The organism is Arthrobacter globiformis (assembly GCF_003261175.1).
GTDB lineage: Bacteria > Actinomycetota > Actinomycetes > Actinomycetales > Micrococcaceae > Arthrobacter > Arthrobacter globiformis_A.
Genome location: NZ_QLNP01000062.1, coordinates 225416 through 339669, shown reverse-complemented (window position 1 = coordinate 339669; position 114254 = coordinate 225416). Strand labels below are relative to the sequence as shown.

Annotated in this window: 102 protein-coding genes and 1 tRNA gene (2 of these 103 running past the window's edge); 67 read left to right on the top strand and 36 right to left on the bottom strand. The window is 66.6% G+C overall.

The window, feature by feature from the left end; translation table 11 throughout:
• The 6 genes from DBZ45_RS05810 to DBZ45_RS05785 form a co-directional block, all read left to right on the top strand.
• On the top strand, positions 1 to 491 hold the 3' portion of the coding sequence (locus DBZ45_RS05810; protein WP_003804664.1) for an HNH endonuclease. 10 nt of this gene lie to the left of the window's left edge; 491 of the gene's 501 nt are visible here — the last part of the coding sequence; the start codon falls outside the window, past its left edge; its stop codon occupies positions 489 to 491.
• 35 nt (positions 492 to 526) lie between these two features.
• The gene (gene mobA, locus DBZ45_RS05805) at positions 527 to 1120 is read left to right on the top strand and encodes a molybdenum cofactor guanylyltransferase (RefSeq protein WP_111902964.1); all 594 of its coding nucleotides are present in this window, start codon (positions 527 to 529) and stop codon (positions 1118 to 1120) included.
• A gap of 36 nt (positions 1121 to 1156) precedes the next feature.
• Complete coding sequence (locus DBZ45_RS05800) at positions 1157 to 1504, top strand: DUF6457 domain-containing protein (protein ID WP_102973187.1); 348 nt, start codon at positions 1157 to 1159, stop codon at positions 1502 to 1504.
• Entirely contained in the window at positions 1501 to 3030 is a 1530-nt protein-coding gene (locus tag DBZ45_RS05795) for a molybdopterin molybdotransferase MoeA (protein WP_111902963.1), read from the top strand. The genes DBZ45_RS05800 and DBZ45_RS05795 overlap by 4 nt, the downstream gene beginning before the upstream one ends.
• Positions 3031 to 3076: 46 nt before the next feature.
• Positions 3077 to 3949, top strand: coding sequence for a formate dehydrogenase accessory sulfurtransferase FdhD (fdhD, locus tag DBZ45_RS05790; RefSeq protein WP_111902962.1), 873 nt, complete (start codon positions 3077 to 3079; stop codon positions 3947 to 3949).
• A gap of 179 nt (positions 3950 to 4128) precedes the next feature.
• Positions 4129 to 7176 (top strand): alpha-mannosidase, encoded by a 3048-nt coding sequence (locus DBZ45_RS05785; RefSeq protein ID WP_111902961.1) that lies wholly within the window; start codon positions 4129 to 4131, stop codon positions 7174 to 7176.
• 41 nt (positions 7177 to 7217) lie between these two features.
• On the opposite strand, the gene DBZ45_RS05780 is transcribed toward DBZ45_RS05785, so the two are convergent.
• From DBZ45_RS05780 to DBZ45_RS05750, 7 genes are all read right to left on the bottom strand, one after another.
• On the bottom strand, positions 7218 to 8048 hold the full coding sequence (locus DBZ45_RS05780; protein WP_111902960.1) for an amino acid ABC transporter ATP-binding protein: 831 nt from the start codon (positions 8046 to 8048) through the stop codon (positions 7218 to 7220).
• Positions 8035 to 8700 carry an amino acid ABC transporter permease gene (locus DBZ45_RS05775; RefSeq protein WP_190243027.1) on the bottom strand — a complete coding sequence of 222 codons (666 nt, stop codon included), beginning with the start codon at positions 8698 to 8700 and terminating at the stop codon, positions 8035 to 8037. Before DBZ45_RS05775 ends, DBZ45_RS05780 begins: the two co-directional genes overlap by 14 nt.
• A complete protein-coding gene (locus DBZ45_RS05770; protein WP_111902959.1) occupies positions 8701 to 9534 on the bottom strand; it encodes an amino acid ABC transporter substrate-binding protein in 834 nt (277 codons plus the stop codon).
• A 288-nt stretch (positions 9535 to 9822) separates the two neighbouring features.
• Positions 9823 to 10560 carry a hypothetical protein gene (locus DBZ45_RS05765; RefSeq protein WP_111902958.1) on the bottom strand — a complete coding sequence of 246 codons (738 nt, stop codon included), beginning with the start codon at positions 10558 to 10560 and terminating at the stop codon, positions 9823 to 9825.
• Positions 10557 to 11303 (bottom strand): hypothetical protein, encoded by a 747-nt coding sequence (locus DBZ45_RS05760; protein WP_111902957.1) that lies wholly within the window; start codon positions 11301 to 11303, stop codon positions 10557 to 10559. Before DBZ45_RS05760 ends, DBZ45_RS05765 begins: the two co-directional genes overlap by 4 nt.
• Before the next feature lie 36 nt (positions 11304 to 11339).
• Positions 11340 to 12074: a hypothetical protein gene (locus DBZ45_RS05755; protein ID WP_111902956.1), complete on the bottom strand. Its 735-nt coding sequence runs from the start codon at positions 12072 to 12074 to the stop codon at positions 11340 to 11342.
• Positions 12071 to 12808 carry a hypothetical protein gene (locus tag DBZ45_RS05750; protein ID WP_111902955.1) on the bottom strand — a complete coding sequence of 246 codons (738 nt, stop codon included), beginning with the start codon at positions 12806 to 12808 and terminating at the stop codon, positions 12071 to 12073. Before DBZ45_RS05750 ends, DBZ45_RS05755 begins: the two co-directional genes overlap by 4 nt.
• 194 nt (positions 12809 to 13002) lie before the next feature.
• Here DBZ45_RS05750 and DBZ45_RS05745 point away from each other — a divergent pair, with 194 nt between their 5' ends.
• Positions 13003 to 14667 (top strand): ABC-F family ATP-binding cassette domain-containing protein, encoded by a 1665-nt coding sequence (locus tag DBZ45_RS05745; RefSeq protein WP_111902954.1) that lies wholly within the window; start codon positions 13003 to 13005, stop codon positions 14665 to 14667.
• Entirely contained in the window at positions 14664 to 16577 is a 1914-nt protein-coding gene (locus DBZ45_RS05740) for an ABC transporter ATP-binding protein (protein ID WP_111902953.1), read from the top strand. The genes DBZ45_RS05745 and DBZ45_RS05740 overlap by 4 nt, the downstream gene beginning before the upstream one ends.
• 1 nt (position 16578) lies before the next feature.
• Here DBZ45_RS05740 and DBZ45_RS05735 read toward each other — a convergent pair whose 3' ends face one another.
• From DBZ45_RS05735 to DBZ45_RS05725, 3 genes are all read right to left on the bottom strand, one after another.
• Positions 16579 to 16989 carry an NUDIX hydrolase gene (locus DBZ45_RS05735; protein ID WP_111902952.1) on the bottom strand — a complete coding sequence of 137 codons (411 nt, stop codon included), beginning with the start codon at positions 16987 to 16989 and terminating at the stop codon, positions 16579 to 16581.
• A complete protein-coding gene (locus DBZ45_RS05730) occupies positions 16986 to 17522 on the bottom strand; it encodes a DUF6314 family protein (protein ID WP_440130498.1) in 537 nt (178 codons plus the stop codon). The genes DBZ45_RS05735 and DBZ45_RS05730 overlap by 4 nt, the downstream gene beginning before the upstream one ends.
• Position 17523: 1 nt before the next feature.
• Positions 17524 to 17596: transfer RNA gene (locus tag DBZ45_RS05725), tRNA-Arg, on the bottom strand.
• 86 nt (positions 17597 to 17682) lie between these two features.
• Here DBZ45_RS05725 and DBZ45_RS05720 point away from each other — a divergent pair.
• A complete protein-coding gene (locus tag DBZ45_RS05720; protein WP_111902951.1) occupies positions 17683 to 18465 on the top strand; it encodes a DUF998 domain-containing protein in 783 nt (260 codons plus the stop codon).
• Positions 18466 to 18488: 23 nt separating this feature from the next.
• On the opposite strand, the gene DBZ45_RS05715 is transcribed toward DBZ45_RS05720, so the two are convergent.
• Positions 18489 to 19133: a hypothetical protein gene (locus DBZ45_RS05715; RefSeq protein WP_111902950.1), complete on the bottom strand. Its 645-nt coding sequence runs from the start codon at positions 19131 to 19133 to the stop codon at positions 18489 to 18491.
• A 134-nt stretch (positions 19134 to 19267) separates the two neighbouring features.
• On the opposite strand from DBZ45_RS05715, the gene DBZ45_RS05710 reads away from it, so the two are divergent.
• The 16 genes from DBZ45_RS05710 (at position 19268) to DBZ45_RS05635 (ending at position 37597) form a co-directional block, all read left to right on the top strand.
• Complete coding sequence (locus DBZ45_RS05710; protein ID WP_190243034.1) at positions 19268 to 20116, top strand: inositol monophosphatase family protein; 849 nt, start codon at positions 19268 to 19270, stop codon at positions 20114 to 20116.
• Positions 20117 to 20220: 104 nt separating this feature from the next.
• Positions 20221 to 22758: a DNA helicase PcrA gene (gene pcrA / locus DBZ45_RS05705; protein ID WP_440130503.1), complete on the top strand. Its 2538-nt coding sequence runs from the start codon at positions 20221 to 20223 to the stop codon at positions 22756 to 22758.
• Positions 22759 to 22784: 26 nt separating this feature from the next.
• Positions 22785 to 23486: a hypothetical protein gene (locus DBZ45_RS05700; RefSeq protein ID WP_223256946.1), complete on the top strand. Its 702-nt coding sequence runs from the start codon at positions 22785 to 22787 to the stop codon at positions 23484 to 23486.
• A 223-nt stretch (positions 23487 to 23709) separates the two neighbouring features.
• The gene (gene sucC / locus DBZ45_RS05695; protein ID WP_102973202.1) at positions 23710 to 24876 is read left to right on the top strand and encodes an ADP-forming succinate--CoA ligase subunit beta; all 1167 of its coding nucleotides are present in this window, start codon (positions 23710 to 23712) and stop codon (positions 24874 to 24876) included.
• A 30-nt stretch (positions 24877 to 24906) separates the two neighbouring features.
• The gene (sucD, locus tag DBZ45_RS05690; RefSeq protein ID WP_111902948.1) at positions 24907 to 25809 is read left to right on the top strand and encodes a succinate--CoA ligase subunit alpha; all 903 of its coding nucleotides are present in this window, start codon (positions 24907 to 24909) and stop codon (positions 25807 to 25809) included.
• 209 nt (positions 25810 to 26018) lie between these two features.
• Complete coding sequence (locus DBZ45_RS05685; RefSeq protein ID WP_111903015.1) at positions 26019 to 26393, top strand: ArsR/SmtB family transcription factor; 375 nt, start codon at positions 26019 to 26021, stop codon at positions 26391 to 26393.
• A complete protein-coding gene (locus tag DBZ45_RS05680; protein ID WP_111902947.1) occupies positions 26390 to 26863 on the top strand; it encodes an SRPBCC family protein in 474 nt (157 codons plus the stop codon). Before DBZ45_RS05685 ends, DBZ45_RS05680 begins: the two co-directional genes overlap by 4 nt.
• A 213-nt stretch (positions 26864 to 27076) precedes the next feature.
• Positions 27077 to 27481, top strand: coding sequence for a tautomerase family protein (locus tag DBZ45_RS05675; protein WP_111902946.1), 405 nt, complete (start codon positions 27077 to 27079; stop codon positions 27479 to 27481).
• 221 nt (positions 27482 to 27702) lie between these two features.
• Complete coding sequence (gene iolC / locus DBZ45_RS05670; protein WP_111902945.1) at positions 27703 to 28719, top strand: 5-dehydro-2-deoxygluconokinase; 1017 nt, start codon at positions 27703 to 27705, stop codon at positions 28717 to 28719.
• Positions 28716 to 29651: a Cgl0159 family (beta/alpha)8-fold protein gene (locus DBZ45_RS05665; protein ID WP_111902944.1), complete on the top strand. Its 936-nt coding sequence runs from the start codon at positions 28716 to 28718 to the stop codon at positions 29649 to 29651. The genes iolC and DBZ45_RS05665 overlap by 4 nt, the downstream gene beginning before the upstream one ends.
• A 33-nt stretch (positions 29652 to 29684) precedes the next feature.
• Positions 29685 to 31613 (top strand): 3D-(3,5/4)-trihydroxycyclohexane-1,2-dione acylhydrolase (decyclizing), encoded by a 1929-nt coding sequence (gene iolD, locus DBZ45_RS05660; RefSeq protein ID WP_111902943.1) that lies wholly within the window; start codon positions 29685 to 29687, stop codon positions 31611 to 31613.
• A 32-nt stretch (positions 31614 to 31645) separates the two neighbouring features.
• Positions 31646 to 33157, top strand: coding sequence for a CoA-acylating methylmalonate-semialdehyde dehydrogenase (locus DBZ45_RS05655; RefSeq protein ID WP_111902942.1), 1512 nt, complete (start codon positions 31646 to 31648; stop codon positions 33155 to 33157).
• 36 nt (positions 33158 to 33193) lie between these two features.
• Positions 33194 to 34105, top strand: coding sequence for a sugar phosphate isomerase/epimerase family protein (locus tag DBZ45_RS05650; RefSeq protein ID WP_111902941.1), 912 nt, complete (start codon positions 33194 to 33196; stop codon positions 34103 to 34105).
• Positions 34106 to 34140: 35 nt separating this feature from the next.
• Positions 34141 to 35154 (top strand): Gfo/Idh/MocA family protein, encoded by a 1014-nt coding sequence (locus DBZ45_RS05645; protein WP_111902940.1) that lies wholly within the window; start codon positions 34141 to 34143, stop codon positions 35152 to 35154.
• Positions 35155 to 35270: 116 nt separating this feature from the next.
• Positions 35271 to 36146: a sugar phosphate isomerase/epimerase family protein gene (locus DBZ45_RS05640; protein ID WP_111902939.1), complete on the top strand. Its 876-nt coding sequence runs from the start codon at positions 35271 to 35273 to the stop codon at positions 36144 to 36146.
• Complete coding sequence (locus DBZ45_RS05635) at positions 36143 to 37597, top strand: sugar porter family MFS transporter (protein ID WP_111902938.1); 1455 nt, start codon at positions 36143 to 36145, stop codon at positions 37595 to 37597. Before DBZ45_RS05640 ends, DBZ45_RS05635 begins: the two co-directional genes overlap by 4 nt.
• A gap of 37 nt (positions 37598 to 37634) precedes the next feature.
• Here the strand turns inward: DBZ45_RS05635 and DBZ45_RS05630 are convergent, their stop codons facing one another.
• Positions 37635 to 38084 carry a MarR family winged helix-turn-helix transcriptional regulator gene (locus DBZ45_RS05630; protein WP_111902937.1) on the bottom strand — a complete coding sequence of 150 codons (450 nt, stop codon included), beginning with the start codon at positions 38082 to 38084 and terminating at the stop codon, positions 37635 to 37637.
• Positions 38085 to 38255: 171 nt separating this feature from the next.
• Here DBZ45_RS05630 and DBZ45_RS05625 point away from each other — a divergent pair, with 171 nt between their 5' ends.
• Positions 38256 to 39521 carry an MFS transporter gene (locus DBZ45_RS05625; protein ID WP_111902936.1) on the top strand — a complete coding sequence of 422 codons (1266 nt, stop codon included), beginning with the start codon at positions 38256 to 38258 and terminating at the stop codon, positions 39519 to 39521.
• A gap of 6 nt (positions 39522 to 39527) precedes the next feature.
• On the opposite strand, the gene iolB is transcribed toward DBZ45_RS05625, so the two are convergent.
• From iolB to DBZ45_RS05610, 3 genes are all read right to left on the bottom strand, one after another.
• The gene (gene iolB / locus DBZ45_RS05620; RefSeq protein WP_111902935.1) at positions 39528 to 40445 is read right to left on the bottom strand and encodes a 5-deoxy-glucuronate isomerase; all 918 of its coding nucleotides are present in this window, start codon (positions 40443 to 40445) and stop codon (positions 39528 to 39530) included.
• Between the two features lie 103 nt (positions 40446 to 40548).
• Complete coding sequence (locus tag DBZ45_RS05615; protein ID WP_111902934.1) at positions 40549 to 41289, bottom strand: GntR family transcriptional regulator; 741 nt, start codon at positions 41287 to 41289, stop codon at positions 40549 to 40551.
• A 145-nt stretch (positions 41290 to 41434) separates the two neighbouring features.
• Entirely contained in the window at positions 41435 to 42427 is a 993-nt protein-coding gene (locus tag DBZ45_RS05610; protein WP_111902933.1) for a gamma-glutamyl-gamma-aminobutyrate hydrolase family protein, read from the bottom strand.
• Positions 42428 to 42468: 41 nt separating this feature from the next.
• Between DBZ45_RS05610 and DBZ45_RS05605 the strand changes: the two genes are divergently transcribed.
• The 5 genes from DBZ45_RS05605 to DBZ45_RS05585 all read left to right on the top strand — a co-directional run bounded on the left by DBZ45_RS05605 (position 42469) and on the right by DBZ45_RS05585 (position 47405).
• Positions 42469 to 42936, top strand: coding sequence for a polyketide cyclase / dehydrase and lipid transport (locus DBZ45_RS05605; RefSeq protein ID WP_111902932.1), 468 nt, complete (start codon positions 42469 to 42471; stop codon positions 42934 to 42936).
• Between the two features lie 81 nt (positions 42937 to 43017).
• Positions 43018 to 43725 carry a FadR/GntR family transcriptional regulator gene (locus DBZ45_RS05600; protein ID WP_111902931.1) on the top strand — a complete coding sequence of 236 codons (708 nt, stop codon included), beginning with the start codon at positions 43018 to 43020 and terminating at the stop codon, positions 43723 to 43725.
• A 211-nt stretch (positions 43726 to 43936) separates the two neighbouring features.
• Positions 43937 to 45304, top strand: coding sequence for an MFS transporter (locus tag DBZ45_RS05595; RefSeq protein WP_111902930.1), 1368 nt, complete (start codon positions 43937 to 43939; stop codon positions 45302 to 45304).
• Positions 45305 to 45340: 36 nt separating this feature from the next.
• Positions 45341 to 46117 carry an SDR family NAD(P)-dependent oxidoreductase gene (locus DBZ45_RS05590; protein WP_111902929.1) on the top strand — a complete coding sequence of 259 codons (777 nt, stop codon included), beginning with the start codon at positions 45341 to 45343 and terminating at the stop codon, positions 46115 to 46117.
• Between the two features lie 154 nt (positions 46118 to 46271).
• The gene (locus tag DBZ45_RS05585; RefSeq protein WP_111902928.1) at positions 46272 to 47405 is read left to right on the top strand and encodes an LOG family protein; all 1134 of its coding nucleotides are present in this window, start codon (positions 46272 to 46274) and stop codon (positions 47403 to 47405) included.
• A 44-nt stretch (positions 47406 to 47449) separates the two neighbouring features.
• On the opposite strand, the gene DBZ45_RS05580 is transcribed toward DBZ45_RS05585, so the two are convergent.
• Entirely contained in the window at positions 47450 to 48505 is a 1056-nt protein-coding gene (locus DBZ45_RS05580) for a matrixin family metalloprotease (RefSeq protein ID WP_111902927.1), read from the bottom strand.
• A gap of 156 nt (positions 48506 to 48661) precedes the next feature.
• Positions 48662 to 49846, bottom strand: coding sequence for a VIT1/CCC1 transporter family protein (locus DBZ45_RS05575; protein ID WP_111902926.1), 1185 nt, complete (start codon positions 49844 to 49846; stop codon positions 48662 to 48664).
• 247 nt (positions 49847 to 50093) lie between these two features.
• On the opposite strand from DBZ45_RS05575, the gene DBZ45_RS05570 reads away from it, so the two are divergent.
• Positions 50094 to 50330 (top strand): hypothetical protein, encoded by a 237-nt coding sequence (locus tag DBZ45_RS05570; RefSeq protein ID WP_111902925.1) that lies wholly within the window; start codon positions 50094 to 50096, stop codon positions 50328 to 50330.
• Between the two features lie 167 nt (positions 50331 to 50497).
• On the opposite strand, the gene DBZ45_RS05565 is transcribed toward DBZ45_RS05570, so the two are convergent.
• Entirely contained in the window at positions 50498 to 52021 is a 1524-nt protein-coding gene (locus DBZ45_RS05565; protein ID WP_111902924.1) for a sodium:solute symporter, read from the bottom strand.
• A 291-nt stretch (positions 52022 to 52312) separates the two neighbouring features.
• Between DBZ45_RS05565 and DBZ45_RS05560 the strand changes: the two genes are divergently transcribed.
• The 12 genes from DBZ45_RS05560 (at position 52313) to DBZ45_RS05505 (ending at position 67823) form a co-directional block, all read left to right on the top strand.
• On the top strand, positions 52313 to 52888 hold the full coding sequence (locus tag DBZ45_RS05560; RefSeq protein WP_111902923.1) for a helix-turn-helix domain-containing protein: 576 nt from the start codon (positions 52313 to 52315) through the stop codon (positions 52886 to 52888).
• A gap of 165 nt (positions 52889 to 53053) precedes the next feature.
• The gene (speB, locus tag DBZ45_RS05555; protein ID WP_111902922.1) at positions 53054 to 54166 is read left to right on the top strand and encodes an agmatinase; all 1113 of its coding nucleotides are present in this window, start codon (positions 53054 to 53056) and stop codon (positions 54164 to 54166) included.
• The gene (locus DBZ45_RS05550) at positions 54163 to 55827 is read left to right on the top strand and encodes a thiamine pyrophosphate-binding protein (RefSeq protein ID WP_111902921.1); all 1665 of its coding nucleotides are present in this window, start codon (positions 54163 to 54165) and stop codon (positions 55825 to 55827) included. The genes speB and DBZ45_RS05550 overlap by 4 nt, the downstream gene beginning before the upstream one ends.
• A gap of 179 nt (positions 55828 to 56006) precedes the next feature.
• Positions 56007 to 56504: a MarR family winged helix-turn-helix transcriptional regulator gene (locus tag DBZ45_RS05545; protein ID WP_111902920.1), complete on the top strand. Its 498-nt coding sequence runs from the start codon at positions 56007 to 56009 to the stop codon at positions 56502 to 56504.
• Between the two features lie 61 nt (positions 56505 to 56565).
• Positions 56566 to 58539: an MFS transporter gene (locus DBZ45_RS05540; RefSeq protein ID WP_223256950.1), complete on the top strand. Its 1974-nt coding sequence runs from the start codon at positions 56566 to 56568 to the stop codon at positions 58537 to 58539.
• Between the two features lie 327 nt (positions 58540 to 58866).
• Positions 58867 to 60600 carry an ABC transporter ATP-binding protein gene (locus DBZ45_RS05535; RefSeq protein WP_111902918.1) on the top strand — a complete coding sequence of 578 codons (1734 nt, stop codon included), beginning with the start codon at positions 58867 to 58869 and terminating at the stop codon, positions 60598 to 60600.
• Entirely contained in the window at positions 60597 to 62678 is a 2082-nt protein-coding gene (locus DBZ45_RS05530; RefSeq protein WP_111902917.1) for an ABC transporter ATP-binding protein, read from the top strand. Before DBZ45_RS05535 ends, DBZ45_RS05530 begins: the two co-directional genes overlap by 4 nt.
• A gap of 59 nt (positions 62679 to 62737) precedes the next feature.
• On the top strand, positions 62738 to 63166 hold the full coding sequence (locus tag DBZ45_RS05525) for an acyl-CoA thioesterase (RefSeq protein ID WP_111903014.1): 429 nt from the start codon (positions 62738 to 62740) through the stop codon (positions 63164 to 63166).
• Between the two features lie 2 nt (positions 63167 to 63168).
• On the top strand, positions 63169 to 63456 hold the full coding sequence (locus tag DBZ45_RS05520) for a hypothetical protein (RefSeq protein ID WP_111902916.1): 288 nt from the start codon (positions 63169 to 63171) through the stop codon (positions 63454 to 63456).
• A 54-nt stretch (positions 63457 to 63510) separates the two neighbouring features.
• A complete protein-coding gene (locus tag DBZ45_RS05515; protein ID WP_111902915.1) occupies positions 63511 to 65742 on the top strand; it encodes an McrB family protein in 2232 nt (743 codons plus the stop codon).
• A 112-nt stretch (positions 65743 to 65854) separates the two neighbouring features.
• Entirely contained in the window at positions 65855 to 67051 is a 1197-nt protein-coding gene (locus DBZ45_RS05510) for a 5-methylcytosine restriction system specificity protein McrC (RefSeq protein WP_111903013.1), read from the top strand.
• A gap of 223 nt (positions 67052 to 67274) precedes the next feature.
• Entirely contained in the window at positions 67275 to 67823 is a 549-nt protein-coding gene (locus DBZ45_RS05505; RefSeq protein WP_111902914.1) for a TetR/AcrR family transcriptional regulator, read from the top strand.
• Positions 67824 to 67831: 8 nt separating this feature from the next.
• Here DBZ45_RS05505 and DBZ45_RS05500 read toward each other — a convergent pair whose 3' ends face one another.
• Positions 67832 to 69523: a sensor histidine kinase gene (locus DBZ45_RS05500; protein ID WP_111902913.1), complete on the bottom strand. Its 1692-nt coding sequence runs from the start codon at positions 69521 to 69523 to the stop codon at positions 67832 to 67834.
• A 101-nt stretch (positions 69524 to 69624) separates the two neighbouring features.
• Here DBZ45_RS05500 and DBZ45_RS05495 point away from each other — a divergent pair, with 101 nt between their 5' ends.
• Positions 69625 to 70380: a response regulator transcription factor gene (locus tag DBZ45_RS05495; protein WP_190243026.1), complete on the top strand. Its 756-nt coding sequence runs from the start codon at positions 69625 to 69627 to the stop codon at positions 70378 to 70380.
• Positions 70381 to 70397: 17 nt separating this feature from the next.
• On the opposite strand, the gene DBZ45_RS05490 is transcribed toward DBZ45_RS05495, so the two are convergent.
• The gene (locus DBZ45_RS05490) at positions 70398 to 70823 is read right to left on the bottom strand and encodes a very short patch repair endonuclease (RefSeq protein ID WP_111902912.1); all 426 of its coding nucleotides are present in this window, start codon (positions 70821 to 70823) and stop codon (positions 70398 to 70400) included.
• A 38-nt stretch (positions 70824 to 70861) separates the two neighbouring features.
• A complete protein-coding gene (locus DBZ45_RS05485; protein WP_111902911.1) occupies positions 70862 to 71296 on the bottom strand; it encodes a pyridoxamine 5'-phosphate oxidase family protein in 435 nt (144 codons plus the stop codon).
• Positions 71297 to 71497: 201 nt separating this feature from the next.
• On the opposite strand from DBZ45_RS05485, the gene DBZ45_RS05480 reads away from it, so the two are divergent.
• The 3 genes from DBZ45_RS05480 to DBZ45_RS23165 all read left to right on the top strand — a co-directional run bounded on the left by DBZ45_RS05480 (position 71498) and on the right by DBZ45_RS23165 (position 75085).
• Complete coding sequence (locus tag DBZ45_RS05480) at positions 71498 to 73267, top strand: purine-cytosine permease family protein (protein ID WP_111902910.1); 1770 nt, start codon at positions 71498 to 71500, stop codon at positions 73265 to 73267.
• A 402-nt stretch (positions 73268 to 73669) separates the two neighbouring features.
• Positions 73670 to 74137 carry a DUF6318 family protein gene (locus DBZ45_RS05475; protein WP_111902909.1) on the top strand — a complete coding sequence of 156 codons (468 nt, stop codon included), beginning with the start codon at positions 73670 to 73672 and terminating at the stop codon, positions 74135 to 74137.
• 9 nt (positions 74138 to 74146) lie between these two features.
• A complete protein-coding gene (locus DBZ45_RS23165) occupies positions 74147 to 75085 on the top strand; it encodes a PKD domain-containing protein (protein ID WP_223256944.1) in 939 nt (312 codons plus the stop codon).
• Positions 75086 to 75164: 79 nt separating this feature from the next.
• Here the strand turns inward: DBZ45_RS23165 and DBZ45_RS05465 are convergent, their stop codons facing one another.
• Positions 75165 to 76160: a patatin-like phospholipase family protein gene (locus tag DBZ45_RS05465; protein ID WP_190243025.1), complete on the bottom strand. Its 996-nt coding sequence runs from the start codon at positions 76158 to 76160 to the stop codon at positions 75165 to 75167.
• 313 nt (positions 76161 to 76473) lie between these two features.
• On the opposite strand from DBZ45_RS05465, the gene DBZ45_RS05460 reads away from it, so the two are divergent.
• The 9 genes from DBZ45_RS05460 to DBZ45_RS05420 all read left to right on the top strand — a co-directional run bounded on the left by DBZ45_RS05460 (position 76474) and on the right by DBZ45_RS05420 (position 86392).
• Positions 76474 to 77547: an alkene reductase gene (locus DBZ45_RS05460; RefSeq protein WP_111902908.1), complete on the top strand. Its 1074-nt coding sequence runs from the start codon at positions 76474 to 76476 to the stop codon at positions 77545 to 77547.
• 146 nt (positions 77548 to 77693) lie between these two features.
• Positions 77694 to 78425, top strand: a complete 732-nt coding sequence (locus tag DBZ45_RS05455) for a GntR family transcriptional regulator (RefSeq protein ID WP_223256943.1) — start codon at positions 77694 to 77696, stop codon at positions 78423 to 78425.
• A 285-nt stretch (positions 78426 to 78710) separates the two neighbouring features.
• Complete coding sequence (locus DBZ45_RS05450) at positions 78711 to 79706, top strand: sugar phosphate isomerase/epimerase family protein (protein WP_111903008.1); 996 nt, start codon at positions 78711 to 78713, stop codon at positions 79704 to 79706.
• A gap of 61 nt (positions 79707 to 79767) precedes the next feature.
• Positions 79768 to 81543: a dihydroxyacetone kinase subunit DhaL gene (dhaL, locus tag DBZ45_RS05445; RefSeq protein WP_111902907.1), complete on the top strand. Its 1776-nt coding sequence runs from the start codon at positions 79768 to 79770 to the stop codon at positions 81541 to 81543.
• Positions 81540 to 82022: a ribose-5-phosphate isomerase gene (locus DBZ45_RS05440; protein ID WP_003804524.1), complete on the top strand. Its 483-nt coding sequence runs from the start codon at positions 81540 to 81542 to the stop codon at positions 82020 to 82022. Before dhaL ends, DBZ45_RS05440 begins: the two co-directional genes overlap by 4 nt.
• 2 nt (positions 82023 to 82024) lie before the next feature.
• The gene (locus tag DBZ45_RS05435) at positions 82025 to 82993 is read left to right on the top strand and encodes a 3-hydroxyacyl-CoA dehydrogenase family protein (RefSeq protein WP_111902906.1); all 969 of its coding nucleotides are present in this window, start codon (positions 82025 to 82027) and stop codon (positions 82991 to 82993) included.
• A gap of 173 nt (positions 82994 to 83166) precedes the next feature.
• Complete coding sequence (locus DBZ45_RS05430; RefSeq protein ID WP_111902905.1) at positions 83167 to 83934, top strand: SDR family NAD(P)-dependent oxidoreductase; 768 nt, start codon at positions 83167 to 83169, stop codon at positions 83932 to 83934.
• A gap of 160 nt (positions 83935 to 84094) precedes the next feature.
• Positions 84095 to 85498, top strand: coding sequence for an MFS transporter (locus tag DBZ45_RS05425; RefSeq protein ID WP_111902904.1), 1404 nt, complete (start codon positions 84095 to 84097; stop codon positions 85496 to 85498).
• 57 nt (positions 85499 to 85555) lie between these two features.
• Positions 85556 to 86392: a triose-phosphate isomerase family protein gene (locus DBZ45_RS05420; protein WP_111902903.1), complete on the top strand. Its 837-nt coding sequence runs from the start codon at positions 85556 to 85558 to the stop codon at positions 86390 to 86392.
• Here the strand turns inward: DBZ45_RS05420 and DBZ45_RS05415 are convergent.
• The gene (locus DBZ45_RS05415; protein ID WP_102973246.1) at positions 86389 to 86685 is read right to left on the bottom strand and encodes a hypothetical protein; all 297 of its coding nucleotides are present in this window, start codon (positions 86683 to 86685) and stop codon (positions 86389 to 86391) included. The genes DBZ45_RS05420 and DBZ45_RS05415 overlap by 4 nt on opposite strands.
• Before the next feature lie 136 nt (positions 86686 to 86821).
• Here DBZ45_RS05415 and DBZ45_RS05410 point away from each other — a divergent pair, with 136 nt between their 5' ends.
• The 3 genes from DBZ45_RS05410 (at position 86822) to DBZ45_RS05400 (ending at position 91853) form a co-directional block, all read left to right on the top strand.
• Positions 86822 to 89500 carry a Tex family protein gene (locus DBZ45_RS05410; protein WP_111902902.1) on the top strand — a complete coding sequence of 893 codons (2679 nt, stop codon included), beginning with the start codon at positions 86822 to 86824 and terminating at the stop codon, positions 89498 to 89500.
• 94 nt (positions 89501 to 89594) lie between these two features.
• The gene (locus DBZ45_RS05405; RefSeq protein ID WP_111902901.1) at positions 89595 to 91424 is read left to right on the top strand and encodes a gamma-glutamyltransferase family protein; all 1830 of its coding nucleotides are present in this window, start codon (positions 89595 to 89597) and stop codon (positions 91422 to 91424) included.
• A gap of 108 nt (positions 91425 to 91532) precedes the next feature.
• A complete protein-coding gene (locus DBZ45_RS05400) occupies positions 91533 to 91853 on the top strand; it encodes a hypothetical protein (protein WP_111902900.1) in 321 nt (106 codons plus the stop codon).
• Between the two features lie 175 nt (positions 91854 to 92028).
• Here the strand turns inward: DBZ45_RS05400 and DBZ45_RS05395 are convergent, their stop codons facing one another.
• From DBZ45_RS05395 to DBZ45_RS05385, 3 genes are all read right to left on the bottom strand, one after another.
• On the bottom strand, positions 92029 to 94200 hold the full coding sequence (locus DBZ45_RS05395; RefSeq protein WP_111902899.1) for an HNH endonuclease signature motif containing protein: 2172 nt from the start codon (positions 94198 to 94200) through the stop codon (positions 92029 to 92031).
• Between the two features lie 136 nt (positions 94201 to 94336).
• A complete protein-coding gene (locus DBZ45_RS05390) occupies positions 94337 to 95197 on the bottom strand; it encodes an SDR family oxidoreductase (protein WP_111902898.1) in 861 nt (286 codons plus the stop codon).
• A gap of 8 nt (positions 95198 to 95205) precedes the next feature.
• Positions 95206 to 96189 (bottom strand): MSMEG_6728 family protein, encoded by a 984-nt coding sequence (locus DBZ45_RS05385; protein WP_111902897.1) that lies wholly within the window; start codon positions 96187 to 96189, stop codon positions 95206 to 95208.
• Positions 96190 to 96355: 166 nt separating this feature from the next.
• Between DBZ45_RS05385 and DBZ45_RS05380 the strand changes: the two genes are divergently transcribed.
• The gene (locus DBZ45_RS05380; protein ID WP_111902896.1) at positions 96356 to 96982 is read left to right on the top strand and encodes a hypothetical protein; all 627 of its coding nucleotides are present in this window, start codon (positions 96356 to 96358) and stop codon (positions 96980 to 96982) included.
• A 243-nt stretch (positions 96983 to 97225) separates the two neighbouring features.
• Here DBZ45_RS05380 and DBZ45_RS05375 read toward each other — a convergent pair whose 3' ends face one another.
• On the bottom strand, positions 97226 to 97915 hold the full coding sequence (locus tag DBZ45_RS05375; protein ID WP_111902895.1) for a transglycosylase family protein: 690 nt from the start codon (positions 97913 to 97915) through the stop codon (positions 97226 to 97228).
• A gap of 300 nt (positions 97916 to 98215) precedes the next feature.
• Positions 98216 to 100852 (bottom strand): excinuclease ABC subunit UvrA, encoded by a 2637-nt coding sequence (locus tag DBZ45_RS05370; RefSeq protein ID WP_223256942.1) that lies wholly within the window; start codon positions 100850 to 100852, stop codon positions 98216 to 98218.
• 131 nt (positions 100853 to 100983) lie between these two features.
• On the opposite strand from DBZ45_RS05370, the gene DBZ45_RS05365 reads away from it, so the two are divergent.
• Entirely contained in the window at positions 100984 to 101952 is a 969-nt protein-coding gene (locus DBZ45_RS05365) for an adenosine deaminase (protein WP_111903007.1), read from the top strand.
• 12 nt (positions 101953 to 101964) lie between these two features.
• On the opposite strand, the gene DBZ45_RS05360 is transcribed toward DBZ45_RS05365, so the two are convergent.
• The 4 genes from DBZ45_RS05360 to DBZ45_RS05345 all read right to left on the bottom strand — a co-directional run bounded on the left by DBZ45_RS05360 (position 101965) and on the right by DBZ45_RS05345 (position 105870).
• Entirely contained in the window at positions 101965 to 102624 is a 660-nt protein-coding gene (locus DBZ45_RS05360) for a hypothetical protein (protein WP_111902893.1), read from the bottom strand.
• Between the two features lie 84 nt (positions 102625 to 102708).
• Positions 102709 to 103530 (bottom strand): CPBP family intramembrane glutamic endopeptidase, encoded by an 822-nt coding sequence (locus tag DBZ45_RS05355; protein ID WP_190243024.1) that lies wholly within the window; start codon positions 103528 to 103530, stop codon positions 102709 to 102711.
• 232 nt (positions 103531 to 103762) lie between these two features.
• Positions 103763 to 104737 (bottom strand): aldo/keto reductase, encoded by a 975-nt coding sequence (locus DBZ45_RS05350; protein WP_111902891.1) that lies wholly within the window; start codon positions 104735 to 104737, stop codon positions 103763 to 103765.
• A 239-nt stretch (positions 104738 to 104976) separates the two neighbouring features.
• Positions 104977 to 105870, bottom strand: coding sequence for a glucose 1-dehydrogenase (locus DBZ45_RS05345; protein WP_111902890.1), 894 nt, complete (start codon positions 105868 to 105870; stop codon positions 104977 to 104979).
• Between the two features lie 311 nt (positions 105871 to 106181).
• On the opposite strand from DBZ45_RS05345, the gene DBZ45_RS05340 reads away from it, so the two are divergent.
• Positions 106182 to 106481, top strand: a complete 300-nt coding sequence (locus DBZ45_RS05340) for a DUF2630 family protein (protein WP_111902889.1) — start codon at positions 106182 to 106184, stop codon at positions 106479 to 106481.
• A gap of 151 nt (positions 106482 to 106632) precedes the next feature.
• Here DBZ45_RS05340 and DBZ45_RS05335 read toward each other — a convergent pair whose 3' ends face one another.
• Positions 106633 to 106932 carry a hypothetical protein gene (locus DBZ45_RS05335; protein WP_111902888.1) on the bottom strand — a complete coding sequence of 100 codons (300 nt, stop codon included), beginning with the start codon at positions 106930 to 106932 and terminating at the stop codon, positions 106633 to 106635.
• Positions 106933 to 107194: 262 nt separating this feature from the next.
• On the opposite strand from DBZ45_RS05335, the gene DBZ45_RS05330 reads away from it, so the two are divergent.
• Entirely contained in the window at positions 107195 to 108058 is an 864-nt protein-coding gene (locus tag DBZ45_RS05330; protein ID WP_111902887.1) for a pullulanase X25 domain-containing protein, read from the top strand.
• Between the two features lie 282 nt (positions 108059 to 108340).
• Here the strand turns inward: DBZ45_RS05330 and DBZ45_RS23160 are convergent, their stop codons facing one another.
• Positions 108341 to 108634, bottom strand: a complete 294-nt coding sequence (locus DBZ45_RS23160) for a hypothetical protein (RefSeq protein ID WP_223256941.1) — start codon at positions 108632 to 108634, stop codon at positions 108341 to 108343.
• On the opposite strand from DBZ45_RS23160, the gene DBZ45_RS05325 reads away from it, so the two are divergent.
• On the top strand, positions 108624 to 109109 hold the full coding sequence (locus tag DBZ45_RS05325) for a hypothetical protein (protein WP_223256940.1): 486 nt from the start codon (positions 108624 to 108626) through the stop codon (positions 109107 to 109109). The genes DBZ45_RS23160 and DBZ45_RS05325 overlap by 11 nt on opposite strands.
• Before the next feature lie 82 nt (positions 109110 to 109191).
• The gene (locus DBZ45_RS05320) at positions 109192 to 109494 is read left to right on the top strand and encodes an acylphosphatase (protein WP_111902885.1); all 303 of its coding nucleotides are present in this window, start codon (positions 109192 to 109194) and stop codon (positions 109492 to 109494) included.
• Here the strand turns inward: DBZ45_RS05320 and DBZ45_RS05315 are convergent.
• Both DBZ45_RS05315 and DBZ45_RS05310 read right to left on the bottom strand, forming a co-directional pair.
• Positions 109479 to 113270 (bottom strand): TM0106 family RecB-like putative nuclease, encoded by a 3792-nt coding sequence (locus tag DBZ45_RS05315; RefSeq protein ID WP_190243023.1) that lies wholly within the window; start codon positions 113268 to 113270, stop codon positions 109479 to 109481. The genes DBZ45_RS05320 and DBZ45_RS05315 overlap by 16 nt on opposite strands.
• Before the next feature lie 163 nt (positions 113271 to 113433).
• Positions 113434 to 113736 (bottom strand): DUF1540 domain-containing protein, encoded by a 303-nt coding sequence (locus tag DBZ45_RS05310; RefSeq protein WP_111902884.1) that lies wholly within the window; start codon positions 113734 to 113736, stop codon positions 113434 to 113436.
• 322 nt (positions 113737 to 114058) lie between these two features.
• Between DBZ45_RS05310 and fdhA the strand changes: the two genes are divergently transcribed.
• A protein-coding gene (gene fdhA / locus DBZ45_RS05305) for a formaldehyde dehydrogenase, glutathione-independent (RefSeq protein ID WP_111902883.1) crosses the window boundary here: on the top strand, positions 114059 to 114254 show its 5' portion. Its footprint extends 1016 nt past the window's final position; only the first 196 of its 1212 coding nucleotides appear in the window; its start codon is at positions 114059 to 114061; the stop codon falls past the right edge of the window.

The window sequence follows — 114254 nt, the reverse complement described above, 5'->3', positions numbered from 1 at the left end:
TCGTTCTGAATGCTGGATATGAACCGCTGGCGGTAGTGACCTTCCGCCGGGCGCTGGTCCTTGTGCTAACCGGAAAGGCTAGCGTGGTGGCCGAAGGCGACGATCCTGTCGTCGGGCCGCAGGACATCATGGGCCGTCCGTCCGTGATTCTCCTCAACCGCTACATCCGCCCCCGGTACAACATGATCACCGCGGTGAGCAGACGCGGTGTGCTTCGCCGCGACGGCCACCGGTGCGCCTACTGCGGCAAGGCAGCCCACACCATAGACCATGTCCAGCCGAAATCGCGGGGCGGTGCGGACTCCTGGGAGAACCTCGTCGCAGCCTGCCTTCGCTGCAACAACGTCAAGGGTGACCACACGCCCAGCGAAATGGGCTGGAAGCTCCGGTTCGATCCGGCGCCACCCGTGGGTACCATGTGGCAGATCAAGGAGCTGGAAAAGCCCACACCGGCGTGGGATCCGTTCCTGCTTCCGGAAAGAGCAGCCTGACTCTTGCCTGGGCCTTCGAGGCTTAGTCTGGTTGGGTGGACTTTGACGCAATAATCCTGGCCGGCGGCCGCTCCTCGCGACTGGGCGGCTCACCCAAGTCTGCCCTGATGTATGGCGGCGCCACCCTCCTTGAGCGCTCCCTCGCGGCTGCCGCGGGTGCCCGGCACATTGTTGTGGTGGGACCTGAGGCGGCAGGCCTTCCCGGTGAAGTCCTCACCGCGCGAGAGGACCCTCCTTTTGCGGGTCCTGCGGCGGCAATCGCCGCCGGCCTGGCCGCCCTGCAGGGTACGGACCCCGCGGGCATGGTCCTGGTTCTCGCGTGCGACATGCCCCGCGTGGGCGATGCCGTCCGCGTACTCCTGGGCGCTCTTCCCGGCGGGGGCGCTGACGGCGTCATGGCCGCGTCCGCCGACGGGCGGCTGCAGCCGCTGGCGGGTTTTTATGGCACAGCTGGGCTGGAACGCGCCGTGCAGGCTGCCGCCGCACGCAACGCCCTGGTGCACGGGTCAGTCTTCGCCCTCCTTGCTAGTCTTGACGTGCAGGCTGTGGTTGTCCCTGCCGGCTCCACCGACGATGTGGACACCTGGGACGATGCGGCTGCGTTGGGAGTAGCTGTCCGGGAGCAATGACCCGCATTCCGGACCGCCGTAAATTTGGAGGCAGGCATGAAAAGCCAGGACGAAACGCTTGAGGAGTGGTGCCGTCTGCTGCTGCGGGCCTTCGAGCTCGAGGATGTGGACGTGGACATCAACGAGGTGTTGTCCGTTGCGGGAGTTGCCGCGCACTCCGTGGTGCGTCCCGCCGCCCCGCTGACCACCTTCATAGCAGGGCTCGCCACCGGCCTCAAGTGTGCCGCGGGCCAGGCCCCGGACGGTCACGCCATGCAGGGTGCAATGGACGTGGCCCGCGCCGTTGCCAAGGCCTACGCCGCCGATGAGGTGCAGGCTGCTGCGGGCACCCCGGCCGCAGGCACCGCCGGAACGTCGGGCCCCACCGGGACCCCGGGGGAATGACAGCCGCGCCCGAGCACCGCTCTACCGACCCCTACTCCACCGGGGACGCAGCGTCCACCGGGGACGTAGCCCCCACCGGGGATGCGCCCGCTGACGACGACGCACCTGCTGCAGCATCCGTCGTCGAACCAGCGCCCGTCGTCGAACCCGGTGCCGTCGTCGAACCCGGTGCCAACGCACAGGGGGAGCCGGACGTGCCGGCGAAGCACCTGGCCCATACCTGGGCGGAGTCCCGGCAGGCCGCCTTCGACTGTGCCGCGCCGATACCCGCGGCACCCGTGCCCCTGCGGGACGCCGTGGGCCGGACTCTGGCCGCGGACATCACCGCCCACCAGGACATGCCGCACTATGCGTCGTCGGCCATGGACGGCTGGGCTGTTAACGGAACCGGTCCGTGGATCCTGGCCGAGCCGGGGCAGCGTCTCGCCCCGCACCAGGCGAGCGTCATTGTGACGGGCGGACTGATTCCGCCGGGTGCCAAGGCAGTGCTGCGCACCGAGAGCGGTGCGATGTCCACGGACGATGACGGACTGCCTGTCCTGACGCTGGGAGGCGCCGCCCGGCCCGGCGAACCGAGGAACGGCCAGCACATCCGGAAGGCCGCAGAGGAAGCGGCTGCCGGGGACGTGCTGGTCAGGGCCGGCGTTGTGCTGAATCCCGCTCATGTGGCCCTCGCCGCCCTGGCCGGGTACGACGAGGTGGAGGTGCTCGGCAAGCCGGTGGTGAAGCTGGTGCTGACGGGCTCCGAAGTGGTGGAGCAGGGATTGCCCGAGCCCGGGCGGGTGCGTGACACGTTCGGGCCACAGCTGGCCACAGTGGTGGAGATGCTGGGCGGCCTGTGCCGCGAACAGGTCCGCATCGGGGACAGCTACGCGGAATGGCTGGAGGGCCTCGAGGATTCAGGCCTGCCTGAGGCACTGAACCTGCCAGCCGACGTCGTCATCACCACCGGCGGCACCGGCCGTTCCGGCACCGACCACTTCAGGCGTGCCGTGGCTGAACTGGGCGGACGGCTGATCATTGACGGCGTGGCAATGCGGCCCGGACACCCCGCCGTCCTCGCAGAACTTCCGGACGGGCGCTTCGTGCTGGGGCTGCCGGGCAACCCGCTGGCGGCCATGATGGCCTTGTCCACGGTGGGCGCGCCGCTGCTGGCTGCCCTCGGACATGGCCAGCTGCCGCCTGTCCGGGAAGTCCCCTCCGGCACCATGCTCGAGCCCGACCCCGGCCGCACGCGGCTCATGCCCTTCCGCCTCCTCTACGGCATGGCCTCGCCCGCGCAGCACACTGGCCCGGGCATGATGCGCGGACTGGCGTCGGCCGACGGCGTCCTGGTGGTGCCGCCGCACGGCGTGCAGCTCGGCGAGATGGTGCCGGCTTTCGCACTGCCCTGGGGTCCGGCCATCCCTGAGCCCAAGACCGCCGAACCCAAACCCAAGACGCCGGCGCGGAAGCCTGCGTCCCGGGCGTCGGCCAAACAGGGAGCCCAGAGCGGGCCGGTGGACTGGAGTGCACTGCTCGACTGAGGTGCAATGATGGAGGCATGAACAGCCACTCAGCGCGGAGTCTCGCATGGGCCGTGTAACGCAACGACGCAAGGTGTACCGCTACGTCCTGGACGGCTCGGCCGCGGCATTGGAGTTCCCGGTCCGGCACCGCGAGGACGTGCTCGCCGTGGAGGAACCGCTCGAGATCCGGCTGGGCCACCTTTCGTACTCCGTCACCATGCGGACGCCCGGGGACGACTTCGACCTGGTGGCAGGGTTCCTCGTCTCCGAGGGCGTCATCTGGGACGCCGATCAGCTGATCTCGCTCAGGTTCTGTGCCGGCGAGGACGAAAACGGGATCCAGACATTCAACGTGGTCGAAGCCCAGCTGCGGCCGGATGTGCCACTGCCGGACACCGGACGGCACGTCTACACGTCCAGCTCGTGCGGGATCTGCGGCACGGACTCCATTGAATCGGTCACCAAGTCATCACACTTCAACCCCGCCGCCGACCGGCTCACCGTTCCGGTCGAGACGCTTGCCTCCCTGCCGGACCGGCTGCGGGAGGCTCAGGCCGTCTTCGAGGTGACCGGGGGAGTGCACGCTGCCGGACTGTTCAGGATTGACGACGACGGCGGTGCGGAGCTGCTGTGCCTCCGGGAGGACGTGGGGAGGCACAACGCGGTGGACAAGGTGGTGGGCTGGGCTCTGCGCGAACGGCGGCTGCCGCTCACGAACACCGTGCTCCAGGTGTCGGGGCGGGCCTCTTTCGAGCTGGTCCAGAAGGCCGCGCTGGCCGGCATTCCGGTGCTCGCCGCCGTCAGCGCTCCGTCCAGCCTTGCCGTGGAGCTGGCCGAGTCCACCGGCGTCACGCTGGCAGGGTTCAGCCGGGGAACCAGCCTGAACGTCTACGCAGGTGCGGGCCGCATCTCCACGCCTTCGCCGGTGCCGCAATAGGGGCGTGGCCCCTTGGCTGCCGGACGCCCGCGCAGTAGATTTTATCCATCGAATGGAAACGTTGATCCGCTCATGAGGCAGCTGAACTGCCCGGAACCCCCCAAGCTGACCGCGACGCCCATGCCCGCACGAAAGCCAGCACAGCCCGCTGCAGCTTTCATGTACTAAAGAGGTACACATTGCACGACGACCGCCGGATCACGGAAGTCCGACTGGACCGCTTTCTCCGCGAACGGATCACCCCCGCCATTTACGGGCGCAGCGTGCCCCTGGAGCTGACCAGCTGGGACGTTCCGGACGAACCCGTCCCGGTTCTGGAGGCCCTTCGCCAGGACTTCCTGCCGCAGGAACAAGGTGCCGCGTGGGGGCGCCCTTGGAGCACAAAGTGGCTGCGCCTTCAGGGAGAGGTGCCGGATGCCTGGGGAACAGCACCGGACACCGAGGTGGAAATCGTCGTGGACCTCGGGTTCACCACGGAGATTCCCGGCTTCCAGTGCGAAGGAATCGCCTGGCGCCCGGACGGCAGCATCATCAAGGCCATCTCGCCCCGCAACCAGCACATCCCGCTGAAGCTCCTGGGCAGCGGGCTCGCCGTCGATTTCTATGTGGAGGCAGCAGCCAACCCCGATGTTGCCCAGGGCTGGAGCTTCGCGCCGACTCCGTACGGAGACAAGGCCACCGCGGGCACCGAACCGCAGTACCGTCTGGGCAGCATCGCCATCGCGGAGCTGAACCGGGCAGTGTGGGAACTCCAGCAGGACGTGCTGACACTCAGCGGTCTCATGCATGAGCTGCCCACCGAACTGCCGCGCCGGCACGAAATCATCCGTGCCCTGGAACGGATGATGGACCTCATGGACCCGGACGACGTCGCCGGCACAGCGCCCGCCGGGCGCGAGGCGCTGGCGGAGGTGCTGGCCAGGCCTGCCTACGCCTCGGCCCACCGGCTGCTGGCCACCGGACACGCGCACATCGATTCGGCCTGGCTGTGGCCTGTCCGGGAAACCATGCGCAAGTGTGCCCGGACCTTTTCCAATGTGGTTGCCCTCATGGACGAGGACCCGGACTTCGTGTTCTCCTGTTCCTCCGCGCAGCAGCTGGCCTGGATCAAGGAATACTACCCGGAGCTCTTCGCCCGCATCCGGGAGAAGGTGAAATCCGGCCAGTTCATTCCCGTGGGCGGCATGTGGGTGGAGTCGGACACCAACATGCCCGGCGGTGAGGCCATGGCCCGGCAGTTCGTCGAAGGCAAGAACTTCTTCCTCAAGGAATTCGACGTCGAGTGCAGGGAAGCCTGGCTACCGGACTCTTTCGGGTACTCCGCAGCCCTGCCGCAGATCGTCAAGGCCGCCGGGAGCCGCTGGTTCCTGACGCAGAAGATCTCCTGGAACCAGATCAACCGGATGCCGCACCACACCTTCAACTGGGAAGGCATTGACGGCACCCGCGTCTTCACGCACTTCCCGCCGGTGGACACGTACAACTCCGAGCTCAGCGGCCGGGATCTGGCGCACGCCGAGCGCAATTACCGGGACCACGGACACGGCACCATCTCGCTCGTCCCCTTCGGCTATGGCGACGGCGGTGGCGGACCGACGCGGGAGATGGTCGCCGCCGCGCACCGCGCGGCCGACCTCGAAGGGTCGCCGAAAGTCCGGATCGGAACGCCGCGCAGCTTCTTTGAGCAGGCCGAAGCAGAGTACAAAGCGCTGCCGGTCTGGGTGGGTGAGATGTACCTTGAGCTGCACCGCGGCACCTACACCAGCCAGGCCAGGACCAAGCAGGGCAACCGCCGGTCCGAGCACCTCCTCCGCGAGGCGGAGCTGTGGTGCGCCACGGCCGCCGTCCGCTCCGGCGGGAAGTACACGTACCCCGCGGCCGAGCTGAAGCGGCTGTGGCAGCTGGTCCTGCTGCAGCAGTTCCACGACATCCTGCCCGGCAGCGCCATCGCCTGGGTGCACCAGGACGCCGAACGCAACTACGCGGCCGTCGCCAAAGGGCTGGAAGCCCTCATCAGCGAGGCGGCCGCAGCCGTCCTGGGGGAGGGGACGCAGGAGTTCCTGCTCAACGCGAGCCCGCACGCGCGCCTTGGAGTTCCAGCGCTCACGGCCGCCGTGTCATCGCCAGCCCAGGACGCCGCGCCAAGCCAGGATGAGGTGCAGGCCACACCGCTGGACGGCGGCTTTGTCCTGGACAACGGAATCATCCGTGCCGTATTGGATGACAACGGGCTGCTGACCTCCCTGCGGGACCACGGGACAGGCCGCGAAGCCATCGCACCCGGCCAGTTCGGAAACCACCTGGAGCTGCACCGGGACACCCCCAACGAATGGGACGCCTGGGACATCGACGAGTTCTACCGGCGAAACGTCACCAGCCTTACCGACGCCGCGGAGGTGAGGCTGGAGCGGAACGGCGGGGACGCCGTCGTCGTGGTGGAACGGCTCACCGGTTCGTCCCGCATCACCCAACGCATCACCCTGGCGGCGGGCAGCCCGTCCTTGGGGATCTCCACCGAGGTTGACTGGCAGGAGCGCGAGAAGCTGCTCAAGCTGGGATTCCCGCTGGACCTGAGGGCGGACCGGTCGGCGGCGGAAACCCAGTTCGGCCACGTCTTCCGGCCGACCCATGTGAACACGTCGTGGGAGGCTGCCAAGTTCGAGATCTGCGCGCACCGCTGGATTCACGTTTCAGAACCCGGGTACGGCGTGGCCATCGCCAACGCCTCCACGTACGGGCACGACGTCGCCCGCACCGTCCGGGACGACGGCGGGACCACCACCACCGTCCGGCTCTCGCTGCTGCGGGCGGCCAAGTTCCCCGACCCCCAGGCCGACCGCGGCAGGCACGTGCTTGATGTCTGGGTCCGGCCGGCAGCGGGAATCGCCGAGGCCGTCGAGGAGGGCTACCGCGCCAACCTCGCGCCGAGGACGGTGCTCGGCGCGCACCCGGCCGAGGCGCTGGTTACGGTGGACAACCCGGCCCTGGTGGTCGAAGCCGTCAAGCTGGCCGAAGACGGCTCGGGAGACGTCATCATCCGGCTGTACGAATCACTGGGCCAGCGATCGGCCGGACGCCTGACCGCCAACTTCCCGGCGACGGGCATCCAGGCCGTGGACCTGCTCGAGCGTCCGGCCGAGTCGACGGGCGTGGTAACCGGGGTGGACTCCGCGGAGCTCACGCTGCGGCCGTTCCAGCTGGTGACCCTGAGGCTCGCCCGCGGCTGACGGCCTTCCGGCGACAGCAGGCCGGGGCCGTGAGAAGGCGGTCAGAACTCGTGCAGCAGCCGCCGGACGAACTGCCGGGTCCGCTCCTGCCGCGGCGCCCGCAGGACCTCGGCGGCCGGCCCGCGCTCCACCACCAGGCCGCCGTCCATGAAGATGACCTCGTCCGCCACCTGGCGGGCGAAGGCAAGCTCGTGGGTGACGATGACCATGGTCCACCCCTCTTCGGCAAGTTCCTGGATGACGCCCAAAACGTCGCCGACAAGTTCCGGGTCCAGCGCCGACGTGGGCTCATCGAACAGCAGCAGCTGGGGCTTCAGTGCCAGGGCACGCACGATGCCCACGCGCTGCTGCTGGCCGCCGGAGAGCTCGAACGGATAGGCGTCGCGCTTGTCCGCCAGCCCCACCCGGGCCAGGAGCTTTTCGGCGTCGGCCACGGCCTCGGCCCGCTTGCGCTTCTGGACCTGGACCGGCCCCTCGATGACGTTCTGCAGGACGGTCATGTGCGGGAACAGGTTGTAGTGCTGGAACACCATGGCGCTGCGGTCCCGCAGGTCCGAAATCTCCTTCTTGGAGACTCGGGCGGAGAAATCCAGCGCGAGCTCGGTTCCCGCCGAGGTGCCGGGACCCGCAAAGGTGACTATACCGGCGTCGGGCGTTTCCAGCCCGTTCAGTGAGCGCAGCACGGTGGTCTTGCCCGAACCCGACGGGCCGATCAGGGCCACGACGTTGCCGCGGCGCACGTCGAGGTCGATGTCCCGCAGCACCACGTTGCTGCCGAACGCCTTCGCGAGGTTGCGGACTGACAGCACCGGCCTGCCCTGTGATGCGGCACCGTGGGGTGCCGCCTGTGCTGCTCCGTCAGTGGGCGACATAGCGGTCCAGTCTCCTTTCAAGCACGGACTGCCCGGAGGACAGCGCCAGGCAGATGATCCAGTAGACCAGGGCCGCCTCGAGATACAGCACCATGAACTCCTGGCTGAACGCCGCGATCTGCTGGGCGTTGCGGAACAGCTCGGTGACCAGGATGAGTGAGGCCAGCGATGTGTCCTTCACCAGCGAAATGAAGGTGTTGGACAGCGGCGGCACAGACACCCTCGCGGCCTGCGGCAGGATGATGCGGCGCAGCGACTGGGCACGGGACATGCCGATGGTGTGGCCGGCTTCCCACTGGCCCTTGGGCACCGACAGGATGGCAGCCCTGATGACCTCCGCGGCGTAGCCGCCGATGTTCAGCGAGAAGGCGATGATGGCGCTAGGCCATGGATCGAGCTTCACGCCCAGGCTCGGAAGGCCGTAGAAGATCACGAAAAGCTGCACCAGCAGCGGGGTGCCGCGGATCACCGAAACATAGAACCGCGCCAGACCCGACACGACGGCGTTCCGGCTCAACCGCATCAGTGCCACCAGCAGCGCCAGCGCGAGGCCGATGGCGAATGAAGCGAGCGTCAGCGGGATGGTGCCGGTGACTGCGCCCGTGACAATAGGGCCGAAGGAACTCCAGATGAGGTCCCAGTTCAACGGCATCTACTTGGACACGTCAGTGCCGAAGTACTTTTCCGAGATCTTGGCAAGCGTTCCGTCAGCGCGGAGCTCGTCCAGCGCCTTGTCTACCGCCTTCGTGAGCTCCGTGGAGCCCTTGCGGAACACGAAGGCGCTTTCGGACTTCTCGGTGGTTTCGGCGGCGATCTTCAGCCCGGCGTCCGGATTGGTCTTCACGTAGTCGAGGTAGGTGAGCTTGTCATTGACGATGGCGTCCACGCGTCCCTGCCGGACCAGTGTCACGCCCTGGGCCCAGCCTTCCACAGACTGCACATTGGCTCCCGCGTCCACTGCCAGTTTGTAGAAGTTGCTGGTGAGCGACTGGGCGGTGGTCTTGCCCTTGAGGCTCTCGAAGCTGGTGATGCTGTTGTTGTCCGCCTTGGTCACGATCACGCCGGTGGAGATGGTGTACGGCTTGGAGAAGTCGTACTTGGCCTTGCGCTCCGCGTTGATGGAAATCTGGTTGGCGATGGTGTCGAACCGTTTGGCGTCGAGGCCGGCGAAGATCCCGTCGAACTGGGTTTCCTGGAAGTTGGCCTTCACGCCCAGCTTGTCGGCCACGGCCCGCGCGATCTCGACGTCGTAGCCGGTCAGGTCGCCCGCTCCCTCCGCGTGGAAGCTGAACGGCTTGTAGGTGCCCTCGGTGGCGATGACAATCTCGCCCTTGGACTTCACATCGCTGAGCGAGGTGTCCGAGCTGCTGGCAGCCGGAGCCTGGGAACCTCCGCCGCCGCTGCCACCGCCGCAGGCCGTCAGAGCCAGTGCCAGTCCGGCGAGGGTGGCTGCAAGGGCGGAGCGGCGGGAATGGATACGGTTCATGGCAGGTACCTTCTTCTTCAGGCTGCGGCGGCAGGCACCGCGGCGGCCGGATCCGGCTCCCGCGGTGCCAGTGCCTGCAACGCATTGGCAAAGACGTTTATTTCGCCATCATACGGGGGCTGAAACTGGCCCTTAAAAAGGCTGAGTGGGGGCGGTCCCCAACGGCCGCCACCACTCATCCCCCCAATGTGCGATCCGGCAGGCGCCACAGCTTGTGAGCTAGGCAGCAACTGCTTTCACACATTCATGATTCTCTCACGGTCTAATGATTTTGTGAATCCCGCTCCGCTACCGTTCGGTAGATGACGTTCCGTGACCCCCGCGGCTGGCGGCCTTGACGCGCGCCAGCCAGACCAGAACAAGGCCCGCAATGTAGAAAACCACCGCCCCGTTGTTCACCGCCGGCGCGACCACGAGGATCTGGGGAGGCGCGAATTCCAGGCAGAGGCCGGCCACGGTGGCCACCGCTCCGGCCGCCATCAGGGCCGCCCCGGTCCTGACGAGCGGGGGCAGGCTTTCCTTGACGCTGCGGAGCAGGGCAGGCAGCAGTGCGAGGGAGACGTACGCCAGGTAGCCTCGCGCGGCAGCCCAGTAGTACGGCAGCAGGGCTTCATTCCGGGCGCTGGCCGCGCCGGCGTCCCTGAAGCGCACCGACGAGGCGGCCGGTTCCATCAGGAGGAAGACCGTCACGAGGGCCGCCGAAAAAATCCCGAGCATGGCGAGCCCCGGACGTCCGGCGATCATGCGGTGGGCGTCAGGGGCGCCAAACCCCTTCGTGACGCGGACCGCGATGAGGTAGATCGTGGCGAAAACAATCAGGCGCAGCACAACGTGGGCAATGTTGATGCCGCCGAGGGCACCGTCGATGGCCACGTAGAACTGTTCGATGCTCAGGATCCCGGCGGCCGTCGCTAGCAGGAAGATGAAAAACAGGGTGGGGTTCACGCCGCGCACTGCGCTGGGAAGCCGGGCCAGTGCGGCACCGGCGCAAACAACCAGCGTTATCCACGGGAGAATCTCGCTCATACCAGGTTCTCCCAGATTCTTTCGGTCTGCTCCTGGTCCTGCTCCTGCCGCCGCAGGGTCTTGCCCAGCGCCTGGAGGCGTTCGCCGGACAGGGCGGCCAGGTCGCCGTCGCTGAGCCGGTCCAGGGCGGCCTGCCGTGCGCCCCGCGGCCAGCCTGCTTCCGCTTCCGTCACCAGCCCCGTAGCCACCAGTCCGCCGGCCAGTCCGACGCCGGCAGCCCGGGAGGTGGCGACGGCCAGTTCCGGGGCGAGCCGGTTGGCCGTCAACTGTGCTGAGTAGTTCTGCGGGGCGACGCCGGTGGCGGTGGAGACGCGGTGCCGGAGCTCGCCGTCGTCGATCGCGTCAACCCAGTTCTTCACCGAGGTGGCATGCGGCGGCGGGCTCAGTTCCGGCTGGCACGGGTCCATGGATTCCGTGCCGGTGGAGCCCGTGGGTGCGGTGCGGACGATGACGGCCCGCAGCAGGTCGACGGTGGCGATTTGGCTTACCAGTTCCTTGTCTGAAGGAGGGAGGGAGGAGCTGGCGAGGTCGCTGTACGTGTCAAAGGTGGCCAGTGCGGCGACCGGATTGATGTTGTAGGCCCGGCTGATGCTCACGACTGTAGTCTCGGCAACCTTTCCCCGCACCAGTTGCTGGGCGAGGGTGGTGCGCTTGACCCCGGAGACCCTGCAGATGTCGGCCGTGCTGGTATCCGGTGCCACGCCATTTAGCCAGCGCTGGAATGCTTTGGCGGGGAGGGGCATGAAACGCTCTCTGCTGAACGATTGATTGGAACGATACTAGTGGCGTTCGGCGGGCAGCGGCCGGTGCTTCCGGCCGGCCCGGCCGCTGGCCACCCAGATGAGTGCCAGGCCGACGACGAAGCACAGGATCGCTGTGTAGTTGACGATGAAGCGCAGGAACCCCAGCCCCGGCGGGACGAGGGGGAACAGCAGCGAAAGGGGGATCGCGATGCTGCCCACTGCCAGAAGCGCCGCGCTCATCCGGAGCAGCGCGGGCAGCGGGCTCCGGATGGCCCGCAGCATCCCGGGCAGGATCGCGAGACACACGTATGCCGGATAGGCACGCCCGGCGGCGCCGTAGTACTCCACGAGGAGGGCGTTCTGCTGATTCTTGGCCGCAACGTGTACGAGCCCCGCCGACGATCCCGACGTGTCCATCAGGACAAAGCAGACCACCAGCACGGTAGAAATCAGTCCCAGTGCAAGCATGCCGGTGCGGCCCCGGATCAGCTGAATTCCGCGGCTGTCCCCGAACCCGGCGGCAATCCGAAGGGCAAGGAAAAAGATGGCCCCGAAGATGATGAAGCGCAGCAGCAGGTTGGCCACGTTGGCACCGCCGAGCAGGGCATCGATCGCCAGATAGGGACCGTCGATGCTGAGGAGGATGGCCAGTGTCAGTAGCGCCAGAGCGTAGAAAATGGACCTGTTCTTCCGGCGGACCAGGTTCGGGATTCTGCTCAGCGCGGCCGCCCCGGACGCGATCAGGGTGGTCCACTGCAGCATTTCAATCATCCGAGGTTCTCCCAGATCGTTTCGGTTTGTCGTTGGTCGTGTTCTTGCCGCCGCAAGGTCTTGCCGAGCGCCTGGAGGCGTTCGCCGGCCAGAACGGTCAGTTCGCCGTCGGTCATGCTGTCCAGGGCAGCCTGCCGGGCACCTGGCGGCCAGCCGGCTTCGGCTTCCGTCACCAGTCCGGCGGCCACCAGTCCGCTGGCAAGTCCGACGCCGGCAGCCCGGGACGTGGCGACGGCCAGTTCCGGGGCCAGCCGGTTGGCGGTCAGTTGCGCTGAATAGTTTTGGGGAGCGACGCCGGTGGCGGTGGAGACGCGGTGCCGGAGCTCGCCGTCGTCGATCGCGTCAACCCAGTTTTTCACCGAGGTGGCATGCGGAGGCGCGCTGAGTCCGGGCGGCCCTGTGCCTTTACCTGTGCCAGCGTCCGGCTCGGTGCGGGAGATGATGGCGTGCAGCAGATCCGCGGTAGCGATCTGGCTGACCAGTTCCTGCAGCGTGGGCGGGATCGGCGGTTTTCCCAGATCCCGGTAAGGCTCAAAGGAGCCCAGCGCTGCCACGGGATTGATGTTGAAAGCCCTGCTGATCCCCACCACGGTTGCCTCGGCCACCTTGCCGCGGACCAGCTGCTGGGCCAGGGTGGTGCGCTTGACCCCTGACGCCCTGGCCACATCAGCCACGCTGGCGTCCGGCGCGACGCCGTGCAGCCAGCGCTGGAAGGCCTTGGCGGGTAGGGGCATGGAACGCTCTCTGGTGACGGGCGGGGCGGTGCGAGGTGGCGGCCCGCCGGCCTGGATTTTACGTAGCGCGCCGCTTCAACTATGCTAAGTGGTCGAACCCGCTGGTCCGTACACCCCCCAAGTCCGGACCAGCGGGTTCTTTCATGCCCGCCTGATTTTCGGGTGAAAACGGGCAGCGGTGAGAGGATGGATTGATGACTGCAACCCTTGTTGCGAAGGACCTTTCAGGCGGTCATGATCACCGCACCCTCTTCTCCGGGCTGTCCCTTACAGTGGCCCCCGGGGACGTTGTTGGCGTGGTCGGCGCCAACGGTGCAGGCAAGTCCACACTGCTGCGGCTCCTTGCCCGCGTGGACCAGGCCCAGGACGGCACAGTCAGCCTGGCGCCGGCCGACGCCTTTGTGGGCTGGCTGCCGCAGGAACACGAACGGCTCACCGGCGAGACGGTGGCCGCCTACATCGCCCGCCGCACTGGCTGTGCCAAAGCCACCGCAGAGATGGAATCCACGGCCGAGGCCCTTGGCTCGGGAGCAGCCGGAGCGGACGATGCCTACTCGATGGCCTTTGACCGGTGGATGGCCTCCGGCGCCGCGGACCTTGACGAACGGATTGCCCCCGTCCTGGCGGACTTGGGCCTGGACGTCGGCCCCGACGCCGAAATGACGGGGCTGTCCGGTGGCCAGGCTGCCCGGGTGGCGCTCGCCGCCCTGCTGCTGAGCCGCTTCGACGTCGTGCTTCTGGACGAGCCCACCAACGATCTTGACCTGGACGGCCTGGCCAAGCTGGAAGCCTTCGTGCAGGGGCTTCGCGGCGGCGCGGTCCTGGTCTCCCACGACCGCGAGTTCCTGGCCCGCTGCGTGACCTCCATCGTGGAGCTGGACCTGGCCCAGAACTCCGTGGCCGTGTACGACGGCGGCTACGAGGCCTTCCTGGAGGAACGCGCAGTGGCCCGCCGGCACGCCCGCGAACGGTTCGAGGAATTTGCCGCGACCAAGGCGGACCTCGTGTCCCGCGCCCGCACCCAGCGGGAATGGAGCTCCCAGGGCGTCCGGAACGCGATGAAGAAAAACCCGGACAACGACAAGATTCGCCGCGCCGCCAGCTCCGAGTCATCCGAAAAGCAGGCGCAGAAGGTCCGGCAAATGGAATCGCGCATCGCCCGCCTGGACGTGGTGGAGGAACCGCGCAAGGAGTGGCAGCTGCAGTTCAGCATCGGCCAGGCACCCCGCTCCAGCTCCGTGGTGGCGACGCTGCGCGACGCCGTAGCGCGGCAGGGCAGCTTCACCCTGGGGCCGGTGAACCTGCAGCTCAACGCCGGTGAACGGATCGGCATCACCGGACCCAACGGCGCCGGTAAATCGACCCTGCTGCGGCTGCTTTTGGGAACCCAGGAACCGGACTCCGGCGACGCTTCTCGCGGTGTCTCCGTGGCCATCGGCGAGATCGACCAGGCCCGCGGGCTGCTGGCCGGCCACCTCAAACTGGCCGACGCCGTCGAAGCCGTTCTGACCGACTACACCTCCGCCGAGGTCCGGACCCTGCTGGCGAAGTTCGGCCTCAAGGCGGACCACACCGCGCGGCCGGTGGACTCGCTGTCGCCGGGGGAGCGGACCCGCGCAGCCCTGGCCCTGCTGCAGGCCCGCGGCGTGAACCTGCTGGTCCTGGACGAGCCCACCAACCACCTGGACCTCCCGGCGATCGAGCAGCTTGAAGAAGCGCTGGAAAGCTACGACGGCGCCCTGCTGCTGGTCACCCACGACCGGCGGCTGCTGGAAAACGTCCGCCTGGACGTGCGCTGGAATGTGGACAACGGCGTCGTCACCGAACTGGCGGCAGGCAAGATGGAGCAAAACAAATGAGCATGGACGGCGTCGCCTGGCGCTCGCTATACAACATCACCCGTGCCAAAAGCGGGTCCCGGCCGTTCTCCAAGGAGACCCTGAAGCGCGTCATGGGCTTCGCCCGGCCGCACCGGGGACGGCTGATCGCGTTCGTGGCCGTCTCCGTCGCCATGGCCTTCCTGGCCGTTGCCACCCCGGTCCTCGCCGGCCAGGTGGTGAACACGATTGTTGCCCGCGCCGATGCCGGCGAGGTGATCCGACTGGCGGCCCTCATCGCCGGTGTGGCGGTGGCTGAGGCAGCCCTGGGCATGGTGAGCCGCTGGCTGTCCTCCACCATCGGCGAGGGCGTCATCGTGGACCTCCGCACCAAGGTGTTCGACCACGTCCAGAGAATGCCCATCGCGTTCTTCACCAGGACCCGCACCGGCGCGCTGGTCAGCCGCCTGAACAACGACGTCATCGGCGCGCAGTCCGCGTTCGCCGGAACCCTGTCCGGCGTGGTCAGCAACGTGGTGGCCCTCATCCTCACCCTCGTGGTGATGCTCAATACCTCCTGGCTGGTCACCGTGCTGGCCATGATCCTGCTGCCGATCTTCCTCATCCCCGCCCGGCGGATGGGGTCCCGGCTGGCGGACCTACGGCGCGAGGCGGCCGAGCACAACGCCGCTATGGGCACCCAGATGACCGAGCGCTTCTCCGCCCCCGGCGCCACCCTGGTTAAGCTCTTTGGCCGGCCCGATGAGGAATCCCGTGAGTTCGCGCTTCGCGCCGGCCGGGTCCGCGACATCGGCGTGCGGACCGCCATGCTTCAGTTCACGTTCGTGACCGCGCTGACGCTCGTCTCCGCGCTGGCCCTGGCCCTGGTCTACGGCCTGGGCGGCTGGCTCGCGATCGGCGGCCAGCTCGCGCCGGGCGACGTCGTGGTGCTGGCGCTGCTGCTCACCCGCCTCTATGCGCCGCTCACCGCGCTGTCCAACGCCCGCGTGGAGATCATGAGTGCCCTGGTCAGCTTTGAACGGGTCTTCGAAATCCTGGACCTCGAGCCCCTCATCCAGGAAAAGCCGGGTGCGCTGGCAGTCCCGCCTGGCCCCGTGGCCGTGGAGTTCGACGACGTGCGCTTCTCCTACCCCTCCGCGGACAAGGTCTCGCTGGCCTCGCTGGAGGAGGTGTCCACGCTGGACACCCGCGGCGGCGAGGAAGTGCTGCACGGCATCAGCTTCCGGGTGGAACCCGGGCAGACAGTTGCGCTCGTGGGGTCCTCCGGCGCCGGCAAGTCCACAGTGGCCCAGCTGCTGTCCCGCCTGTACGACGTCGACTCCGGCGCCGTGCGCCTCGGCGGCACCGGCCCGGCCTCCGGCCTGGACGTGCGCGACCTGACCTTCGATTCCATCCGCGCCACCCTGGGCATGGTCACCCAGGACGGGCACCTGTTCCACGAAACCATCGCCTCCAACCTCAGGCTGGCCCGCCCGGAAGCCACCGACGAGGACATGTGGGCGGTGCTGCGCCAGGCCCGGCTCGAAGCCATGATCCGTTCCCTTCCCGACGGCCTGGAAACCGTGGTGGGGGAGCGCGGCTACCGGCTCTCCGGCGGGGAACGGCAGCGGCTCACGATCGCCCGGCTGCTGATCGCCCAGCCCCGGGTGGTCATCCTCGACGAAGCCACCGCGGCGCTGGACTCCACGAACGAAGCCGCCGTGCAGGCGGCGCTGGGCGCGGCGCTGGAAGGCCGCACCGCCGTCGTCATTGCCCACCGGCTCTCGACGATCCGCGCGGCTGACGCCATCCTGGTGGTGGAGGACGGCCACATTGTGGAACGCGGAACCCACACCGAGCTGCTGGCCGCGGACGGGCGCTACGCCGAGCTGTACCGGACCCAGTTCGCCGAGGCCACGGCCGTGGCGGAGGATGCGGTTCCGAAGTACTGAGTCAGTCCGAGGGGCCGGCTTCCGCCAGCGCCGGCAGTATGTGGTCCTTGAGCAGGGGTGCGAGGTCGCCGGGCCACTCCGCCGCGAGGTCCAGCCACCGGATCTCGGCGATCTCAGCGGAGGGGTGGGCCACCCAGGTGCCCGGCGCCGTGAAGACGGTGGCTTCGATCTCCGTGGCTGCCTCGTTGGCGGCATCGGCCAGCCACACGCCCATCAGGGTCAGTTCGCGGGGATCGACAATGATGCCGACTTCTTCTTGCAGCTCCCGGGCTGCGGCCTGCACCGCGGTCTCGCCGGGTTCGGGCTTGCCGCCGGGGTGCATGAACTTGTCCGTGCCGCGCTTGCGCACGGTCAGGAGTCGGCCCGCGGCGTCGTAGACACACACGGCGGAAACGATGATGCGCGGATTCACGGTTTCGAGCCTAGCCCGTCCGCTGCCACCGTTGCCGGCAGCCGGCGCAGCACGGACTCCAGCAGCAGGTCCTTGCGCGGGCCAGTCACATCCCAGACGTAACTGAACCGGTCCTCGCCATGACGGACGTACGTGACGCGGTAAGTGTCAGGATCGCACCAGTGCCGGTCCTGGCTGGCCTCCGGGGAGAAGCTCATCCGGTGGAACGGCCGGCCGTCGGGAAACAGCATGTCCAGAGCGTCTGGCGTGTCCGCGGGCCTGAGCAGGTAATCGCGGGTGGCCGGCCCGGTGAAGGTGCCGCCGTCGGCAGCAGGCCAGACCACGGTCCCCTCCTCGTGGAAGCGGAGCCCGCCGTCGCCGTCGGGGGAAAAGATCACGACGCCGGTAAAGGTGCCGCGGGTGCCCGCGGCCCGGTCCAGCATGGTCCGCTCCACGGCCCACCGGCCTGCCGGCGGGAGGTCGGGGGATGAGGGGTCAGCTGGCATTTTGCCCAGCAAATAGTCGCGGAGCCCGGACGGGTGCTGCAGATTCAAGTGCCCTCGATTGGAATCGAACCAACGACACCGGCTTTAGGAGAGCCGTGCTCTATCCACTGAGCTACGAGGGCGGGTGCCCGCCGCGGCCGGTTTTTGACCGGCCCGTTCGGGCACGCTTACAAGCATACAAGGTGAGCGCGCGTACTACGCTCTTGGCATGGCCGCCGCAGCTGAAGTCCCCACCGCCCGGGCAACGTTCCTGCCAGACACCGCCTCCACGCGGCAATACATCGGGGCGTGGGCGGTGCTCAGCGTCGTCCAATATTTCATGGCGGAGGCCGCGGTCATCGGCGCCTGGGCCGGACCCGAGCCCTACAGCAGGCGGACCGGTCTCATCAGCGACCTCGGTGCCGTCACCTGCGGGCTCTACGGCGGCCGCAGCATCTGTTCGCCGCTGCACGTGCTGATGAACGCCTCCTTCGTGGTTCAGGGGCTGGGGATGCTGCTTGGCGCGCTGCTTCTCAGCTCGGCACTGCTGCGGGTGGCCGCCCGGGCCCGCGTTCAGGTCATGGCCAGCCATTCCGGGGAGGTGCCGTGGTACTCGGCCGTGGCGGCGCGGATCCTGACCGGGACCGCAGGCGCCGGCACGATCGTCGTGGGGCTGGTCCCTGAGGACCTGGAGTCCGGCTGGCACTACGCAGGCGCCGTCATGTACTTCATCGCTGGCTCCCTGGCGCTGCTGCTGCTCGGCGCCCTGTGGCTCCGGCAAACGCCGCTGGGCTGGTTCATTCTGGCCGCCGGCGGAGTGTCCGCGGCCGCCCTCGTCACGGCGGGCGTCACCGGCCTGGACGTTCCCGAGCCCGGAACCCTGGAACGGCTGATGGGCTACCCCATCACGATTGGCCTCGCGGCCGCCGGCCTGGTCATCGCCCAGCGCGTCCGGCAGGAACGGCAGGTGCGCAAGGCCTTCGCCCGGGCGCAAGCGGCCCGGAACGCCTAGGCTCCCTTGGGCCGCCCGAGCGCCTAGACGGCCGGAGGACCGGCGGCTTCCTTCGAGGGCCGGCGCCCCAGGAACACGGCGGCGCCGCCGGCGAGAAGGCTGGCCACGAACAGTACCCAGCCGGCCGCGGTGAGGCCCGACGCCAAGGCTACCTGGCCGGCGTCGAGGTTTACCGCCCCGATCATGGAGTCAATGGTGACGTTGCCCCACAGCCGGACCACCACGAACAGCAGCGGCAGTGCCCAGAGCGCCCAGCGCAGCGCCTTTTTTGCCACGTTGGTGCCGATCAGAAGCAGCCAGGTGAAGGCGAAGATCAGCGGAAACAGGGTGCCCGCCGTCTTGTGGACGTAGTTGAGCTGACCGCGCGCGTCCCCGTCCAAAGCGCGGCGCAGCTGCTCGGCGTAGCCGGTGTCGAAGCCGCCGATCAGGGAATCGGGCATGGCCAGCCCGCCGGACAGCTGGGTGAGCTGGTTCAGCGTGAGCAGGTGGACGTACCAGAACAGGAACAGGCTGGCCACCACGCCGGCGATGACGATCAGGTTGGCGTTGTTTTGCGCCTTCGCCGGAGAACGGTCGGTGCCGGGGTTGATAACCGGCGGCAGGTGGTGCTGGGGTACTGCGGCCTTCGCGCCGTGCTTCTTGATCCGCTGTGCAGGTGTCTTGGCCATGCGTCCATTATCGCCCGCCGTTGTCCGCCTCTGCTGCTGTGCCCGCTGCTGCTGTGCCCGCTGCTGCTGTGCCCGCTGCTGCTGTGCCCGCTGCTGCTGTGCAGGGCACGCCCGGCGCCGATAGGGTGGGAACCGTGACGGAACTGGGCAGACACAAACTGGGCAAACACAGCGCGACCAACCTGAGCCCCGAGCTCGACGACTATGAACTGGCGGCAGAACTGGTCCGCGAGGCCGGGCAGCTGGCGCTGCTGATGCGGCAGGGCGGCCTCGACGCCCAGCGCAAGACGTCCATCTCCGACGTCGTCACAGCCGCGGACCACGCGGCCGAAGCCTATGTGCTGGAGCAGCTCCAACGCTGCCGCCCGGACGACGGCGTCCTCGGCGAAGAAGGCGCCGCGGTGCGCGGCAGCAGCGGGCGGACCTGGGTCATCGACCCGGTGGACGGCACCTACAACTTCCTGCAGGGCTCCACCTACTGGTGCTCAGCCATCGCCCTCAAAGACGAATCGGATGTGCTGCTCGGAGCCATCTTCCAGCCCGAGGAGGACAAGCTCTGGATCGGCGGCAAGCAACACGCCACCACCCTCAACGGCGAACCCGTCACCACCTTCAAGGAGGACGGAACCAACCGCAACGCCGCCGACCTCTCCCACCTTGGCGCCGGCACCTACATCCACCCGCGGTGGCTCGCCGATCCGATGTGCGCCATGCCGTGGCACGCCGCCGCGACGTCGGCCGCAACGCTGCGTATGCTCGGGTCCGGCTCCTGCGACCTGGGGCGCGTCGCTGACGGGCAGCTTGGCTGCTGGTTCCAGCACAGCTGCCCCGAATGGGACTGGCTGCCCGGAAAGGCGATCGTGACGGCCGCCGGCGGCGTCGCCGGCATCGTTCACGTCAACGGCCTGGAATGGTTCATGGCGGGAGGAACGACGGCGGTGCACCAGTTGCGCGCCGCGCTGGAGTCAGGCTCTGTCGACTAGATCTCGTGGCGGTTTCGTCCCCGCCGCGGGGCCTTGCGCCCGGGTTGTCCACAGGGCGCAACCCGGTGTCAGTCCCACCGCCTAGACTTGTAGTCACCATGGATATGTTGTTTGACCCCTACGCTGACGGTCCCTTCAAGGCTGGTTCCCATGCCGGCGCCATCACCAAGTCGCGCCCCGAAAGCGGGCTGATGACGCCCGCGTTCGGCGGCGGCCCGGCCGAACCCGCCGGCCGCCCGGCAGCTGGCCCCGCGGCCGGCAAGGCACAGGGAGGCCCTGTGGAGGAGCAGGCCCGGCACCATCTCCCGGACGCCGGCGCGCTGCTGGCAGGCCTGAATCCGCAGCAGGAGGAAGCGGTCAAGCACTCCGGCAGCGCACTGCTGATCGTGGCCGGAGCCGGCTCCGGAAAAACGCGCGTCCTCAGTAACCGGATCGCGTACCTGATTGCCACCAAGCGTGCCCACCACGGCGAGATCCTGGCCATCACGTTCACCAACAAGGCCGCCGCGGAAATGCGTGAACGCATCGAGGCCCTCGTGGGCAGCAGGGCCAAGGCCATGTGGATCTCCACGTTCCACTCGTCCTGTGTCCGGATCCTGCGGCGCGAGGCCGCCAACGTGGGCCTGAACTCCAACTTCTCCATCTACGACTCCGCCGACTCCCTGCGGCTGATCACGCTGGTGGCCAAGAACTTGGACCTGGACCCCAAGAAGTTCGCGCCCAAGGCCATCCAGCACAAGATCTCCGCGCTCAAGAACGAACTGATTGACGACGACTCGTTCGCGTCCGCCGCGAACCACAGTGACCCGTTCGAGAGCGCCGTGGCAGAGGTCTTCAAGGGCTACACCCAGCGGCTGCGCCAGGCCAACGCCATGGACTTCGACGACCTCATCGCGCAGACGGTCTACATGTTCCGGGCGTTCCCGGCGCTCGCAGATTCCTACCGTCGCCGGTTCCGGCACGTCCTGGTGGACGAATACCAGGACACCAACCACGCGCAGTACGCCCTGGTGCGGGAAATCGTCGGCGAGGGCCCGGGCTCGGCCGAACTGACCGTCGTCGGCGACTCCGACCAGTCCATCTACGCGTTCCGCGGCGCTGACATCCGGAACATCGTGGAGTTCGAGAAGGACTACCCCGACGCCCGCACCATCAAGCTGGAGCAGAACTACCGCTCCACCCAGAACATCCTGAGCGCGGCCAACTCCGTCATCTCCCGGAACCCCAACCGCCCCGAGAAACGGCTCTGGACCGCGGAGGGCGAGGGCCACAAGATCATCGGCTACGTGGGCGAGAACGAGCACGACGAAGCACAGTTCATCGCCAAGGAAATCGACCGGCTCCAGGACGAGGACAACCTCCGGCCCGGCGACGTCGCCATCTTCTACCGCACCAACGCCCAGTCCCGTTCCATCGAGGACGTCCTGGTGCGCGTCGGCCTGCCGTACAAAGTGGTGGGCGGCACCAGGTTCTACGAACGCAAGGAAATCAAGGACGCGCTGGCGTACCTCCGGGTTCTGGTCAACCCGGACGACGACGTCAACCTCCGCCGCGTCCTCAACGAACCAAAGCGCGGCATCGGGGACCGGGCCGAGGGTGCCGTCGCGGCCCTCGCCGAGCGGGAACGCACGTCCTTCATCGCCGCCGCCCGCCGCGCCGACCAGGCGCCCGGCATGGCCACCCGCTCGGTCAACGCGGTGCTTGGCTTCGTGAAGCTCCTGGACGACCTCGCCGAGGTCGCCGCGGGCTCCGGCGCCGCCGCCGCACTCGAGGCCGTGCTGGAACAGACCGGCTACCTCGCCACGCTGCGCTCCAGCACGGACCCGCAGGACGAATCCCGGGTGGAAAACCTCGCCGAGCTTGTCGCCGTCGTCCGTGAATACGAGCGCGACAATCCCGAAGGATCCCTGGGCGCCTTCCTGGAGCAGGTGTCACTGGTGGCCGACGCCGACCAGATCCCGGACGCGCCCGGCGCGGACATCGACGCCGCGGTGGCGGAGGCCAAGCGGCTGGGCGTGGTCACCCTCATGACGCTCCACACGGCCAAGGGCCTCGAATTCCCCGTGGTGTTCCTGACCGGCATGGAGCACGGGCTCTTCCCGCACCAGCGTTCCGCCACTGACCCGAAGGAACTGGCGGAAGAACGACGGCTCGCCTACGTGGGGCTGACGCGCGCCCGGAAGCGCCTCTACGTCACCCGTTCCGAGGTCCGCAGCATGTGGGGGCAAAGCCAGTACAACCCGGCCAGCCAGTTCCTGGAGGAAATCCCCTCCGAACTCGTCGAATGGAAGCGCGAGGGAACCAGCCGGCAGTCCGGCGGGTGGGGGAGCGGCGCCGACATCGGATCGAGCCGGTACGGCGGGTCCTTTTGGGGCGCCGGAACGGCCCGCGGCACCCGTGCCGATTCCTCGGCGGGCTTCAACGCCGACGTCCCGGCCGCCGTCGCGAAAAACCGCGTGCAGCCGCAGAAGGAAGTCATCGCGGTCAGCGTGGGGGACAAGGTCAACCACACGAGCTTCGGCAACGGCACCGTGCTCGCCGTCGAAGGTGCGGGGGACAAGACCGTGGCGAAGGTGAAGTTCGACATCGGCGAGAAGCGGCTGCTTCTGCGGTACGCGCCGCTGACCAAGATCGACGCCTGAGCGTGCCGGTGCGGCGCCTGGATGGCGTGGCTGCAGCCCTGGCGCCGCTGTTCTGGGTGGCGCTGTTCGCAGTGACCCTGGCGGGCTGTTCCGTAACCGTCGCGGATCCGGAGTACACCCCGCCGCCACCGTTGCCGGCCCTCGAACAGCTGAAGCAGGCTCCGCTCACTGACCCCGCGGGGTTTGCGGCAGGGGAGGACGCGCTGGCGTTCGTCACTGCGGACCGGAACGTGGTGTGCGCGCTGACCTCAGCCCGCGGGCCGCATCTGAACCTGCCGTACGAAACCAACAACTTCAGCGATCGCGACAACCAAAAACTGGCAACCGTGCCCGTGGCACACTGCGAGCTCGCGGCGTACCCCGCGCCGGCAGCACGGGACGTCGGTGACGACTGCTCGGGAACCGGACTGGGTTATCTGGGCGGTGCGGCATTCCTGACGCCCAGCCGGGCCCGGTACGGCGAATGCCGGGCGGGGGTCACGCAGATGGAGGCCGAGTACGGGCCCAAGGGCACTGCCAACGGGCCCGTCTCCAAGCTTCGCGTCCTGCCCGACGGCGGCAACCTCGAACGGAACGGTTTGCGGTGCTCCGCATACCGCTCGGGGGTGGCCTGCGGAAACGTCTCTGGCGGCGTCGGTTTCTTTATCAGCCGGGATCATTACGAACTCATCTCCGCGAAGGGTAAAAACCTCCAGACGGCGCCCGCCAAGGCCCAAAAAACCCCGTAATTACGGGGTTTTTCTACGGTCCATAGAATAGTGTCCTTACTCACAGAACAGGTAGTCTGGAACGGGCCGGTCCCTTCAAAGGACTAGAGTTCAAAAAGGATCATTGCGCCGCGTGGCTCGTTTCCGGACCTGCCGCAGGGCGCGCTAATTCCGCAGCCCGGTCCGCACCCTGGGTGCAGTCCGGCTGTACAGAAACTACTTCGACGTAGAAGGACACTAAACCGTGGACCTGTTTGAATATCAGGCGCGCGATATGTTCGAAGCGCACGGTGTACCCGTGCTCGCCGGCATCGTGGCGCACACTCCTGAAGAAGCAAAGGCAGCTGCCGAGAAGATCGGCGGCGTAACTGTCGTCAAGGCACAGGTTAAGGTCGGTGGCCGCGGCAAGGCCGGCGGCGTCAAGGTTGCCAAGTCCGCCGACGAGGCACTTGAGCACTCCACCAACATCCTGGGCATGGACATCAAGGGCCACACCGTCAACAAGGTGATGATCGCCCAGGGTGCCGACATCGCCGAGGAATACTACTTCTCCGTCCTGCTGGACCGGGCCAACCGCAACTACCTGGCCATGTGCTCGGTTGAAGGCGGCATGGAGATCGAGCAGCTCGCCGTTGAGCGGCCCGAGGCCCTGGCCAAGGTAGCCATCGACCCCGCCGTGGGCATCGACCAGGCCAAGGCCGACGAAATCGTCGCTGCCGCCGGCTTCGCTGAAGAACTGCGCGGCAAAGTCGCCGGCGTCATTCTGAAGCTCTGGGACGTCTTCAAGAAGGAAGACGCCACCCTCGTGGAGGTCAACCCGCTGGTCAAGACCGGCGCGGGCGAGATCGTCGCCCTCGACGGCAAGGTCACGCTGGACGAGAACGCCGAGTTCCGCCACCCCAAGCACGCCCAGCTTGAGGACAAGGAATCCGCAGACCCGCTCGAGGCCAAGGCCAAGGCGCAGGACCTGAACTACGTCAAGCTGGACGGCGAAGTCGGCATCATCGGTAACGGCGCAGGCCTCGTCATGTCCACCCTGGACGTAGTCGCATACGCCGGCGAGAACCACGGCAACGTCAAGCCCGCCAACTTCCTGGACATCGGCGGCGGAGCCTCCGCCGAGGTCATGGCCGCAGGCCTCGACGTCATCCTGGGCGACGAGCAGGTCAAGTCGGTCTTCGTCAACGTCTTCGGCGGCATCACCGCCTGTGACGCTGTCGCCAAGGGCATCGTGGGCGCGCTGGCCGAGCTGGGCCACTCCGCCAACAAGCCGCTGGTCGTCCGCCTCGACGGCAACAACGTCGAAGAAGGCCGCCGCATCCTCGAAGAGGCCAACCACCCGCTGGTTACCCTCGCCGCCACCATGGACGAGGGCGCCGACAAGGCCGCCGAGCTCGCCAACGCCCGCTGATCGAGCCTGTCGAGATCTAGGAAACAAAACATGTCTATTTATCTGAACAAGGACTCCAAGGTCATCGTCCAGGGCATCACGGGCGGCGAAGGCACCAAGCACACCGCCCTCATGCTCAAGGCCGGCACCAACATCGTGGGCGGCGTCAACGCCCGCAAGGCCGGCACCACCGTCCTGCACGGTGAAAACGAGATCAACGTTTTCGGCACCGTCAAGGAAGCCATCGCCGAGACCGGCGCCGACGTCTCCATCGTCTTCGTTCCGCCGGCGTTCACCAAGAACGCCGTCGTTGAAGCCATCGAGGCCGGCATCGGCCTGGTCGTCGTCATCACCGAAGGCGTGCCGGTCCAGGACTCTGCCGAGTTCTGGGCACTGGCACAGTCCAAGGTCGACGCCGACGGCAACCAGGTCACCCGCATCATCGGACCGAACTGCCCCGGCATCATCACCCCGGGCGAGGCCCTCGTGGGCATCACCCCGGCGAACATCACCGGCAAGGGGCCCATCGGCCTGGTCTCCAAGTCCGGCACGCTGACCTACCAGATGATGTACGAACTGCGCGACCTCGGCTTCTCCACGGCCATCGGCATCGGCGGTGACCCCATCATCGGCACCACCCACATCGACGCCCTGGCTGCGTTCGAGGCTGACCCGGAGACCAAGGCCATCGTGATGATCGGCGAAATCGGCGGCGACGCCGAAGAACGCGCGGCCGACTTCATCAAGGCCAACGTCACCAAGCCGGTCGTCGGCTACGTGGCCGGCTTCACCGCGCCGGAAGGCAAGACCATGGGCCACGCAGGCGCCATCGTCTCCGGTTCCGCCGGTACCGCCCAGGCCAAGAAGGAAGCCCTCGAAGCTGCAGGCGTGAAGGTCGGCAAGACGCCGTCCGAGACCGCCAAGCTGCTGCGCGAAGTCTTCGCAACGCTCTAAGGCCCACTGCAAGCAACGCGGGGTCACTCCCAGCCCAATCCACCCCCCGGATTGGGCGCGGAGTGACCTCGCGTTTCTTTGTTTAAGCCGGTCCGGCCACCCCTTGTGCGGAATCTGGCACGGGTTTATTGTTGTTAACAACCGGCTGGTTGATCAACAAGAAAGTTGACTACGGCGGTGCACTGATACACGAGAATGACTCCGGGGCAATGACAGTGGACACGGATAACGACGACGACCTTCTGAACGCGGCCTTCCTGGCGCTTTCAGATCCGGTCCGCCGCCGCCTCATTTCCCGGCTCAGCCGGGGGCCCGCCACCGTCAATGAACTGGCTGAACCCTTCGCGATCACCAAGCAGGCGGTCTCGAAGCACATCCAGGTCCTCGAGCAGGCACAGCTGGTCACACGCAGCCGCGATGCCCAGCGCCGGCCCGTCCACCTGAATCCCGCACGGCTCGAAGCGCTCACCGCGTGGATCGACCAGTATCGCCTGGTCCGCGAGGCGCAGTTCCGCAGCCTCGATGCCGTACTCCGTTCCAATGTCGCTGCCCCGGCCGCGGCAGTGAAAAGGACCGACAAATGAGCAACGCACTTAAACTCACCGTCCCCGACGGCGTCCCGTTCATCGATTTTGAGCGGGAGTTCGACTTCCCGGTCGCAGACGTGTTCCGCGCGCACAAGGAACCTGAGTTGATCACGCAGTGGCTGGGCCCGCGCGGCACGAACGTTGATATCGACCACTACGACTTCCGTTCCGGAGGCACCTATCTCTACAACCACACCGGCCCGGATGGGGTGACATACGCCTTCAGCGGCATCTTCCATACCGTCCGTGAAAACGACTTCGCCATCCAGACCTTCGAGTTCAGCGGCTACCCGGACATCGTCAGCATCGAATTCATGAGCTTCGAGGACCTGGGCGGAGGCAGGTGCCGGCTGCGCGCCCACTCCGTCTATCCCAGCATGGAAGCCCGCGACGGGATGGCCCAATCAGGCATGGAAAGCGGCGTGTCCGACGGCTACGAGCGGCTCGAGGAGCTGCTCGCGAAATAGCGGCCGGCACCACAAATGAATCGTCCGACGGCGGCCGGTGACCTTCACTTCGAAGGTAACCGGCCGCCGTCGTCCGTTTAAGCACCCAAGTAGGTAGCAGCAGATGGCGTTCTGAATGCCCAGAAAGCCATCTGCTGCTACCTACTTGGCAGGCCCTTTTCGCGACGTTCCTTATTTGATAGTATGTCAGGACAAACTATCAAAGGAGAGCAAGTGCCGCTCGTACGAATCGATGTCCACTCGGGACGCAGCCAGGACGAACTCGCCCGCCTTAGCCGGGGGATCCATGATGCAATCCTGGCCGAATATGCAATTCCGGAACGGGACTACTTCCACATCGTCACCGAACATGCGCCGGGCCAAATCGTGGCGCAGGATGCGGGCCTTGGCTTCGAGCGCACGCGCGACGTCGTTATGATCCAGATCTTCACGCAGGGCGGGCGCAGCCAGGGGGCAAAGCAAAGCCTGTTTGCCGCGGTGGCAGACAAGCTGGGGGCTCTGGGGGTCGCCGGCGAGGACGTATTCATTGGCTACGTCGAGAACACGGCGGGGGACTGGTCCTTCGGGTTTGGCCGCGCGCAGTACGTCACCGGAGAGCTTGCCGTACCGAAAAAGTAGGGCGGGAAAATTCGCCCGCAAGGCCCCGTCAGCAGCTCCGCGTCGCTGCTTTTTGTGCGCAGTTCTGCTTGTTGTAAGTATGTCAGTACAAACCTTTGACAGGACATAAAATCTAGGGCACAGTAGTTCTTGTGGTCCCGCTCACGGGGCCGCGGAACGCCGGAGCCTTGGCCGTTCGGCTGCTTAGAGGTTGAGATCCAAAAGAAAGGTCCACGATCACCGTGACCCACGAACTGCTCACGATCGGGCGAATCAGCGTTGATATCTACCCGAACGACATCGGGGTGGGGCTGGAGGATGTGACGTCCTTCGGCAAGTACCTCGGTGGCTCGCCGTCCAACGTTGCTGTTGCCGCCGCCCGCCATGGCCGCCGGACCGGCGTTATCACCCGCACCGGCGATGACCCTTTCGGTACGTACTTGCACCGCGAACTGGAAAAGTTCGGCGTCGATGATTCTTTCGTCAGCCCGGTCCAAGGGCTCCAGACACCCGCGACGTTCTGCGCCATCCAGCCCCCGCATGATTTCCCGCTGTACTTCTACGGCCGGTTTCCCACGGCACCGGACCTGCAGATCAAGGCCGACGAGCTCGACACGGCCGCCATCCGCGATGCGCAGATCTTCTGGTCCACCGTGACCGGCCTGTGCCAGGAGCCGAGCCGCGAAGCGCACATCACGGCCCACGAAGCGCGGCCCCGCACCGGCCTCACGGCCGGCCAGTACACCATCCTGGACCTCGACTACCGCCCCATGTTCTGGGCTTCCGAGGAGGAAGCCCGGGAGCAGGTGGCCCGGATCCTGCCGCACGTCACTGTCGCCATCGGCAACGACCAGGAATGCTCTGTGGCCGTGGGCCCGGGCACCCCGGATGAGCAGGCCGACCGCCTGCTGGACGCCGGTGTCGAAATCGCCGTCGTGAAGCTCGGCCCGGAAGGCGTGATGGCCAAGACCCGCACCGAGCGAGTGGTCTCCGCCCCGGTTCCGGTTGAGACCGTCAACGGCCTGGGCGCCGGCGACTCCTTCGGCGGCGCGTTCGTACACGGACTGCTCTCCGGCTGGCCGCTGGCACAGGTCCTGGATTACGCGAACGCTGCCGGCGCCATCGTTGCCTCCCGGCTGTCCTGCGCCGATGCGATGCCCACGCCGGCCGAGGTCACCACGCTGCTCGCCGAACGCGGACGCCTGGTTCCCGGCGATGCTGTCCCCACCATTTCTGTTCCCGAAGGAGCGGCCCTGTGAGCCTCAACCCCGGTTCCGCTGCCCTCGCGGTGGATGACAACCCCCGCCGCTACGAACACCTGAGCACCATCCGGCTCGAAGACCCGGACGCCGTGGCCCGGGCCGCCAAGGCCCGCCGCCGCCACCCCGGCCTGAAGCACGGCCGGCAGAACTTCATCGTCGCCGCCGACCACCCGGCCCGCGGCGCCCTCTCAGTCGGCAACGACCCGGTGGCCATGGCCGACCGCCGCCAGCTCCTGGACCGGCTGCAGATCGCGCTGGCCAACCCGGCAGTCGACGGCATCCTGGCTTCCCCGGACATCATGGACGACCTGCTGCTGCTGGGCGCCCTCGAAGGCAAGCTCGTCTTCGGTTCGATGAACCGCGGCGGCCTCGCCGGCCTCGTCAACGAATTCGACGACCGCTTCACCGGCCACACCGCCGCGGCGCTGGAGGAACTGGGCGCGGACGGCGGCAAGATGCTGACCCGCATCTGCCTCGGCGACCCGGACACTGTTGCGTTGCTCGAGGCCACGGCGAGGGCCATCGACTCGCTGGCCGAACGCAAGCTCATCGCCATGGTGGAGCCCTTCCTGTCCGTCCGGGAGAACGGCCGGGTCCGCAACGACCTGACCCCGGACGCCGTGGTCAAGTCCATCGCCATCGCCGAGGGCTTGGGCTCCACCAGCGCCTACACCTGGATGAAGCTGCCGGTCGTTGCCGAGATGGAACGCGTCATGGCCGCCACCACCATGCCCACCGTGCTGCTGGGCGGGGACCCGGCAGGCACGCAGGAGGAGGTGTTCTCCACCTGGGGAGCCGCCCTCGCCCTGCCCGGCGTGCAGGGACTCACCGTCGGCCGGACCCTGTTGTACCCGCAGGACGGCGACGTTGCCGGAGCGGTCGCCGCAGCCGCATCACTCCTCCACCACACCACAGAAGTATCGGAGTAACTTCCCATGGGGACGAATACAGGAACCCGCCGGATGACGATGGCGCAGGCCGTGGTCGAGTACCTTTCCAAGCAGTACACCGTTGATTCCGTGGGTGGGGTCGATTTCCGCGAACGCCTGATTCCGGGCACGTTCGGCATTTTCGGGCACGGCAACGTGGCCGGTGTGGGCCAGGCCCTGAAGCAGTACCAGCAGCTCGATCCGACGATCATGCCGTACTACCAGGGCCGGAACGAGCAGGCCCAGTCCCACCAAGCCGTGGGCTACGCCCGGCACACCCGCCGCCGCCAGACCTTCGCGATCAGCACCTCCATCGGTCCGGGCTCGTCCAACCTGCTCACCGGTGCCGCTTTGGCCACCACGAACCGGTTGCCGGTCCTGCTGCTGCCGTCCGACACGTTCGCCACGCGTGCCGCGGACCCGGTGCTGCAGCAGCTCGAACAGCCCTACGCCTACGACCTCACGGTCAACGACGCGTTCCGGCCGCTGTCCAAGTTCTTCGACCGGGTCACCCGCCCGGAGCAGCTGTTCTCCGCGTTCCACCACGGCCTGCGCGTCCTCACCGACCCGGCCGAGACCGGCGCGGTCACCATCTCGCTGCCCCAGGACGTCCAGGCCGAGGCCTTCGACGTGCCCGAAGAATTCCTCGCCGAGCGTGAGTGGCGGATCCGCCGCCCGGAAGCCGACGACGACGACATCGCCCGTGCCGCCGACGCCATCCGGGCCGCGAAGCGGCCGCTGATCATCGCAGGCGGCGGCGTCCTGTACGCGTACGCCAACGAGGAACTCGCGAAGTTTGCCGAGCTGACCGGCATCCCGGTGGGCAACACGCAGGCCGGCGTCGGCGTCCTGCCCTGGGACCACAAGTACTCCCTCGGCGCCATCGGCTCCACCGGCACGACGGCGGCCAACGCCCTTGCAGCCGAAGCGGACCTGATCATCGGCATCGGCACCCGCTACGAGGACTTCACCACCGCGTCCCGGACCGCGTTCCAGAACCCGGACCTGAAGTTCATCAACATCAACGTCGCACCGATCGACGCGTACAAGCACGGCACCTCGCTGCCGATCGTGGCGGACGCCCGCAAGGCACTGGTCAAGCTCAACCACGCACTGGGCGGCTACCGCGTGGGCGCCGACCTCGAGCAGCAGATCGCCGCCGAAAAGCAGCGCTGGAACACCACGGTGGATACGGCCTTCGACACGCGCTTCAGCCCCCTGCCGGCGCAGAACGAGATCATCGGTGCCACCAACCGGGCCATGGACGCCTCCGACGTGGTCATCTGCGCCGCAGGCTCCCTGCCCGGTGACCTGCACAAGATGTGGCGGGTCCGCGACCCGTTCGGCTACCACGTCGAGTACGCCTACTCCTGCATGGGCTACGAAATCCCCGGCGGGCTGGGCGTCAAGCGCGCAGCGCTTGCCGAGGCCGCCAAGGGCGGCACCCAGCGCGACGTCGTCGTGATGGTGGGGGACGGCTCCTACCTGATGATGCACACCGAACTGGTCACCGCCGTCGCCGAACGGATCAAGCTGATCGTGGTCCTGATCCAGAACCACGGCTACGCCTCCATCGGCTCGCTGTCCGAATCGCTCGGCTCGCAGCGCTTCGGCACCCAGTACCGCGTCCTGGACGAGGAACAGCACAGCTTCGACGAGGGCGAGACCCTCCCGGTGGACCTGGCCCTGAACGCCGAGTCCCTCGGCGTGAAGGTGATCCGGATCGAACCCGGCGAGAAGGCCATCGCCGAACTCGAACAGGCCATCCGCGACGCCAAGGCCGCACCCGAGCGCGGCGGCCCGATCGTGATCCACGTCGAATCCGACCCCCTGCTGGACGCGCCGAGCTCCGAATCCTGGTGGGACGTGCCCGTCTCCGCAGTTTCGGAACTCGACTCCACCAAGCAGGCCTTCCAGACCTACATCGACCACAAATCCCGCCAGCGCAAGCTGCTCGGCTGACCCCCAAGCCACAGACCAAGGAAGTCATCTCTATGTCAACGACGACCGTCACCACCACCATCAACCACTTCATCAACGGCGCCGAGACCGCCGGCGAAGGCGACCGCACCACGAACGTCTACAACCCGGCCACCGGCCAGGTCAGCGCCGAGCTGCGCCTGGCCAACCGGGCCGACCTGGACAACACCGTCGCCGCAGCCCGCGCCGCTGCCGACTCCTGGGGCGACATCTCCCTGGCCAAGCGCACCGCCGTGCTGTTCAAGTTCCGCGAACTCGTCGCCGAGCACGTCAACGAACTCGCAGAACTGATCACCGCCGAACACGGCAAGGTCATCTCGGACGCCAAGGGCGAGATCGGCCGCGGCCTGGAAGTCATCGAGTTCGCCTGCGGCATCCCGTCCCTGCTCAAGGGCGACTACTCCGACCAGGTCTCCACCGGCATCGATGTCTTCTCCTTCCGCGAGCCCCTCGGCGTGGTCGCCGGCATTACCCCGTTCAACTTCCCGGTCATGGTGCCGCTGTGGATGGCCCCAATGGCGATCGCCACCGGCAACGCGTTCATCCTCAAGCCCTCCGAACGCGACCCCTCCGCCTCGCTGCTGCTGGCCAAGCTCTGGAAGCAGGCAGGCCTGCCGGACGGCGTGTTCCAGGTCCTGCACGGTGACAAGGAAACCGTTGACGGGCTGCTGACCCACCCGGACGTGGACGGCATCTCCTTCGTCGGCTCCACCCCGATCGCCAAGTACGTCCACGAGACCGCCACCGCCCACGGCAAGCGCGTCCAGGCCCTGGGCGGAGCGAAGAACCACGCCATCATCCTGCCCGACGCCGACCTGGACAACGCCGCCGACCACCTCGCCGCCGCCGCGTTCGGCTCCGCCGGTGAACGCTGCATGGCCATCTCAGTCGCCGTCGCCGTCGGGGACGCCGCGGACCTGCTGGTCAAGAAGGTTGAAGAACGCGCCGTCGCCGTCAAGGTCAACAACGGCACCGTGCCCGGCGCCGAAATGGGCCCGGTCATCACGCCCGCCTCCAAGGAAAGGATCGTCAGGATCGTCACCGAGGCCGAAGCCGCCGGAGCCGCGATGGTCGTCGACGGCCGCGACCTCGTCGTCCCCGGCCACGAAGACGGCTTCTGGGTCGGCCCCACCGTGCTCGACCACGTCAAGACCGAAATGACCGCGTACCAGGAGGAGATCTTCGGACCCGTCCTCGTCGTCGTCCGCGTTGATACTTTGGAAGACGGCATCAAGCTGATCAACTCCAACCCCTACGGCAACGGCACCGCCATCTTCACCTCCTCCGGCGCCGCCGCCCGCAAGTTCCAGCGTTCCGTCACCGTCGGCATGATCGGCATCAACGTACCCCTCCCGGTTCCGGTGGCGTACCACTCCTTCGGCGGCTGGAAGGCCTCCCTCTTCGGCGACAAGCACATCTACGGCCCCGAAGGCGTCTCCTTCTACACCCGCGGCAAGGTCGTCACCTCCCGTTGGCCCGAGCCCACCCACGCCTCCGGCGCCTCCTACAACTTCCCCTCCAACTAACAGCCGCAAAGCCGCAGCAGACACAAGGATTGAGCAATGACAGAGAACAAGCTGATCATCGGCACCGCGCCCGACTCCTGGGGCGTGTGGTTTCCGGATGACCCTAAGCAGACTCCGTGGGAGCGCTTCCTGGACGAGGTGGCCGAGTCCGGCTACAAGTGGATTGAGCTGGGCCCCTACGGCTACCTGCCCAACGACCCCACGCGCCTGGCCGAGGAGCTCAAGCAGCGCGACCTGAAGGTTTGCGCGGGCACGGTCTTCACGGCGTTCCACCGCGGCCTGGACCAGTGGGAAACCGCGTGGGAGCCGGCCCGCAAGGTCGCCGAACTCACCGCAGCCATGGGCGGCGAGCACATCGTGGTCATCCCCGCGATGTGGCGCGACGACGTCACCGGCGAGGCCGTGGAGAGCGGAACCCTCAGCGACAAAGCCTGGAGCGACCTGTTCGCCGGCCACAACCGGCTCGGAAAGACGCTGCTCGAGGACTTCGGCCTCAAACAGCAGTTCCACTCCCACGCCGACTCGCACGTCGGAGCCCAGGAGGACATCGAAACGCTGCTGGGCGCGACCGACCCGCAGTACCTCAACCTGTGCCTGGACACCGGCCACGCGGAATACTGCGGAGCCTCGAGCCTGGAGCTCATCAAGAACTACCCGGACCGGATCGGGTACCTGCACCTGAAGCAGATCAACCCGGACATCCTCAAGAAGGTCAACGAAGAAAACATGACCTGGGCCGCGGCAAACCTGGCCGGCGTCATGACCGAGCCGCCCAACGGGCTGCCGGACCTGCGCGCGGTCATCGAGGCCGTCGAGGCCCTGAACAGGCCGATCTTCGGCATCGTGGAGCAGGACATGTACCCGGTGGCCTTCGACGTTCCCATGCCCATCGCCAAGCGCACCCGCAACTACCTGCTGTCCTGCGGCTCCCGCACCGCGGTCAACTAGCCTCCGCCCCGGCATCCCAAAGTAAGGAAAGAACAATGACTGAAACCCTTCGCGTCGCCGTTATCGGCGCCGGCCGCATGGGCGCGGACCACATCCAGCGCCTCAGCAAGCGCATCCACGGCGCTGAAGTTGCCGCCGTCGTCGACGTTGACCTCGCGCGTGCGCAGGCGGCCATCGAAGGCATCCCCGGTGCCGTTGCCCTGGCCGACGCCGAAGAGGCGCTGAACAACGGCGACGTCAACGCCGTCCTCGTCGCCACGCCCGGCTTCCTGCACGAGGAGATCCTGCTCAAGGCCATCGCCAAGGACATTCCCATCCTCTGCGAAAAGCCGCTGACGCCGGACGCCGAGTCGTCCTGGAAGATTGTCCAGGCCGAGGAGAAGCTGGGCCACAAGCGCATCCAGGTGGGCTTCATGCGCCGCTTCGACGCCGAATACGCAGCCCTCGGCTCGGTCATCCGCGACCGCGAACTGGGCGAACTGCTCATGCTGCACCACCAGCACCGCAACCCGACCACGCCCGCGGGCTTCACCAACGAGATGCTCATCAACGACTCCGTGGTCCACGAGTTCGACGCCATCCGCTTCTTCACGGGCGAAGAGATCACATCCGTCCAGGTCCGCCTCGGCAAGGCCACGAAGAACGCCCCGGCCGGCCAGCACGACCCCCAGCACGTCCTGATCGAAACCGAGTCCGGTGTCCTGGCCGACGTCGAAATCTACGTGAACGCCAAGTTCGGCTACGAAGTAGCCACACAGGCCTCCTTCGAGGACGGCATTGTCAGCATCGGCGGCGACAGCGGCCCGTACCTGCGCAGCAACGGCCGCTGGGGCGGCAAGGTCACGCCCGGCTTCGAAGATCGCTTCGGTGCCGCGTACGACGTCGAGATCCAGGCCTGGGTTGACGCTGCGCTCCGCGGCGAAATCGGCGGACCCAGCGCGTGGGACGGCTACGCCACAGCCGCGTGCTGTGAAGCCGGCGTGGAGGCACAGAAGAACGGCGAGAAGGTGGCCGTGAAGCTGAACGCCAAGCCTGCCCTGTACAGCTAGGCCCACCACCCTTGGAGTTTTTGTCCAGATAATGCGACTTGGAGGCCCTCAAGGTTGCATTATCTGGACAAAAACTCCGTTCGTTAACCGACTCTTTCCACAATGGAGTGTTCCTCGTGAAAATCGCCCTTGACCCCACCCCCTTCCACCACAGCCACAGTCTGCTGGAGTTTCCCAAGGTGGTGGCCGACCTCGGCTACAAGTACATGCAGATGACCCCGCACGCGGATTTCATCCCCTTCTACAACCACCCGAAGGCCGACGACGAGCTGGTGGGCCAGTTGAAGAAGGCATGCGTTGACGCCGGAATTGAAATCGCGTCCATCCTGCCTGTGCTGCGCTGGTCAGGCCCGGACGAGGACGCCCGTGAGGCGGCAGTGCGCTACTGGAAGCGCGCCATCCAGATCGCAGTGGACCTGGGCGTGAGCACCATGAACACCGAGTTCAGCGGCCGGCCGGAGCTGGCAGAGGAATCCGAGCGCGCGTTCTACCGCTCCATGGAGGAACTGCTCCCCATCATCGAGCGCGAAGGCATCGACCTGCTCATCGACCCGCACCCGGACGACTTCGTGGAGGAAGGCCTGGCCGCGATCCGTGTCATCCGCGGCCTGAACTCGAAGAACGTCGGCATGGTCTACGTGGCCTCGCACAGTTTCCACATGCAGAACTCGCCGCTGGACATCATGCGCGCGGCAGGGGACAGGCTCCGCCTGGTCCACGTCGCCGACACCATGGACCACCACGCGTCGCACGGACTGCGCTACATCACCAACCCGCCGGGCAACCCCGTCCGCGTGCACCAGCACCTGAAGATCGGCGACGGCGACGTGAACTGGGACGAGTTCTTCGGCGGCCTGAAGGAAATCGGCTTCCTCGACCGCGATGACACCGTGATGGTGTCCAGCGTCTTCGCCGAAGACGACAACGCCGAGGAGGTTTCCCGCTTCCAGCTCGACACCATGAAGCAGTACGTGCAGAAGGTCAGCGTATGACGGCCGCGCCTTCTGGCAAGGCCGGCTTAAAACACCAGCGGGCGCTCCGCACGGTCACCATCATTTCCACCTTCGGCGGCCTGCTCTTCGGCTACGACACGGGCGTCATCAACGGTGCCCTGCCCTACATGCAGGAGGACCTGGGCCTGACCCCGCTCGGCGAGGGCCTGGTGACGTCGTCGCTGCTGTTCGGTGCCGCCTTCGGTGCACTGTTCGGCGGCCGGCTGGCGGACCGGAACGGCCGCCGCAAGATGATCATGGTCCTGGCCGTCATCTTCCTGATCGGCACCCTGTCCTGCACCCTGGCTCCGAGCACTGAGTTCATGGTGGCGGCCCGGTTCATCCTGGGCCTGGCCGTGGGCGGGGCGTCCGTGACGGTGCCCGTGTACCTCGCGGAGGTCTCGCCGTCGGCCCGGCGCGGGCGGATCGTGACGCAGAACGAACTCATGATTGTCACCGGCCAGCTGCTCGCCTTCATCTTCAACGCCTACCTCGGCAACACCTTCGGCGAGGCCGGGGGCATCTGGCGCTGGATGCTGGTGATAGCCACGCTGCCCGCCATCGCATTGTGGATCGGCATGGCGTTCATGCCCGAAAGCCCCCGCTGGCTGGCCTCCATGGGCAGCTTCGGCGAGGCGCTCGGCGTGCTCCAGCGCATCCGCTCCAAGGCCGAGGCCACGGCGGAGTTCGATGAGGTCAAGGCCATGGCCGTGGAGGACTACAAGTCCAAGATGGGCTCCTGGAAGGACCTGCAGGTTCCCTGGCTGCGGCGGATCTTCTTCGTCGGCGTCGGCCTTGCCGTGATCCAGCAGATCACCGGCGTGAACTCCATCATGTACTACGGCACGCAGATCCTGGCGGACGCCGGCTTCGGCCGGGAGGCCGCCCTAAGCGCCAACATCGCCAACGGCGTTATCTCCGTGCTGGCCACCTTCGTGGGCATCTGGCTCCTGGGCAAGGCGGGGCGCCGCCGGATGCTGATCACCGGCCAGATCGGAACCACCTCGGCGCTGCTGCTGATCGGCCTCTTCTCGCTGATCCTGCCGGAGGGCACCGGCCGCGGCTACGTGATCCTGGCGCTGACCGTCACGTTCCTCGCATTCCAGCAGGGGGCCATATCACCGGTCACCTGGCTCATGCTGTCGGAGATCTTCCCGCTGAAGCTGCGCGGCCTCGGCATGGGCGCATCGGCCTTCGTGCTCTGGATCGTGAATTTCCTGATCGGCTTCGGCTTCCCGCAACTGCTCGCCGCCGTCGGCATCTCCAACACGTTCTTCGTGTTCGCCGTCCTGGGTGTCGGGGCGATTCTTTTTGCAGCCAAGTACGTTCCCGAGACCAAGGACAAGAGCCTCGAGGACGTGGAGCACTACTTCAAGCACCAGGCGGGCGTCCCCGGCGTAGTCAAGACCGAAGCTAAGACCGACGTCGGAGAGAACACCCCGGCCCACTAGGACGTTCGACGGCGGGCGGCGGGCCGGGCGGCCAGCTCTAGACGCCGGCGTGGAGGCGGGGGAGTGCGTCCACCAGGGGTGCCAGCTCCGGCACCTGCTGCGCTTCGGCCAGGGTCCGCTCGAGGGCGGCGTCGTGGACCGGCCGCGCTTCTGCCAGCAGCTTGTTCCCGCTGTCGGTGAGTTCGGTGTAGATGCCGCGGCGGTCGTCCGCGCACAGGATGCGGGTCAGCAGGCCGCGGTCCTCCAGCCGGTTCACCAGGCGGGTGGTCGCACTGGCACTCAGGGCGGTGGCCCGAGCCAGCTGCTGCATGCGCATGTGCCACCCGTCCTGCCGGCTGAGCGCGTCCAGCACCGTGTATTCGACAACGGAGAGCTGCGCCTGCCCCTGCAGCGACCGTTCCAGCTCCGCCTCGATCAGCCCGTGCAGGGCCGCCAGGGTGCGCCACCCTTGGGCGCGCACCTCCACGGCGTCGTCCTTGATGCCCATGGCTCCTCCTCCTTCAGTTCTCCGGCTCCCGGAACGAAGCCCGGCAAAAATAGTTGCTTGCGCGCTATATTTGCGTGTGCAACAATTAGTTGCATCGCAAGAAATAGCGCGCGTGCAACTAATACCTTACGCCGCGCTCCTCATTCCGTACAGTTCCGAAGGAGCACATCCATGCCTGCTGGTTTGATAGCCCTAGCCCTCGGCGGGTTCGGCATCGGACTCACCGAATTCGTCATCATGGGGCTGCTCCCCGAGGTGGCCGCAGACTTCCAGGTGAGCGAAGCCTCTGCCGGCTGGTTCATCTCCGGCTATGCCCTCGCCGTCGTGGTGGGAGCATTGGGACTCACCGCCGCAGTGTCCCGATTCCAGCGCAAGCCCGTGCTGGCCGTTCTGCTGGTGCTTTTCGTCGCCGGCAACCTGCTGTCCGCCATCGCGCCTGACTACTGGGCGATGATGGCGGGCCGGGTCGTTGCCGCCCTCGCGCACGGCGCCTTCTTCGGCATCGGGGCGGTGGTGGCAGCCGGCATGGTGGGGCCGACCAAGAAGGCCGCCGCCATCGCCATCATGTTCACCGGGCTCACTGCCGCCAATGTCCTGGGCGTTCCGCTCGGCACGCTGCTGGGCCAGGCGGCCGGGTGGCGTTCCACCTTCTGGGCCATCACCGGCATCGGCGTGCTGGCGCTGGTTGGCATCCTGGCTCTGGTGCCCAAGGCCGGGAACAGTGACGCCGCAAGCGCCGGACTGCGCAGCGAGCTCCGCGCCTTCCGCTCCGGCCAGGTCTGGCTGTCCATCCTGGTGACCATCCTCGGGTACGGCGGAATGTTCGGCGCCTTCACCTACATCGCCTTCACGCTCACCGAGGTTTCCGGATTCGCCGCGTCCACAGTGCCCTGGCTGCTGATTGTCTTCGGTGTAGGCCTGTTTGTTGGCAACACCCTCGGCGGCAGGGCGGCCGACCGCGACGTCGACCGCACCCTGCTCGCCGTGCTCTCGGTCCTCGTTGTGGTGCTGGTGGTTTTCGCCCTGAGCGCGGGGAACCAGATGCTCACCATCGCCTCCCTGCTGCTCCTCGGCGGTTTCGGGTTCGCCACCGTGCCCGGCCTGCAGATGCGCGTCATGAAGTACGCGGCCAAGGCGCCCACGCTGGCGTCCGGAGCCAACATCGGCGCGTTCAATGTGGGCAACGCCCTGGGCGCCTGGCTCGGCGGCGTGACCATCACCGCCGGCCTGGGCTACACCTCGCCCATCTGGGCAGGGGCCGCGATTACCCTGCTGGGCCTCCTGGTGATGGCCGGCGCTGCCGCCCGCGCAAGAGCAACTGCCCGCCGGGTTTCGGCAGCCGACGCAGCGGTCGCGTCCCAGAATAGCGTGGAGACGGAAGCGGCCGGTTCAGTCCAGGCTGAACCGGCCGACGTCGGACCCGTTTCCGTCCGTTAGCCGGCGTTACGCCCCGAACGGCAACCGGGGGTCCAGGTTCTGGCTGTCCCAGGTCTGGCGCACCCAGCCGTGGTGCGGGTCGTCGCTGATGAGCCAGTCGCGGACGCGGCCGGGCCCGGCCATGACGTTGAGGTAGTACATGTCGTAGCCGGGTGCGGCCATGGCCGGGCCGTGCCAGCCGTAGGGGACCAGCACCACGTCGCCGGTGCGCACCTCGGCCGAGACGTCAATGGGGCGGTCATCGGAGGCGTAGACCCGCTGGTAGCCGATGGCGTCCGCCTTCTCGCCGGGGCCGGCAGAACCTGAACCCGTGGAACCCGGGACGTCGGCCACCCGCGTCTCGAAGTAGTAGATCTCCTCGAGTTGGGTCTCGCCCTCTTTCTCCTCGTCATGCTTGTGGGGAGGGTAGGAGGACCAGTTGCCGGCCGGCGTGAGGACTTCGCAGACGATGAAGCGGTCGGCTTCCAGCGCGGCGGGGGTGCCGAAGTTGTGGACCTGGCGCGAGCAGTTTCCGGCCCCGCGCAACTCGACGGGCGTCTCCGACGCGGTGATCAGGCGCGTCGGGTACTGGACCTTGGCGGGCGCCGTCGCGATGGCCACCCGGCCGCCGTCGGCTGACTTAACCGTCACGGCCTTGTGCGTCCCGGAGTACAGCACGTCGGTGGGTCCGCTGAAGACGCTCGCACGCCCGGCAAGGGGGTGGTCCAGCCCGTCCACGGTGGCCGTGAACGCCCCGCTCAGCGGGATGACAATCCGTTCCTCCGCCGCGGACGGAAGTTCGACGACGGCGCCCGGCGCCAGCGTGGCCACCTTCAGTCCCGTGTGTTCCCAGCCTTCCACGGCAAGTTTGGAGTCGGACGTTCCCAGCGAAACGTCCCAGCAGCCTTCGGCTGCGCTGCCCAGGGGGTATACCCATTCAGCCATAAGTTCGTGTCCCTTTCGGATGTGCGGTGCTCGGTTCGGCGCGCGACGGCGCGGCGCAAGGGCAGGCAAGACGCCGCCCCGCGCTGAAGGAGCCTGTTTGTTCCTAGCGTTGAACCAGTGTCATTTCGAAGCTGTAGGAGTCGCCGCGGTAGACGTGGTGTCCGGTCTCGACGTTCCGGCCGGTGTCATCGACGGCGGTGCGTTCCATGGTGACCAGGGCTGAGCCCGGTTCCGTCTCAAGCAGGGGAGCCTGGTAGTCGTTGGCCACCATTGCGCCGATGCGCTGCGTGGCCAGCCGGAAGTTGACGCCGCCGCTGCGCAGGATGCCGTACAGGCCCTGCGCCTTCAGCAGGTCCTCGTCGATGTGCGTGATGTCGTCGCGCACCCAGTTCTCCATCAGGGCCAGCGGCTTGCCGCCCACTTTCCGGAGCCTGGTGAAGTGGTAGACCTTGGCCCCGGCGGCGAGGTGCAGGGCCTCCCGGGTGGCGGCGTCGGCCTCGATGTGGGCAAAGGTGAGCACCTCGGTGGTGGGCTTGCTGCCGTTGTTCGTCAGGTCGTCGTACAGGCTGGACAGCTCAAGCGGGCGGCGGACCTGGCTGGACACCACCTGCGTGCCGACACCCCGCTTGCGGACCAGCAGCCCGGACCGGACCAGTTCGTCCATCGCCTTGCGCATGGTGGGGCGCGAGAGATTCAACTGGGCCGCGAGATCGATCTCGTTCTCCAGTCGGCTCCCGGGTTCCAGCAGCCCGGTATGGATGGCGGCCTCGATGCCCTGGACGACCTGATGGTACAGCGGCACCGGCGACGAGCGGTCGATGCTGAGGCGTAGTTGGTTCGCCATTGAGTGCTCCCTTTGTGCTGCAGGTTCCCGCGTCCAGAAGGCCTGTATGTCAGTGCATGTCCGTTTGTTAGGACATACTCTGATTTTGATCATAGCAGGGCGCCGCCGGCAGTCAAGGAGCCCGGCAACCAGGGGACGCAGGCAGTCAGGGAGTGCGGCAGGCCTCCACGAAGACGCGGAACGGGGCAAGCCTCTGCTCTTCGGTCAGTTCCACGGCTTCCGGATGCCACTGCACCGAGGCGACCCACCGCTCGGGATCCTCCAGCGCCTCCACCGTGCCGTCATCAGCCACGGCGGTCACCAGCAGCCCCGGCGCCACCCGGTCCACAGCCTGATGGTGGCCGGAAGCGATTTTGACCTCCATTGCGCGTACGTCGCTTGCGGCTGTGCCACGTGCGGCCGCCTCGCCCACGGCCGCAGCGGCGCCGGCGGAGGCCGTCCTCCCGGCCTCCGGATTTTCGGCGGCGGCGTACATCTTCGCCACTTTGGATCCCGGGGTGATGGTCACCTCGTGCCAGACCCACGGCCTGTTGGCCGCTGCCGGGATCTGGCGGTGCGCCACGGTACCCGGTGTCATGTCCTGGACGAGCGTTCCGCCGTAGAGGACATTGAGCAGCTGGTGCCCGCGGCAGATGCCCAGCACCGGCGTGCCGGCATCGAGTGCGCGCCGCGCCACCGCGATGTCCAGCCGGTCCTGCTCCGCGTTGACGTCATAGAGCGCGGGCCCCGGTTCCTGGCCGTAGAGGCGCGGGTCAACGTCGCCGCCGCCGGGAAGTACGACGCCGTCAAGGGACTCGGGCGCGTCCGGCGCCTTTCCGCCGTCGGAAGTTCCGCCGTCGGCCGTTCCGCTGTTGGGTGCGCCGCTCAGTCCGCCTTCCAGTGACTCAGCGGTGAGCAGCACCGGCTCCCCGCCGACATCGCGGATGAGGCTGACGATGCAGCCGAAGAGGTTGTTGGCCTTTGCCACCCGAGGATCCGGATCTGTCGAGCTGCTGAGCCGGACCGGGATGCCGATCCGCGGCCGGCGCTCCTTGCGCGGCGCCGCGCTCTGTGCCTCGTCTGCATCCGGCGCTGTGTCCGGGTTCTGCGCTGCGTCTGGGGTCTGCGCTGTTCCTGAATTCCGCGGTGAATTCTGCATCCTCAAATTCTGCCCCATATCCGGCCGGTTAGGCTGGCCCGATGAATAACCGCTATCTGGTGTCCCGGGACCGTTTCATCGCCGCGGCGCCGGACGTGGTCTTCGAGGTCCTGGCCACTCCCGCGCTGCACAGCGAAATCGACGGGTCAGGCACTGTCAAGGGTGCCCAGCCGCGGGGTCCGTTGCGTCTTGGCCCGGGGGCCAAATTCGGCATGGAAATGAAGATCAGGGTTAATTACCGGATTCTCAACACCGTCACTGAGTTCGAGGAGGGCCAGCGGATCGGCTGGCGTCACTTCTACGGGCATGTGTGGCGTTACCTGCTGGAACCGGCCACGGACAGCAGTGGCGTTCCCGGGACGCTCGTGACAGAACAGTGGGATGCGCGCAGTGTGCGCGGCAAATTCCTGCTCCGCCTTGCTGGCTACCTTGCCCGCCATCCGGCGAATATCGACAGGACGCTTGCCAGGCTGGACTCATGCGTTACGGGCGCGCAAGCCGCGGGCTGACGCACTTCGTGCCGTTTTACTGGGACTGCGGGGGTTTCGGTAATGTTGGGAGCAATAGGCAAGGCGAAAGTAGGACAGTCGATGGGGCGCAGGACACTTGTTGACGACCTGGTTGACGGTCTGCTGGACGACATTCTTGACGGGAGGCTCAAGCCGCACGATGCACTGCCGCCGGAAGCCGACATCGCCAAGGCCTACGACGTCAGCCGCCTGACCGCCCGCGAAGCGCTGAAGGCACTCCGGGCGCAGAACATCCTTTATGTCAAAGCCGGCCGCGGAACGTTCGTGAATCCTGCGGACAGCTGGACCGGCCTCGACGCGATCATCAAGGCAGCGTCGCACGGCAACGCGGACGACCAGGTTTCCCGCGGCCTGATCGAGGTGCGGCGAATGGTGGAGACCGGCGCCGCCGCGCTCGCCGCAAGGCGCCACACTCCTGAGCATGCCGAGGAGATGCGGGCGTCCATCGCGGACATGAAGCGTTTTCACCAGGCCGGCGACCTTGACGGGTTCGTGACCGCGGACATCGCCTTCCACGACACCGTCCTAAAGGCCTCCGGCAACCCGTTTGTCCGCGCCCTCCTGGCCCAGCTGGGCCAGTCCCTGTACCGCGCCCGCCGCGAGACGTCGGCCATCGAGGAGATCCAGCGCCACGCCATCGCCTTCCATCAGCGCGTGCTGGAGAGCATACTCACAGGCGACTCCGAGCTGGCCCGCAAGGCCATGGACGAGCATATGGACCAGACCTTCGAGGACTACGAACGCTACGTCCACGGCAACCGTTCATAGGATCTGAACCCGGCCATTTTGCAGGAACCAACCCTTTCGTCTTGACGTAACGCTCGTCACCCTCCTATGCTTTTGGTCATGTCCTTCCGTCAGATGTCTGACATCAGATCAAGTGCAGACATTCCCCTCTGAGGCGGAAAGAACCCATCAGAAAAAGCATCGGATTCCCCGGGCGAAGCCGCCGGACCGGAAACCGACAGACAGAAGGTCGATGATGACTTCATTCACCACAAAGTCCTCCGGACTTGGCGAGCTTGGAGACCGCACGCTCCGCAAGGTCCGCCGCCGCGTAATGCCCCTGATTGTGCTCCTCTACTTCATCGCGTACCTGGACCGGAACAACGTCGGCTTCGCGAAGCTGACCATGAGCGAGGACATCGGCCTGAGCGCCGCAGCCTACGGCCTGGGCGCCGGCATCTTCTTCCTCGGCTACGCCGTGCTCGAAATCCCCAGCAACGCCGGCATGTACAAGTTCGGCGCCCGCAAGTGGCTGGCCCGCATCCTCATCACCTGGGGCATCTTCGCAGCGGCCATGGCCTTGGTGAACGGCGAAACCACCTACTACATCATCCGCTTCCTGCTGGGCGCGGCCGAGGCCGGCTTCTTCCCCGCCATCCTCTTTTACCTGACCCTGTGGTTCCCGGCCGCACAGCGGGTCACCGTACTGGGCATCTTCATCCTGGCGCAGCCCGTCTCCAACGCTTTGGGTGCCCCCGTTTCCGGCCTGCTCCTCCAGATGGACGGCATCATGGGCCTGCAGGGCTGGCAGTGGCTCTACATCATTGAAGGCATCCCCGCCATCCTGCTGGGCGTGCTGACCCCCTTCCTGATGACGGACCGTCCGCGGGACGCCAAGTGGCTCAACGCCGACGAGCGCGAATGGCTCGCCACCACCATGGACGCCGAACTGGCAGCCAAGTCCAAGGGCAGCAGCCACAACTTCCTGGCCGGCCTCAAGGACAAGCGCACCATCGTCTACTCGGCTCTCTACTTCGGCCTGGTCTGCGGCATCTATGGCCTGGGCCTCTGGATGCCCACCATCGTCGCCGCCCTGGGCAAGTTCTCCACCGCCGAGGTAGGATTCATCGTCCTCATCCCGTACGCCATCGCCGCGGTCTTCGTCTACTTCTGGAGCAAGCGCGCTGACAAGACCGGCAAGCGTGCCTGGCACAGCGCTGTCAGCATGGTCCTCGCCGGATTGGGCCTGCTGGCCGCCGGTTTCCTGCTTCCGGTCAACCCTGTCCTGGCACTCATTGCCCTGACCGCCTCGGCCATGGGCATCTACGGGGCCATTGCCCCGTTCCTGTCGATGCCGTCCGCAGCGCTCACCGGCGCAGCCGCCGCCTCCGGCCTGGCCATGGTCAACTCGCTGGGCAACCTGGGCGGATTCGTCGCCCCCTACGCAGTGGGCATCCTGAAGGACGCCACCGGCAACAACCAGAGCGGCCTGCTCTTCCTCTCCTTCTGCCTGTGCGTCACGGCCGTTGCCACTTACCTCTATGCCCGCAAGCGCCCCGAAGGCGACGCTGCGCTGGATCCGGCAGTCAAGGCCGCCGCAGACGTTTCGGCCAGCCGCTAAAGACCCATCCGAGAACCACCCGAAGGAATACCCGTAATGAGCTCAATCACCCCTTTCCCCGCAGAACGCACCGTTGTGCTGACCGGCGCGGCCTCTGCCCGCGGCATCGGCCGCGCAGCAGCTGACCGCATGGCCAGCGAAGGCTGGTCCATCGCGATCCTCGACATCAACGCCGAGGACGCAAAGGCCGCGGCCGCGGAGATCGGATCCAACCGTGCAGTGAAGGCAATCGGCGTCGGCGCCGACGTCTCCGACGAGGCGTCCGTGGACCGGGCCATCACGGAGATCGAAGAGTCGTTGCCGCCGATCGTGGCCCTTGCTAACCTGGCCGGCATCAGCTCGCCGACCCCCTTCATGGAAACCACGGTTGCCGAGTGGGACAAGGTCTTCGCGATCAACATGCGCGGCACCTTCGTGGTGTCACAGCGGGTCCTCAAGGGAATGATCGAACGCAAGCTCGGCCGCATCGTGAGCATCTCCTCCATCTCCGCCCAGCGCGGCGGAGGAACCTACTCCAAGGTTGCCTACAGCGCCTCCAAGGCCGGCATCATCGGCTTCACCCGTGCCCTGGCCCGCGAGGTCGGCGAGTTCGGCGTCACCGTGAACGCCATCGCCCCCGGCCCGGTTGACACCGACATCATGGGCGGCACGCTGAGCGAGGAGCGCAAGGCACAGATGTCCGAGGGCATCATGATGGGCCGCGTGGGAACCCGCGAGGAAGTGGCTGCGCTGATCTCCTTCCTGCTGGGTGCGGACTCGGGCTACATCACGGCTGCGACCTACGACATCAACGGCGGCCTGCAGGTTTCCTGACCCGTTCCTGATATTTCCACCCAACTAGGTAGCAGCACAGGGCGTTCTCAGCGCTGGGAACGCCCACAGCTGCTACCTAGTTGGGTTTTCAGGTCGTCGAGTTCCCGGCACGGGCTTCGGTGGCAGTGCTGAACACGGCACTAGGCTGGGCACCATGAACCCCTCTGGCAGCCTGAACCCCAGCCCGCGGACTCTTGAGGTGAACAGCGTCGCCAGCTTCGACCGGCTGGTGAATGCCGGGGCCCGGGCGATGCACGGCTGGCACGCGCAGTCGCTTGACCTCCGCGGACGGGGCACCGCCCTGGCAGCCCTGGACGCCGAGGGCGCGATTTTCCTGGGCTGCACCTTCGACCCGGGCGTGGAGGCTTCACTCCGCAGCCGGGGCGCCCTGATTTTTCCGCGGCTTACCGGCGTTCCTTTCAATCCGTACCGGGCGGGGCTCTACACCCCGCAGGAGCTGTACGCAGGCATCCTCGATGAGCCCTACGAGAAAACCCCTGACGCTTTGGTCTACCAATGGAGCATGCGGCCGGGCCAGCGGAACCGCCTCGATTCCACGCTTGCGGCAGCCCTGCACGATCACGCCGTCGGCGATGCCCTGGAGGAGTTCGTCCGCAGCCTCAACAGCGGGGGCCGTTTCATCGTCGGGGTCATGGGCGGCCACGCCCTGCAGCGGGGGACCGGCGGTTTCGCCGCTGCTGCCACGCTGGGCCGGCTCCTGGCCCGCCGCGGCCACCTGGTGGCCACCGGCGGCGGGCCCGGGGCCATGGAGGCGGCGAACCTGGGTGCCTACCTCAGTGCGGCCGACGACGACGATTTTCACAGTGTGCTTCGAGAGTTGGCGGCCGTCCCCGGCTTCCGCCCCTCGGTGTCCGCCTGGGCCCGTGCTGCGGCAGCCGCCGTCGAACGCTTTCCGGGCGGAACAGCGTCCCTCGGCATTCCCACCTGGTTTTACGGCCACGAGCCGCCCAACTATTTCGCCACGCACGTCGCCAAGTACTTTGCCAACGCCGTCCGCGAGGCCATTCTCCTGGAGGTCTGCAACGGCGGGATCGTGTTCCTGCCCGGTGCCGCGGGCACCGTGCAGGAGATCTTCCAGGATGCCTGCGAGAACTACTACGGCGCCCAGGAGACCATGACGCCCATGGTGCTGGTGGGCCGGGAACACTGGGAGGAGCGGTTCCCGGCCTGGCCCATGCTGCAAAGCCTCGCCGCCGGCCGGGCCATGGAGCAGCGGATCTTCCTGGTGGACACCGTGGACGAGGCGCTCGCGGTCCTCAGCGGGTAAAGCGCCCCCGGTGGCATAACGCCCCGCTGGAGTGTGAGGGCCGCTTACAGGTCCTTGCGGCAGGGCGCCTTGCCCAGTTGGTACAGGCCGTTCAGGTCGCCGGCCGCGAGGCCGTCGGGGGCGCCGATCTCCGGATACATGAGCTGTACGGGGTCGTCAACGTGTTCCAGCCCCATCACGTGGCCCAGTTCATGGAGGATGACGGCGGTGGCGTAGGCGGTGCCGTCGGGGCGTTCCAGTTCCGCAGCCATCTGCGGGGCATCGAGTTCCAGGCTGCCGGTGACGTAGCTCTTGGGCCCGTTTCCGTAGCTGTAGTGGGTGCTGCCGCCGGTGCCGATGACCTTGCCGCCCAGCTTGGGAGCAACGTCCGGTGTGGTCCAGCTGATGAGCATGGGAGCCCAGCGGTCGCCGTAGGCCCCGGGCTGGTAGGGGGCGCGCTGGTCCGTAGGCTTCTCTTCGGTGGCTCCGTCGTTCACAAACTGGATGCCGGTGGCGCGCGAGATTTCCTCGACCGCCAGGTAAACCAGGCCCGCCGCACCTTCCGGCGCCAGGCTGGCATTCACTACGTAATGCAGCGGACGGCAGGGTGAGTAGCCCACGGGGGAGCCGTCACTGTTCACAGCCAGAAATTTGTACGAGCTGCTGGGCTCCGGAGGTGGCGCCGGCGTGCCCAGGGGAGTGGCTGCTTCCTCCAGGCCCGACGGCGGTGCGCCCCCGGCACTGCCCGGGCCTCCGGGCGCGCCGGACTCGGCTCCGCGGGACCCGCCGCTGTGCCCGGGTTGCCCCGTTTGCCCGGCCGGATTCTGGCCAGTCTGGTGCTGGCCAGCACGATCCTGCCCGGCCTCATCCTGGCCAGAATCGTCCCGGCCGGAATCATCCTGCCAGGACGCGGGCTGGTCCCCGGAGCCGATGCGGAAATTCAGTACGCCCGCAAAGCGGGCGTCCCCGTATGCCATTCCGGCCGCAAGGAATGCTGCACAACCGAGGGCAGCGAGCACGATTAGACGGCGGATAAACCTCGCCGCCGCGGTGGCCGGACCCGAGTGCCGCGGCCGGTGCCGGTGCCGGCGTTGAATGCGACCGGGGTCATGACTCTCCACTGCACCCCTTTCACGGCATTCCTCGGCGGCGTCGCCTCCGGAAGGGACATAAGCATCAGGCAAACAGGCCCACTTTACAGTTCCGCCCGCCACTCCCGGAAACCAGCTGCCGGGAATCCACCTGAGCGACTGGGAAGTTCAGGAAATCCCCGTCAATCAGGCGATCACAGCGCCAAACGCCATGCCCAGGAGGTAGGTGACGCCGGCCGCTCCCAGCCCGATGGCGAGCTGCCGCAGCCCGCGGGTGAGCGGCGAGGTGCCGGACAGCAGGCCGACTGTGCCGCCGGTGGCCAGCAGCGCGATTCCCACGAGGACGGCCGCCACGATCAGGGCGGCGATCCCGGTCATGCCGAAGAGGAAGGGAATGATGGGCACGATGGCGCCCGAAGCGAAGAAGCAGAAGCTGGAGAGCGCGGCGCCCCAGGCGGTGCCCACGGCTTCGTGCTCGTCCTCGGTCTCGGGCAGTTCGGGATGGAGCGAGAGGCTCGGGTCGCAGTCGCACGTGAAGAGGCCCATGCGCTCGGCCACGCGGTGTTCGGCGGCCTCGCGCGACATGCCGCGGGCAAGGTAGACCAGCAGGAGCTCGTTGTGTTCGATGTCCAGCTGGGGCGCCGCCACCAGGGTCACCTGGGTGGGCCGGGTGGCGGCCAGGAGCTCGCGCTGGGAACGGACGGACACGAATTCGCCGGCGCCCATGGAGAACGCGCCGGCCAGGAGCCCGGAGATGCCGCTGAGCAGGACCACGCCGCTGCCAACGCCCGTGGCGGCCATGCCCATGACCAGCGAGAGGTTGCTGACCAGTCCGTCGTTGGCGCCGAAGACGGCGGCGCGGAAGGTGCCGGCCAGCCGGTTGCGGCCGCGCGTGGCCAGGCCGCGGACCACTTCCTCGTGGATCTGTTCGTCGGCCGCCATGGCCGGGGTGGCGGACGGTTCCCGGGTGTAGGGGGAGCGGCCCTCGGCCCGCTGCGCCAGTGCGAGCACAAAAACGGACCCGAAGTGCCGGGCGAGAAAGCCCAGGAGGCGGCTGCGGAAGGAGGCGTGCCGGGGCTTGCCCGCGTGCTCGCCGAGCAGCTTCAGCCAGTGCGCCTCGTGGCGGCCTTCGGCTTCGGCGAGGGCCAAAAGGATGGCGCGCTCTTCCCCGGAGCGGTTCTGAGCGAGGTCACGGTAGACGGAAGCCTCGGCCCGCTCGTCGGCGAGGTACTGGCGCCAGCGCTTGATGTCCGCGGCGGTGGGCTCCGGCCGGGGTGCGGCGATCCCGTTGGGTGCGGCGCCGGTGCTGGAAGCAGTGGGTGCGGACGCGCTGCCGGTGGTGTGAGGGTCAGATTTTGCGTGCTGAGACACGGGAACTCCTGGGTAGCTGGGACATACTACGGCCCCATTGCATCGCCCACTTTACCGCGTAATTCCGCGGTTTTTCGGCCGGTAGCCCTTAGTGAGAAGTTTAGGGAACCCTCAATAACTCCGGCCGCCAGAGGCAAAGCCGCCGGCCCGTGCGGACGCCCTTGACCGCCTGCACCCGCGGTGATCTGATGAAAATGTGCCCCGCCGATGCCGGGCACGGAAGTCCAACCACACGGAGGTCTGCCTGATGAACACCAACGGATCGCGCCCCGAGCCGGACACCCGCCATACCATCGAGTCCGATCCCGCCTACGACTTTGCCGAGGACGCGCCGGTGGACGAAGACTGGGACACGGAAGACGAATTCCTCGACTCCGAGGAAAGGGTTGTCCCCGCCAGCTCCGGGGCAGTGGACGACGACGAACGGGTAGTTCCGCGCGACGCGGACGACGAGTTCCGTGCGGACGAAGGCTACGAAGCCTAAGGCGCCCGTTTCAGCACTGGCGTCCGTTCCAATACTGACGTCCGTTTCGTCCTGGACCGTTCCCTCCTGCTTTAGCCCAACTCCTGGGCCCACGACGGCGGTGCCTCCTCACGCTGGGAGGCACCGCCGTCGTCGTACGTCTTAGAACTGCCGGGTCGCCGGGAAAATCACCGGGAGCTGGCCGTAACCGGAACTTCCTCCGTGTCCCTGCCGGCCACGCGGCGGTACCAGCGGCTCATGACCGCGGGGTCCGTGGGCTTGGTCAGCAGCGACACTGCAATGTAGACCACCGCGGAGGCGAGCAGGCCGTAGTAGATCGGCTCGTTGGCGAAGACGCCGTCCAGCGGTGCCTTGGCATTGATCTCCAGCACGATCATGGTCCCGAGTGTCACCACGGATCCGACCGCCATGGACGCCGCGGCCGCGATGCCGGTGCCGCGCTTCCAGATGAGTCCGCCGAGGATGGCCACGAGGAGGCCGCCCACCAGGATGTCGTAGGCGATGGTGAGGGCTGCGACGACGTCCTTGGTGATGATGGCGATCAGGATGGCCACGATTCCCAGCCCGAGGACCCACATACGGTTGGCCTTGACGTCGTGCTCCGGGTTATCGGAGTCGTCGGTATTAATGTTCTTGCCGAACCAGCCGGCGACGAACGGCAGCACGTCTGCACGTGCCACGGTGGCGGCCGCGATCAGGGCGCCGGACGCGGTGGACATCATGGCCGCGACGGCCGCGGCGAGAACCAGGCCGCCGATGCCGATGGGCAGCAGGTTCTGGGCGACCTCGGCGTAGACCACGTCCTTGCCTTCGGTGGCGACGTCGATGGCCGGCAGCGCCACGCGGGCGGCCAGGCCAATCATGGCGCCCGCTGCGCCGTACAGGATGCAGTAGATGCCGGCCGTGGCGCCTCCCCAGCGGGCAACCCGGGGCGTCTTGGCGGTGAACACGCGCTGCCAGATGTCCTGGCCGATCAGCAGGCCCAGGGTGTAGACGACGAAGTAGGTGATGATCGTCTGGACGCCGATGCCGTCAATCTGGAAGAAGCTGGCCTCCACACGGCTGCGGATGCCGTCCAGGCCGCCGGCTGCGTTGAGCGTGAAAGGCAGCATGAGGAAGAAGATGCCCACGGTCTTGATGACGAACTGGACCTGGTCGGCCAGGGTGATGGACCACATGCCGCCGATGGTCGAGTACACCAGCACGATGGCGCCGCCGATGGCGATGGCGAGTGCCCGGTCCCAGCCGAACAGGACCACGAAGATGGTGGCGTAGGCGCTCGTGGAGGTGGCGCAGAGCATCAGGGTGTAGGCCAGCATGATGATGCCGGAGGTCCGGGTCGCCTGGCTGCCGTAGCGCAGGGACAGCATCTGGGAGACGGTGTAGATCTTCAGCTTCTGGATGGTGCCGGCGAAGAGCAGGCTCAGCAGCAGGACACCGGCGCCGATCGCCACCACGAGCCACATGCCCGAGATGCCGAACTTGTAGCCCAGGCCGACGCCGCCAACGGTGGAGGCACCGCCCAGGACGACGGCGGCCATGGTTCCGGTGTAGAGGAACGGCCCCAGGCGGCGGCCGGCCACGAGGAAGTCGCTGTTGTTCTTGGTACGGGACTTGCCCCACCAGCCGAAGGCCAGCATGGCGGCCAGGTAGACCACCACGATGGCGATATTGACGAAACTTGCGTCCATGATTTGGGGATCCTTGGAGCTTTGGCAGCTTGCGGGCCTCGCCGGGAGCGGGCTGGCCGGATGGCGCTGCACTGAACGGAAATCTGGGGGAACGCTGGGTTCCTTGCTGCGCGTCTCCTCGTGAGAGTTGCTTCACAAGCAACAGTTGTTGCGTAAGAGCGTAGGCTGTGATTCGAGTAACAGTCAAGACGCAAAGCCCCGCGGTGCGGTTTGCCCCGCGTCACGGAGGGGCCGGGCCGCTAATATGTCTCCAATGATGGGGCCGGGCTGCCGGCCGTGAAAGGTTCGTAAATGAAGGCACTACCAGTTGAGCCGAGCAATGTTCCGGTTGCCATCGGTTCAAGAATCCGTGCCGCGCGCCAGTCTCAGCGGCTCACCATCGAGCAGGTGGCCGACGCTACCGGGTTGACCAAAGGTTTCCTGAGCCGCGTGGAGCGGGACCTGACCTCCCCGTCTGTAGCGTCCCTCGTTACTCTCTGCCAGGTGCTGTCGATCTCCATTGGCGACCTGTTCGCGGCGCCGGAAACCCATCTGACCAAGCGGGACGCGGGTCCCCGCATCTCCCTCGGCGGCGAGGGGATCGTGGAGCGGCTGCTGACCGCACGGTCCGAGCGGCGCGTGCAGATTATCCAGGCCGTCATCGATCCGCGCGGACGCGGCGAATCGGAGCTGTACGCCGTTGACTGCGACGTCGATGTCCTGCATGTGATCAGGGGGACCATCAAGCTCATTCTCACGAACGAGGAGTACGAGCTGACCACCGGCGATACTGTGACCTTCCCGGGCCGGGAACCGCACACCTGGGTCAACCCCACCGATGAGGCCGTGGAAGTTCTCTGGGTGCTGGTGCCTGCCGCCAGCCGGTAGCACCCTTCTGCTTTGGACCCGGGCTGCCTGTTTGGCAGTCCGGGTTTTTGCTGCCCGAGTTTCCCGATGACTGGTAAACAGTGGGTGCATAATGGGCAACTCCGTGTGTATGATGGCTGTCACAACCCACCCTCCACAATTCATCCTCGAAGGAGAGGCGTCCCTTTGGAAGAGCTGCGCATCGAAGCCAACGGCAACCTTGGCCCAATCGATTCATCCCGTATTCCCCGCTACGCCGGGGCAGCAACCTATGCCCGCCTGCCGCGCCTGGACCAGGTCGCCAAGTCGGACATCACCGTGGTGGGCGTGCCCTTCGACTCAGGTGTTTCCTACCGCCCCGGTGCCCGCTTCGGCGCCAACCACGTCCGCGAGGCCAGCCGGCTGCTCCGCCCGTACAACCCCGCCTGGGACGTCAGCCCGTTCGAGAACTGCCAGGTGGCTGACGCCGGCGACATGGCCGTGAACCCGTTCAACATCAACGAGGCCATCGAGACCATCCAGCAGAACGCCCTCGACCTGACGGCGGCCGGCAGCAAACTGCTCACCCTCGGCGGCGACCACACCATCGCGCTGCCGCTGCTGCGCGCCGCCGCCGAGCGCGCCGGCGGGCCCATCGCCATGCTGCATTTCGACGCCCACCTGGACACCTGGGACACCTACTTCGGCGCCGAATACACCCACGGCACGCCGTTCCGCCGTGCCGTGGAGGAGGGCATCCTGGATACGGAGGCCATCAGCCACATCGGCACCCGCGGCCCGCTGTACGGGAAGAAGGACCTCGACGACGACCACCGCTTCGGGTTCGGCATCGTCACCTCCGCGGACGTTTACTACCAGGGCGTTCTCGAGACTGTGGCCAAGGTGCGGGACCGGATCGGGGACCGTCCGCTGTACATTTCCGTGGACATCGACGTTCTGGATCCCGCCCATGCGCCCGGAACCGGCACGCCGGAAGCCGGCGGCATCACCAGCCGGGAGCTGCTGGAGATCATCCGCGGCTTCCGCGGCATGAACCTCGTTGGCGCCGACGTCGTTGAAGTGGCCCCGGCCTACGACCACGCCGAGATCACCGGCGTGGCCGCCAGCCATGTTGCCTACGAGCTCGTCACCCTCATGGCGGACAACAGCGTAGCGGGCGACCGCTTCGGCGCCGAAACCGGCTACGCCGCCCAGGCCCTGGGCCGGGAAGCCCGCCGCCCTGCCGGGTTCGCGGCAGCGTCGCCCGAGCCCGCCGACAACGGCGCCGTCCGTGCCGCGGTGGGGGAGTACTCCCAGTGACCGGTGTCCGCAACGGCGGGGACCTCGTCGTCGAAACCCTCGAGGCGCTGGGCGCGAAGACGGTGTTCGGCATCCCCGGCCAGCACGCGCTGGGCCTCTTCGACGCGATGGGCCGGGGCAACCTGAAGTTCGTGTCCTCCCGGGTGGAGAACAATTCTGCGTTTGCGGCGGACGGCTACTCGCGTGCCACGGGTGAGGTGGGCGTGCTGTTCCTGTCCACCGGGCCGGGAGCTCTGACGTCGCTCGCCGGGCTCCAGGAAGCCTATGCTACCGGTGTGCCCATGGTGGTGGTTGCCAGCCAGATCCCGCTCGAGGGGCTGGGTGCCCGCCGGAAAGGCATGCTGCACCAGCTGGATGACCAGAAGGCGTCAGCTGCCAACGTCACCAAGAGCCAGCGCCTGATCCAGCACGCGTCGGGCATTCCGTCCGCCATCCAGGATGCCTGGACCGAGGCGATCTCCTCGCCGCAGGGTCCGGTGTGGCTGGAAGTCCCGCAGAACGTGCTGCTGGATCCCATCATGGTGCCGCCGGTGGAGGATGCGCTGGCCGAAGCGGCGGACAACCCGCCGCGCGTCGAGCTTGTCCGCGAAGCCGTGAAATGGCTGTCGACGGCGGAGCGTCCGGCCATCATCGCCGGCGGCGGAACCCGCCGGGGCCGGGCGGAAAAGTCCCTGCTCTCGATCGCGGAAAAGCTCCGGGCTCCGGTCATCTGCACGCCCGGCGGCAACGGGGCCTTCCCCTGGAACCACGAACTGTCGCTGCAGTCGTGGATTGAGGACCGGCACATGACGGACCTTCTCGAAGACGCGGACGTCCTGGTCGTTATCGGCTCCTCGCTCGGCGAAGTCACCTCCAACTACTTCACCTTTGAACCCCGCGGCAGGATCATCCAGATCGACGCCGAACCACGCGTCCTGGAATCCAACCGGCCTGGGCTGGGAATCCGCGCCGATGCCGGCCAGGCGCTCGCGGCCCTCGACGCTTCGCTGGTGGTGCCCGCCGACGCCCGGCCCGACTGGCACGGAACCACCCCCGAGGACCTCGTGCGGGAGTCACTGCGGAAGGTGAAGGAGCGGCTGGAGTCGCAGGACCTGGCCAAGGAACTGAAGTTCATGGCCGACATCCGCGAGGCAGTTCCGGCGGACATGCAGACGTTCTGGGACATGACCATCTCCGCGTACTGGGGCTGGAGCTGCTGGGATGCCCGCGAAGGGCAGTTCCACTCGGCCCAGGGCGCCGGTGGCCTGGGCTACGGGTTCCCGGCGGCGATCGGCGGGGCCGTGGGCCTGGAAACCGTGGGCAGGTCCGCTGCTTCGGCCCGCGTTCTGGCGGTTTCCGGCGACGGTTCGGCCATGTACTCCATCGCCGAACTCGCCACCGCGAAGCAGCACAACGTGCCGGTCACCTGGCTGATCGTGGACGACGGCGGCTACGGCATTCTCCGCGAATACATGGTGGGTGCCTTCGGCAAGGCCACCGCCACCGAACTCGCCCGGCCCGACTTTGTGAAACTGGCGGAATCCTTCGGCGTGCCCGCCACCCGGGTCGCCCCGGAAAACGTAGGGGACGCGCTCAAGGCGGGATTCGCCGCAGACGGCCCGAACGTCGTCGTCGTCGAAACACTGCTCAAGATGTTCGCCCCCACCCATCTGGGGGACTAACCCACCCCCACAACCAGCGCGAACTGGCAGCTGATGCCCCCCAAATCCGATTTTGCGGGCATCAGCTGCCAGTTCGCGCTTGGCGTTTAACGCACCCCGACACCCCGGCCCGAACTAGTTTCCTAAAGCAACCATTTATTGCTATAGTTGCCTAAGGCAAGCAATAAGGGGTTTCCATCATGGCAGTTGAGCCAAACACTGCGGCCGAACTCGTGCGCCAGATCTTTGACCTCCAGCGTGCCGTCCGGTGCGCGGCAGTCTCGAACTCGCGCGGACTCGAAGCGGGAGTCGCGCTGCAGGGCGTCCTTCGCTTCGTGGGGGAGAAGGAGTCCCGCGCCACGCACCTCGCCGCAAGGCTGGGAGTCAGCGCTCCGGTCCTCAGCCGGCACATCGCAGAGCTTGAGGATCTCGGGCTGGTGCACCGCCGGCCCGACCCCGACGACGGCCGCGCGCAGCTGGTCGCCCTTACCGACGCAGGCCGCACGAAGCTCGTCGAGATCGAGGAACACCGCGTGGCCACCCTGCAGGAATACCTCAAGGACTGGAGCCAGCAGGACGCCGCGGAGACGGCGAAAGTACTCTCCAAACTTGCGGAATCCCTGCGGGAATCCGCCCGGGCAACGACGGCCGGCCCCGCCACAACCACTACCAAACGCAAGGAGCAGTTCATTGGCTAGCCACGCTGCCGTCTCCGCGACGGCCACGTCACGCCCGTCGGCCCACCCGCCCCAGGCCCCCATGACACACCGGCAGATCATGGAGGCCCTCACCGGGCTCCTGGCCGCTTTCTTCACCGCGATCCTCAGCAGCACCATCGTTGCCAACGCGCTGCCCACCATCATGTCCGAGCTCAAGGGCACGCAGACGGACTTCGCGTGGGTCATCACCGCCGCGCTGCTGGCCAACGCGGCCACCACCCCGGTCTGGGGCAAACTCGCTGACCTGTTCGACAAGAAGGTCCTGGTCCAGCTCAGCATCGTGATCTTCGTGGCGGGCTCGGTGATGGCCGGCCTGTCCCAGACCATCCCGCTGCTGCTGGCGGCCCGCGTGGTCCAGGGCATCGCCATGGGCGGCCTGACCGCGCTGGCCCAGGCGATCATCGGCTCCATGATCCCGCCCCGCGACCGCGGAAAGTACTCCGGCTACATGGGTGCGGTCATGGCCGTCGGTACGGCCGGCGGACCGCTGCTTGGCGGCTTCATCGTTGACAGCCCGCTGGGCTGGCGCTGGACGTTCTTCGTCTGCGTGCCGCTCGCTGTCGTGGCCCTGATCCTGCTGCAGATCACCCTCAAGATCCAGCACGTCAAGCGGCCTGCCAAGATCGACTGGCTCGGTTCCATCCTCCTGACCAGCGGCGTCAGCCTGCTCCTCATCTGGGTGTCGTTCGCCGGCAACCCCGACTACTACGACTGGTGGTCCTGGCAGTCGGCACTGATGGTGGGCGGCGGCGTCGTGCTGCTGGCCCTGCTCGTGCTGGTTGAATCCAAGGTTGAGCAGCCCATCATCCCGCTGAAGATCATCTCGGAGCGCACCACCGCCCTGGCGATCTGGGCCTCCGTGGCCGTGGGCGTGGCGATGTTCGGCTCATCGACCTTCCTGGGCCAGTACTTCCAGGTGGCACGCGGCGCAACACCCACCGAGGCCGGTCTCCTGACCCTGCCCATGATCGCCGGCAACCTGATCGGCTCCGTGGTTTCGGGGCAGATGATCAGCCGCACCGGCAAATGGAAGCGCTACCTGATCGCGGGCACGGTCCTGCTGATCGGCGGGCTCGGCCTCGCAGGCACCATGGACCACACCACGGAACTGTGGCAGGCCGGAGTGTTCACGGCGATCCTGGGCCTGGGGCTCGGCATGCTCCTGCAGAACCTCGTCCTGGCCGTACAGAACACGGTCAGCGCCAGCAATATCGGCACAGCCAGTGCTTCCGTGGCGTTCTTCCGCTCCGTCGGCGGTGCAATCGGCGTGTCCGTGCTGGGCGCGATCATGAGCAACCGGGTCAAGGAACTGGCCACCCAGGGCCTGGCCGATGCCGGCATCAAGGCAGGCTCCGGCTCTTCCGGCGCCAGCCTCGACCTGGCCGACATGCCTGCCCCGATTCGGGACATCATGCGCGCGGCCTACGGGGACGCCACTGCCGAGATTTTCCTCATCTCTGCCGTCATTGCGGTTGTGGCCCTCATTGCCGTGCTCCTGATCAAGGAACAGCCGCTGCGCCGGACCGTTGACATCCGTCCGGAGGCTGCTGCTGACGCTGAACCCGATGCCGGGCCCGGTTCAGTGCGGCCCGGCACTGAGTATTCCGACGACGAGCTCGAGCGTGAATTTGCCGAAGTGCTGACCCGCCAACTGGCTAGCGGCGCCCAGTCACCGTCCTACCCCGGCCGGCAGCGGGCGGCGGAACCTGTCCTGCCGATGAACGATCCGCCGGCGCGGGCCCGGACCATGCTGGCCGAGATGCACAACAAGCCTGCGGATGTGGTTCCCCTTCTCCAGGAAACGCAACGGCTCCTCGCGGAACAGCAGGTCCAGCTTGCCGCGGCCCTGAACGCCGTGGCCCGGCAGGCTGAGCAGCAGCGAATCATCGCTCAGGAGCAGGCCAGGGTCAGCGCCGAACTGAAGGCGTTGAGCCGCCGGTTGGGCAAGGAACGGAAGCTTCAGAGCGCCGCGGCGCACTACATCGCCTCGCACGGCAAGCACCGCGGCGAATAGCGCCCGCTCAGACAAAGTTTTTGTCCAGATATTGGCCGCTAAACCCCCGCGGAAGGCCATTATCTGGACAAAAACTCTAATTGAGGGGCAGGGCGTACGACGGCGGGAGCTCCCTAGGGCGCCCAGTGTCCGTTCGCGCTCGGGTTGAGGTGCTGAAGTGTACGTTCGCGCTTGTGTGCAGGAGCCGGCGTCGTCCGTTGGGATGATCTTCGCGCGCGACGTTTCGCACGGGCAACAGATTTCGTAGAGTTGGAAGGCTTGGGCTGTCAGACCCGTCTGCTATTACTTCTCCTAACTCATTCGCGCTCTCCCGAAGGACCCGTGAGCATGCTCGTCACCCTCATACGGCGTTACTCCAGACCGTATTTGCCGTACATCCTGGCTGTCATTGCATTCCAGCTGGCATCCACCATTGCGGCGCTCTACCTGCCCAGCCTCAACGCCCAGATCATTGACGAGGGTGTCTCCCGCGGCGACACCGACTTCATCTGGCGCACCGGCGCCGTCATGCTCCTCGTGGCCTTCCTCCAGGTGGGCGCCGCCATCGCCGGCGTCTACTTCGGGTCGAAGACTGCCATGGCGATGGGCCGCGACCTTCGCCGCGGGGTTTTCCGCAAGGTAACAAGCTTCTCGGCCAAGGATGTGAACGCGTTTGGCGCGCCCACCCTGATCACCCGCGGCACCAACGACGTCCAGCAGGTCCAGATGCTGGTGCTGATGGGCCTGAACTTCATGGTGTCCACGCCCATCATGTGCATCGGCGGCATCATCATGGCCCTGCGCGAGGACATCAACCTGTCCTGGCTGGTCTGGGTCTCGGTCCCCATCCTTATTGTGGTGGTCGGCTACATCGTGGTGCGCCTCATGCCACTGTTCCGCTCCATGCAGACGAAGATCGACCGCATCAACGAGGTCCTGCGCGAACAGATCATCGGCATCCGCGTGGTCCGTGCCTTCGTCCGGGAACCGTATGAGGCGGAGCGCTTCGGCCAGGCCAACAAGGAACTGACGGACGTGTCACTCAAGATCGGTGCACTGTTCGTCCTGATGTTCCCTGCCATCGGCATGATCCTGCACCTGTCCACCGCGGCCGTGCTCTGGTTCGGCGGCCAGCGGGTGGACGCCGGCGACATGCAGGTCGGCTCCCTGACAGCGTTCCTGCAGTACCTGCTCCAGATCCTCATGGCGGTCATGATGGGCACCTTCATGGCCATGATGATTCCGCGCGCGTCCGTCTGCGCAGACCGCATCGGCGAAGTGCTCGACGTCGAACCGTCAATCCACGACCCCCGGCAGCCGGTCACGCCCCGGGATCTGGAGGGTGTGGTGGAGTACCGCAACGTCACCTTCGCTTACCCCGGGGCCGAGGCCCCGGTCCTGAGCAACATCAGCTTCACCGCCCGGCCCGGGGAGACGGTGGCCATCATCGGCTCCACCGGTGCCGGCAAGACCTCCCTGCTGTCACTGCTGCCGCGCCTCTACGATGTGGCCGACGGCGAGGTGCTCCTCGACGGCGTCCCCGTCAGTCAGCTGGACCGGGCGGAAATCACCAAGCGCGTGGCCCTCGTTCCGCAGCGGCCCTACCTGTTCTCCGGAACCGTCGAACACAACCTCCGCTTCGGTAAGCCGGAGGCGACCGACGACGAGCTCTGGGATGCGCTGCATGTGGCCCAGGGAGACGGTTTCGTGAGGGAAAAGAAGAGCGGGCTTGCGGCCCGCATCGCCCAGGGCGGCACCAACGTGTCCGGCGGCCAGCGCCAGCGCCTCTGCATCGCGCGCGCCCTGGTCACCAAGCCCAAGGTGTACCTCTTCGACGACTCGTTCTCCGCACTGGACGTGGCCACCGACGCCCGGCTGCGTGCCGCCCTCAAGCGCACCACCACCGACGCCACGGTCATCATCGTCGCGCAGCGCATCTCCACCATCACCGAGGCGGACCAGATCCTGGTGCTGGACAACGGCAGGATCGTGGACCGGGGGACGCACGAGGAACTCCTCGAAACGTCGCCCACCTACCAGGAAATTGTTGAGTCCCAGCTGAGCGTGGAGGACGTGGCATGAGCGCCGACAAGAAGGGCACAAGCCAGGACGCCAGCACCAGCAAGGACGCTGCGAAGCTCCAGAGCCAGGCTGCCGCGGAAGCTCCGATCCTCGAAGACGATGACTTCGTCGAGGAGGAGTACAAGCCGGGCGAGGCCGACGGCGGCATGTTCGGCGCGATGCCGGCCAAGAAGGCCCAGCATTTCTGGCCGTCCGCCAAGCGCCTCATGGGCCTGCTGAAGCCGGAGGCCGCCGGCATCTACGTCGTGGTGGGCATGGTGATCATTTCCGTGATCCTCAATGTCATTGCGCCCAAGGTGCTGGGCCAGGCCATGGACGTGATCTTTGGCGGTGTGGTGGGCAAACAGCTGCCCGCCGGCGTCAGCAAGGACCAGTTCGTCGAGGGGCTGCGGGCGCAGGGCCAGGACAACTTCGCGGACATGGTCTCCCGGATGGAGCTCGTGCCCGGTACCGGCATCGACTTCCAGAAGCTGACGGTCCTGATTTCAGCCGTGCTGCTCATGTACTTCGTGGCCAACATCTTCCTGTGGCTCCAGGGCTACGTCCTCAACAGGATCGTCATGAAGGTGATCCGGCAGCTCCGCGACGACACGGAAAAGAAGCTCAACCGGCTGCCGCTGAACTACTTCGACACCCGCCAGCGCGGCGACGTGCTCTCCCGGGTAACCAACGACGTCGACAACGTGCAGCAGGCGCTGCAGCAGGCGTTCGCCCAGCTCATCAGCTCGGTGCTGACGGTGGTCGGCATCGTCATCATGATGTTCATCGTCTCCTGGCAGCTGGCCCTGATCGCCCTGATTGCACTGCCGTTGTCCGGCGCGGCGGCCGGCGTGATCGGCGCGCGCAGCCAGAAGCTGTTCGCGGCGCAGTGGAAGAACACCGGTGAGCTGAACGGCCAGATTGAGGAGTCCTTCTCCGGGCATGACCTGGTGCGCGTCTTTGGCCGCGACGCCGACATGCTGGAACGCTTCGAGGAGCGCAACGAGGCCCTGTACAAGGCCAGCTTCGGCGCGCAGTTCGTGTCCGGCATCATCTTCCCCGTGATGCAGTTCGTCTCCTACCTCAGCTACGTCGGCATCGCCGTCGTGGGCGGCCTGCGGGTTGCCTCGGGCAGCATGAGCCTGGGCGACGCCACGGCCTTCATCCAGTACTCGCGCGAGTTCACCCAGCCGCTGGGGCAGATGGCGGGCATGGCCAACATGCTGCAATCCGGTGTGGCCTCCGCCGAGCGAGTGTTCGAGTTCCTGGACGCGGATGAGCAGGACGCCGAGACCGCCACGCGGCACCTGCCGGCCAAGACCGACGGCCACGTGGAGTTCCAGGACGTCACGTTCAGCTACACGCCGGACAAGCCGCTGATCGAGAACCTGTCCTTCACGGCGGAGCCGGGGCACACCGTGGCCATCGTCGGACCCACCGGCGCGGGCAAGACTACGCTGGTGAACCTGGTCATGCGCTTCTACGAGCTCAACTCCGGTTCCATCACGCTCGACGGCGTGGACGTCACCCAGCTGAGCCGGGCCGAGCTGCGCTCCAAGGTGGGCATGGTGCTGCAGGACGCCTGGCTGTTCGGCGGGTCTATCTACGACAACATCCGGTACGGCAAGCTGGACGCCACCGAGGACCAGGTCATGGCAGCGGCCAAGGCCACCTTCGTGGACCGCTTTGTCCGGGCGCTGCCCGACGGTTACGACACCGTCATCGACGAAGAGGGCAACAACGTCAGCGCCGGTGAAAAGCAGCTCATCACCATCGCCCGCGCCTTCGTGGCCAACCCGTCGCTGCTCATCCTGGACGAGGCCACCAGCTCGGTGGACACCCGCACCGAACTCCTGGTGCAGAAGGCCATGGCAGCCCTGCGCACGGACCGGACCAGCTTCGTCATCGCGCACCGCCTGTCAACGATCCGCGACGCCGACACCATCCTGGTCATGGAGAACGGCAAGATCGTGGAACAGGGCAACCACCAGACCCTGCTCGCCGCCGAGGGCGCCTACTTCCGGCTGTACATGTCGCAGTTTGCCGGCGCGGATGCCGAGGAGACGCCCGTGGACGATTCGACGGCGGTGCACAGCTGATGGCCGCGAACCCCGGAGGCGGCCACCGGGACCCCCGGCGCATTGAGGTGCTTGTGCCCATGCGCTGGGGGGACATGGACGCCTACGGGCACATCAACAACGTGCAGATCGTCCGCATGCTGGAGGAGGCGCGCATCGCCGCCTTCGGCCCGCCCGCCGGCGCCGGGCTGCCCGGGATAGACCCTCACGTGTCGCTGTTCAACGAGGTTCCCAAGGGGACCATGGCACTCGTGGTGGACCACCGGATCCGGTACGTGAAGACCCTCGAGTACCGGAACGTTCCGGCGACGGTCCAGGTATGGGTCGGGGCCGTCAAGGGCGCGAGTTTCGACATTCACTACCTTGTGCAGGACCCGGTAACTGGCGACGATTGTGTGAAGGCCTCAAGCCACCTGGCCTTTGTCGATGAAGCCACCGGAAGGGTACTGCGGCTGACTCCCGAGCAGAAGCAGCTGCTGGAGCCCTTCATTGAACGCAAGGAGCATTGACCGTGAAAACGAAGCGCGCCGGAACGTGGAATGTGGGAGCGAAAAAAGCGGGAGGGAAGAAAAAGTCCTGGAAGGAACTTCCGCCTGTTGCGCGCATCGGCACCATCGGGATTGGAGCCGCACAGCTCGCCTTCCTGGCCGCTGCCCAGCGGGACCTTTCACGCCGTCCCGCCGAGCAAATCCGCGGCTCCAAGATGTTCTGGCGGCTGGCCACCCTGGTCAATTTCATCGGCCCGGGCTGCTATTTCGCCTTCGGCCGGAAGCGACTGCCACCTGTTACCGGCAAGTAGCCTTCAGGTCGGCCATGGTGCTTGCGTTCAGGTTAACCCTGTAAATTTGAACGCATGACCCCCGCCCCAAAGCCTGCAATGCACCGCGCCCTCGGAGTCTCCAAGGAGATCGAGGACGCCGCGTGGTTCGTGCTCGGCGCCGGGCTGCAGGGCAGGCCGTCGGCGCTGGACGGCCGGACGCAGACGTGGACAGCCGAGGCCTCAGCGGAACTGCTGGAACGGCTTGAGCGGGGAGTCGCGGACGCCAAGGCACCCATGATGACCAACCTGCGGCACAACCTGGCGGACGCGTCGCCTTCGGCGAAGCAGCTGGCCGTGGAGCTCCTCTTCCTGCAGTCCCTGCCGCTGGCGCACGAGGTCAAATCGCTCAAGGTCAAGCGTGCCCGCGTCGCGGAGGCGGCGTCCTGGCTCGAGCCGCCGCTGGAGCTCCCGGAGGAGCTGTACCAGGGCATGACCGACCACGGCGTTATCCGCGACCGGACTGCCGAGTTCAACTGGACCATCTGGGACCACCTGAAATGGCTCTGCCGGTTCGTGCGGCACGTCGACGGGCAATCCACCGCCGTCATCAATAAGGCACTGAAGGATCCGCTGGCTTTCCACCTGCTGGCGGCCGGCACTCCCGAAGACCAGCCGGCCATCCGGCGCAGTATCGAATACCTCGCCTGGCCCAGCTACTTCGAGCCGGTGGTGGCCGACATCGAACGCCAGGAGATCAGGGACGCCTTCGCCTCCCTCGTCGGCGGGGCCAAGGGGGACAGCGAGGAAGAAATCACCGCCGACATCCGCCGCATCCGCCTGCACCTGGATGAGCAGGCCGGCCAGCGCATCGACTGGTACGCCAGACAGCTGGTGAGCCAATGGCGGAAGGTCGGGGATCCGGGCCGCCGCGCCTGGCTGCTGCGCACCCACCACGACAATGCCGAGCTCCTGGCTGCCTGGCAGGCAGAGGAGAAGGTGACGCTCGACGTCGAACACCTCCGCCTGCTCGACGCCGGCGTTACCGCCGGGCTGGTCCAGCACGCTGTGGACGAGGACTACAAGCATCTCGGCTACGTGGAGCGGGAGGACACGAAAACCGCCGTCTTCGCTTTCCTGACCGTGATGAAGCCGGGCGACTTCGCGCTGTACCAGAACGCCGGAGCCGTCCGGATCGGCGTCGTGCTTGGGGAGCCGGACCACAACGGGGACAACCGGCGGATGCGCCGCAAGGTGCGCTGGTTCGACGAAGCCCACGCCGTGACCGACCTGCCGCGGCACATCCAGCGCCAGCTGGCCACCCCGGGCATCGTCGTCGACGTCACCCGGGTGGTGCAGGCCCTGCAGGCGCTGCTGCCCGCCGAGGCGGAAACCGAGCCCGACGCCGATGACTCACCCGCCACCGTCGCCCTCCCCGTGCTGGGCGGCTTCCGTCCGGTGACGCAGGAGTTCGCGGACTCCCTCCACATGGAGGCCGAGCCGCTGCAGGAGATCGCCGATCTGCTGGAGGAGAACCGGCAGCTGGTGCTGTACGGCCCGCCGGGAACCGGCAAGACCTACCTCGCCAAGCACCTCGCCGCCGAACTGGCGCAGGACAGCACCGACGAGCGGGTGAAGCTCGTCCAGTTCCACCCGTCCTACGCCTACGAGGACTTCTTCGAGGGGTACAGGCCGGACAAGACCGACGAAGGCCAGGTTTCCTTCAAGCTCGTGGCCGGGCCGCTGCGCCGGCTCGCGGAGGAGGCGGCCAAGCCCGGCAACGAGTCGAAGCCGTACTTCCTGATCATCGACGAGATGAACCGCGCCAACCTGGCCAAGGTGTTCGGCGAGCTGTACTTCCTGCTGGAATACCGCGATGACCGGATCTACCTGCAGTACAGCCCCAACGAGCCCTTCACGCTCCCGGACAACCTGTATATCATCGGCACCATGAACACCGCGGACCGCTCCATCGCGATGATGGACGCCGCGATCCGCCGCCGCTTCGCCTTCATCGAGCTGCACCCGCAGACCGAGCCGGTGAAGGGGTCGCTGCTGAGGTTCCTGGAGGCCCGGCAGCTGGACACAACGCCGGCGCTGCTGCTGGACGCGCTCAACCAGGCCATCGACGAGTGGGACCGGGACCTCATGATCGGGCCGTCCTACTTCATGAAGAAGGCCGCCCAGACCCCAGCCGGCCTGCGCCGGATCTGGAAGTACGAGCTCATGCCGTTGCTGGAAGAGCACTACCACGGGCAGCTGAACCGGGCCCAGCTGGAAGAGCGCTTCGGGCTGGACCAGCTGCTGGGACGCCTTGCGGCTCGCTAGCCCCGCCGGTTTCGGTGTGATGGCCGACTCTGCGACGGCTGCCGGCGCCGCGCGGCCCGGATCTCGCGGCGGCGCCGGCCGCGGCTCCACCCAGGCACTGCGGCACATCGTCCTGGACGAACTCTCCGGCGGCACCGTGGAGAAGCTCGACGCCGAAAGCGCCGCGTTCCTGAACTCCAGCGGCCTGGCCAAGGCAACGCCGATGGGCATGGGATTGTTCCGGATCGAGCCCGTCGGCATGGTGGGGTCCGTGCGAACGCCGCGGGTGCAGCTCGACGTGCGGCCGAAGGACCGGCTCGGGCTGAGCCGGCTGCTCTTTCTGCTGAGCTACGCCGGGGACCAGGGCTTCCGCGACGACACCGTGGCGGCTGACGAGGATGCCGAGCTGTGGAGTGCCCTGGCGGCGTCGCTGGTGCAGCTCGCCGAGCGTGCGCTGCAGCGTGGCGTCCTGCAGGGTTATGTCACGGTCGACGAGTCGCTCCGCACGGTCAAGGGCCGCATCCGCATCTCGGACCAGATATCCCGCCGGCCCGGGATGCTGGTGCCGCTGGAAGTGTCCTACGACGAGTTCACCGAGGACATCCCGGAGAACCGCATCCTGCGTGCCGCGCTCGAGCGCATGTCCCGCGTGCCCGGTGTCCGCCCGGAGGTGCTGGGCCGCCTGCGGCAGCTGAAGGGAAAGCTCGACGGCGTCACCCGCCTCCACGCCGGCGCTCCGCTTCCGCCGTGGCGGGCCAGCCGGATGAACCTCCGCTACCACGCGGCGCTGAAGCTTTCCGAGGTGATCCTGCGCAACGCTTCCGCGGAGGCGGGGGAGGGCAAGCACCAGACGGCGTCCTTCGTCGTCGACATGGGCAAGCTCTTCGAGGATTTCGTCGGCGCGGCGCTGCGCCGGGCCATGGCGGCCTTTCCCGGCGAGATGAGGCTGCAGTACAACGCGCTGCTGAATGAGGCGGTCCGGGACTCGGACCGCCTGACAGTGCGCCCGGATGCCGTGCACCTGCTGGGCGGCCGGCCGGTGGTGGTGTACGACGCCCAGTACCGCGCGGGCACCGACCAAGGCGCCTCCCTGTCGGCGGACCATTTCCAGATGCTGGCCTACTGCACGGCCTTGCGCGTGCCCACCGCCTGGCTGGTCTACGCGGGGGCTGGCGAAGTCAAGCTAAGGCGGATCCTCAACACCGATATCGACATCGTCGAGTTTCCGCTGGATCTTTCCCGGCCGCCGTCGGAGATCCTGGCAGCGGTCGCCGACCTTGCCGAGCAGTCCTGGGGAGAAGTGGTGCGCCAGGCGAGCCTCGGCCGCTAGTCGCACCTGTATGAAAATCGCCCAAGACAGACAGGTCTGTCTTGCAATTTGGGCTAGACTGTTCCTAATGGCAGAGGTACCCAGCTCCGAGCCGTGGAGCGCCGGGAGCGAACCTTCCGGAGGGCTTCAAACTGGACCGCAGCCTACCGCCGCGCCGGGTGGCCCGCTCACATCGGGAGGCCGGACGTATGGCGAGGAGATTGCGGCGACCGGTGCTGCCAGGATGCACGAACGAATCGTCAGCGCGGCCTACGACCTCTTTGCCCGACGGGGGGTCCGGGACGTCGGAATCAATGAACTCATCAGCAGCTCCGGCGTCGCAAAGGCCACCTTCTACCGCCACTTCGCTTCCAAAGACGAGCTCGTACTTGCGTTCCTCGAGAAACGCGACCAGGTGTGGACCCTCAACGCCATCGTGGGGGAGGCCCGGCGCAGGGCGGACACCCCCGAACAACAGCTGCTTGCCATTTTCGATGTCTTCTCCGACTGGTTCCACCGCACCGACTTTGAAGCCTGTTCCTTCATCAACGTGCTGCTGGAGATGGGCGCCTCGCATCCGCTGGGACGCGCCAGCATCGACTACCTCGCCAAGATCCGCGGTCACGTGAAGCAGCTCGCGGACGAGGCCGGGCTGCAGCGGACCGATGACTTTTCCCGGTCCTGGCACATCCTCATGAAGGGCTCGATCATCTCCGCGGCGGAGGGCGACCTTGACGCGGCCCGGCGCGCCCGCCGGCTGGCCGGCTGGCTCATCGAGGACCACCGGGCGTAGACGGCAGCTCAGTTCTGCACCGGCACCGCAAACGTAAACGTGGTGCCTTTCCCCACTTCGCTGCGCAGCGAAACGCGGCCTCCGTGGGCTTCCACGATGGCCTTGCTGATGGAAAGCCCGAGTCCGACGCCGGGAATCGCCGAATTGCGGACGGCTGCGGACCGGAAGAACTTGGCGAAGACCTCCTCTTGGTCCTGCTGGCTCATCCCCATGCCTGTATCGCTCACGCTGCACATCATGTGGCCGTCCTCAGTGCGCAGCGACACCACCACGTCGCCGCCGTCGGGAGAGTACTTGATGGCGTTCGACACGAGGTTGTCCAGCACCTGCGAGATGCGGGCGGCATCGATGTGGGCCTCCAGCCTCTCCGGGGCGTCGGCGCGGAGGTGGATGCTGGATTCCGCGGCGCGGGGCAGGGCGGCGGTGACGCTGGTGCGCACCAGCTCGGCCACGTTCACAGCTTCCGGGGTGACGAGCAGTTGGCCGTTGCGGCTAGAGAGCAGGTCCGAGACCAGCGTGAGCAGCCGCTCCGAGTTCCGCCGGATGATTTCCAGGGGGCCGCGCTGGGAGTCGGTGAGGTCGTCGTCGTCGTCCAACAGAAGCTCGACGTAGCCAAGAATCGAAGTGAGCGGCGTCCGGAATTCGTGGGAGACGTTGGAGACGAAATCGTCCTTGGCAGCCAGGGCGTTCACCAGCTCGGTGACGTCGCTGAACACGATGACGGAGCCCGCGAAGTTCCCGTCCTGGTCCTCCATGGGCCTCGCACTGGTGGAGATCGCACGCTGTTCGGCGCCCGCTCCGAGCCACACCAGGTAGTCGGTGAACTCCTCGCCGAGAATCGCACGACGGACGGGCCGCTGGTCGACGGGGACCAGGGTAGTCCTGTCGGCGGAGAACACCAGCAGTTGGGACTCGTTGGGATCGTCGATGCTAGGCGGCGAAGCCAACTGGTGATGCTGGCGCTGCTTGCGGTTCATCAGAATGTCATTGCCCTGCGCATCGACGGCGAGGACACCCAGATGCACCGTGTCCAGGACCGTATTCAATAGCCGTTCCTGGCGTTTGCTGCCGGCCAGCACACCCCGGAGCTGGGAGTCCTTTTCCTCCAGGTCACGCTGTTGCTCCTCCAGGTCCCGCTGCTGCCGGACCATGCTGAGCGTCATGACGGACACGGTTACGCCGATGCCCAGCATCATCACGGGCAGCAGGAAGGAGCGTGCCAGATCCTGGCCGGAGACGGCCCCACGCAGAAACAGTGGCACCCAGATGATTGCCAACGGGCCGAAGAAGGATATTGCCACAGCGGCTTTGGGGAACAGTCCGGAGGCGCATAACCAGATCACCGGAAAAACCGCCATGAGGCTGATTCCCGTCAGGCTGTCCTGGCCGCCTTCCCTGCCCAGGCAGATCGACACCAGGTCCAGGATGGGTACTGCCAGAAACGCGGGGTACGGCAGCCGGTGCCAGGGCACGGCGTAGCAAAGGATCAGTATGACTGCCTGTGACAGCAGAAAACTGATGAAAAGGGGATTGAGCAGTGTTTCAGGGAAGAACGCCAGAATAAGAAAAGCTGTGATTCCTGCCGTCACGGTGAGCGGCGTTTGGCTCAGCATCACCCTGCCCCGCAGGGAATACTCGTGGAATGGCTTGCGGAAGAGCAGGATCCGGCCGGATGGATCTTTCCAGGCGATACTGCTCATGGGCGCGGGTCCATCCGGACGGGGCGTGAGAAACGCATAGGAGCAGGATATCCGCCGGGAGCTATACTGCAGACGGGATGTAGCGGGCTGAGGGGGCTGCGATGGGTGATACACGCGTGGGACTGGTCATCGAGGATGACCATGATATTCGCGAATTGGTACGGGTCGTTCTGACGCAGGCCGGTTTTGAGGTGCGCGCCGCAAGCAGCGGAGCCGAGGGCGTACTTGCCGCCAAGGAACTGGACCCGGCGGTCATCACGCTCGACCTCGGACTGCCGGACATCGACGGCTTTGAAGTCGCACGGCAGATCCGCCAGTTCTCCGACGCCTACATCGTCATGCTTACAGCCCGTGCCGAAGAGCTGGACACCCTGATCGGCCTTGAGTCGGGCGCGGATGACTACCTCACCAAGCCGTTCCGTCCGCGCGAGCTGCGTGCCCGTGTGGCCGCCATGATGCGGCGTCCGCGTTCGACGCCGGATCTCGCCGAAGAGGCCGGCTCACCTTCCGCCGCCACGAACGAGGGTCGGAAGTACACCCACAACGGCCTGGACCTGAGCTACGATTCCCGGACCGTTGCCGTCGACGGCCAGGAGCTGAGCCTGACCCGCACCGAGTTCGACCTGCTGCACGCCCTGCTCGAGGCGGGCCGCATGGTCCGTACCAAAGCGGATCTGGTGCGACGACTGCGGGACGAACCGTACGACGTCGGAAGTTACATCAGTGAGGCGGACGAGCGGTCCGTTGAGGTACACATGGGCAACCTGCGGAAGAAGCTCGGCGACTCGGCACAGAATCCGCGCTGGCTGCAGACTGTCCGCGGCGTGGGCTACCGGCTGGCCCCGGCCGAGAGCTGAGCCCCACTTAATTTTGGTCAGCCCGTCGCGAGGAACAGCTCCAGCTGTTTCTCGACGGCGGACATGTCCCTGAGTTCGCACTCCCAGACGGTGAGAACCTCCCAGCCGTCGTTTTCGAGCTGATGGCGCTGGCTGGCGTCGCGGTCCCGCGTGCGGGTACGTTTCGTTTCCCAAAATTCGGCGTTTGCCTTGGGGGCGTGCTGGCCCACCTTGCAGTCATGGAAGTGCCAGAAGCAGCCGTTGACGAAGATGACCTTGCGGCGGCCGGCGAAGACGAGATCCGGATTGCCGGGCAGCTTGATGCCGCGCGAGGCGCCGTGGAGGCGGTAACGGTAGCCCTTGGCGTGCAGGAGGCTGCGCACCATCAGTTCAGGCTTGGTGTTCTTGCCCCGGATCCGGGACATGTTCAAGCTGCGCTGCTCAGGGGTCAGCCGGTCCGCCATGTTTCCAGTCTAGGCTGGCCGCGCTGCAGGAAATTGGGTTAGAAATCGCGCTCCGGCTGCTCGCCAAACTGGAAGTGCCGGCCGCTCACGGAGCCGGGATCGATCTCGACGTAGAAGTCCTTCAACGTGGGTACCCAGGATGCGAGCCCCAACTCTTCAGCCTCGGCAATCTCCGCTGACTTGCTCAGGACACGGGCGGTGCCGCGGATCACCACGGACCACGCCTGGTCTGACATGATGCCGTCGGTCTCGAACAGGACCCTGCCATTGATGGTCACCTGCGCGAGTTTGTTGCCCGGCGCGGTGCGGAAGTACAGCTTCCTCCGGCTGGTCACGTAGTTGACGGGGAAGATATCCGGCTCGCCCGCCACGGTGACCACCAGGCGGCCGTGCTGGGTGCCCTCCAGAAGCTGCCAGCACTGCTCTTCGTCGAGGACCAGGATGGGATCGCCGTCGGTGTGGTCGAACATCATGCGCTCCATTCTTCTACACCTTGTAGAAAAAGGATAGGGGTACGGACGGATTTTCGCAGTCACCGCGCTAGCGCTACGGGGTAAGGCTGGATTGAGGGGCGCTTGGGACTCTTTACATCGCTGTAATACAGCCGGAACCGGGCTGTCGCACGGTGTGACTAGCGTCGGCAGGGACAAATTGGTGACGAAAGCGGATGCCTCATGACTAATGACCTGAAGGACAGCGAACTGACGGACAGCCCGGGCGGCGGTGGCGCCGTCGGACGTCCCGCCGTCGGGCTTAAGACCAAGCGGCCACGAGTGGGTGGCAACGCAGCGGCCACCAACACGGACGCCATGAGCGCCACGAAGGAAAGCCTGGAGGATTACACCCTCAGGTTCGCACCGCGCTCTTACCGCAAGTGGAGCGCGGGCGTGGTGGCGACGAGCGCGCTGGGAGGCATTGCCTACCTGGCTGATTTCTCGATTGGGGCCAATATCGGGATCGCCTACGGCACGGCGAACGCAATCCTCGGAATTGTTGTGGCCGCCGTGATTATTTTCGCCACGGGTTTTCCACTTGCCTATTATGCGGCCCGCTACAACATTGATCTTGACCTGATTACGCGCGGTTCCGGGTTCGGCTACTACGGCTCAGTGGTGACGAACGTGATTTTCGCAACTTTCACGTTTATCTTCTTTGCGCTCGAGGGGTCGATCATGGCGCAGGGCCTCGAACTGGGGCTGGGAATTCCGCAATGGTTGGGTTACGCCGCGTCCACGATCATCATCATTCCGCTCGTCATTTACGGGATGAACACCTTGGCCAAACTCCAGGTCTGGACCACGCCCCTGTGGCTGCTCCTCATGGTGGTTCCGGTCGGCTACCTGCTGGTGTCCCACCCCGGCAGCATCGATGACTTCTTCGCGTACACCGGGAATTCGGGTGCTGCGGGCACCAACCTGGCCTCGGTCATGCTGGCCGCCGGCGTCTGCCTGTCGTTGATGGCGCAGATCGCGGAACAGATCGACTACCTGCGGTTCATGCCGCCCAAGACCGCCGAAAACAAGGGCGCGTGGTGGCGTGCCGTCGTCCTTGCCGGCCCGGGTTGGGTTCTGTTCGGCGCCGTCAAGCAAATCGTGGGCATGTTCATCGCCGTCTACCTGATCGCCAAGCTGGATCCGGCAGCCTCGGCCACGGCGAATGAGCCAGTGCACCAGTTCCTCGGCGTCTACGAGGAGATGATGCCGGCCTGGCTGGCGATGAGCCTCGCCGTGGTGCTGGTGGTCATTTCCCAGATCAAGATAAACGTCACCAACGCCTACTCCGGCTCGCTGGCATGGACTAACAGCTTCACCCGCGTGACCAAGACCTACCCCGGGCGCATGGTGTTCGTGGCGGTGAACCTGCTGATTGCGTTGGTCCTGATGGAAGCGAACATGTTCGACTTCCTCAACACAATTCTGGGCTTCTACGCCAACTGCGCCATGGCCTGGGTGGTGACGGTGGCCTCGGACATCGCCATCAACAAGTATCTGCTGAAGATCTCACCCAAGACGCCCGAATTCCGGCGCGGCATGCTGCATGCGGTGAACCCGGTGGGATTTGTGTCCATGCTGGTTTCCGCCGGGGTGTCCATCGCAGTGTTCTTCGGTGCCTTTGGCTCCGGTATCCAGCCGTACTCACCGATCTTCGCGGTGGGGCTGGCGCTCGTCCTGCCGCCGGTTCTGGCCGTCCTGACCAAGGGCAGGTACTACCTGCGCCGCGCGGACGATGGCATTGACCTGCCGATGTTCGACGCCGACGGGAACCCCAGCGACGCCAAGCTGCTCTGCCATGTGACCGGGATTGAGTTCGAGCGCCCGGACATGATGCGCTCTGCCCAAGACGGGCCCGACGGTGAACCCCAGTATGTTTCGTCGCTCGCCTTGTCGACGGATAAGACGGGGGAGCTGGTTCTGCCGGCGCAGCGCGGGGGCGCAGCGGTGTAGTGCTGTGTAGGGCGTGAGTGGCGCCATGATCAGGAATGAAGCGGGTCCGGTGAGGTTCTTGCCGGGCCCGCTTTGTGTTGTGCCGCGGGGTGCGCCTGGTTGCCGACGAGGCTGTGGATAACTTTGAGCTGGAGGGTGTGATCTCGGTTACCCTTTAACCATTGTTCGGACACAGATGTCTTGAAACCTATCCGGGGGGATTAGCGCATGACTTCTCGTACCTGCATTTCTGAACGCCTCCGTCTGCCTCTAATCTCCGCCGTCGCCGTGTCCGTCATTGCGCTTAGCGGCTGCAGCGGCGGCGGGGACCCGCAGGCTGGTCCTACCGCTACGGCCGTGGTGTCGCCAGCCCAGTCCGCTTCTGCCACACCTAGTGCCACTGCCACGCCCAAGCCGACGCCCGTGTACAAGCCTGCCGACGCCAAGGGGAGAGCGCAGAACGTCCCCGTGCCGGTCAAGCCAGCCTTGGCGGACAAGAATACGAAAGAGGGGCTGGAGGCTTTTACGAAGTATTGGTTCTCTCTGCTCAATTATGGATATGAAACCGGCGACCTCACGTCGTGGTCCGCGCTGACGGGGAACTCCTGCGCCTTCTGTTCCAATTTGAAAACTAGCGTCTCTGTTGGGTACAGGGATGGACGTTGGCAGGTTGGTGGTCGGCTCAAGACGCCTTCTGTGCAATCGAAGTTCAAGGCCAATTCCACGAGCCAGCAGGTTGTGGTGCAGGTCATTCAAGAGGTAACGCAGTACTACAAAGCCGATAAGACTGTGGGACGTAGCCCCGAGCCAGGAACAAATACGGCGGTAGTCGTAATTGCTGTCCATACGAAGGGTAAATGGAGCGTCCCCGACATGCACCTTGTTCGGTAGAGACCCGCTATGAAAAGTAGAACGCTGTGTTCTGTGCTTCTCGCCTTAGCGTTCGCTGGCTGGCTTCCACAAATAAGCGCGGCGTCCGACAATGACGACGATTACGGCGGCACGTCTGGTTTTGAAAACTCAGGGATCACCGCGATCATCTGGGTCCGAGATGAAGCGACCGGGGAAATGCTGCCCGCCCCGCCGGGCCACGTCAGTGAAGACCCGAACCAATACAACGCTTTTCCGCAGTGCCAGGTGGATGACGGCAATCTAGCTATTGATTGCCTGGCCAACCAGCGTGTGTGTCCCCCGCGAGCCGATGGTAAACCCGGCGTTCCCGTGGTTTGGAAGGTCGCGCCTAGGTCGGTTGAGAATCCTACTTGGACGGACTGGCAAGGAAATGGCGGGGGCCCCACATGCCTCTACGACAGGAGTCCCGAAGACCTTCTACCCCGAATCGCGGCTCGCATTCAAAGAGAATTCGATAGGCTGCCCGTCATCCCGGGAACATTGACCGCGCAGCCCAGCCCGCATACTCTCCGTGGCGCCGACACCAACTTCTACGCTAAAGCCGCAGAACAGCCATTCGACATCACCATCCTTGCCCAGAAAATTCACATCACCGCCAAGCCTGTCCAGTACCGCTGGGACTACGGCGACGGGTCATCGCTCGGCCCCACAACCACCACCGGCGGCCCGCTCCCGCAGGACCGCTGGGGTGAGAAGACCCGGACCAGCCACGCCTACGCGGCGACCGGCGACTTCAGCGTCGTCCTCACCACCTACTTCCAGGGAACCTATTCCGTGAACGGAGGGCCGGATCTTCCCATCCCCAATCAGGGCCAGTTCAGCTCACCAGCCCAGACGGTGAGCGTTTGGCGCTCGGTAACGCGCAATTACGCGGACGACTGTCTGACCAATCCACGGGGAGAAGGCTGCCCGGGTTCGGCTGGCTGAAAGGCCGGAGACTTGAATCGATTTCGCGATCCTCCTCAAAGCGGACATTCTGGCGACCCGTACGACGCGAGCGAGATCGTCAGCGCCAGAATTCCAGGAGCTGTTCGGCAAGGGCTCGGCCCTGGTCGTAACCAGCCCGAGCAGCCGGTGGACGCAGCGACAAAGCCATCGCATTGGCGCCAAACATGTGCTCAGATTTGCTGTCCGGGAAAATCGTCTCGACTTTACTGCCGCGTGCGCGTAGCTCGTCGACCTGTGTCCCGAGATGCATGCCCCAGTCCACCGGCGTCCGCGATCTGCCTCCGAACGGCGAGAGTACCAACACCCGCCCGTACCCGGCTGCTAGGTCGGCATTATCCGCGTTGGTTCGGTAGCCGCCGTCGATGTATCTGCTGTCGCCGATCCTGTAGGCGAAGCCACTGGCACAGCTTGCGGCGATGGCGTCCACCAAGTCGACCCCGCTGTGGCGGTCGAACACGGCGGGTTCACCGGTTTGGGCATTGACGGCAGTGATGAGCATCCGCCGTTGCGGCCAAAGCTGGCTGGGAAGCCGGGCGGCGACGATAGCCCGCCACCGTGTTTGTCCGGCGCGGTCCGGCGCCGCGTCCATAGCGAGTGCCGCCGCGCCCATTCTGCGGCGCATGTCGGCCGCATCCTCGGCGGCGGCGATGATCGCGCTCGTTCTCTCCATGTGGTCGGTCACCGGCCTGATCGAAACGCGTCCACCGTCGGATCCCATCGGAGCGGTCTGTTGCTGGGGTGCCGCAGCAAGGATCGCGGCCAACAGCTCGATGGGGGGAGCGCCAGTTATCTGGGCTGCGGCCGTCGATCCGGCCGACGTCCCGATGACCAAATCAGCGTCGGTCACGTCCAGCCCGGCCTCGAACAGGCCGGCGATGACACCAATCAACCACGCGTTGCCCGTCGATCCGCCGCCACCAAGGACCAAAGCTCGCGCGCCCGCGGCCCGCAGCCGGATTGTTGCGGCGACTTGCCGCTGATCCTGGTCGGACTTCGGACTGTCCGAGCCCGTCATCGAGGCAGAGCGCGGAGTTGAAGAAGGTGTTGTGTTCATGGGAGTCGCCTTTCGCGAATTGCCTGTGAAGGCGCTCCCGGTGGCGACTAGCTCAGTCGCGCGATCGTGGACTGCAGGGGAGCGCCCATTGCGGATACTGCGTTCATGGGTCTCACCTCCTGTCGATAGATCACGATCACGGGAATAGTCGCACACCAGTGTCGTGGTGCGCAATGGGCACAAGCCAGGTGCAGTAGCGCCGACGAACGCGCCGCCCGCCATCCGGGATGGTGAACTCCGCCACACCCGGAATAGTTGCACGCGCTAGGCAGTTACAGCTGGTGAACCTAATGCATTCTGAAAGGAACTCCGCATGCTGTTTTCCCCGCTGACTCTCGGCGAGCTCGAACTTCCCAACCGCCTCGTCATGGCACCGCTGACCCGTGTCCGTACAGGCCAGGAGGGCGTCCCCGGCCCGCTCGTGGTGGAGCACTACCGCCAGCGTGCGTCGCTCGGCCTGATCGTCAGCGAGGGGATCTTCCCCAGCCCGGCTGGCCGCTCCTACCCGGGACAGCCCGGGCTGGTGACCCCCGAACAGATCGCCGGCTGGAAGAAGGTCACCGACGCAGTCCACGCCGAGGGTGGCCGGATTTTCGCCCAGATCATGCACGGCGGACGCGTCTCGCACGAGGACATCAATGGCGGCCACCCCGTCGTGGCCCCCAGCGCGATCGCCGTCGAAGGTGAGACGCGAACCTACAAGGGCAAGCAGCCGCACCCGGTGCCGCACGAGCTCTCCACCGACGAGCTGCCCATCGTCCGCGAGGAAATCGTCACCGCGTCGCGCAACGCGATCGAGGCAGGGTTCGACGGCGTTGAGCTGCACTCCGCCAACGGTTACCTTCTCCACGAGTTCCTGGCGCCGAACACCAACATCCGCACCGACAGCTACGGCGGCTCGCCCGAAAACCGCGCCCGCTTCGTCATTGAGACGGTGAACGCCGTCGTGGAGGCGCTGGGTGCCAACCGCGTCGGCATCCGCATCTCGCCCGAACACAAGGTCCAGGGCATCGAAGAGACCGATGCCGCCGACGTCCGCGCAACCTACGATGTGCTGGTCAACTCCATCGCCCCGCTGGACCTGGCCTACCTGAGCATCCTGCACGCCGACCCGACCGGCGACCTGGTCCAGGACCTGAGGTCCCGCTTTAACGGGACGTTCCTGGTCAACACCGGCTTCGGCGTCATCACCACCCGCGAGGAGGCACTGTCTCTGGTCGCCGACGGCCACGCGGACGCCGTCGTGGTGGGCCGGCCCGCCATCGCCAACCCGGACCTCGCCCGCCGCTGGCGCGAGGGCCTGCCGCTGAACGAGCCGGACCCGTCCACGTTCTACGGCGAAGGCCGCAAGGGCTACACCGACTACCCGGTGTACCAGCCGGCCTAGCCCCGGCACTGCTCCGTCAGAGCCCTCGTTAGTAAGCACTGGAACCGCCCGGTCGTCGGGCGGTTCCAGTGGTTTAACCAAGCCCGAAGGGTCATCCGCGGGACTAGCTTGCGTTCTTCCTGGAGGCGTCCCTATAGGATCTGAACATGCAAAAAGCGTCCAACGGAACCCGCGCCGGGAACCTGCCCGAGGATCAGACCGGGCGCAAGGGAAGCAGGACCGTCAGTCGCCAGGTCCTGGCCGACCATGTGTACGAGGAGCTGCTGGCCTCCCTCATGGACGGCAGGCTGGAACCCGGCGCCGCCGTCAGTATCGATGGAACTGCCCGCGACCTGGACGTTTCCCCGACCCCCGTCCGCGAGGCGCTGGCTCGCCTGGAACACACCGGCATGGTCCGCCGGGTGGCGCTTAAGGGTTACCGAGTGGCCCCGGTGTTCACCCGCGAGGACTTCGCGGATCTTATGGAAGCCCGCCTCGCGATCGAGCCGGTCAATGCCCGCCTGGCCTGCGCGCGCCTGAACCCGCACCGTCTCGCCGAGCTTGAGCAAACACTCACCGAGCTGAAGTCCGCGCCGCGCGGCCCGTCCTTTGCAGAGTACAAGGACTACCTCGAGGCCGATGAGCGCTTCCATCAGCTGATCGCCCAGCAGACGGACAACCAGTTCCTCGTCGGCGCGTACGCCGCGCTCGGCGGACAGGTCCAGCGCTTCCGGCTTTTCGGGGGAGTGGGTATCACCGACGCCGAGAATGCGATCGCCGAGCACCAGTCGGTCCTGGATGCATTGTCCAGCGGCGATCCTGAGCAGGCTGAAGCCGCCATGGCCGCCCACATTCAAAAGGTCCGCGAACGCGCCATGGCGGACGCCCCGGAGGAGTAGCCCGGACACGCGAAGCGAAAGGCCAGCGGGCCCCAGAGTAGGCCGCAGCAGAGGGTGTTCCCGGCATTCGGAACGCCCTCTGCTGCTACTTGGTTGGGGGAGGCGTAGCGTGGAAGATGCACCGACCGGGCGCCCCTAGCGTGACCCCCTTCACACGCAGGGCGCGTCCCTATAGGATCTTCGATGGCTGAGCGTTGCACATTCCCACCCACAATTGTGACCTTGACAACTCTGAGGCGATAGTAGATCCTATAGGAAACAGGATTCCACAAGGGAGTGAACACCATGGCTTACACCGCCGAGAATTGGCCCATTACCGCGGCCCTGCTGCAGTTCCCGGGCGTCGATGCCCAGGGCACGCATATCAACGACGCCGACGCCTCCGCCTGGGCTGAGGTGTTCACCGAGGTCAAGGAAGCCGGCTTTGCCAACGCCGACCTCACTGACAGCTGGGTCCGTCCCGGTGACCTGAGCAAGGAGCGCCTCGCCGAATTCAAGCAGACGGCCGACAACGTGGGCATTGGGATTCCGGTCATCTCCGCCATCCGCCGAAGCATCATCGAGGAGGGCAAGTGGGAGGACAACCTGGCGTACAGTCACCGCACCATCGACGCCGCCGCTGAGCTCGGCTGCGAAGTGGTCTCCTTCGGCCTGCATCAGGCAATCACTCCGGAGCAGCAGAAGCACCTCTGGTTCTGGACCGTCGAAGGTTACAAGGACCCGGCAGGGGACAAGGAAGCCTGGAACAACGCCGTCGCCCGTTTCCAGGAACTGGGCCGGCACGCCGCAGAGGTGGGCGTCCTGCTCTCGCTGGAGATGTACGAGGACACCTACATCGGCACCGCGGACTCCTCCGTGCAGTTCGTCCAGGACATCGGACTCTCCAACGTCGGCCTCAACCCGGACCTGGGCAACCTGATCCGCCTGCACCGGCCCATCGAGGACTGGCGCGAAATGGTTGCCAAGACGCTGCCGTACTCCAACTACTGGCACATGAAGAACTACATCCGTGACGAGGACGTGGCCCGCGACATGTACGTCGCCATGCCTGCCCCCATGGAAAGCGGCCTCATCAACTACCGCGACGCGTTCAAGGTCGCCCTGTCCGTTGGCTTCCAGGGCATCCTGTGCACCGAGCACTACGGCGGCGACGGACTCTCCGTGACGGCCAGCAACCAGGACTACCTGCGCCGCCACGTCCTGCCGAAGAAGGACGGCTACGCCCTCGGCCAGAGCCAGGTGGCGCAGGGGCGGCAGCAGCCCGCCGCCGTCGCTCACTAGAGGCGCCTGCCCCAAGAAACCCAGCAGAACTGACCAACCAACCCGGATTCAATGAGGAACCATGACCCAGATCTTCGACAATCCCGCTGATTTCGCAGATGAGGCGCTGGACGGCTTCGTCGCCGCCAACCGCGGCTATGTTGCCCGCGTGGACGGCGGCGTAGTCCGCTCCACCGAGATCCCGGCCGGCCAGGTGGCACTTGTGGTGGGCGGCGGCTCCGGCCACTACCCCGCCTTCGCCGGCCTGGTGGGCCCCGGCCTTGCCGCCGGCTCCGCGTGCGGCAACATGTTCGCCTCGCCCGCCGCCGGGCAGGTCTACCGCGTGGCCAAGGCGGCAAACGCCGGCGGCGGGGTGCTGCTGAGCTACGGCAACTACGCCGGCGACGTGCTGCACTTCGGCCAGGCGCAGCTCCGGCTCAACGCCGAGGGCATCGAGACGCGCACTGTGCTGGTCACGGACGACATTGCCAGCGCCCCGCTTGACCAGATCGAGAAGCGCCGCGGCATCGCCGGCGACCTCACGGTCTTCAAAATAGCCGGCGCCGCGGCCGAAGCAGGCCTAAACCTGGACGAGGTGGAGCGCCTGGCGATCAAGACGAACCACCGCACGCGCTCACTCGGCGTAGCCTTCGACGGCTGCACCCTGCCCGGCGCGTCCGAGCCGCTGTTCCATGTTCCGGCCGGGCAGATGTCGCTGGGCCTGGGCATCCACGGCGAACCGGGCATCTCCGAGCACCCCATGCCCACAGCCTCCGAACTCGCTGAACTGCTGGTGTCCCGGCTCCTCGAGGACAAGCCGGACGACGCCGGCAGCCGCGTGGTGGCCATCGTCAATGGCCTGGGCACGGTCAAGTACGACGAGCTGTTCCTCCTCTTCGGCAAGATCGAAAAACTCCTCAACGCCGCCAACCTGACCGTCGTGGAGCCGGAGTGCGGCGAGCTCGTCACCAGCCTGGACATGTCCGGGCTCTCGCTCACCCTGCTGTGGCTCGACGACGAACTCGAGCAGTTCTGGGCGGCACCGGCCGACACCCCGGCTTTCCGCAAGGGCAACACCGCGCCGCGCGCCCGCCGCGAAGTCACTGTCACCGACGAGGCAACGGAAGCGGACACCGAAAAGGCTACCGAGGCGTCCGCCGACCTGGGCCGGCTGGCAGCCGCCGTCCTCGCCCAGGTGCGGGACGTCGTCGTCGAACACGAAGCGGAACTTGGCGACCTGGACGCGATTGCCGGCGACGGCGACCACGGCATCGGCATGCGCCGCGGCGTTGACGCGGCTGCCGCGGCCGGTGAGCAGAACGCAGAAGCCGGTGCTTCGGTTGAACGCGTACTCACGGCCGCAGGCGAGGCCTGGAGCGAACGCGCCGGCGGAACGTCGGGCGCGCTGTGGGGCACGGCTGTAATGGCCGCCGGTCTCGCGCTAGGCAACCGGGAGTCGTACGACGCCGGGGACGCGCCTGCAGCCTTGACCGCCTTCAGCAACGCCATCACCGACCTCGGCAAGGCAGAGCCGGGGGACAAGACCATGGTGGACGCCCTCCTGCCGTTCCGGGACGCGTTCAAGGAAGCGTTCGACGGCGGGGCCTCCCTCAGCGGCGCCCTCACCGCCGCCGCTGCCGCGGCCACCGAAGCAGCCCGGCAGACCGCGGACCTGCGACCCCTCAAGGGCCGCGCCCGCCCGCTGGCCGAAAAGAGCCTCGGACACCCGGACCCCGGCGCAGTCTCGTTCGGACTGATTGCCGAGCGCGTGGCCACCTACCTCGCATCTGATGCGGCCGATTCCACACCGGCCGCGTCCCACATGGCCTCGACGGCCGGAAAAGGAGCAACGGAATGAGCAACACAGAAGGCTGGCGCATTGTCATCGGCAACGATGAGGCCGGCGTCGAATACAAGGAAGCACTGAAGGCCCTGCTGGAGGCGGACCCCCGCGTTGCCTCCGTCGAGGACATTGGCGTCGCGGCCAACGATTCCACCGCGTACCCGCACCTTGCCGTCGCAGCCGCCCGCAAGGTGGCCGAAGGCGAAGCAGACCGCGCACTTCTGATCTGCGGCACCGGTCTCGGCGTGGCCATTGCGGCCAACAAGGTCCCGGGCATCCGCGCCGTCACCGCGCACGACAGCTACTCCGTGGAACGCTCTGTCCTCAGCAACAACGCCCAAGTCCTCACCATGGGCCAGCGCGTCATCGGGCTGGAACTTGCCAAGAAGCTCGTGGGCGAATGGCTGGAGCACCGCTTCGACGAAAACTCCTCCTCCGCCGCCAAGGTGGACGCCATCTGCTCATACGAACCCGATTACACGAAGGCCGACTGAACATGACCGAAACACCCACCAGCTCACGCAAGTTCGCCGTCGTCGGATCCGGCTACATGGGCGGCGGCATCGCCCAGGTCCTGGCCCTGGGCGGTGCCCGCGTTGCCCTCGCCGACGTGTCCGCCGAAGTGGCACAGAAGAACTACGAGCGCCTGCTCACCGAGTCCGACCAGTTCGTGGCAGACGGCCTGTTCCCCGAAGGTTCCACCGAGATCCTGAAGCAGAACCTCTGGGCCGCGAAGGACATCGAGGAAGCCGTGGCCGACGCCGACTTCATCGAGGAGGCCGTGCCCGAGATCATCGCCATCAAGCACGAGACCCTGGCCCGTATCAGCGCCGCCGCCCGGCCGGACGCCATCATCGGCTCCAACACCTCCACGATCTCCATTGCGGAGCTGTCGCAGCCGGTCGCCAACCCGGAGCGCTTCCTCGGCGTGCACTTCTCCAACCCCTCGCCGTTCATCCCCGGCGTAGAGATTATCCCGCACGAGGGCACGTCCACCGAGACGGTTGCTACTGTCCGCGACCTGGTCCACTCCGCCAACAAGGAGACGGCCGTGGTCAAGGACGTCACCGGCTTCGTGCTGAACCGCCTGCAGTACGCGCTCTTCCACGAAGCCGCGCAGCTGGTGGAACAGGGCATCGCGACGGCCGAGGACGTGGACACCTTGGTCCGCACCACCTTCGGCTTCCGGCTCCCGTTCTTCGGCCCGTTCGCCATCGCCGACATGGCCGGCCTGGACGTCTACAACTTCTGCTACAAGTCGCTGCAGACCGACTTCCCCGAGCGCTTCGCCACGCCCAAGATCCTCACGGACCTCGTGGAGGCGGGCAAACTGGGCACCAAGACCGGCGCAGGCTTCCTGAACGTTCCGGCAGAGCGCACGCCCGAGCTGATCGCCTACCGCAACAAGGCGTACGTCGCCATGCAGAAGCTGATCGAGGAACTCGGCCCGGCACCGATCAACTAAAGAGGCCGATCAACTAAGGGCGCCGCTGAACCAGCGCCATTCAACTAAGCACCACGGCAGGTGGGCGCTGCCCCGGGCAGCTGCCCTCCTGTTGTGCTGCCCATTTCGCCGGGGCTGGGCGGGACACCGCCGCGCAAACGACCCGGTCCCCCAAACGACACAGGAGCATATCCATGAGCACTTTTCCGTCCGAGCGCACGGCCATCGTCACCGGCGCCGTCTCGGAACGCGGCATCGGCCGGGCCACCGCCGTCTACCTTGCAGAGCAGGGCTGGAACATCGGCATCATCGACCTCGACGACGCCCTCTGCCAGGCCACGGCCAAGGAAATCACGAGCCAGTACGGCGTGAAGGCCCACGGCGTGGGCGCGAACGTCGCGGACGAGGCATCGGTCCGGGCAGCCATCGACTCCATCGAGGCCGAACTGCCCCAGATCGTGGCCCTCGCCAACGTTGCCGGCGTCAGCTCGCCCGTCCCGTACCTGGAACTCGACGCCGCCGAGTGGGACCGCGTGCTCAACATCAACCTCAACGGCGTCCACTACGCCACGCGCCGCGTCGCCGAATCCATGGCGAAGAACCGGATCGGCCGCATCGTGAACATCTCCTCCGTCTCCGCCCAGCGCGGCGGCGGGACCTTCTCCAAGACCCCGTACTCCGTGGCGAAGGCCGGTGTGATCGGACTGACCCGCTCCACTGCCCGCGAACTGGGGGAGTACGACATTACGGTCAACGCCATCTCACCCGGCCCCATCGACACCGACATCATGGGCGGCACCCTCAGCCAGGAACGCAAGGACGAACTGGTCAGGGACCTCGTGGTCAACCGGGTCGGTTCCACGCGGGACATCGCCGCAGCCATCGCCTTCCTCATCAGCGAGGACGCCGGATACATCTCCGGCCAGACGCTGAATGTGGATGGCGGCCTCTACATGCACTAGGAAGGACAGCCATGCTTCGCTCCTGGACCAGGGAACGCAAGATCTACCTCGCCATCGGGGTCCTCGCCGGCCTTGCAGGCGTGCTGCTCATCGCCTTTTCGCTCTGAGAATTTCAAACCAACAACCTGATTTGCTCACTTTTACTCAAAGAGGAGTTTGAATGACTGTCACCAAACCATCCACCACGAAGGAGCTGCTGGACTCGCCGGTTCTCAAATCGGCTATCTCCAAGGCATCCTTCCGGCTCATGCCGATGCTCGTCATCCTGTACGTCGTGGCGTTCCTGGACCGCACCAACGTGGGCTTCGCCGAGGCCGCCCTCGAAGCGGACAAGGGCATCAGCGCCGGCGCCTACGCGCTCGGAGCCGGCATTTTCTTCATCGGCTACGCCCTGTTCGAAATCCCCAGCAACCTGCTCCTGACCAGGTTCGGTGCCAAGGTGTGGCTGGCACGCATCGCCGTCACCTGGGGCATCGTCTCCGCCTGCTTCGCCTTCGTGCAGGACGAGACCTCCTTCGTGATCCTGCGGTTCCTGCTGGGCGTGACCGAGGCCGGGCTCTTCCCGGGCGTCATCATGTTCCTCGCCGCCTGGTTCCCGAACAAGGTCCGCGTCAAGATGTTCGCCATCTTCTATCTGGCACAGCCGTTCTCCCAGATGATGGGCGCCCCGCTGTCCGGCTGGCTGATCAACATCGGCGACCAGGTTCCCGGCGTCCAGGGCTGGCAGGTCATGTTCTTCGTCGAGGGCATGCTCGCCGTGCTGGCCGGCATCGCCGCCTTCTTCTTCCTGATCAACAGCCCGCAGGACGCCAAGTTCCTCAACAAGGACGAGAAGAAGGCGCTCCTGGACGTCATGGCCCTGGAAGACACCGTCAAGGAAGAGACCGGTCCCCGCGGTGTGCTCGCCGCGATGAAGAACGGCAAGGTCTGGTACTTCACGGTCATCTACTTCTGCCTCCAGATCGCCGTCTACGGCGTCACTTTCTACCTGCCGCAGCAGGTGGCGCAGCTGACAGGGCAGAAGGTAGGCCTCGCCGTCGGACTCATGGCCGCCATCCCGTGGTTCTTCGGCATCTTCGCCTGCTACTTCATCGGCAAGGCAGCCAACACCGTGATCCGCCGCCGCGTCTGGGGAACGGGTCTGTTCATCTCCACCGGCCTGTGCATCTTCGGTTCCGCCTGGGCCGGCGCCAACCACCTTCCCGCGCTGGGCATCGTGTTCATCACCCTCGCGGTGTGCAGCTTCCTGTCCATCGGTCCGATCGCCTGGTCGTATCCGACGGCGTTCCTCACCGGAACTGCCGCCGCGGCCGGCATCGGTCTCATCAACTCGCTGGGAAACCTGGGCGGCTTCGTGGCCCCGATCCTGCGGACCACCGTCAACCAGGTCACTGCCTCGGACACCGGCACCATGGGCGTCTACGCACTCGGTGTGCTGCCGTTCCTCGCCGCGGTCATGATGATCGGTACGCGGAAGTTCAAGAACAAGGCCGACGACCTGCTCGAAACCAGCGCCACTGGAACGGCTGGCACTGCCAAAGATCAGGCACTGCTGGAAAAGTAGTCAGCAGCAAACATCGGCGCAGCACCCCAAGTAGCCCCAGCAAAGGCAGGAATAACCGTGACCCAGCTCAGCGCGGCCATCAGTGACCCCGGCACGATTTTCGTCGGCGTCAGCACCAAGATGTACCTGGGCTACCGGGACAGCCTGCGCTGGCTGGATGAACTGCGCCAACAGGTGGACGCCCGCCCGGCCCTCGCGGCCGGGCGGGCGGTCCCGTTCGTGATTCCCTCCTTTCCGATGCTTCCGGCGGCAGGGGAAATCATTGCCGGGTCTCCGCTGGTCCTCGGTGCCCAGAACTGCGGCTGGGCCGACGGTCCGTGGACCGGTGAGCTCTCGCCGTCGCTGCTCGCTGAACTGGGCGTGGGACTCGTGGAGATCGGGCACGCCGAGCGGCGGCGGCACTTTGGGGAGGACGACGCCATGATCGCGCTCAAGGTCAGGGCGGCCGACGACGCCGGCGTCACCCCGCTGCTGTGCGTGGGGGAGGAGTTCCGCGGCTCCGAGGCCACCTCGGATACCGGGGCAGCCGACGCCGGCGGTACTGCCGCTGCGGAAGGCGCCGCCCGGTTCGTCTTCGGACAAATCGAAGCCGCCGTCGGCGGCGACTGGGACCTCGCCGCCCGGCTGGTTATCGCCTACGAACCCGTCTGGGCCATCGGCGCCGCCGAGCCTGCCAGCGCGGAGTACGTGTCCGCCGTCGTCCGTGTTCTGCGGGAGCTGCTTCGTGCCCACGGATTGCAGCACCTGCCCGTGATCTATGGAGGCTCCGCGAAACCTGGCCTGCTGCCAACACTGAACGGTGTGTCCGGGCTGTTCCTAGGACGGTTCGCGCATGACGCCGCTAACTTCGGAAAAGTGCTGGACGAAGCACTGTCGCTGGCGGAGGCAGGCTAGAGGAACGCCTCGCGGCCCGTCCCTTCGCTGAGCACGAGTTCGCCGTCTTCAATGGAGACCAGGAGGCTCCGTGGCCTGCCGTGGAGTTTCATTTCCGCGCTGAGGTTGCGGCTGGTGACTTCGACCCCCACCGTTGCGCCCTTTGCCGGCAATTCGACGGAAACTTCCTCGGCCATGCCCAACAGTTCCCTGGTGGTGACGTCACGGTCGTACCGGGCCTCCTTGCCGTTGACCGTGATGGCAACCTCATCCTCGTTGAAGCCGTCCTGAAGAATGATGAGCAATTCCTGCATGATGCGCCGCCTAAGTCGATGACCCCCAATGCATAGAGTCACTACACCACTTAAGGGCGGTCGTGGGTAGTGCGGTTTGCTCCGTCCACCGACCCGTGGTCGCCCCGGATCCGGGCACGTAGGGCAAAATGTTCTGGTGACCCAACAGCCGCAGCACCCCGCCACGCCCTCGTCCACCCCCGCCTCCGCCGCCGGGACAAAGCCGAAGGACGCCCCCGCACCCGGGCCGGTCGGCGGCCCTGCCGCTAATGATGTTGCCGCCCGCATTGCGGAACAGATCGCCGCCGAGCTCGGCGTGAAGGCCTGGCAGGTGAAGGCGGCCGTGGACCTGCTCGACGGCGGGTCAACAGTTCCGTTCATCGCCCGTTACCGCAAGGAAGCCACCGGGACGCTCGACGACGGCCAGCTCCGCGAGCTCGACGAGCGGCTGCGCTACCTCCGCGAACTGGAGGACCGCCGTCGTACTGTCCTGGAGGCGATCGCCGCGCAGGGGAAGCTGACCCCGGAACTGCAGGCCGCCGTCGTGGCCGCCGATACGAAGTCCCGGCTCGAGGACATCTACCTGCCCTTCAAGTCCAAGCGGCGCACCAAGGCCCAGATCGCCCGCGAGGCCGGGCTGGAACCGCTCGCGGACGCGCTGCTCAAGCGCCCCGAACTCGACCCCGAGCGCGAGGCAGCCAAGTACCTGAACGCGGAGCACGCCGTCGACGACGCGGCTGCGGCGCTCGCCGGTGCCCGCGCCATCCTCGTGGAGCGCGTCGCCCAAGACGCCGACCTTGCCGAGAACCTGCGCGAGCGGCTGTGGACGCAGGGCCGGATGGTGTCCCGGGTGAAGAAGGGCAAGGAATCCGAGGGGCAGAAGTTCGCGGATTACTTCGACTTCTCACAGGCACCGTCGGGAATGCCGTCGCACCGCGTGCTGGCGCTGCTGCGCGGTGAAAAGGACGGGGTGCTCGAGCTGGACCTCGCCGAGGCGGAACCGTCCGACGACGACGCCCTCGCCGCCGCGCGTACCCGTTACGAATCCGCCGTGGCCCGGTTCCTCGGGGTCGCCGACCGCGGACGGCCCGCCGACTCATGGCTGCTCCAAACCGCCCAGGTGGCGTGGCGTTCCCGGGTTCTTGCCCGGCTGACGGCCGACCTGCGGGGACGGATGTTCGCCGCCGCGGAGGACGAGGCTGTGCGCGTTTTCGCCGCCAACCTGCGCGACGTGCTGCTGGCCGCGCCTGCCGGAAACCGTGCCACCTTGGGCCTGGATCCCGGGCTGCGGACCGGGGTGAAGGTGGCGGTGGTCGACGGGACTGGCAAGGTGGTGGCCACAGATACGGTCTATCCGCACGCGCCGGCGCGCAAGTGGGACGAGGCACTGGCGACGCTGACCCGGCTGGCGCGGCAGCACGCCGTCGAACTCGTGGCCATTGGCAACGGAACGGCGTCCCGCGAGACGGACAAGCTTGCGGCCGAACTGATCAAGCAGCTCTCCGCGGCTGCCGGCTCCGGGGCTGGTGCCGCGCCGCAGAAGCTGGTGGTGTCCGAGGCGGGTGCGTCCGTGTATTCGGCCTCCGCCCTGGCCGCGGCAGAACTTCCGGGCATGGATGTGTCGCTGCGCGGCGCGGTGTCCATTGCCCGGCGGCTGCAGGATCCGCTGGCCGAGCTGGTGAAGATCGATCCGAAGTCGATCGGCGTGGGGCAGTACCAGCACGATGTCACGGCCGCGAAGCTGGACCGCAGCCTGGATGCCGTGGTGGAGGACTGCGTGAACGCCGTGGGTGTGGACGTGAACACGGCGTCGCCGGCGCTGCTGAGCCGTGTGGCCGGCGTCGGGCCGCTGTTGAGTGAAAACATCGTGGCGTACCGCAACGAGAATGGGCCGTTCGCCAAGCGCAGCGAGCTGAAGAAGGTGCCGCGGTTGGGCGCAAAGGCGTTCGAACAGTGTGCCGGATTCCTGCGGATTACTGGGGGAGCGGAGCCTCTGGACGCGTCCAGTGTGCACCCCGAGGCGTATTCGGTTGCGCGAAAGATCCTGACTGCGGCCGGTGCCGGCCGCGGGTCCGGTGCTTCCGGAGGCGCCGCCGGCCTTGCTCCGCTTGCTGATGCCGGGCGGCTGAATCCTGCTGACTTTGTGGACGGCTCGTTCGGGCTCCCCACGGTGCGCGACATCATTGCCGAACTCGAGAAGCCGGGTCGCGACCCGCGCCCGGCGTTCAAGGCGGCAGCATTCTCCGAGGGCATCGAGAAGATCTCCGACCTGAAGCCGGGGATGGTCCTGGAAGGTACGGTCACGAATGTGGCCGCGTTCGGCGCGTTCGTGGACGTGGGGGTTCATCAGGACGGGCTGGTTCACGTCTCCGCTCTCGCTAACCGGTTCGTCGCCGATCCGCGCGAGGTGGTCAAGTCCGGCCAGGTGGTGCGGGTGAAAGTGCTTGAGGCCGATCCGGAGCGAAAGCGCATTTCCCTGACGCTGAGGCTCGACGACGAACCGGCCGCTTCCGGCGGCCGGTCCTCTGAAGGACGCTCTGGGGGACGCCCGGCTGGGGAACGTGGGGGCGGTGACCGAAACCGGGAAGGCGGCCGCGCCGTCGAACGTTCGGCGGGCGGCAACCGGGGTGGCAGCAACCGGGACGGCGGCCGAAACCGGTCGGCCGCTCCCAGCCAATCCGGTGGAAAGCCCGGCCCGCGTCAGGGGCATGATTCCGACCAATCCGCGGCCGATCGTGACAACGCAAGGCGGCAACCGAAGCAGTCCGGCCAGCGTCCAGCTCCAGCGGACACCGCCATGGCCGAGGCTCTGCGGCGGGCCGGCCTGGGTAAATAGGGCTAAGCGAGGCAAGCAGGACACCGCTCCGGCGGAGCGTGTCGCGGGCGCCGTATCCCGGAAGCGCCGGAAACCGGTGACTACAGTAGCCCCTATGAGTTTTACGAGGCCGGAGACTTTTACCACCCGTCCTACGCTGCAGGGCACGTTCGGCATGTCCGCCACGACTCACTGGCTCGCCACCGGCACTGCGCAGGCAGTGCTGGAGCGGGGCGGCAACGCGTTCGACGCTGCCACCGCTGCGGCGTTCGTGCTGCATGTAGTGGAACCGCACCTCAACGGGCCCGGCGGCGACATGACCGGCGTCTTCAGCACCGCGGAGGAGCCCGAAAAGCCCGTGGTCCTGATGGGGCAGGGCCCGGCTCCGGCGGGCGCGACGGTCCAACACTTCCATTCGGAAGGCCTGGAACTGGTGCCCGGCTCCGGTGCGCTGGCCGCTGCGGTCCCCGGCGCCGTCGACGCCTGGCTCTTGCTGCTGAGGGACCACGGAACGTGGGAACTGGCGGAAGTCCTGGATTTCGCCATCCGATATGCACGCGACGGCCACCCGGTGCTGGCACGCGTCTGCAGCACGATTACGACAGTCGCGGGGCTGTTCCGGGAGCACTGGCCCACGTCTGCGGACCTGTGGATGCCGGAGGGGCGCATCCCGGAGGAGGGCGAGCTGGTCCGGAATCCGGCGCTTGCCCGCACCCTCCAGAAACTGGTGCAGGCCGGCGCCGGACTCGGCGAGGCATTCGCCGCAGCGCCGGCGCACACGCGGGAGGACCGCATCGATGCCGCCCGCAGGGAGTGGAGCGAGGGCTTCGTGGCCCGTGCCGTGGCCGAAAGCGTACGCAAACCGCACCGACACTCGTCCGGGGCCGACCACCGCGGCGTCATGACGATGGCCGACATGGCCGGCTTCCGCGCGTCGTACGAGGACGCGGCAACGCTCGAGTTCCGCGGCCACACCATCGCCAAGACCGGCGCGTGGGGACAGGGGCCGGCCCTGCTGCAGACGCTCACGGTCCTGGCCGGCTTCGATGACGACCGCCTTGACCCGTCCACCGAGCTGGGAGCGCACACCATCCTGGAGGCGCAGAAGCTCGCGCTGGCGGACCGCGAGGCCTACTACGGTGACGCTGATGTCCCGCTCGATTACCTGCTGTCGGAGGAGTATGCGGCGTCGCGGCGGGAGCTGATCGCGGAAAATGCGTCGCACGAGTTCCGTCCGGGTTCCGTCCCTGGGCGTGAACCGTACGTCCCAACGCTCCGGACGGAGTACGTCCCGGCCGTTGCAGGTGTTGGCGAACCGACGCTGGCCGAACCGGGCGTGGCGGCCAACGGGGAGACCCGCGGCGACACGTGCCACATCGACGTGGTGGACCGCTGGGGCAATATGGTGTCGGCCACGCCGTCGGGCGGTTGGCTGCAGTCGTCGCCGGCGATCCCTGAACTCGGGTTTTGCCTGGGCACGCGGCTGCAGATGACGTGGCTTGAGCCCGGAACGCCATCGACCCTGACGCCGGGCAAGCGGCCGCGGACCACGCTGACGCCGACGCTGGTGCTGCGCGACGGGGTTGCTGTTTCCGCGCTCGGCTCGCCCGGCGGAGACCAGCAGGACCAGTGGCAGCTGCTGTACCTGCTGCGGACCATCGTCGGCGGATACTCGCCGCAACAGGCCATCGACGCGCCAGCTTTCCACACGACGTCGATGCCGGGGTCCTTCTGGCCGCGCACCTGGGAGCCGGGCGGAGCCGTAGTGGAGGATCGGTTGGGAGCTGACGTCATCGCCGGGCTCGAACGGCGGGGACACCGGATCACCAGGGCAGGCGACTGGACGCTGGGACGGCTGTCCGCCGTCGTTCGTGACCCCGCGACCGGCGTGCTGCAGGCCGCCGCTAACCCTCGGGGTGCGCAGGGATACGCGGCGGGGCGGTAGGGACGGGCGTTCTTTGGCTAGCGTTCTCATGAAAGGGGCGGTGAATATCGTGTCCACCGGCGGCGGGGCGGGGTTTCTGGCGTGGCGATTATCTGCAAGGCTGGGGTCATGAACTACTTCCTGGAGTACACGATTCCCGCTGCCCCCGACGACGCCGAATTCGAGTTTCCGCATGACGAGATTCGACCGGGGACCACTATCCCGCTGTCGGAGACCAATGCCGAGGTAGTCCACACCCCTGAGCTTCCCGCGCGCACCGGAATCATCGGCGCCACCGTGCCTGAGGCGAAGCTCGAAGCCGAGCAGTTCATCACCCACAGTCGCGCGACGGAGGCGTCCCTGTACGAGGACCCCTCGAATTCGCTGCAGGCCGGCGTGGGAACTCTTGTAGCCACCTTCACGGAAGACAGCGGCTGGCAGGACGCGTAACCGCTGTAGGTTCGTTTCACCGGAAGCGCCTGGTCCCGATTTTGGGGCTGGGCGCTTCTGGTTTTGGGTCCGAAGTTAGTGAACCAACCCAGTACCGACGGATCACCGCAGGCTTGGTGGGCACGCCGGCGCCCCCGCTGAGGGGTCCTGCCTGCCCTCCGAGCCTGCCGCCACCTCACGTTTTGTGGTGGCGGTTCTGTCGGGGTTGTTGGCGGGGGTCGATGTGGGGTGGCGGGATGAACCACGGGATTCCGTTTTGGACGCGGATTTTCCACTGTTCTTTGTGGATCAAATGATGGTGGTGAGTGCAGAGGAGGACGCCGTTGTCGGTGCTGGTGGGTCCGCCGCGGGACCAGTAGGTGATGTGGTGGGCTTCGCACCAGGATGCGGGGATGGTGCAGTTGGGGAAGGCGCAGCCTCGGTCTCGGGCGTTGAGGGCTTTGCGGATGTGGGGCGGAAAGATGCGCGTGGTGCGGCCGATGTCGAGGATGCGTCCTTCGGAGCCGAGGAGGACGGGGATGATGTCGGCGTCGCAGGCGATTTTGCGGATGGTGGAGGCGGTGACGGGGCCGGTGTAGGTGAAGGTTCCGCTGCCGGTGGGCCTGTCTGCAGGTACCCCAAAGAGGGGTTTGGCGAAGATGCCAGTGCCGGACCAGTTGATGCCGGGGAACGTGGTGACTGGCCGGTTGCCCGTCAGGGTGTCGGGTTCGCTGGTGTGCCGGGGGTCCGTGCCGGTGCCCGGCTTGGGCTGGGGTGCGTTGGTTTGCCAGATGCCCGGGCCGGTTGGCGGGTTGATGGTGGCCTGCCAAGAGGCGGGTGTTGGCCGGGGGCTGTCTGTTGGCCGGGGGCCTGGGCCGTTTTTGTTGTAGCGGGGGCCTTGGGCGGCTGCGGTTTCGATGCTGTTGAGGAGGTCCCGGTGGTTGATGGTGACCATGACTTGCGGGCGGAGTCCTCCGGTGGTGGGCAGGGTGCCGGCGGCGAGGGCTGCCTTGGACGCGCCGACGAGGCCGTCGAGGCGTTGCTGGGCGAGGGTGCGGCGGTCCAGGTCCGGTTCCGGGGCGGCGGCGTTGAACACGGCGTCGAGGTCGACAGCGGCGCTGTCACTGTTGGCAGCGTTGTCACTGTCACTGTCACTGTCACTGTCACTGTCACCGCCGCTGGTGCCTTCATCGCTGCTCTCACTCCCGCAGTTGGTGGTGTCCGGTGTGGTGGTGCGGGGGTTCGTGGCGGTGTTCATGACGGTGGTGAGGACTTCGTATTGGTCGCTGGTGGCGCGGATTTCGAGGTGGTGGAGGCCGCCGTGCTTGTGGCGGAGGAAGACGCCTTGGCGGTGCCGGAGGTTTTCTTCGGAGGGTTCGGTGCCGTCCTGGTCGAGGGCGTCGATCCAGCGGTGGGCGATGCGGGTGAGGAAGTCGTGGTCGTTTTCGATCGCTGTCAGGGTGAGGTTGTGTTCCATTTCGGCGATCAGGCCGGGGTCGGGGATGTGGCGGACTTTGTCCAGGGCGGTGGTGATGGTGGTTCCGGCGCGGGAGGAGATGATGCCGGCGGTGAGGGCGGCGGCGGTTTCTTCGCGTTCCGGTGGCATGGGGCGGCCGGCGAGTCCGGTGCGGGGGAGGGTTGCGTTGGCGAGGGCGAGGCGGCGGCGGGCTTCGGGGGTGCTGATCCGGAGCCGGGTGCGGAGGAACTCGGAGGTGTTCCGGGCCCCGTCATCGGCCGGGGACCAGGCCACTGCACGGGCGGGGACCGCCGGTGTGGCGGCTTCCTTGCCGACGTCACTGTCGCCGCCGGTAGTTGTCGCAATGGACAGGCCAGCGGTAGCTGCAGCGGGTTCGGGTTCGGTGCCCCAGCCCGTGGTCCAGCCCGGCGCGTGGCTGGTAGACCCGGCGGCGTTGATCGCCTCGGTCCGAGTCCGGTCCACCGCGCCGGCGGCGCGCACCTGGAGGTGTTCGACGCGGCGGGCGAGCTTCTCGGTCAGTTCGGCGAAATCGGCCGCCTCAAGGAAGTTGGCCGCCGCCAGCTCCTCCGGCGCGGAACTGGTGGCGGAATCCAGCAGCGCCAGCGCCGCGTTCAGATCGGACGTTGCCAGCGGTGGGGACGCCGGTTCTTGGGGTGCCACGGCTGCTGATGCCGACCTTGGCGTTCCGGGAGGCGGGGGGACAGAACCGGAGTCCCCCGAAGAGCCGGCGGCAGCACCGCCGTCGGACATGTCCTTTATGGGTGTGTCAGAACGGGAGCCGGCGGAGGGTACGCTGCGAAGACCGCGGCCGCGCAGCAGAGCAGCGGCCCTCAAGCCGGAGACGTCAGTCCCGACTGCGGTATCCGCTCGATCTTCCCCAGTGGCTTCCATAGGAAAACTATCTCAACGGGGTCTGACATTTTTAGGGGTGATCCGGGTCACTGCGGCCGATTAGTGAAAAGTTTTTTGAGAAAAGTTTTGGACCCCCGCCCGTATCGGCCACATCTCCCCAGGCGGTGCAATTGAATCAGGGGTGGCGCACGCCCACCCCGGCCAGAATGTCGCGGTAGCCCTCACGGAAAGTCGGGTACGTGAACGCAAACCCTGTTTTCCGAAGCTGCGCGTTGCTGCACCGCTTGTTGCCGCCGCGCGCATCGCCCACGTCTCCCGTGGGCGGGACGCCCAACCCCAACTCGGACGCCAGAAAACGCAGGACGTCGCCCAATTCGGCCGGGTCGTCGTCCACGCCGAGATAGACCGGCGACGGCGCGTCAGGCGTGCTGAGCAAATGCACGATGGCACCCGCCGCGTCGTCCCGGTGGATGCGGTTCGTGTAGCGCGGCTGGTCCGGAATGACGGCGGCGCCGGTTCGGACCTGGTCTATGAGCCTGGTGCGGCCCGGACCGTAGATGCCGCCGAGCCTGAGCACGATAGGTGAGGTCGCGGTTCCATCGAGCCGCTTTAGCAGGAGCTCCTCGGCCTCTCGCACGATGCGGCCAGAGAATCCCCCAGGTGCCGGCGCCGTGTTTTCATCGATCCAGCCGCCTCCGGCGTCGCCATGCACGGCTGTGGACGAGACGAAGAGGACCCGTTCGGGCGCCACGCCGTCGCGCTCAAGAGCGTCGAGGACATGCGCCACGCCGTTCACGTAGGCGTTTCGGTATGCCTCTTCCGTGGGCGCGTTCGCTGCCACAGCAATTACGACGGCGGTGGTATCCGCCGGGACAGGCGGCAGTTCAGCTGTGCTTAGGTTCGCCGCGACGCCCTCAATCTCAGCCGGCAGTTTGTCCGGTGAGCGGCGCCAGCCCACCACCCGGTGCCCGGCTGCGGCGAACCGCAGGCCCGCCTCGGTGCCGAGGTCGCCGCAGCCGGCGAGAAGGATAGTCATAGCCGCACTCACAACGCCGGAACGGGGAAGAAGACGCGCGGGTCCTGCAGCAGCGCCGGGTAGTCGAACTCTGACCGGTCGATAATGTCGGTGAGCTGGAAGTTGCGGCCGAAGCGCCCGTCGTCGAGCGTGATTGGACGGCCTACGACCATTCCGACGGCGAACCTGCTGCCGCCGTCGAACGGCACGGCCACAGGCGATTTTCCGGGAAGCGTTGAGAAGGCCGCCTCCTGGCGCTGCCGCTTGCGGGACGGCTTCTTGACCAGGGGCTTGGTCGGAGCCTTCTTGGCCACCTTGGCTGGCCGACGCGACGTTTCCTCCTTGTAGACGAACTGGTAGTCGTCGCCGGATTCCCCGGCAGCGCCCGAGACAGCATCCGAACCGTCGCCGGAAGTACCGGAATCGTCGCCGGCGGCCGAAGCGGCGCCAGCGGCGGAAGCCGCCCGCCCCACGGCAGGAAGCCCAACCTTGTCCAACCGCTCGGGGTCGCCGTGGCCGACATGCTCGCGAAGGATCCAGAGAACGTCACCCTCCGGATCCTCCGGCAGGAACTCGTGCCGGGGTTCCGGCCAGACGTACTCCAAGCCGTGCTCGGTGCCGGGGAAGACCTCTTCGTAGAACCGCGGGTCCTTGCGGATCAGGTTGGACCGGTGGCTCAGGTGCAACTCGGGGTCGCCAAGCCACGGCGGAAGCAGGATCTTGGCTGCGTAGTCAGGGTGCGCAGCCTGGGGGGCGAATTCGCGGATGTTGTCCCGGGTGTTGTCGGCGAAACCGCGCTTGGTCCACTCGTCAACCATGGCCAGGCCATACATGGTTAGTGCGGGAACGTGCCCCATCCACATCCGGATGGCGGGGTGTGACTGCCATCCGTATTCCGGGATGACCAGCGCGCGGAGTGTCTGCAGCGCTTCTACGCGCTGTTTGCCCAGCCGGGGCGTGTCCAGCGCGGCCGCGCTTTGCTGGAAATCGGGATAGGGAAGGAAGGTTTGCATCCCTTCAGTCTGCCGTCCTTGGAGCCATGTGCCAATTGAAGTGCCAGGCAGCACAGTCAGCCGCCAAAATGGACTGCCGGGTGTTCACATTGTGGACCTATGCATACGGAAGGTTGATTAATCCACTAAGATATCCGAAACCTCACCAGCGTCTGGAAGCCAACTCATGACTCTTACGTCCCCCGCGCCCCTGTCCTCCGCCCCCGCGGAAGCGAATTCACACGCGTCACAGGAGCCTCAGCTGTTCGTTCCGAAGTACGGCCAGATGCTCGGAGCCGACGCGAACGGGATCCTCGTTCTGGACGAGTTTACGCTTGATCCGGCAGATGCGCGCAAGGATCAGCACCGTTTCCGCACTGCGCTTGCTTCCGTTGCGCTGACCCTGCGCCGCCTGGTCGCCCTGCGTGTTTTCATCGCAGTGGTGGCCGTCGCCAACCTGCCACTCTTCCTGATGTCCACCGGCTGGTGGATCTACGCCGTCTCGCTGGCTCTGGTGATCGGCGTTCACGCCGCCGTCAACTGGCTGAATAAGCACGAGCCGCGCGTCAAGCAGCGCCATGAACTCGAGCTGCACCTGCACCGCGAACGCAGCGACAACTACCGCAAGGTGCGCGACGCCGTGAAGTTCGTCGTCGACAGCCCTGCCCGCGTCAACGAGCACCTCTACCTTGAGCTGCTGCACGCCAAGCGGGTAGCGCTGCACCTCGCCTCGGGTACTGTCGCACTCCTCGACACCAGCGACGACGCCGCCTGGAAGGTGCGCATCGTCCGGGAACTCCCCGCCGCGGCATAGGCCGAATACTGACGCTTCCAGCCGTCAAGTCATAGGCAATTAATCACGACGCCGGGCGTCCCCCATTTAGGGGGGGGCGCCCGGCGTCGTCGTTGGTAGAGCCGTACAAAACGAAACCGGGCGTCCCCACTCGGGGACGCCCGTCGTGGTTTGAGCTGCGCAAAAGGAAACCGGGCGGCCCCGAAAGGGGCCGCCCGGCGTCGAGCTGCAATGCAGTGCCGCTAAGCGGCCTGACCAGCCAGATTAGGCAGGCAGCTGGAGGACCTGGCCCACAAACACCAGGTCCGGGTCGCTGATGGTGTCGGCGTTGGCGTCAGCGAGGTGCTGCCAGCCGCCCTGGATGCCGAGCTTCTGGGCGATCTTGCTCAGGGTGTCGCCTTCCTGGACCGTGTAGGTCTGGCCGCTCACGGCGACCGCGGCAGCGTGGCGGGCCTCGACCGGTGCCTGGGCTACCTGAGCCACCGGGGCCTGTGCCACGGGAGCCGTCTGGACCGGAGCGGTCTGAACCGGAGCCTGGACGGGTGCGGCCTGGACCGGCGCGCTCTGGGGCAGGATCTGCGGTGCAGGAGCGCCACCGCCGCCGTTCAGTCCCAGTTTGGCGGAGCAGGCGGGCCATGCGCCCCAGCCCTGGCTAGCCTGGACTTTTTCCGCCACGGCGATCTGCTGCGCGCGGGAGGCGCCCTGCGGGGAGCCGGTTCCGCCGAAGGCAGCCCAGGTCTGCGGCGTGAACTGCAGGCCGCCGGAGAAGCCGTTGCCGGTGTTGGTGGACCAGTTGCCGCCACTCTCACATTGGGCGAGGGCGTCCCAGGTGGAGGCGCTGGCGGTAGGCGTGGCCGCGTTGGCGGCCGTGGCGGACAGCGCCAGAGTTGCGGCGGAAACGGCGGCCAGGGTGACTCCACGGCGCGCGGCAGTACTAAATGTCGACTTTTTCATTATTGGGATGCTCCTGAGGCCACCCGCGCTCGGTCCGTCCCCGGACGTTGTCGCGCTACTGCCCGCCCCTGACGAACTAGAGGTCATTTCGGTATCCGCCGGCCGGGCAGTAACTGGTGGTGGCGGCACCGGGCATTCATGGGCCCGCGTCGCGCGGGCATGTGTCCCACCCTAAAGGTGCCGCGCGCCGTTATCAAATCGAGATCTTTATTGACAGTCAAGCAGTTTAAGGGCACTCCAACCCCGGCAGTGGGAGGACCCAGGCCCATCACAACCGGTGACGTGGACGCAGGGGGGCTGTTACCTTGCGGACGCGGAATCCACGGCGGAAGCCAGATACGGCGCCGTCCGGCTGTCCGGTGAAGCGGCGACGGCGGCGGGCGTTCCCGAAGCAACGATCTCTCCGCCGGCGTCCCCGCCGGCCGGCCCGAGATCGATCACCCAGTCCGCTTCCGCCACCACGTCCATTTCGTGCTCCACCACGACCACCGTGTTTCCCGCGTCCACAAGGCGCTGCAGCTGGGCCATGAGGAGCCGGACGTCCGCCGGATGCAGCCCGGTGGTGGGCTCATCCAGCAGGTACAGCGTGTGGCCGCGGCGTGCCCGCTGCAGTTCGGTCGCGAGTTTGATGCGCTGGGCCTCTCCGCCGGACAGTTCGGTGGCGGGCTGTCCGAGCCGCAGGTAGCCCAGTCCAACTTCGCGGAGCGTCTGCAGGCTGCGGGCAGCCGCTGGAACGTCCTGCAGGAAGTCCGCGGCGGCGTCCACGGTCATGCCCAAGACGTCGGCCACCGTCTTGTCGCGGTAGGTGATTTCCAGGGTTTCAGGGCTGTAGCGCGAGCCATCGCATTCCGGGCAGGGGCCGTAGCTGCCGGGCAGGAAGAGCAGTTCGACGGCGACGAATCCCTCGCCCTGGCAGGTCTCGCAGCGCCCGCCCGCCACGTTGAAGGAGAACCGTCCGGCCCCGTAGCCGCGCGCCCGGGCTTCGTCCGTGGCGGCGAACTCCTTACGCACCGCGTCGAAGAGCCCGGTGTAGGTGGCCAGGTTGGACCGGGGCGTTCGGCCGATCGGTTTCTGGTCCACCGTCACCAGCCGGTCCACGTGGTGCAGGCCGGTCACAGTACCTACGCTGAGCGGAGTGCCGGGGTCGCCGTCCACGGGCTGGTCTTCGGTGGTTTCCCCGGAATCCTTGCCGCCGGAGCCCGAATCACCGTGCAGTTCGGATCCGACCACTTCGGCCAGGACATGGCTGACCAGCGTCGACTTGCCCGAGCCGGACACTCCGGTGACCGCCGTCAGGACCTGCAACGGGAAGGCCGCGTCGAGGCCGCGAAGGTTGTGGCGGGAGATGTCCTTAAGTTCCAGCCAAGCACCGGGTTCCCGACGGCGGCCGGTACGGTCACCGCCGCCGGTGATGCCGCCGTCGTCAGCACCGCCGTCGTCAGCACCGCCCCTAGAACCGTCCGGCACGAGGAACGGGCGCGTAACGGAAGCCTCGACGGCAGCGAGGCCGGCCACCGGCCCGCTGTACAGGACTTCGCCGCCGCCTTCTCCTGCCCTCGGCCCCACGTCCACGAGCCAGTCGGCGCGGCGCACAATGTCCATGTTGTGCTCCACCACGAACACGGAGTTGCCCGACGACTTCAGCTGCTCCAGCACCGCCAGGAGGGGCTCGGCGTCCGCGGGGTGCAGCCCGGCTGAGGGCTCGTCCAGCACATAGACCACGCCGAACAGACCCGAACGGAGCTGCGTGGCGATCCGGAGGCGCTGCATTTCGCCCGGGGAGAGGGTGGGCGTCGAGCGGCCCAGCGCAAGGTAGCCAAGCCCCAGATCCAGCAGGACAGTGATCCGCCGGAGGAGGTCTCGCGTGATGGCGACGGCCACCTCGTTGCCTTCGCCGGAGGACAGCTTGCGGGACGCAGTGCTGGCCTCGTTCAGCTCGGTCGTCGGGCGGATGAGGTCCGCCAGTTCGGCCATCGGCACCGCGTTGAGTTCGGCGATGGTCCTGCCGGCGAACGTGACCGCCAGGGCCTCCGGCGTGAGTCCGCTGCCGCTGCACCGCTGGCACGGGCCGGTTTCCATGAAGCGGAGCACCCGTTCGCGCATTGTGTTGCTCTTGGAGTCGGCCAGCGTGTGCAGCACGTGGCTCTTGGCGCTCCAGAACTTGCCCTTGTACGGCTTGGCCACCCGGTCGCGCTGCGGCGTGATTTCCACGACCGGCTGCTCGTCGGTGAAAAGGATCCAGTCGCGGTCCTTCCTGGGCAGCTCCCGCCAGGGGATGTCGACGTCGTGGCCCAGGTGGGTGAGGATGTCGCGCAGGTTCTTGCCCTGCCACGCCGTCGGCCACGCGGCGATCGCACCCTCCCGGATGCTCAGCGACGGGTCCGGGACCAGGGAGGCTTCGGTGACGGTGTGCGCCACGCCGAGGCCGTGGCACTCCGGGCATGCTCCGGCGGCCGTGTTGGGCGAGAAGGCGTCCGAGTCCAGCGGGCTGGCCCCGGCCGGGTAACTGCCGGCACGCGAGAACAGCATGCGGAGCGAGTTGGACAACGTGGTCACCGTCCCCACCGTGGAACGGCTGCTGGGGGTGCCGCGGCGCTGTTGAAGCGCGACGGCGGGAGGCAGGCCCGTGATCATCTCCACCTTGGGATTGTGGCCCTGCTGGATGAGGCGGCGGGCGTACGGCGCCACGGACTCGAAGTACCGGCGCTGGGCTTCGGCGTAGATCGTGCCGAATGCCAGGGAGGACTTGCCCGACCCCGAGACGCCGGTGAAGGCGACGATCGCGTCGCGCGGGACGGCCACGTCCACATTGCGAAGGTTGTTCTCGCGGGCGCCCCGCACCCGGACAAAGCCGTCAGCAGAATGGTGGGCGCCGGTGCCGGCTTCCGTGCTCCAGTCCAGATCGGCCAAGGGGTCAGCATACTCTTCAGTCCGCATCTGTTCGACTCTACGGGCATCGCCCGTCCGGGGACTATTCTGTCGTGGTGAACACTTACGACGCCGCCGCTGAACCTGTCGATCCCACTGCACTTTCAGATGAAGAGGAGCTGGTGGCGCCCCCGGCGCCGATGCCTTTGGCGGAGCTCCACCTGCACATCGAAGGGACGCTGGAGCCGGAACTGATCTTTGCGCTCGCTGAGCGGAACGGAATCGAACTGCCGTACGCGGACCTGGATGAGCTGCGCAGCCGGTATGAGTTCACGGACCTGCAGTCGTTCCTCGACCTGTACTACGCCAACATGGCCGTGCTGCGGACCGAGCAGGACTTCGCGGACATGACACGGGCCTACCTGGAGCGGGCTGCGGCGGCCGGGGTGCGGCACGCGGAAATCATGATGGATCCGCAGGCACACGTCTCGCGCGGCGTCCCCCTGGAGACGTGCGTGAACGGCGTGGCCTCGGTCCTTGCCACGTCTGAGGAGGAGTTCGGCATCTCGACGCTGCTGATCGCCGCCTTCCTGCGGGACCTGTCCGAGGACTCGGCGCTCGAAGTTTTGGAGGGGCTGTTGGCGATGAACGCGCCGATCGCCGGCATCGGCCTGGATTCCGCAGAGGTGGGCAACCCGCCGTCGAAATTCACGCGGCTGTTTGCCAGGGCCGGCGAAGCAGGCCTGCGGAAGATTGCGCACGCGGGGGAGGAGGGCCCGCCGTCGTACATCGTGGAAGCGCTGGACGTCCTGGGCGTGGAGCGGATCGACCACGGGATCCGGTGCATGGAGGACCCGGACCTCGTGGAGCGGCTGGTCAATGACCGGGTGCCGCTGACGGTCTGCCCGCTGTCGAACGTCCGGCTGCGCGCCGTGGACATGCTGGCCGCCCACCCGCTGCCGGCAATGCTGGCTGCCGGGCTCAACGTCAGCGTGAACTCGGACGACCCGGCGTACTTCGGCGGTTATGTGGACAGCAACTTCGCCCAGCTCGAGTCGGTGCTGGGGCTGTCCGAATTTGACCGGGTCAGGCTTGCCGCGAACTCGATCAGGTCGTCCTTCGCCAGCGAGGAGCGGAAGCACGAGCTGCTGGCCGAGCTGTCGGGCTAAGGTCCGGGCGGGTTACGGCTCGGGCGGGGCACTCGACTGTTCGGAGTCGGCTCGGCCGCCTGTCGTTGAACCACTGGCAGCCACTGCCGGGGTGCGCGCCCGGATGATCCACCAGCCCAGCGCCGCCATGACCAGCCCGATGGGGATTCCGTAGGGCGGCAGTCCGGCGTTGTAGCCAAGGAAACCGGCGACCACGAACGCAATGCCGATCCACGCGGGGAACATGCCTGAGCGCCAGCCGGCGATGCCGAACACCATCCAGCCCAGGGCGAAGAGTATGTAGCTGGACAGTCCGCCGACGGCCAGCATTCCGGACCCTCCGGCGAGGATCGCGCCCGGGGCGACGTCGGTAATCCAGGGGCCGGCGAAGCCGTCAAACCACATGTTGCCGGCCATGTCCAGGGTGCCCGCCAGCGCAAAGCAGAAGCCGACGGCGCCGAGTCCGCCGGCCGGCTCGGCGTACCTGAAATAGACCGACACCAGCGCGAGGGTGAGCCCGATGAACACCACCCAGTACAGGGCGTTCGTGATCTGGAACGGCGTCTGCCGCATCATCTCGATCCGGTCGAGGCTCCGGTCGGCAGCGAGCAGGCGGGCCACGTCAACTGCGGCGAAGACGAGGCCGGATACGAGGGCGATGGGTCCCGCGGCCCTGGCTAGCGGTGAGGACATTTTTCCTCCTGATGTGGATGGGGAATGGCGGGTCCTAATTCGAAGCACCGGCGCGTTCGCCCGGTGCCGGCCACCCGCCGTCGTTCACATGGGACGCATTCCGAGCGGGAAACGCCCGACGGCGGTGGCCGAGCGGGGTGCCGTGCGCCAGGCCTGGCGGTCCAGCACCACGGTGGCCAGTACCGCGAGCACGACGACGAGGAAGTAGATCAGCTCCGCGCGGCCGCCGTCGGCGGCGGTGAAGCCGAGGGAACCCATGGTGAAGGTGCCCTGGCTGTTGTGGAACAGAAGTGTCAGGAGGACGCTGCCGCCGGTGCGGTTGAAAAGCCACACGTAGAGGAAGGTGATGGCGAAAGTCGTCGGCAGGCCGATGGGGCTCAACCCCATGAAGAGGACCAGCGGCAGGTGCCACAGCGTCACGAGCACGCCGAGGATCGCCGCTGACAGCAGCGGTGGACGGGATGCCTGGAGCAGGGGAAGGGCGTAGCCGCGGAAGCCTGGTTCCTCGCCGAGTGCCCCGTCCAGCGGATTCACCAGCCGGACGGCGAACACGGTGAGCAGGCCCGTCCACGTTAGTTGTGCGAAACCCGGAGCTGGGGCGCCGAGCGCCATGGTGATGAAGCCCGCGACCAGGACGAAAACCACGGGGAGCAGAATCGCGACAGCGTACCAGACCCACCCGACGCGCCACCGGACCAGCCGTCGGCCCCACGCACGGAAGCCCGGGCGTCCCTCGGCCAGCGCGATGACGATGACTGCCGCGGCAAGCGGACCCACCGAGAGGAACCTCATGCGTGGCATCAGCCCGGCCGCGTAGACAGGCCACGAGGCCCAGGAAATTGTGTAGGCCAGGACAAAGAATGCCAGAAGCCTGTGGTGTTTTAGCCAGCCCTTCCGACGGCGCATGTCGGCTCCAAACAGTTTCTGCAGGTGCACCCATTGTCCGCCCCCTCTGCGCTGGCGCGCCAGCAGACGTTGCATCGCTGTAGCCCTGAGCGGGCTGGGTGCTGGCAGGCACCTTCCATAGGGAATCAAGAAGGGCGCGACGGGGTCCTTCGTCACCCCGGAGAAGCTGCGCGTCGTTTATGTCCCAGGGCCAGCGGCTGCCCTGGGGCCGTGGCCCAGTGCTGGCCGGAATCTAGGTGTCTATCGTGTTCATGTGCGGATAGCGCGCCCCTGCGGCAGCGCCCGCGGGGGCAAGTTCGTCAAGGCGGGCAAGGTCCTCCGCTGAAAGCTCGACGTCGGCCGCGCCCAGGTTCTCGGCCAGGCGTTCGCGCTTCTTGGTGCCGGGAATGGGCACGATGTGCTCGCCCTGGGCAAGCAGCCAGGCCAGCGCGAGCTGCGCCGGAGTGCACTGCTTCTCATCTGCGAGTTCCTTGACCCGGTCCACAAGCTGCAGGTTCCGGGTGAAGTTTTCGCCCTGGAAGCGGGGAGAGTGCCGCCGGAAGTCATCGGCAGCAAAGTCGTCCGGGCTGCGCAGCTGGCCGGTGAGGAAGCCCCGGCCCAGGGGGCTGTAGGGCACGAAACCGATCCCCAGTTCCGCCAGCACGGGGAAGACCTTGGTCTCCGGCTCCCGCTCCCAGAGTGAATACTCGGTCTGCAGCGCAGTTATCGGATGGACGGCGTGTGCCCTGCGGATGGTCTCAGCGCTCGCTTCGGACAGCCCCAGATGACGGACTTTGCCGGCCTCGACGAGCTCCGCCATCGCTCCGACGGTGTCCTCGATTGGGACGGTCTTGTCCACCCGGTGCTGGTAGTAGAGGTCGATGTGGTCCACGCCGAGCCGCTGCAGGCTGGCGTCGCAGGCGGAGCGGACGTACTCGGGTCGGCCGTTGATGCCCACCCAGGTACCGTCCTCCCGCCGCTCGTTGCCGAACTTCGTTGCCAGGACCACATCGGAGCGCCTGCCGGCGATCGCCCTGCCAACCAGTTGCTCGTTGGTGAACGGGCCGTACATGTCAGCGGTGTCCAGCAGGGTTCCGCCGGCGTCCAGGAAGGCGTGGATGGTGGCGATGGACTCGCTGTCGTCGCCTGTTCCGTAGAACTCGCTCATGCCCATGCAGCCGAGGCCGAGACTGGAGACGGAAAGTGAACCAAGTGTGCGGGATTCCATGGGGCTCTCCTCAGGTATGTTGCGGGAGTGGCTCAGGGAGGTGCGATACAGTCGCCACTATAAGTCGACCTGCGGCATTTTTGCTCCCCTTTCGTGGCGCGGAAATGCCGCCGGCCCCGGGTCTCCCGCATGCTGACGGGGTTTCCCGGTGACCGGCGGCGGTGTTGCTTCCGAAAGCGGTGCACAAATGCGCGGTCATGCGCGGCTGTCCAGACTCGCGGCGGCCGCGGGAACAACAGCTACGGCGTCGGGCTGCCGCCGTTGACATTCAGGGTCTCGCCGACCACGAAGCTCGACTCCGCCGAGGCCAGAAACACGTAGGCGGGGGCGAGCTCGGCGGGCTGTCCGGCGCGGCCCAGGGGAGTGTCCTTGCCGAACTCGGGCAGGGCTTCCTTGGGCTGGCCGCTGCTGACCTGCAGGGGTGTCCAGATCGGCCCGGGAGCCACGGCGTTCACCCGGATTCCCTTCGGCGCCAGCTGCTGCGCCAGTCCCTTGGTGAAGTTGTTGATGCTCGCCTTCGTGGTGGCGTAGTCAAGGAGGGTCGGAGACGGGTTGTAGGCCTGGATCGACGTCGTGTTGATGATGGTCGAGCCAGCCGGAAGGTGCGGCACCGCGGCCCTGGTGAGCCAGAACATGGCGTACACGTTGGTCTTCTGTGTGTGGTCGAACTGCTCGTCGCTAATCTCGGCGATGTCCTCCTGCGCCACCTGCTTGCCGGCGTTGTTCACCAGGAGGTCCAGTCCGCCCAGTTCCTGCAGCGCGGTGTCCACCAGCTTCTGGCAGGTAGCGGGGTCCTTGAGGTCGCCGGGGACTTTCACGGCCTTGCGGCCGGCCTTTTCGATCAGGTTCGCGATTTTGGCGGCGTCTTCCTCCTCCTCGGGAAGGTAAGAGAGCACGACGTCGGCCCCTTCCCGGGCGAAGGCGATCGCCGTCGCTGCGCCGATGCCGGAGTCCGCACCCGTGACGATTGCCTTCCTGCCGTCGAGGCGACCGGTGCCGCGGTAGGTGTCCTCGCCCAGGTCGGCCTTGGGTTCGAGCTTGGCGTCCAGGCCGGGCTCGGGCTGGTGCTGCTTGGGCGGCGCGATGTGCTCGTAAGCGGTGACAGGGTTCTTGAAGGTGTATTGGTCGGTCATGGTTCTCCTCCGTTGTGGTGTTGAACGCGGACAGGAACATCAAGGTCCGGGCGGTGCTGGCATCGCGGGAATGCTAAGCATGCTTACCGTCCACCCTAACGAGACTGTGACGGTGCCGCCAGTGGCAGTAGGCGAGCCCTTCGAGGCGGGCCGCTCAGCTCCGGCTGCTCAGGGCGGGGGGCGGTGAAGGACGGCCACCCCTTCCGCGTACTGCATCGCCTGAATAGGCTGGCAGTCCCAGCCCTGGCGAACGGTCGCCGGCGGCGTCCCCAGAAGTAGATCCGGTACGTGGCAATGAAGGAGTGAAGGCGATGGACAACCAGGATATTCTGCAGCGCATCCAGGCGCTGGTTGACGAAGAGCATCAGCTCCGCGATCCTGCGGCGTCGGGCCCCGCCAGTGGCTCCGGCGGGGGTGGCTCCGGAGAGGATGCTTCCGACGGGGGTGCGGCCGAGCGGGATGAGCGTCGGGCTCGGCTGCGCCAGGTGGAAGAGGCTCTGGACCAGTGCTGGGATTTGCTGCGCCAGCGCCGGGCAAAGGCGAAGGCGGGCGAGGACCCAAACGAGGTGGATGCCCGTCCCGTCAATGAGGTTGAAGGCTATGTTCAGTAGTAGGCGGCCAGTGCGGTAAGAGCTGCGGCAGTAACTTTCACCCGCGCGGAAGGGCGGCCGCCGTTAGCAGCCGCCCTTCCGCATTGCTGGAACGCTGTTGCTGGTGCGTTAGCCCTGGCGCGTTGTTACCGCTGGCGGCTCATGGCGGCAGTCACTGTTCCTGGCCGCTGTGCAGTCCGTCGTCGCTGCTGTCGGCGGAAGCAGAGTCGCCGGTGTCGTCGGAGAGGTCCATGCTGCCGCGGGCTTCCTCCATGGTGGGGCCGCCGGACGGGACGCTGTAGCGCTCCGGACGGATGCCGTGCGACTGCTCCTCGATGAGCGCTTGCTCTTCGCTGAAGCGGATGACGTTAGCGTCATCTCCTGCGTCGCCGGGAACGTCCTCGCGGAGCTTTGAAGGGTCCGGAACGATAAAGCCGTCTGCCTTGCTGCTGTGTTCACTCACTGAACTCATCCCTTCCGTTTGGTGCCTCGGTCTACATGGTAAGCCTACTTTCTATTACCGACGCCGTGAAATGACCCGGGACGTGGGTTAGGGAAGTGGCCTGGGAAGGGAAGCAGTCCCTGTTAGCCGGAAAAAGCGAGATTTTGGGCTCATTTCGAGTGTAATCCCCGTCATAGTCGGTCACGACACACAATGTTTACCGAGCAAAGTCGCCATAATCGCCCAGCTCTTGGCAAACTACTGGGGGAACAATCGCTCTGTAAGGGGAACCATGCGCAAGACTGCCGCCGAAAACACCAACATCCGCCTCAAGGCCGTGCTGGACGTTCTGGCAGAGGGGGTGTTGTCCGGTGCCTCGCAGAACGCCGGCGTCGTGCTGGCTGAAGCGCTCGTACGGGTTCCGCTGAACGCCTACGAAGCTGAGCTTCTCAGCGGCGGCATTCCCCGCGGCCACAAGTCACTGACCACTGCCACGGCCAAGCTGGTCAAGGCCGGCTGGCTCGTCAAGGGACGCTCCGGCTGGACCATCACCGAGGACGGGCAGCGCGCAACGGTCGCCTTCCCGGACGCGGCCAGCTTCTCGGCGGCGCTCGACGCCGGTACACCGGTCCCTGCCGACACGCCCCTTCCGGTGGCCGCACCTGCCAAGCCGGCAGCCACGAAGGCAGCCACGGCAGAGACCGAGAAGGCTCCGTCCAAAACGGCGAAGGTCGTCGACAAGGCTGCCAAGCTGATCGAGGACGCAGTAGCTCCCGTAGCCAAGGCTGTGCGCAAGAAGGCAGAGGCCGACGCCGAAGCGCAGGCTCCCGCCGTTGAAGACTCCGCGGAAACCATCGACCAGCCCGCCGCCGTGGCCGTGGCCGGTGACTTCAACACCCTGCTGGGAGCCCCGGAGAACTGGGCGCCGCAGTACGACGAAGCGCAGATGAAGCTGGACGAGCTGGACCAGTTGTGGAAGCTCTCGGCTGAAATCCCGGCCGGCTACTACAACTTCAAGATCGCCCTCAACCGCTCCTGGGATGAGAACTACGGCGCGTTCGGCGCATTCGATGGTGCCAACCATGAACTGCACCACTCCGGCGGCCAGGTCACCATCCGCTACAACCACCGGACGCGGGACATCACCGTCAACTAATCCCGTCCGGCCGAAGCCCCGCTGCAGCACATGCTGCAGCGGGGCTTCGTCGTTCCCGGTCCGCCGGTCGAGCTTGTCGGGACACATGCCGCCGGTCGAGCCCGTCGGGACCAAGAGGAGCCGCTTCGTCCGCAGGGCCTTCGGACCCGGTTCGTTATTGATCGCAACACTTTGGACGCAGTGCCCTCCAACGCCTTTCCCACCCGATGGGCAAAAGCCCAGAATGGGGAGCACGTTCGCAACTCAAGGAGGAGCTTTGCGCTATTCGGGGACATTGCGCTATCAAGGGACCTCGCGCTGTTCAGGGACCTTGTCCGGGGCTGCAGTCTTGGCCGCCGTCGTCGCACTCACCGCCTGCGGGGCGCCGGCGTCGCCCGGCGGAGGGGGCACTGCAGCACCAGCGACGTCAGTCTCTTCGTCGGATGCGGCCTCCGCAACGGGAAGTGGGACTGCGACGGCCACCGACAGCCCAGCATCTGCCACTGCCACGCCGTCCGCAACGCTGCCTGAGGGCTGGAAGACGTTTACGACGTCGGACGGCAAGTTGGCCTTCGACCTTCCGTCCGTGTGGACCATCAAGGACCCTGCCGGACAGACGCCGCAGGGCGGCGGCGTGTTCGTGGAGGTCCGGAACCCTGCAGGCAAGTCGATGGCCACGCTGCGCACCAACATGGTGGTGGGCGCGGAATGCACTAAGAAGCAGCCGTACGGCATGTACGACTCGGAAGCTTTACCGGCACTGAAGCAGTCCGGCAGCACACCAAGGTTCACGTTCGAGTCGCGGCAGGACGACACCGCCACCGACCCCGCCAAGATGACCATCTTGGCCTACGGCATCACCTCGGCGCCGGAACCGGCCGGGTCCACGGCCTGCCCGATAGCCCACTTCTTCACCTGGCCACCCAGTGGGGCGATGTTCGGCGGGGTCTACAACCCGTTCGACACCACCCCGGGAAATCCGCCCAACGTGGACACGCCTGAGGCGTACATGGAAACGCCCGAATACAAGAACATCCGCGGCATGATCACCTCGCTCCGCCCGGCGGGATAGCACCGCTGATCGAGCCCCATTTGGTTGAGCCCCTTCTGGTAGAGCCTGTCGAGACGAAGGCCGCCGGCGCTACATTGGTTCCATGACTGACTCGAACGCAGCCGACCCGGATAGCGTCCGCCTCACCGCACGCGTCACAGGCATGGTCCAGGGCGTCGGCTTCCGGTACTGGACCGCCCGCAAGGCCGATGAGCTGGGGCTGACCGGTTCGGTCAGGAACGACGACGACGGTTCAGTCGCCGTAGTCGCGGAGGGCCCGCAGCCGGACATCGTCGAATTCAGGCGCTGGCTCGGATCATCCCACGCACCGGGGAGGGTGGCGCACGTCGACGAGAAGGTCTCCCCGGCTGAAGGCGGATTCGGGAGCTTTCAGGTTGTCAGCTGAATCCCCGGGCTGAGGCCCAGGAAGGCCCCGAGCTCCTCGAGCGCGAACGGCCGTGACGGCATGTAGTTCGTGAGCTCAGGGGAGCGGACCACCACCGCCCGCCATTGACCACGGGACACAGCCACGTTGATCCGGTTGCGGTTGAGCAGGAATTCGGCGCCGCGCGGTGCCTCGGCAATGGCCGAACACGCCATGGACACGAGCACCACGGGAGCCTCCTGGCCCTGGAACTTGTCCACCGTGCCGACCCGCACCTCGGACAGGCCCTCATGGTCCAGGGCGTGCCGGACGGCCTGCACCTGGGCGTTGTACGCAGCCACCACCAGGATGTCCCTGGCTTCCAGCCTCCGGATCGGCTCGTCCTTGCCCGGCGTCCACTTGAGCCCGATATGCTCGCGCGCCAGCCCAACGATCGCTGCCGCCTCTTCCGCAGAGCCTGTGGTGTTGCCGGAATGCCGCACCAGAACGGTTTCCACGCCCGGTGGTACCCCGTCGAGATGGCGCAGGGATGCCGCCGGCGCGGATTCCAACCTGCCGTCGTAGCTGAGCAGTGACACCCTGCGGCAGAGTTCGGGATGCATCCGCCAGGAATCGGCGAGGAAGTAGCCCCGCTCGGCAGGCATGGTGGCGTGCCCGGCTGACAGCCAACCCAACGCCGACTCATCGACCGGCTCAGGATGCCACCCCTGGGTGACCTGGGGAAGCTGCTGCGGGTCGCCGAGCAGTAGGAGCCGCTTCGCGGACCGGGCCACGGCCAGGGTGTTGGCCAGCGAATACTGGCCGGCCTCGTCGATGACCAGCAGATCCAGGGATCGTGCCGGCACGCATTTACCCGTCATGGTCCAGGCAGTTCCGCCAACCAGGCAACCGCCGTCGGCGTCCAAAAGCCTCACGATGCCCTCGTCGGATACGCAGGTCCACGGGACGTCGTGCGGTTGGGACAGCTTCTTGGCCACCACGGCCGGATCCACCCCGGCCTTCTCGATCGCCGTGCAGAGCATGTTCTCGACGACGGCGTGCGACTGGGCGACCACGCCGACCTTCCAGCCGGCCTGCACCAGTCGGGCGATGACGTGGGAACCGACGAACGTCTTGCCCGTCCCCGGAGGACCCTGCACAGCCACGTAGGACCGGTCGAGGTGTTCGAGCGCCCGGGTAATCGCAGTCGCGTAGTCGGAGTTGCCCTCTGCGTCGTTGCCAACGGCAGGCAGATTCGGGATGCCGGCCAGCCTGGGTGCTGTGCGGCGCAGGATGTCCACGCCGGGATGCTTGGGAAGGTCCGGCAGTGAGGAGCCGACAAGCTGCGCGAGTTCCGCGAGCGCAGCTTCGATGCTGGCGGTGGGTATGGGGCGGTCGTCTGTCAGCGCCATGGGCAGCTGGAAGTACGGCGGCACCTTTCCCGTGGACTTCTCCGTGATGGTGATGACGGTCCGGCCAGGCTGATCGGGATGGTCCTCGACGGCTTCCACGAGCGTTCCGAAGATGCCGTCCCGCGAGGGCGGCATGCTGGCTTCGTGGCGTGCTTCTGCAGCGCCTGCACCTGCATGCTGACTCGCTGCCGCTCGCCGCGGGGTCCGCCCGCCGTCGACGTCCCCGAGGCCGTCGGGCAGGGGGTCCTCGAACATCCTGAACCAGGTGGAACCCGGCTTGAACTCCGACCCCTCGCTCATGATTCCGGTGAGCCGCAGGGTGCGGGACTCCGTCCGGGCGCGGGCAGTGGGCGGCGCCCAGTCCGAGACGACCTCAGCTGCTTCGACAATGAATACGTTGCGCTGGTCCCGCCACCTGTCGACCTCGGATTCGAGGCGGTCGAAATGCTCCCACCAGAACTGCTTGCGCTCCCGCCGGTGGTAGCCAGTGGCCGCCGCGACCATGGCCACGGCCTGCTCGTCCGGCGTCAGCTCGCGGTGCTCCGGAATGGCATCCAGAAAGGCACGCAGGCTTGCTTCCTCCGGTGAAGGTTCAGCGTCCGGGACTGCATCCGACGGCGTTTGGGAACCGGAAGCTTCCAGGGCGCCGGCTTCCGCAGGAGCACCGATCTCTGGCTGGGCAATGATCTCCGGCAGCGCAGCGGGTGCCCCGCCGCCACGCAACTGCAGCAGCCAGTCGCGGAGGCGCAGCGTGGAAAGGCAGTCGTACTGGTTGTAATCGGAAATGGAGGCCAGGATGGCCGCCGCTTCCGCCTGCGTCTCGGGTCCGGCGTCGCGCGCCTCGCAGTATGCGGCGTATGCCACCACCGAGGCGCCGGCGTCCTTGACGTCCCCGGAGCGCAGGTTGTCTCCCATGTACAGGGGCTCGAGCTTCTTGATGGAGTACGAGGCCTCGGAGATGCGGAGTGAGTGCCGGACCGTGGCGTAGAGGTCCACGAGCAGCCCGTCGCGAAGCCACGAATCCACCACGTCCTCGCCGGCGACGTGGTTCAGTGAGAGGTTGCGCAGGGCCGTTTTTTCGTAGGGCGCGTAGTGGTAGACGTGCATGTCCGGATACCGGGCCCGGCGTTCCTCCACGTAGGCGAGGAAGTCCAGGAACGCCTGCCGTTCATCCGCCCGCGAGTGGGCCCAGAACGGCCGGAACACCGGTTCCTGGCCCGGCGGATCGGAGGGCAACGGAGCCTCGATCACGCCGAAGAGGTACTCCAGGCCCCATTGGCCCGCGGGATCCTGCCAGAGGGGGTCGCCCTCGAAGTCGAAGAAGATGTCTCCCTCACTCGGGGCAGGAATCCCGGCCAGTGCATTGTCTGCCAGCACCTTGTACGTGACGGTGTGCGGCCGGCCCTCCTTCACGAAGGTGCGCGAACCGTCCTCAACCTCGCGGCCGGTCTGCATCCTGGCCTGGTCGCGCAGCCGCCGCCGCGACCCTGTGGCAAGGTGCAGGGGCAGTTCGGCGAGGGCGTCGATGGTGGTGACGCCATCCGCAACGAGCTTCTTCCGCTGGACGGAGGTCATGCCTGCCACCATCAGCAGGTCCCGGTGCTGGGCCACCTGCTCGGCGCAGTAGTCGCACCTGCCGCAGTAGCTGACCCCGGGCTGCTGCCACGCCACGCGAGCCTCCGCGTTACGGTGCGCGGCGGTGAGCTCACGGAACCGCGCCCGGCGCTCGCGGTACACGGGCAGCAGATCGGGCAACGAGTGAGTGCTGCGCTCAAGGTTGCCCAGAACCAGGGTGACGCGCGGGGCGGGTTCGAGTCCGAGGCTGATCAGCTGGTCGCCATACGCAGCGAGCTGCAGCAGGGCCCCCACCTTGGCGTGCCGCGCCAGCTTGGTGTCCCAGACCGCGTACCGCGGGGCACCGCGGTCCCCATCAGGCACGCCGGAACCAGGCACGTCAGAACCAGCCAGGTCAGAACCATACGAGTCATCTTTCTCCCGAACCAGGAAGTCCGCGTAGCCGAGGAACTCGCCGTCGAAAAAGGTGGCCTGGAAGACTACGTCGGCGCCGGTGCGGAGGGCGGTGGCGGTTTCCCGGGCTTTGTCCGCCAGGTCCGCCCGGTCCGTGGTTCCGCGCTCCACGCAGTAGACGCCGGTGCCGTGCACCGGATCCCAGGGGCCATGGTCATCGATGAGGGAGGCGAGTACCTTGTGCTCGTGGACGTCGCCGAGTTTGCCGGCACGCGCCTGCATCTCGTCGGCGGGGAAATCGGCCTTGGGTGAGCGGCCCAGCTTCTCGTCCAGGATCCGCAGCGTGCGGTACTCGCACTCGCTGGCGGCCACGAGGTCGCTGGCTGAGAACACCAGATCAGCTGGCGCTCCCGGCATGGTCGGGTGAAGCAGGAACATGGGGCCTCCCCATTGGCAGCCTCGCCCCGGGACGGTTCCCGGTGCACTGATTTGAATCTAGCAAGAGGCTATGACAATCAAACCGCACCGGGAGCTTTGCTGAGCGAGGAGCAGCGCCAACGGGGGGACCCCACGTGCTTGCGCAGGTCAGAGAATGTGCAGATTAGTGGGCGGCCTGCCGTCCATTGTGGGAGTAGGTGAGGCAGTCGGCGTTGTCGGGGCCCGGGCCGACGTGGACTTCCGGTGCCTTGCACATGAGGTGGTCGTTGTGGACGCATTCCGCCCGCTGGCACGCCCCGACACCGGCGAGGACCTTCGGCAGGCCGCCGTGAATGCCGGTGTCGATGAAGGTGGCGCACGAGGCGTGGTCCGTGGTGCCGCCAACCGTGATGGCCTCGGCGTTGCATTCAGAATGGTCGTTGAAGGAGCAGTTGGTGACGCTGCAATCGGCTACGTGCGTGCTCATGGATTCCTCCAAGATTCCGGACGCCCGGGCTGGGCGACTCGCTTTTCCCAACGTAGGCCGGATGGGTCCAATCAAAAAGACCCAATTGTGTTGCGTAATTGACGTAATTGCTAAACCCAACTCCTGAGTGTCTGCTCTCAATTTCCCGCCCAGCCCCATGGACCCCTCGCGGACACCGTTCTAGACTGTCAGGACCCTCCACCTTTAAGGCCCGACGGCGCCGTCAGGTCTTTCAAGGGAATGCCCAGGAGGGCGCATCACACACTCATGAATTCACCGCCGACCCTTCAGGGGAAGGGTCAGTGACGCCAGGAGGAAAGAGATGGAAGGGAACAAAGCCGTTGCCTACAAGGGACCCGGCAAGGTGGAGGTCATCGATATCGATTACCCCACTTTTGAACTTAAGGACGGGCCGGGCGTAAACCCGGCCAACGTGGGGCGGCAGGTGCCCCACGGTGCAATTCTCAAGACGGTGGCCACCAACATCTGCGGCTCGGACCAGCACATGGTCAGGGGCC

Excerpts from the sequence above, each read along its gene's own strand:
- DBZ45_RS05800 (WP_102973187.1), top strand. The coding sequence starts at position 1,157 with ATGAAAAGCCAGGACGAAACGCTTGAGGAGTGGTGCCGTCTGCTGCTG.
- DBZ45_RS05795 (WP_111902963.1), top strand. The coding sequence starts at position 1,501 with ATGACAGCCGCGCCCGAGCACCGCTCTACCGACCCCTACTCCACCGGG.
- fdhD (WP_111902962.1), top strand. The coding sequence starts at position 3,077 with ATGGGCCGTGTAACGCAACGACGCAAGGTGTACCGCTACGTCCTGGAC.
- DBZ45_RS05780 (WP_111902960.1), bottom strand. The coding sequence starts at position 8,048 with ATGTCGCCCACTGACGGAGCAGCACAGGCGGCACCCCACGGTGCCGCA.
- DBZ45_RS05775 (WP_190243027.1), bottom strand. The coding sequence starts at position 8,700 with ATGCCGTTGAACTGGGACCTCATCTGGAGTTCCTTCGGCCCTATTGTC.
- DBZ45_RS05770 (WP_111902959.1), bottom strand. The coding sequence starts at position 9,534 with ATGAACCGTATCCATTCCCGCCGCTCCGCCCTTGCAGCCACCCTCGCC.
- DBZ45_RS05765 (WP_111902958.1), bottom strand. The coding sequence starts at position 10,560 with ATGAGCGAGATTCTCCCGTGGATAACGCTGGTTGTTTGCGCCGGTGCC.
- DBZ45_RS05760 (WP_111902957.1), bottom strand. The coding sequence starts at position 11,303 with ATGCCCCTCCCCGCCAAAGCATTCCAGCGCTGGCTAAATGGCGTGGCA.
- DBZ45_RS05755 (WP_111902956.1), bottom strand. The coding sequence starts at position 12,074 with ATGATTGAAATGCTGCAGTGGACCACCCTGATCGCGTCCGGGGCGGCC.
- DBZ45_RS05750 (WP_111902955.1), bottom strand. The coding sequence starts at position 12,808 with ATGCCCCTACCCGCCAAGGCCTTCCAGCGCTGGCTGCACGGCGTCGCG.
- DBZ45_RS05745 (WP_111902954.1), top strand. The coding sequence starts at position 13,003 with ATGACTGCAACCCTTGTTGCGAAGGACCTTTCAGGCGGTCATGATCAC.
- DBZ45_RS05740 (WP_111902953.1), top strand. The coding sequence starts at position 14,664 with ATGAGCATGGACGGCGTCGCCTGGCGCTCGCTATACAACATCACCCGT.
- DBZ45_RS05720 (WP_111902951.1), top strand. The coding sequence starts at position 17,683 with ATGGCCGCCGCAGCTGAAGTCCCCACCGCCCGGGCAACGTTCCTGCCA.
- DBZ45_RS05715 (WP_111902950.1), bottom strand. The coding sequence starts at position 19,133 with ATGGCCAAGACACCTGCACAGCGGATCAAGAAGCACGGCGCGAAGGCC.
- pcrA (WP_440130503.1), top strand. The coding sequence starts at position 20,221 with ATGTTGTTTGACCCCTACGCTGACGGTCCCTTCAAGGCTGGTTCCCAT.
- sucD (WP_111902948.1), top strand. The coding sequence starts at position 24,907 with ATGTCTATTTATCTGAACAAGGACTCCAAGGTCATCGTCCAGGGCATC.
- DBZ45_RS05685 (WP_111903015.1), top strand. The coding sequence starts at position 26,019 with ATGACAGTGGACACGGATAACGACGACGACCTTCTGAACGCGGCCTTC.
- DBZ45_RS05680 (WP_111902947.1), top strand. The coding sequence starts at position 26,390 with ATGAGCAACGCACTTAAACTCACCGTCCCCGACGGCGTCCCGTTCATC.
- iolD (WP_111902943.1), top strand. The coding sequence starts at position 29,685 with ATGACGATGGCGCAGGCCGTGGTCGAGTACCTTTCCAAGCAGTACACC.
- DBZ45_RS05655 (WP_111902942.1), top strand. The coding sequence starts at position 31,646 with ATGTCAACGACGACCGTCACCACCACCATCAACCACTTCATCAACGGC.
- DBZ45_RS05650 (WP_111902941.1), top strand. The coding sequence starts at position 33,194 with ATGACAGAGAACAAGCTGATCATCGGCACCGCGCCCGACTCCTGGGGC.
- DBZ45_RS05645 (WP_111902940.1), top strand. The coding sequence starts at position 34,141 with ATGACTGAAACCCTTCGCGTCGCCGTTATCGGCGCCGGCCGCATGGGC.
- DBZ45_RS05635 (WP_111902938.1), top strand. The coding sequence starts at position 36,143 with ATGACGGCCGCGCCTTCTGGCAAGGCCGGCTTAAAACACCAGCGGGCG.
- DBZ45_RS05630 (WP_111902937.1), bottom strand. The coding sequence starts at position 38,084 with ATGGGCATCAAGGACGACGCCGTGGAGGTGCGCGCCCAAGGGTGGCGC.
- DBZ45_RS05625 (WP_111902936.1), top strand. The coding sequence starts at position 38,256 with ATGCCTGCTGGTTTGATAGCCCTAGCCCTCGGCGGGTTCGGCATCGGA.
- iolB (WP_111902935.1), bottom strand. The coding sequence starts at position 40,445 with ATGGCTGAATGGGTATACCCCCTGGGCAGCGCAGCCGAAGGCTGCTGG.
- DBZ45_RS05615 (WP_111902934.1), bottom strand. The coding sequence starts at position 41,289 with ATGGCGAACCAACTACGCCTCAGCATCGACCGCTCGTCGCCGGTGCCG.
- DBZ45_RS05610 (WP_111902933.1), bottom strand. The coding sequence starts at position 42,427 with ATGCAGAATTCACCGCGGAATTCAGGAACAGCGCAGACCCCAGACGCA.
- DBZ45_RS05605 (WP_111902932.1), top strand. The coding sequence starts at position 42,469 with ATGAATAACCGCTATCTGGTGTCCCGGGACCGTTTCATCGCCGCGGCG.
- DBZ45_RS05600 (WP_111902931.1), top strand. The coding sequence starts at position 43,018 with ATGGGGCGCAGGACACTTGTTGACGACCTGGTTGACGGTCTGCTGGAC.
- DBZ45_RS05595 (WP_111902930.1), top strand. The coding sequence starts at position 43,937 with ATGATGACTTCATTCACCACAAAGTCCTCCGGACTTGGCGAGCTTGGA.
- DBZ45_RS05590 (WP_111902929.1), top strand. The coding sequence starts at position 45,341 with ATGAGCTCAATCACCCCTTTCCCCGCAGAACGCACCGTTGTGCTGACC.
- DBZ45_RS05585 (WP_111902928.1), top strand. The coding sequence starts at position 46,272 with ATGAACCCCTCTGGCAGCCTGAACCCCAGCCCGCGGACTCTTGAGGTG.
- DBZ45_RS05570 (WP_111902925.1), top strand. The coding sequence starts at position 50,094 with ATGAACACCAACGGATCGCGCCCCGAGCCGGACACCCGCCATACCATC.
- DBZ45_RS05565 (WP_111902924.1), bottom strand. The coding sequence starts at position 52,021 with ATGGACGCAAGTTTCGTCAATATCGCCATCGTGGTGGTCTACCTGGCC.
- DBZ45_RS05560 (WP_111902923.1), top strand. The coding sequence starts at position 52,313 with ATGAAGGCACTACCAGTTGAGCCGAGCAATGTTCCGGTTGCCATCGGT.
- DBZ45_RS05545 (WP_111902920.1), top strand. The coding sequence starts at position 56,007 with ATGGCAGTTGAGCCAAACACTGCGGCCGAACTCGTGCGCCAGATCTTT.
- DBZ45_RS05540 (WP_223256950.1), top strand. The coding sequence starts at position 56,566 with ATGACACACCGGCAGATCATGGAGGCCCTCACCGGGCTCCTGGCCGCT.
- DBZ45_RS05535 (WP_111902918.1), top strand. The coding sequence starts at position 58,867 with ATGCTCGTCACCCTCATACGGCGTTACTCCAGACCGTATTTGCCGTAC.
- DBZ45_RS05530 (WP_111902917.1), top strand. The coding sequence starts at position 60,597 with ATGAGCGCCGACAAGAAGGGCACAAGCCAGGACGCCAGCACCAGCAAG.
- DBZ45_RS05525 (WP_111903014.1), top strand. The coding sequence starts at position 62,738 with ATGCGCTGGGGGGACATGGACGCCTACGGGCACATCAACAACGTGCAG.
- DBZ45_RS05515 (WP_111902915.1), top strand. The coding sequence starts at position 63,511 with ATGACCCCCGCCCCAAAGCCTGCAATGCACCGCGCCCTCGGAGTCTCC.
- DBZ45_RS05505 (WP_111902914.1), top strand. The coding sequence starts at position 67,275 with ATGCACGAACGAATCGTCAGCGCGGCCTACGACCTCTTTGCCCGACGG.
- DBZ45_RS05500 (WP_111902913.1), bottom strand. The coding sequence starts at position 69,523 with ATGAGCAGTATCGCCTGGAAAGATCCATCCGGCCGGATCCTGCTCTTC.
- DBZ45_RS05495 (WP_190243026.1), top strand. The coding sequence starts at position 69,625 with ATGGGTGATACACGCGTGGGACTGGTCATCGAGGATGACCATGATATT.
- DBZ45_RS05490 (WP_111902912.1), bottom strand. The coding sequence starts at position 70,823 with ATGGCGGACCGGCTGACCCCTGAGCAGCGCAGCTTGAACATGTCCCGG.
- DBZ45_RS05485 (WP_111902911.1), bottom strand. The coding sequence starts at position 71,296 with ATGATGTTCGACCACACCGACGGCGATCCCATCCTGGTCCTCGACGAA.
- DBZ45_RS05480 (WP_111902910.1), top strand. The coding sequence starts at position 71,498 with ATGACTAATGACCTGAAGGACAGCGAACTGACGGACAGCCCGGGCGGC.
- DBZ45_RS23165 (WP_223256944.1), top strand. The coding sequence starts at position 74,147 with ATGAAAAGTAGAACGCTGTGTTCTGTGCTTCTCGCCTTAGCGTTCGCT.
- DBZ45_RS05465 (WP_190243025.1), bottom strand. The coding sequence starts at position 76,160 with ATGAACACAACACCTTCTTCAACTCCGCGCTCTGCCTCGATGACGGGC.
- DBZ45_RS05460 (WP_111902908.1), top strand. The coding sequence starts at position 76,474 with ATGCTGTTTTCCCCGCTGACTCTCGGCGAGCTCGAACTTCCCAACCGC.
- DBZ45_RS05455 (WP_223256943.1), top strand. The coding sequence starts at position 77,694 with ATGCAAAAAGCGTCCAACGGAACCCGCGCCGGGAACCTGCCCGAGGAT.
- DBZ45_RS05450 (WP_111903008.1), top strand. The coding sequence starts at position 78,711 with ATGGCTTACACCGCCGAGAATTGGCCCATTACCGCGGCCCTGCTGCAG.
- dhaL (WP_111902907.1), top strand. The coding sequence starts at position 79,768 with ATGACCCAGATCTTCGACAATCCCGCTGATTTCGCAGATGAGGCGCTG.
- DBZ45_RS05440 (WP_003804524.1), top strand. The coding sequence starts at position 81,540 with ATGAGCAACACAGAAGGCTGGCGCATTGTCATCGGCAACGATGAGGCC.
- DBZ45_RS05435 (WP_111902906.1), top strand. The coding sequence starts at position 82,025 with ATGACCGAAACACCCACCAGCTCACGCAAGTTCGCCGTCGTCGGATCC.
- DBZ45_RS05430 (WP_111902905.1), top strand. The coding sequence starts at position 83,167 with ATGAGCACTTTTCCGTCCGAGCGCACGGCCATCGTCACCGGCGCCGTC.
- DBZ45_RS05425 (WP_111902904.1), top strand. The coding sequence starts at position 84,095 with ATGACTGTCACCAAACCATCCACCACGAAGGAGCTGCTGGACTCGCCG.
- DBZ45_RS05415 (WP_102973246.1), bottom strand. The coding sequence starts at position 86,685 with ATGCAGGAATTGCTCATCATTCTTCAGGACGGCTTCAACGAGGATGAG.
- DBZ45_RS05405 (WP_111902901.1), top strand. The coding sequence starts at position 89,595 with ATGAGTTTTACGAGGCCGGAGACTTTTACCACCCGTCCTACGCTGCAG.
- DBZ45_RS05400 (WP_111902900.1), top strand. The coding sequence starts at position 91,533 with ATGAACTACTTCCTGGAGTACACGATTCCCGCTGCCCCCGACGACGCC.
- DBZ45_RS05395 (WP_111902899.1), bottom strand. The coding sequence starts at position 94,200 with ATGGAAGCCACTGGGGAAGATCGAGCGGATACCGCAGTCGGGACTGAC.
- DBZ45_RS05390 (WP_111902898.1), bottom strand. The coding sequence starts at position 95,197 with ATGACTATCCTTCTCGCCGGCTGCGGCGACCTCGGCACCGAGGCGGGC.
- DBZ45_RS05385 (WP_111902897.1), bottom strand. The coding sequence starts at position 96,189 with ATGCAAACCTTCCTTCCCTATCCCGATTTCCAGCAAAGCGCGGCCGCG.
- DBZ45_RS05380 (WP_111902896.1), top strand. The coding sequence starts at position 96,356 with ATGACTCTTACGTCCCCCGCGCCCCTGTCCTCCGCCCCCGCGGAAGCG.
- DBZ45_RS05375 (WP_111902895.1), bottom strand. The coding sequence starts at position 97,915 with ATGAAAAAGTCGACATTTAGTACTGCCGCGCGCCGTGGAGTCACCCTG.
- DBZ45_RS05370 (WP_223256942.1), bottom strand. The coding sequence starts at position 100,852 with ATGCGGACTGAAGAGTATGCTGACCCCTTGGCCGATCTGGACTGGAGC.
- DBZ45_RS05365 (WP_111903007.1), top strand. The coding sequence starts at position 100,984 with ATGCCTTTGGCGGAGCTCCACCTGCACATCGAAGGGACGCTGGAGCCG.
- DBZ45_RS05360 (WP_111902893.1), bottom strand. The coding sequence starts at position 102,624 with ATGTCCTCACCGCTAGCCAGGGCCGCGGGACCCATCGCCCTCGTATCC.
- DBZ45_RS05355 (WP_190243024.1), bottom strand. The coding sequence starts at position 103,530 with ATGCGCCGTCGGAAGGGCTGGCTAAAACACCACAGGCTTCTGGCATTC.
- DBZ45_RS05350 (WP_111902891.1), bottom strand. The coding sequence starts at position 104,737 with ATGGAATCCCGCACACTTGGTTCACTTTCCGTCTCCAGTCTCGGCCTC.
- DBZ45_RS05345 (WP_111902890.1), bottom strand. The coding sequence starts at position 105,870 with ATGACCGACCAATACACCTTCAAGAACCCTGTCACCGCTTACGAGCAC.
- DBZ45_RS05340 (WP_111902889.1), top strand. The coding sequence starts at position 106,182 with ATGGACAACCAGGATATTCTGCAGCGCATCCAGGCGCTGGTTGACGAA.
- DBZ45_RS05335 (WP_111902888.1), bottom strand. The coding sequence starts at position 106,932 with ATGAGTTCAGTGAGTGAACACAGCAGCAAGGCAGACGGCTTTATCGTT.
- DBZ45_RS05330 (WP_111902887.1), top strand. The coding sequence starts at position 107,195 with ATGCGCAAGACTGCCGCCGAAAACACCAACATCCGCCTCAAGGCCGTG.
- DBZ45_RS23160 (WP_223256941.1), bottom strand. The coding sequence starts at position 108,634 with ATGGTCCACACGGACGGAAGGTCGAAGGCCAACTTGCCGTCCGACGTC.
- DBZ45_RS05320 (WP_111902885.1), top strand. The coding sequence starts at position 109,192 with ATGACTGACTCGAACGCAGCCGACCCGGATAGCGTCCGCCTCACCGCA.
- DBZ45_RS05315 (WP_190243023.1), bottom strand. The coding sequence starts at position 113,270 with ATGTTCCTGCTTCACCCGACCATGCCGGGAGCGCCAGCTGATCTGGTG.
- DBZ45_RS05310 (WP_111902884.1), bottom strand. The coding sequence starts at position 113,736 with ATGAGCACGCACGTAGCCGATTGCAGCGTCACCAACTGCTCCTTCAAC.